Origin of the sequence: Stenotrophomonas sp. Br8, assembly GCF_014763005.1 — a bacterium.
GTDB lineage: Bacteria > Pseudomonadota > Gammaproteobacteria > Xanthomonadales > Xanthomonadaceae > Stenotrophomonas > Stenotrophomonas lactitubi.
In genome coordinates this window covers 1-114,842 of the sequence record NZ_JACGTN010000008.1, presented here as the reverse complement: position 1 = coordinate 114,842, position 114,842 = coordinate 1, and the positions used below count along the sequence as shown (strand labels likewise).

General features: G+C 66.7%; 95 protein-coding genes and 1 pseudogene (1 of these 96 running past the window's edge). 52 read left to right on the top strand and 44 right to left on the bottom strand.

The window, feature by feature from the left end:
* A protein-coding gene (gene moaA / locus H3005_RS08615; RefSeq protein WP_191077934.1) for a GTP 3',8-cyclase MoaA crosses the window boundary here: on the bottom strand, positions 1–675 show its 5' portion. It extends 306 nt beyond the left edge of the window; 675 of the gene's 981 nt are visible here — the first part of the coding sequence; its start codon is at positions 673–675; its stop codon lies off the left edge, out of view.
* Between the two features lie 194 nt (positions 676–869).
* Here moaA and H3005_RS08610 point away from each other — a divergent pair, with 194 nt between their 5' ends.
* On the top strand, positions 870–1,274 hold the full coding sequence (locus tag H3005_RS08610; protein WP_089235854.1) for a ribonucleotide reductase subunit alpha: 405 nt from the start codon (positions 870–872) through the stop codon (positions 1,272–1,274).
* On the opposite strand, the gene H3005_RS08605 is transcribed toward H3005_RS08610, so the two are convergent.
* Entirely contained in the window at positions 1,268–1,597 is a 330-nt protein-coding gene (locus H3005_RS08605) for a hypothetical protein (protein WP_165377336.1), read from the bottom strand. The two genes, H3005_RS08610 and H3005_RS08605, sit on opposite strands and share 7 nt — an antisense overlap.
* Positions 1,598–2,157: 560 nt before the next feature.
* On the opposite strand from H3005_RS08605, the pseudogene H3005_RS08600 reads away from it, so the two are divergent.
* Positions 2,158–2,531, top strand: a pseudogene (locus H3005_RS08600) (hypothetical protein).
* Positions 2,532–3,453: 922 nt separating this feature from the next.
* Here the strand turns inward: H3005_RS08600 and H3005_RS08595 are convergent.
* Together H3005_RS08595 and H3005_RS08590 are read right to left on the bottom strand one after the other, a co-directional pair.
* The gene (locus tag H3005_RS08595) at positions 3,454–3,945 is read right to left on the bottom strand and encodes a hypothetical protein (protein WP_133120075.1); all 492 of its coding nucleotides are present in this window, start codon (positions 3,943–3,945) and stop codon (positions 3,454–3,456) included.
* Positions 3,930–8,645, bottom strand: coding sequence for an RHS repeat-associated core domain-containing protein (locus tag H3005_RS08590; RefSeq protein ID WP_191077933.1), 4,716 nt, complete (start codon positions 8,643–8,645; stop codon positions 3,930–3,932). The genes H3005_RS08595 and H3005_RS08590 overlap by 16 nt, the downstream gene beginning before the upstream one ends.
* A gap of 294 nt (positions 8,646–8,939) precedes the next feature.
* Here H3005_RS08590 and H3005_RS08585 point away from each other — a divergent pair, with 294 nt between their 5' ends.
* From H3005_RS08585 to H3005_RS08575, 3 genes are read left to right on the top strand one after another with little or no spacing between them, the layout of a single operon-like run.
* Positions 8,940–9,560, top strand: coding sequence for a hypothetical protein (locus tag H3005_RS08585; RefSeq protein ID WP_223880147.1), 621 nt, complete (start codon positions 8,940–8,942; stop codon positions 9,558–9,560).
* A 54-nt stretch (positions 9,561–9,614) separates the two neighbouring features.
* Positions 9,615–10,046 (top strand): hypothetical protein, encoded by a 432-nt coding sequence (locus H3005_RS08580; protein ID WP_100552700.1) that lies wholly within the window; start codon positions 9,615–9,617, stop codon positions 10,044–10,046.
* Between the two features lie 38 nt (positions 10,047–10,084).
* Entirely contained in the window at positions 10,085–10,615 is a 531-nt protein-coding gene (locus tag H3005_RS08575; protein ID WP_191078059.1) for a nuclear transport factor 2 family protein, read from the top strand.
* A 23-nt stretch (positions 10,616–10,638) separates the two neighbouring features.
* Here the strand turns inward: H3005_RS08575 and H3005_RS08570 are convergent, their stop codons facing one another.
* On the bottom strand, positions 10,639–11,376 hold the full coding sequence (locus tag H3005_RS08570) for a helix-turn-helix transcriptional regulator (protein WP_279324077.1): 738 nt from the start codon (positions 11,374–11,376) through the stop codon (positions 10,639–10,641).
* A gap of 155 nt (positions 11,377–11,531) precedes the next feature.
* Here H3005_RS08570 and H3005_RS08565 point away from each other — a divergent pair, with 155 nt between their 5' ends.
* The 5 genes from H3005_RS08565 (at position 11,532) to H3005_RS08545 (ending at position 16,425) form a co-directional block, all read left to right on the top strand.
* Positions 11,532–13,472 (top strand): FUSC family protein, encoded by a 1,941-nt coding sequence (locus H3005_RS08565; RefSeq protein ID WP_191077932.1) that lies wholly within the window; start codon positions 11,532–11,534, stop codon positions 13,470–13,472.
* A gap of 4 nt (positions 13,473–13,476) precedes the next feature.
* A complete protein-coding gene (locus H3005_RS08560) occupies positions 13,477–13,692 on the top strand; it encodes a DUF1656 domain-containing protein (RefSeq protein ID WP_099818682.1) in 216 nt (71 codons plus the stop codon).
* A complete protein-coding gene (locus H3005_RS08555; RefSeq protein WP_191077931.1) occupies positions 13,689–14,573 on the top strand; it encodes a biotin/lipoyl-binding protein in 885 nt (294 codons plus the stop codon). Before H3005_RS08560 ends, H3005_RS08555 begins: the two co-directional genes overlap by 4 nt.
* Positions 14,570–16,018, top strand: a complete 1,449-nt coding sequence (locus H3005_RS08550) for an efflux transporter outer membrane subunit (protein WP_331273753.1) — start codon at positions 14,570–14,572, stop codon at positions 16,016–16,018. Before H3005_RS08555 ends, H3005_RS08550 begins: the two co-directional genes overlap by 4 nt.
* A 110-nt stretch (positions 16,019–16,128) precedes the next feature.
* Entirely contained in the window at positions 16,129–16,425 is a 297-nt protein-coding gene (locus H3005_RS08545; protein WP_100552706.1) for a hypothetical protein, read from the top strand.
* A gap of 43 nt (positions 16,426–16,468) precedes the next feature.
* On the opposite strand, the gene H3005_RS08540 is transcribed toward H3005_RS08545, so the two are convergent.
* Genes H3005_RS08540 through H3005_RS08525 form a run of 4 tightly spaced genes read right to left on the bottom strand, consistent with a single transcriptional unit; the run spans position 16,469 to position 18,678 of the window.
* Positions 16,469–17,008, bottom strand: a complete 540-nt coding sequence (locus H3005_RS08540) for a GNAT family N-acetyltransferase (RefSeq protein ID WP_191077930.1) — start codon at positions 17,006–17,008, stop codon at positions 16,469–16,471.
* A gap of 13 nt (positions 17,009–17,021) precedes the next feature.
* Positions 17,022–17,555 (bottom strand): tail fiber protein, encoded by a 534-nt coding sequence (locus H3005_RS08535; RefSeq protein ID WP_100552708.1) that lies wholly within the window; start codon positions 17,553–17,555, stop codon positions 17,022–17,024.
* A 37-nt stretch (positions 17,556–17,592) separates the two neighbouring features.
* On the bottom strand, positions 17,593–18,123 hold the full coding sequence (locus tag H3005_RS08530; RefSeq protein ID WP_100552709.1) for a tail fiber protein: 531 nt from the start codon (positions 18,121–18,123) through the stop codon (positions 17,593–17,595).
* Positions 18,124–18,153: 30 nt separating this feature from the next.
* Complete coding sequence (locus tag H3005_RS08525; RefSeq protein WP_100552710.1) at positions 18,154–18,678, bottom strand: tail fiber protein; 525 nt, start codon at positions 18,676–18,678, stop codon at positions 18,154–18,156.
* Positions 18,679–18,974: 296 nt separating this feature from the next.
* On the opposite strand from H3005_RS08525, the gene H3005_RS08520 reads away from it, so the two are divergent.
* The gene (locus H3005_RS08520; RefSeq protein ID WP_191077929.1) at positions 18,975–24,047 is read left to right on the top strand and encodes a putative Ig domain-containing protein; all 5,073 of its coding nucleotides are present in this window, start codon (positions 18,975–18,977) and stop codon (positions 24,045–24,047) included.
* 118 nt (positions 24,048–24,165) lie between these two features.
* On the opposite strand, the gene H3005_RS08515 is transcribed toward H3005_RS08520, so the two are convergent.
* A complete protein-coding gene (locus H3005_RS08515; RefSeq protein ID WP_100552712.1) occupies positions 24,166–25,083 on the bottom strand; it encodes a M14 family metallocarboxypeptidase in 918 nt (305 codons plus the stop codon).
* A gap of 144 nt (positions 25,084–25,227) precedes the next feature.
* Between H3005_RS08515 and H3005_RS08510 the strand changes: the two genes are divergently transcribed.
* From H3005_RS08510 to H3005_RS08485, 6 genes are all read left to right on the top strand, one after another.
* The gene (locus H3005_RS08510; protein ID WP_100552713.1) at positions 25,228–25,881 is read left to right on the top strand and encodes a DUF3348 family protein; all 654 of its coding nucleotides are present in this window, start codon (positions 25,228–25,230) and stop codon (positions 25,879–25,881) included.
* Between the two features lie 10 nt (positions 25,882–25,891).
* A complete protein-coding gene (locus H3005_RS08505) occupies positions 25,892–28,156 on the top strand; it encodes a DUF802 domain-containing protein (protein ID WP_191077928.1) in 2,265 nt (754 codons plus the stop codon).
* Positions 28,153–28,812 carry an OmpA family protein gene (locus H3005_RS08500; RefSeq protein ID WP_165377349.1) on the top strand — a complete coding sequence of 220 codons (660 nt, stop codon included), beginning with the start codon at positions 28,153–28,155 and terminating at the stop codon, positions 28,810–28,812. Before H3005_RS08505 ends, H3005_RS08500 begins: the two co-directional genes overlap by 4 nt.
* Positions 28,709–29,179, top strand: a complete 471-nt coding sequence (locus tag H3005_RS08495) for a DUF2894 domain-containing protein (RefSeq protein WP_191077927.1) — start codon at positions 28,709–28,711, stop codon at positions 29,177–29,179. The genes H3005_RS08500 and H3005_RS08495 overlap by 104 nt, the downstream gene beginning before the upstream one ends.
* A gap of 374 nt (positions 29,180–29,553) precedes the next feature.
* Positions 29,554–31,854 (top strand): TonB-dependent receptor, encoded by a 2,301-nt coding sequence (locus H3005_RS08490; protein WP_191077926.1) that lies wholly within the window; start codon positions 29,554–29,556, stop codon positions 31,852–31,854.
* Positions 31,855–31,876: 22 nt separating this feature from the next.
* On the top strand, positions 31,877–33,361 hold the full coding sequence (locus tag H3005_RS08485; protein WP_191077925.1) for an esterase-like activity of phytase family protein: 1,485 nt from the start codon (positions 31,877–31,879) through the stop codon (positions 33,359–33,361).
* 92 nt (positions 33,362–33,453) lie between these two features.
* On the opposite strand, the gene H3005_RS08480 is transcribed toward H3005_RS08485, so the two are convergent.
* The 9 genes from H3005_RS08480 to H3005_RS08440 all read right to left on the bottom strand — a co-directional run bounded on the left by H3005_RS08480 (position 33,454) and on the right by H3005_RS08440 (position 44,553).
* Positions 33,454–34,218, bottom strand: a complete 765-nt coding sequence (locus tag H3005_RS08480) for a 2,3-dihydro-2,3-dihydroxybenzoate dehydrogenase (RefSeq protein ID WP_191077924.1) — start codon at positions 34,216–34,218, stop codon at positions 33,454–33,456.
* Entirely contained in the window at positions 34,209–38,093 is a 3,885-nt protein-coding gene (locus H3005_RS08475; RefSeq protein ID WP_191077923.1) for a non-ribosomal peptide synthetase, read from the bottom strand. Before H3005_RS08475 ends, H3005_RS08480 begins: the two co-directional genes overlap by 10 nt.
* Positions 38,090–38,347: a phosphopantetheine-binding protein gene (locus H3005_RS08470; protein ID WP_089235878.1), complete on the bottom strand. Its 258-nt coding sequence runs from the start codon at positions 38,345–38,347 to the stop codon at positions 38,090–38,092. Before H3005_RS08470 ends, H3005_RS08475 begins: the two co-directional genes overlap by 4 nt.
* Positions 38,347–38,979, bottom strand: a complete 633-nt coding sequence (locus tag H3005_RS08465) for an isochorismatase family protein (RefSeq protein WP_191077922.1) — start codon at positions 38,977–38,979, stop codon at positions 38,347–38,349. Before H3005_RS08465 ends, H3005_RS08470 begins: the two co-directional genes overlap by 1 nt.
* Complete coding sequence (locus tag H3005_RS08460) at positions 38,979–40,631, bottom strand: AMP-binding protein (protein WP_191077921.1); 1,653 nt, start codon at positions 40,629–40,631, stop codon at positions 38,979–38,981. The genes H3005_RS08465 and H3005_RS08460 overlap by 1 nt, the downstream gene beginning before the upstream one ends.
* Entirely contained in the window at positions 40,628–41,821 is a 1,194-nt protein-coding gene (locus H3005_RS08455; protein ID WP_191077920.1) for an isochorismate synthase, read from the bottom strand. Before H3005_RS08455 ends, H3005_RS08460 begins: the two co-directional genes overlap by 4 nt.
* Entirely contained in the window at positions 41,818–43,014 is a 1,197-nt protein-coding gene (locus tag H3005_RS08450) for an MFS transporter (RefSeq protein WP_100552724.1), read from the bottom strand. The genes H3005_RS08455 and H3005_RS08450 overlap by 4 nt, the downstream gene beginning before the upstream one ends.
* A 152-nt stretch (positions 43,015–43,166) precedes the next feature.
* Positions 43,167–43,496 carry a DUF3817 domain-containing protein gene (locus tag H3005_RS08445; protein ID WP_331273752.1) on the bottom strand — a complete coding sequence of 110 codons (330 nt, stop codon included), beginning with the start codon at positions 43,494–43,496 and terminating at the stop codon, positions 43,167–43,169.
* A gap of 121 nt (positions 43,497–43,617) precedes the next feature.
* Positions 43,618–44,553 (bottom strand): TIGR03571 family LLM class oxidoreductase, encoded by a 936-nt coding sequence (locus H3005_RS08440; RefSeq protein ID WP_191077919.1) that lies wholly within the window; start codon positions 44,551–44,553, stop codon positions 43,618–43,620.
* A gap of 54 nt (positions 44,554–44,607) precedes the next feature.
* On the opposite strand from H3005_RS08440, the gene H3005_RS08435 reads away from it, so the two are divergent.
* The 5 genes from H3005_RS08435 to H3005_RS08415 all read left to right on the top strand — a co-directional run bounded on the left by H3005_RS08435 (position 44,608) and on the right by H3005_RS08415 (position 48,532).
* Positions 44,608–45,087, top strand: a complete 480-nt coding sequence (locus H3005_RS08435; RefSeq protein WP_191077918.1) for a GNAT family N-acetyltransferase — start codon at positions 44,608–44,610, stop codon at positions 45,085–45,087.
* Positions 45,088–45,186: 99 nt separating this feature from the next.
* Complete coding sequence (locus tag H3005_RS08430; protein WP_191077917.1) at positions 45,187–46,710, top strand: thioredoxin family protein; 1,524 nt, start codon at positions 45,187–45,189, stop codon at positions 46,708–46,710.
* A 282-nt stretch (positions 46,711–46,992) separates the two neighbouring features.
* Complete coding sequence (locus tag H3005_RS08425) at positions 46,993–47,622, top strand: superoxide dismutase (RefSeq protein WP_100552728.1); 630 nt, start codon at positions 46,993–46,995, stop codon at positions 47,620–47,622.
* Complete coding sequence (locus H3005_RS08420) at positions 47,619–48,194, top strand: flavin reductase family protein (protein ID WP_100552729.1); 576 nt, start codon at positions 47,619–47,621, stop codon at positions 48,192–48,194. Before H3005_RS08425 ends, H3005_RS08420 begins: the two co-directional genes overlap by 4 nt.
* Positions 48,194–48,532, top strand: coding sequence for a tetratricopeptide repeat protein (locus H3005_RS08415; RefSeq protein WP_100552730.1), 339 nt, complete (start codon positions 48,194–48,196; stop codon positions 48,530–48,532). Before H3005_RS08420 ends, H3005_RS08415 begins: the two co-directional genes overlap by 1 nt.
* A gap of 4 nt (positions 48,533–48,536) precedes the next feature.
* Here the strand turns inward: H3005_RS08415 and H3005_RS08410 are convergent, their stop codons facing one another.
* Both H3005_RS08410 and H3005_RS08405 read right to left on the bottom strand, forming a co-directional pair.
* On the bottom strand, positions 48,537–49,685 hold the full coding sequence (locus tag H3005_RS08410) for an acyl-CoA desaturase (RefSeq protein ID WP_100552731.1): 1,149 nt from the start codon (positions 49,683–49,685) through the stop codon (positions 48,537–48,539).
* 13 nt (positions 49,686–49,698) lie between these two features.
* On the bottom strand, positions 49,699–50,808 hold the full coding sequence (locus H3005_RS08405; RefSeq protein WP_100552732.1) for a ferredoxin reductase: 1,110 nt from the start codon (positions 50,806–50,808) through the stop codon (positions 49,699–49,701).
* A 53-nt stretch (positions 50,809–50,861) separates the two neighbouring features.
* Between H3005_RS08405 and fabR the strand changes: the two genes are divergently transcribed.
* The 3 genes from fabR to H3005_RS08390 all read left to right on the top strand — a co-directional run bounded on the left by fabR (position 50,862) and on the right by H3005_RS08390 (position 54,412).
* Complete coding sequence (gene fabR / locus H3005_RS08400) at positions 50,862–51,518, top strand: HTH-type transcriptional repressor FabR (RefSeq protein WP_033831321.1); 657 nt, start codon at positions 50,862–50,864, stop codon at positions 51,516–51,518.
* Positions 51,519–51,714: 196 nt separating this feature from the next.
* Entirely contained in the window at positions 51,715–53,874 is a 2,160-nt protein-coding gene (locus H3005_RS08395; protein WP_191077916.1) for a TonB-dependent receptor, read from the top strand.
* A complete protein-coding gene (locus H3005_RS08390; RefSeq protein WP_191077915.1) occupies positions 53,864–54,412 on the top strand; it encodes a thioredoxin-like domain-containing protein in 549 nt (182 codons plus the stop codon). Before H3005_RS08395 ends, H3005_RS08390 begins: the two co-directional genes overlap by 11 nt.
* Positions 54,413–54,431: 19 nt before the next feature.
* Here H3005_RS08390 and mntR read toward each other — a convergent pair whose 3' ends face one another.
* Positions 54,432–54,908: a manganese-binding transcriptional regulator MntR gene (gene mntR / locus H3005_RS08385; RefSeq protein ID WP_191077914.1), complete on the bottom strand. Its 477-nt coding sequence runs from the start codon at positions 54,906–54,908 to the stop codon at positions 54,432–54,434.
* 116 nt (positions 54,909–55,024) lie between these two features.
* Here mntR and H3005_RS08380 point away from each other — a divergent pair, with 116 nt between their 5' ends.
* Positions 55,025–56,356 carry an Nramp family divalent metal transporter gene (locus H3005_RS08380; RefSeq protein WP_191077913.1) on the top strand — a complete coding sequence of 444 codons (1,332 nt, stop codon included), beginning with the start codon at positions 55,025–55,027 and terminating at the stop codon, positions 56,354–56,356.
* Positions 56,357–56,479: 123 nt separating this feature from the next.
* On the opposite strand, the gene H3005_RS08375 is transcribed toward H3005_RS08380, so the two are convergent.
* From H3005_RS08375 to H3005_RS08360, 4 genes are all read right to left on the bottom strand, one after another.
* Positions 56,480–56,806 (bottom strand): thioredoxin family protein, encoded by a 327-nt coding sequence (locus H3005_RS08375; RefSeq protein ID WP_108266582.1) that lies wholly within the window; start codon positions 56,804–56,806, stop codon positions 56,480–56,482.
* Positions 56,778–57,257: a flavodoxin gene (locus H3005_RS08370; protein WP_223880162.1), complete on the bottom strand. Its 480-nt coding sequence runs from the start codon at positions 57,255–57,257 to the stop codon at positions 56,778–56,780. The genes H3005_RS08375 and H3005_RS08370 overlap by 29 nt, the downstream gene beginning before the upstream one ends.
* A 13-nt stretch (positions 57,258–57,270) precedes the next feature.
* Positions 57,271–58,311 carry a ribonucleotide-diphosphate reductase subunit beta gene (locus H3005_RS08365; protein ID WP_025878567.1) on the bottom strand — a complete coding sequence of 347 codons (1,041 nt, stop codon included), beginning with the start codon at positions 58,309–58,311 and terminating at the stop codon, positions 57,271–57,273.
* Between the two features lie 108 nt (positions 58,312–58,419).
* Positions 58,420–60,747, bottom strand: a complete 2,328-nt coding sequence (locus H3005_RS08360) for a ribonucleoside-diphosphate reductase subunit alpha (protein WP_223880161.1) — start codon at positions 60,745–60,747, stop codon at positions 58,420–58,422.
* A 481-nt stretch (positions 60,748–61,228) separates the two neighbouring features.
* On the opposite strand from H3005_RS08360, the gene H3005_RS08355 reads away from it, so the two are divergent.
* Positions 61,229–62,206, top strand: coding sequence for a zinc-binding dehydrogenase (locus H3005_RS08355; protein ID WP_100552738.1), 978 nt, complete (start codon positions 61,229–61,231; stop codon positions 62,204–62,206).
* Between the two features lie 223 nt (positions 62,207–62,429).
* Entirely contained in the window at positions 62,430–65,051 is a 2,622-nt protein-coding gene (locus H3005_RS08350; protein WP_100552739.1) for a TonB-dependent receptor, read from the top strand.
* Positions 65,052–65,178: 127 nt separating this feature from the next.
* On the opposite strand, the gene betT is transcribed toward H3005_RS08350, so the two are convergent.
* Positions 65,179–67,158: a choline BCCT transporter BetT gene (gene betT, locus H3005_RS08345; RefSeq protein WP_099818721.1), complete on the bottom strand. Its 1,980-nt coding sequence runs from the start codon at positions 67,156–67,158 to the stop codon at positions 65,179–65,181.
* Between the two features lie 152 nt (positions 67,159–67,310).
* Positions 67,311–67,691: a VOC family protein gene (locus H3005_RS08340; protein ID WP_100552740.1), complete on the bottom strand. Its 381-nt coding sequence runs from the start codon at positions 67,689–67,691 to the stop codon at positions 67,311–67,313.
* A 136-nt stretch (positions 67,692–67,827) separates the two neighbouring features.
* On the opposite strand from H3005_RS08340, the gene H3005_RS08335 reads away from it, so the two are divergent.
* From H3005_RS08335 to H3005_RS08325, 3 genes are all read left to right on the top strand, one after another.
* Positions 67,828–68,346 (top strand): sigma-70 family RNA polymerase sigma factor, encoded by a 519-nt coding sequence (locus tag H3005_RS08335; protein WP_100552741.1) that lies wholly within the window; start codon positions 67,828–67,830, stop codon positions 68,344–68,346.
* Positions 68,343–69,290: a FecR domain-containing protein gene (locus H3005_RS08330; protein WP_100552742.1), complete on the top strand. Its 948-nt coding sequence runs from the start codon at positions 68,343–68,345 to the stop codon at positions 69,288–69,290. Before H3005_RS08335 ends, H3005_RS08330 begins: the two co-directional genes overlap by 4 nt.
* Positions 69,291–69,356: 66 nt before the next feature.
* Positions 69,357–72,317 (top strand): TonB-dependent receptor, encoded by a 2,961-nt coding sequence (locus H3005_RS08325; RefSeq protein WP_191077910.1) that lies wholly within the window; start codon positions 69,357–69,359, stop codon positions 72,315–72,317.
* Positions 72,318–72,420: 103 nt separating this feature from the next.
* Here the strand turns inward: H3005_RS08325 and H3005_RS08320 are convergent, their stop codons facing one another.
* Together H3005_RS08320 and H3005_RS08315 are read right to left on the bottom strand one after the other, a co-directional pair.
* Complete coding sequence (locus H3005_RS08320; protein ID WP_100552744.1) at positions 72,421–72,744, bottom strand: multidrug efflux SMR transporter; 324 nt, start codon at positions 72,742–72,744, stop codon at positions 72,421–72,423.
* Entirely contained in the window at positions 72,744–73,097 is a 354-nt protein-coding gene (locus tag H3005_RS08315) for an SMR family transporter (RefSeq protein WP_089235904.1), read from the bottom strand. Before H3005_RS08315 ends, H3005_RS08320 begins: the two co-directional genes overlap by 1 nt.
* 161 nt (positions 73,098–73,258) lie before the next feature.
* On the opposite strand from H3005_RS08315, the gene H3005_RS08310 reads away from it, so the two are divergent.
* Positions 73,259–74,110, top strand: a complete 852-nt coding sequence (locus H3005_RS08310) for a LysR family transcriptional regulator (RefSeq protein ID WP_100552745.1) — start codon at positions 73,259–73,261, stop codon at positions 74,108–74,110.
* 130 nt (positions 74,111–74,240) lie between these two features.
* Here the strand turns inward: H3005_RS08310 and H3005_RS08305 are convergent, their stop codons facing one another.
* Entirely contained in the window at positions 74,241–75,161 is a 921-nt protein-coding gene (locus tag H3005_RS08305; protein WP_191077909.1) for a M14 family metallocarboxypeptidase, read from the bottom strand.
* A gap of 131 nt (positions 75,162–75,292) precedes the next feature.
* Here H3005_RS08305 and H3005_RS08300 point away from each other — a divergent pair, with 131 nt between their 5' ends.
* The 3 genes from H3005_RS08300 (at position 75,293) to H3005_RS08290 (ending at position 80,014) form a co-directional block, all read left to right on the top strand.
* On the top strand, positions 75,293–77,374 hold the full coding sequence (locus tag H3005_RS08300) for a TonB-dependent siderophore receptor (protein WP_191077908.1): 2,082 nt from the start codon (positions 75,293–75,295) through the stop codon (positions 77,372–77,374).
* A 63-nt stretch (positions 77,375–77,437) separates the two neighbouring features.
* A complete protein-coding gene (locus H3005_RS08295) occupies positions 77,438–79,204 on the top strand; it encodes a chloride channel protein (protein WP_223880146.1) in 1,767 nt (588 codons plus the stop codon).
* Positions 79,205–79,297: 93 nt separating this feature from the next.
* A complete protein-coding gene (locus tag H3005_RS08290; RefSeq protein WP_025878554.1) occupies positions 79,298–80,014 on the top strand; it encodes an MgtC/SapB family protein in 717 nt (238 codons plus the stop codon).
* Positions 80,015–80,057: 43 nt separating this feature from the next.
* On the opposite strand, the gene H3005_RS08285 is transcribed toward H3005_RS08290, so the two are convergent.
* Positions 80,058–80,462: a MerR family transcriptional regulator gene (locus H3005_RS08285; protein WP_191077907.1), complete on the bottom strand. Its 405-nt coding sequence runs from the start codon at positions 80,460–80,462 to the stop codon at positions 80,058–80,060.
* A gap of 64 nt (positions 80,463–80,526) precedes the next feature.
* Between H3005_RS08285 and H3005_RS08280 the strand changes: the two genes are divergently transcribed.
* Positions 80,527–81,354 (top strand): class I SAM-dependent methyltransferase, encoded by an 828-nt coding sequence (locus tag H3005_RS08280; RefSeq protein WP_191077906.1) that lies wholly within the window; start codon positions 80,527–80,529, stop codon positions 81,352–81,354.
* An 84-nt stretch (positions 81,355–81,438) separates the two neighbouring features.
* Here the strand turns inward: H3005_RS08280 and H3005_RS08275 are convergent, their stop codons facing one another.
* From H3005_RS08275 to H3005_RS08260, 4 genes are all read right to left on the bottom strand, one after another.
* A complete protein-coding gene (locus H3005_RS08275; RefSeq protein ID WP_170929478.1) occupies positions 81,439–81,729 on the bottom strand; it encodes a hypothetical protein in 291 nt (96 codons plus the stop codon).
* A 121-nt stretch (positions 81,730–81,850) separates the two neighbouring features.
* Positions 81,851–82,687, bottom strand: coding sequence for an OmpA family protein (locus H3005_RS08270; protein WP_191077905.1), 837 nt, complete (start codon positions 82,685–82,687; stop codon positions 81,851–81,853).
* 61 nt (positions 82,688–82,748) lie between these two features.
* Positions 82,749–87,320, bottom strand: coding sequence for a YadA-like family protein (locus tag H3005_RS08265; protein WP_191077904.1), 4,572 nt, complete (start codon positions 87,318–87,320; stop codon positions 82,749–82,751).
* A gap of 722 nt (positions 87,321–88,042) precedes the next feature.
* Positions 88,043–89,023 (bottom strand): helix-turn-helix domain-containing protein, encoded by a 981-nt coding sequence (locus H3005_RS08260; RefSeq protein ID WP_100552753.1) that lies wholly within the window; start codon positions 89,021–89,023, stop codon positions 88,043–88,045.
* Between the two features lie 691 nt (positions 89,024–89,714).
* Here H3005_RS08260 and H3005_RS08255 point away from each other — a divergent pair.
* From H3005_RS08255 to H3005_RS08195, 13 genes are all read left to right on the top strand, one after another.
* Positions 89,715–89,897, top strand: a complete 183-nt coding sequence (locus H3005_RS08255) for a Flp family type IVb pilin (RefSeq protein WP_025878547.1) — start codon at positions 89,715–89,717, stop codon at positions 89,895–89,897.
* Positions 89,898–89,997: 100 nt separating this feature from the next.
* Entirely contained in the window at positions 89,998–90,543 is a 546-nt protein-coding gene (locus H3005_RS08250; RefSeq protein WP_191077903.1) for a prepilin peptidase, read from the top strand.
* Positions 90,540–91,013 carry a TadE/TadG family type IV pilus assembly protein gene (locus H3005_RS08245; protein ID WP_089235916.1) on the top strand — a complete coding sequence of 158 codons (474 nt, stop codon included), beginning with the start codon at positions 90,540–90,542 and terminating at the stop codon, positions 91,011–91,013. The genes H3005_RS08250 and H3005_RS08245 overlap by 4 nt, the downstream gene beginning before the upstream one ends.
* Positions 91,014–91,037: 24 nt before the next feature.
* Positions 91,038–92,087: a Flp pilus assembly protein CpaB gene (cpaB, locus tag H3005_RS08240; RefSeq protein ID WP_191077902.1), complete on the top strand. Its 1,050-nt coding sequence runs from the start codon at positions 91,038–91,040 to the stop codon at positions 92,085–92,087.
* An 18-nt stretch (positions 92,088–92,105) separates the two neighbouring features.
* The gene (locus H3005_RS08235) at positions 92,106–93,464 is read left to right on the top strand and encodes a type II and III secretion system protein family protein (RefSeq protein WP_191077901.1); all 1,359 of its coding nucleotides are present in this window, start codon (positions 92,106–92,108) and stop codon (positions 93,462–93,464) included.
* A gap of 28 nt (positions 93,465–93,492) precedes the next feature.
* A complete protein-coding gene (locus H3005_RS08230; RefSeq protein WP_191077900.1) occupies positions 93,493–94,749 on the top strand; it encodes a fimbrial protein in 1,257 nt (418 codons plus the stop codon).
* Positions 94,734–96,083 (top strand): CpaF family protein, encoded by a 1,350-nt coding sequence (locus tag H3005_RS08225; protein WP_089235920.1) that lies wholly within the window; start codon positions 94,734–94,736, stop codon positions 96,081–96,083. Before H3005_RS08230 ends, H3005_RS08225 begins: the two co-directional genes overlap by 16 nt.
* A gap of 2 nt (positions 96,084–96,085) precedes the next feature.
* Positions 96,086–97,030: a type II secretion system F family protein gene (locus tag H3005_RS08220; protein ID WP_191077899.1), complete on the top strand. Its 945-nt coding sequence runs from the start codon at positions 96,086–96,088 to the stop codon at positions 97,028–97,030.
* Between the two features lie 28 nt (positions 97,031–97,058).
* Positions 97,059–97,988 carry a type II secretion system F family protein gene (locus H3005_RS08215; RefSeq protein WP_100552758.1) on the top strand — a complete coding sequence of 310 codons (930 nt, stop codon included), beginning with the start codon at positions 97,059–97,061 and terminating at the stop codon, positions 97,986–97,988.
* Between the two features lie 5 nt (positions 97,989–97,993).
* A complete protein-coding gene (locus H3005_RS08210) occupies positions 97,994–98,875 on the top strand; it encodes a tetratricopeptide repeat protein (protein ID WP_191077898.1) in 882 nt (293 codons plus the stop codon).
* The gene (locus H3005_RS08205; RefSeq protein WP_100552759.1) at positions 98,872–99,333 is read left to right on the top strand and encodes a DUF3613 domain-containing protein; all 462 of its coding nucleotides are present in this window, start codon (positions 98,872–98,874) and stop codon (positions 99,331–99,333) included. Before H3005_RS08210 ends, H3005_RS08205 begins: the two co-directional genes overlap by 4 nt.
* An 8-nt stretch (positions 99,334–99,341) precedes the next feature.
* Positions 99,342–101,492, top strand: a complete 2,151-nt coding sequence (locus H3005_RS08200; RefSeq protein WP_191077897.1) for a TadG family pilus assembly protein — start codon at positions 99,342–99,344, stop codon at positions 101,490–101,492.
* Between the two features lie 100 nt (positions 101,493–101,592).
* Positions 101,593–102,297, top strand: coding sequence for a DUF2968 domain-containing protein (locus tag H3005_RS08195; RefSeq protein ID WP_191077896.1), 705 nt, complete (start codon positions 101,593–101,595; stop codon positions 102,295–102,297).
* A 55-nt stretch (positions 102,298–102,352) separates the two neighbouring features.
* Here the strand turns inward: H3005_RS08195 and H3005_RS08190 are convergent, their stop codons facing one another.
* Entirely contained in the window at positions 102,353–102,742 is a 390-nt protein-coding gene (locus H3005_RS08190) for a hypothetical protein (RefSeq protein ID WP_191077895.1), read from the bottom strand.
* A gap of 192 nt (positions 102,743–102,934) precedes the next feature.
* On the opposite strand from H3005_RS08190, the gene H3005_RS08185 reads away from it, so the two are divergent.
* Entirely contained in the window at positions 102,935–103,759 is an 825-nt protein-coding gene (locus H3005_RS08185; RefSeq protein ID WP_191077894.1) for an alpha/beta hydrolase, read from the top strand.
* 123 nt (positions 103,760–103,882) lie between these two features.
* On the opposite strand, the gene H3005_RS08180 is transcribed toward H3005_RS08185, so the two are convergent.
* The 7 genes from H3005_RS08180 to H3005_RS08150 all read right to left on the bottom strand — a co-directional run bounded on the left by H3005_RS08180 (position 103,883) and on the right by H3005_RS08150 (position 110,667).
* Entirely contained in the window at positions 103,883–105,529 is a 1,647-nt protein-coding gene (locus tag H3005_RS08180) for an MFS transporter (RefSeq protein WP_191077893.1), read from the bottom strand.
* Positions 105,523–106,806, bottom strand: coding sequence for an alginate export family protein (locus H3005_RS08175; protein WP_191077892.1), 1,284 nt, complete (start codon positions 106,804–106,806; stop codon positions 105,523–105,525). The genes H3005_RS08180 and H3005_RS08175 overlap by 7 nt, the downstream gene beginning before the upstream one ends.
* Positions 106,785–108,632 (bottom strand): amidohydrolase, encoded by a 1,848-nt coding sequence (locus H3005_RS08170; RefSeq protein ID WP_191078056.1) that lies wholly within the window; start codon positions 108,630–108,632, stop codon positions 106,785–106,787. Before H3005_RS08170 ends, H3005_RS08175 begins: the two co-directional genes overlap by 22 nt.
* Before the next feature lie 119 nt (positions 108,633–108,751).
* On the bottom strand, positions 108,752–109,177 hold the full coding sequence (locus H3005_RS08165; protein WP_180167332.1) for a DoxX family membrane protein: 426 nt from the start codon (positions 109,175–109,177) through the stop codon (positions 108,752–108,754).
* A gap of 2 nt (positions 109,178–109,179) precedes the next feature.
* Positions 109,180–109,842 (bottom strand): hydrolase, encoded by a 663-nt coding sequence (locus tag H3005_RS08160; RefSeq protein WP_100552768.1) that lies wholly within the window; start codon positions 109,840–109,842, stop codon positions 109,180–109,182.
* Complete coding sequence (locus H3005_RS08155) at positions 109,839–110,219, bottom strand: AraC family transcriptional regulator (protein WP_223880144.1); 381 nt, start codon at positions 110,217–110,219, stop codon at positions 109,839–109,841. The genes H3005_RS08160 and H3005_RS08155 overlap by 4 nt, the downstream gene beginning before the upstream one ends.
* A gap of 115 nt (positions 110,220–110,334) precedes the next feature.
* On the bottom strand, positions 110,335–110,667 hold the full coding sequence (locus tag H3005_RS08150; protein ID WP_108266641.1) for a hypothetical protein: 333 nt from the start codon (positions 110,665–110,667) through the stop codon (positions 110,335–110,337).
* Between the two features lie 96 nt (positions 110,668–110,763).
* Between H3005_RS08150 and H3005_RS08145 the strand changes: the two genes are divergently transcribed.
* Together H3005_RS08145 and H3005_RS08140 are read left to right on the top strand one after the other, a co-directional pair.
* A complete protein-coding gene (locus H3005_RS08145; protein ID WP_191077891.1) occupies positions 110,764–113,796 on the top strand; it encodes a sensor histidine kinase in 3,033 nt (1,010 codons plus the stop codon).
* Positions 113,789–114,442, top strand: a complete 654-nt coding sequence (locus tag H3005_RS08140) for a response regulator transcription factor (RefSeq protein ID WP_191077890.1) — start codon at positions 113,789–113,791, stop codon at positions 114,440–114,442. The genes H3005_RS08145 and H3005_RS08140 overlap by 8 nt, the downstream gene beginning before the upstream one ends.
* The last annotated feature ends 400 nt before the right edge of the window (positions 114,443–114,842 follow it).

Sequence of the window (114,842 nt, the reverse complement as noted above, 5' to 3'; positions counted from 1 at the left end):
CGCGCGCGGGCGCTCATGCCAACCGGCGGCATGCAGCTGGTCGATCACGTGTTCGGCACGCAGGTGGTGCCGCTGGAAATAGGCCTCGTTGTCGCCGGTACGCATCAGTTCGATGAAGCGCACGCTGAAAGGACGGTCGCGCAGGAAGTCCATCCACTGCGGCAGCTCGTCGTCGTTCAGGCCGCGCAGCAGTACTGCATTGAGCTTGATGGCCGGCAGGCCCAGTGCCTGCGCCATCTCCAGCCCCTGCTGGATTTCTGGCAGGCGGTCGTGGCCGGTGATGTTGCTGAAGCGCTCGCGCTGCAGGCTGTCCATGCTCACGTTCAGCGCGGTCAGGCCGGCGCGGTGCCAGCCCGGCAGGCGGCGCGGCAGCAGCGTGCCGTTGGTAGTGATGGCCACCTTGCGGATGCCCGGCACGGCTGCCACCGTGGCGATGATTTCGTCCAGATCCTTGCGCAGGCTGGGCTCACCGCCGGTAAGGCGGATCTTGGTCATCCCCAGCATGGCAAACGCGCGCACCAGGCGCACGATCTCGTCCACCGCCAGGAAGCGCGGGCGGCCATCGGCCTGGTAGCCATCGGGCAGGCAGTAACTGCAACGGAAGTTGCAGGCCTCGGTCAACGACAGGCGCAGGTAGGGAAAGCTGCGCCCGAATCCGTCGGTGAGTTGGCTCATGGCTGGTCCACCTTGTTGTTCCACCGTCTTGCCTGTGCCCGGAACGGCCCGGATACCCTCGCCTGCTGAGACTGACGCCAGCCTACGCGGCAGGCATTGGCAACGGGATGACTTAAATCAATCGCCGCCGGCCACGCCGCGCGGGCGTTGTGGCAGCATGCGGCTTTCCGTGCCGTGTGCGTGTGACAGCCATCATGATGATGAACGATTTCCAGCAATTGCTGCAGGCCGCCGGCGAACAGGCCGAACCGCAACGCCTGCTGTTCGTATTCGCCCGCGCCGACCTGCCCGAATCGCCCACCGACGACCAGCGTGACCGGCATGACCGCCGCGAAGGCGGCACCCTGTCGCCGGTGCTGTGCGTGGACAAGCTGCCGGCCGAGGTGCCCAGCTTCCAGGCGTTGGCCAGCGAGTCCACCACCACCGGTGTGGAGTGGGACATGGTGTTCGTGGCGGCAATGGATGGACGTGCGGGCTTCGCACCCACCACCGACGAGGCCACGCGCCCGCTGCGACTGATGGTCAACGCCATCAACGACGGCCAGATCGGCCGCTTCGCCGCCTTCGACCGCAGCGGTGAGCCGATCCAGTTCTATTGAGCCACCAGCTGCAGGGTCAGGAAGAAGATCACCAGCACCGTGTTCAGGCCCCAGGCCACGGTCAGCCCGCGCGCAGCAACGCCCAGGTTCGGGGTGCGCGCGGTCGGTGCCGCCCGCCACACTGCCGGAATGATCCAGCCGGTATAGAGCAGCAGCACGGCGAACACCGCCAGCACCAGCGTGGTGCGCTGGTTGGCCAGGGCCCAGAGGGCAACGGCCCAGAGAATGTTGCTGGGGACGACCCCTTGCAGCCAGAAGACGTTCCAGAGGCGTGAACGGCCTTGGCTGTCGGGCGTGGGGTGCAGAGACGCGGTGGCTGTCATAAGTCTCCTTTGTGTTTAGGAAACGTGCCGGGCAAGCCTGCGCTTGGTGGGTGGGGAACGTCAAGGCACGACGGAATCGGTAGCGCCGGGTCGTGCCCGGCGGAATGCATCCGGGTTCACTGTGATGTCGCCTTCGCCCCGGCCGTCCTGCTCACTCCATGCACCCAACCACGACACCTGTCGCAGATTGCCTGGTCGCGCTGGACCAACGCGGCAGCCAGCGCTGCCGGAACTTAACAGCGTGGTTCAATGCCGAAAGCGTCTTCAATCGCGAGCTATTTACAACTCGTCTGATTGGCATTGCACAGCGACGCGGGCTCAGATGGCGTGCCACCGAAAGCGGGTGGCCGGGTTTCGAATCCCGTGTTGACCTTGAGTGATTGCGCTTGCCAGTCGGCGTCCACATTCCGTGGCGCCGGCTGGCAATCCGTCTGCCGGCTATGGCGGGCGGTGCGTGGGGGCGTTCGCGCCCGCCGGCTTGAGGTCAACCCGGATTCGAACCACGTACCGTCCGCCACCTCTGTGTGGCGGCTACCGATTGCCTTGCACGGAGCCTCGCCATGAACGGATCTGACCTTCCCCATCTGCACGCCTACCGTGACCCGGCCAATGCCGATGACCTGGCAGAGGCTGTGTCCTGCGCGGATGCGAATACCCTGATTGCCAACCTGAAGCGGATCGGCAAAGGCGCTGCCGCCGACGGGCAGCCCTGGCCGGAGCGGCATCAGTTGCCCGGGCGCTGCATGGCGCTGGCCGATGCGGATTGCGCGTTGGCCGGGTTGCGGGTGGTACAGGAGGTGCTGCTGGCGGCAGAGCGGACCCGGCAGAACGGCGAGCCCGAGGACTATGTGGGCGACCGGGTGATGGAAGGCTGATGCTGGCGTGCCTGGCGTTGAGTGCGCAGGCTGTGGGGCGGTTGCAGGTGGAGGGGTGAATGCCACACGCAACGCTTCAGCGAAGAGCGCTTTCAGCAGGCGTCAGTGCCCGCTGAAAGCGCTCCTCGGATCGAGGCAGATGATCGGTGAGAAGTCCACCGCCCACAATTCGAGCTCGAAGAGCTGATCGTGATCGTCCACATACAGGGTGGCCATCACCGGCATACCGCGACATCGACAAGCGTTGCGGTGGCAGCGTCACGGCCAAGGACCTGAGTCTTGCTGGAGAGAAACAGCACGCCCCGAGTCCGAGGACATCCGCCTGGGCGAGCGCCAGATCCTTCAACAGCTGCTCGGACAACTCGGTAGTCCCAGGCAGCATCCTCTGGATGAGGGAGACCTCGTCGGAGGTGAGCAATCTGGGCATCGGACGTCCTTCAGAGAACCGTATGCGCCATCGACAGGTTCTCGACCCGCCATGTCCTTGCATAGACGAGAATGACGCTTCCGGTCGAGCAGGCCTCGATACGGAAACACTTCAACCCGGACGACGGGTAGCCTACCGCCTTCCAACGATCAAGAAGATCGATGAGCCCCGGCTCGTCATCGTCAACCGGGGGGAAATCTATTCTCTATTCATCTACTGGAATTTCGGATCGCGATCCCCAGGCGCAGGGCTGAAATGCTCACATTTCTGGTCCAATTGGTAGTGGGAGTACTTCTGCCCTTTGGTACCCGGCGGCGTCGCCGGATCTATACGCAGTCGCTCTTGACACTTGCCACCCACCATCTCACCGAAGCTTCCAGGCCCATGGGGATTTTGAACGCAGCGGAACGCACCCGGCAGAACGGCGAACCCGAGCCGTACGTGGGCGGCCGGGTGATGAGGGGGTTGGTCATCTTCTGCCAATCGTTATGCGCGCAGGCGGCGGGGTGGTTGCAGCGGGAGGGGTAGCGTAGTGCATACCGCTCCCAGCGGCGTCAGCCAGCATCTCGCGGACGAGAGGCATTCCTGCCAATTCTTCGCCCACTCTCCTTCCCGCCACAGGATCTCTTGAGCTTCAACCATGCAGCGCAGAAAGAAAGTGCCCCAACAGCCCAGCTGCCAAGTAGCAGCGATACCGGGACGTCCCAAAGAGCAGCAATTGCCCCATATCTTTCGAAGCTGACAACGAGCCGCTGAAAGCCATCAACGATTACCAAATTGGACAGCGTAATGGCGAATGTCCCGCCTACAACGCCGGCAGCAGCCCCGATCCCAGCAACCGCGAGCACCGTCCATTCTTTGCGAATCAATGCAAAGCCATAGAATGCGAAAGACAGAATTAACGAAATCAGCACGACGTATGGAATCCGCATCCCCTCAATCTTCACAAATGCCGAAACCCATCTCCATGCCGCAATGTTGATAACAACACAAAGCATGAAACAAACTGAAGATGCCACCAACCTATCTTTCACTTGACCGGGCATTCGGCCTCCTTCGCCATATCATTCAGGACACCAGGACGGAACGTTTGAGTGATACCACACATTCCACTCAACGCACCCGACACAGAGGCTGCACACCCGAAACCACGAGGATCGCCCCATTCCTCTGCATTCTGGACCAGAGTAGCTTCCTGCTCCGGCGACAGGTGAATAACGGTGAACTCAACACGGCTTCCAGTCGCGCGCTGATACCTGCTGTATCCAGCCAAGCTAGCATCATCCCCCTCGAAAAGCCCACCAGTTCCCCGACGTCCACCGGGCGCGTACGAACCTGCTGGATCGTATAGGAAGTCGGGTTGTCCGGGCCTTGCGACATGGATCGCAGAGTGACTCCCAATTCCAAAATCGTAGGTGGTTATCAAGGTGGTCTTTAGCCCCCTCGGATCGGTGAAATTCATCGGCCTTGAAAATACATAAGCATATGTATTCACACCAGAATTCAACCCAATCGGATCACTCTGGGAATAGCGTCCCACTGCCGGGTCGTATTCCCGCTGGTAGTTGTAGAACAGCCCACTCGCATCCGTCGACTGTTGCCCGGGGAAGCGCAGCGCCAAGTCGAACGCCACGCCATCGCCATCCGGATCAGCACTAGGAATCTGATCACCGAACACTTCGCTCTTGTTGCTCCACTCCCAGATCGCAACATCGCGCACGGAGTCGATCACCACGCGCGGCGTGCCCAGGTGGTCCGGCTGGATGTAGGCCAGCTCCGGCACGCCGGTGCCCGGCACATTGATCAGTGCCACCGGATAGTTGTCCAGCCAGATCGCCTGTTGCTGCGCCTCCCCCGTGGCCGAATAGTTGCCCAGCCACTGCCCTGCCTCGCCATACAGCGTGAGCTGTGCTGCACCACCGGCTGGGGTGCGCAGCACGCGCTCGCCGCGATGGTTGTACGCATAGCTCTCCAGCACGGCGCTACCCTGCTTCACCGCGTTCATCCGGTTGGCATCGTTATAGGTGAACACCTTGCTGCCAATGCTGGTGGTGTTGCCCGATGCGTCGTGATTCCGCACCTCGCCATCCACCGCAGTCAGCCGGTGGCTGGTTGCCGGATAGGTATAGGCGGCCGTTCCAGCCGACGTAGTCAGCGAGGTCCGGTTGCCGGTGGCGTCGTAGCCGTAGGTTTCAATCGGCGTGCCGGTCGTACCGTCCTGGGTCTGGGTCAGGCGGCCGAGCGCGTCATAAGCGTACTTGGCCAGCACTTCGGACCCTGCGCCGTTCTTCAGCTCGGTGATCGAACCCACCGGATCATAGCCATAGCTCAGCGACAGGCCCCCTGCGGCCGGGTCATGCACGACCTGCGGGCGGTAGTCCAGGTCCAGCGGCCGCTGCAATTGACGGCCGTTGCCATAGGTCCAACCGGTCGCCGGGCCGAAGGCTGCATAGCTCACGTTGTTCACCACGATCTGGCGCGCTTGGCCAGGCCGGGTCAGTCCGATCTGGCTGATGCGCCCTTGGGTATCGCGCAAGTAGTCAGCCACGCTGCCGTCCGGGTAGGTCAACGACGTCAAGCGGCCCGACTTGCTGTAGGCGTAGCGCAGTGTACTGGCGACACCGTTGACAGCCTGCACCTTGCGGGTGATCTGGCCGAAGCGGTCGTAGCAGTACTGGGTGCTGCCACTGGCGTGCAGCACCTGCCCCAGGCGCCCCTTGGCGAATCGCTCATCAGCCACGCAGACGGCCGGCGCCACATCATAGCTGTAGCCCACGTCCAGATTGGGGTCCGGATAGGCAATACCAGTCAGGCGGTTAAGTGCATCGTAGTGATAGGTGGCAGTGATACCGCGCGCGTCGGTGGCGGTCTTGCGGTTGCCTGCCGCATCCACGGTGAAGCTGCTGGCGCCACTGTCCGGGCTGACCTGGCCGGTCAGATCGCCAAAGCCGTTGTAGGCGTAGGTGGTGTGCAGGCCCTTCGGGTCGGTCACCTGGGTGACCTGGTCCAGCGCGTTGTACTGGCTGCGGATTTCCGCAGCAACACCTCCCACGTCCTGCAGGGTCCGAGCCAGCCGGTTCAGGGGATCGTACTGCTGGCTGGAGACGCGCTGCAGGGCGTCGGTTATCGTCTGCGGGTTGCCGTTTGCATCGTAGGTGAAGCCAGTGGCGTGGTTGCCGGCGTCTTTCAGCGCCTTAAGCTGGCCAATCGTGTTGAAGGTGCGTGCCAGGGTGCGGCGCAGGGTACCGCCCGCATCCAGGGTGTCCTCCTTCAGGCGATTGCCGACATTGTCCAGCGTGTAATGAATGGTGTTGCCTGCGTTGTCCTCGATATCGGTCAGTCGCAGTGCTGCGTCATACACGTAGGTCACGCTGCCGCCATCCGGCTCGGTGATCTGCTGCACCTGGCCGGTGGGCCAGTAGCTGATCTGGGTGGATCGATCCTCGGCGGTGGTGGCGCCGCGTACGGTCACCGAGGTGGGCCAGCCGCGGGCATGGTAGGCGTAGTCGGTGACCACCCCATTGGCATCCTTCACCGACAACGGTCGCCCGTAGGCGTCGTAGGCCAACGTCTCCACCGTCTGACCGAGTGCATTGGTGACGCTGCGCAGGTCGCCCTTGCGATAGGTGCAGACCCCATTGGTCGCGCACCCTGCGTCGTCTGCGGCGTAGTAGGCATAGGTGCTGACGTCGGCCACGTCGGTACGTGCGCCGTCCACGCTCTTCAGCAGCCCCTCCACGGGGCAACTGCCGGCTGCGGCTACATCCGCGGCCTCGCAATAGGTATACGTGGCCGTACGCGTCTGCCCGGACGCCAGGTCCTTCAGGGTCACGCTCACCGGCTGTCTACGGGCGTTGTAGGCGGTACGCGTCTCACGCTGAGCGATGGTCGTAGCCAGCACCGCGTTGGTAACACTGTCGCGCGTGGTCTGCACCACGCGCTGCTCAGGCAGGCCGACCGCATCGGTGATGGTATGGGTGTTGACCGGTCGGCCCGTCACCGCGTCGACGCCTTCGCTGTAAGTGTGCTTGGTCTGGACGCCGCGCCGGTCCGTATAGGTATCCAGACGCCGGCGGAAATCGACCGCGCCGTCATAGTAGGTGCGGCTGATCGAACCCTGGGCATCGGTCGTGCCCGACACCTTGCGGGGAGGAGCGCTGTCGCCACCGGGCGTCAGCGTGTAATCGGTCTGATGGCCCAATGCATCGGTGACCACCGCACCGCCATTGGGGCTGTAGGCAAGGGTTACGCCATCAGCGCCACCCGCGTGCTGGCTCGAAATGACGCGACCGATGGTGTCATAGGTGAAGGTGCTGTAGCGGCGCCCATCCTCGGCGGTAATGCCGGTCAGGTGCTGGGGGAAATCCTGATTCTCGTAGTGATAGGTGCGCACCCCGCCGCCCGCGTAGGTGACGGTAGCGACCTGCCCATGCGCGGTATAGGTGTAGCTCGCCTGGGGTACGCCCGCGACCAGAACGGAGCTGATCAATGCTTCGTAGTCGTTGGACTGGTAGACGAATTCAAGCGTACGGCCACTGCTGTGCACAACGGCAGCGAGGCGCTGGCTGTCGTCATAGACGAAGGTGAGCGAGGTACCGTCCACAAAGCGCTTCGCGGCGAGCCGACCCGCATCGTCGAATGTCGAAATGGCGTCGGACGCGTACAGCGTCCAGTTCCCATTCTGGACCAGGCGAGCGCCACTGCTGTCAGCAGCCTCGTAGACCTGGCCGATCTTCTTGAAGGCGCGCTGGAAACCGGTGGCTTCAACGATGCCTGCGCCACCCGCCCCATCCAGTGCCAGTTGCGCTCCAAGCGAATGTGTCCAGCCGTAGCCGAACCCTCCGGACGAGGTGGATATTCCCGAATGGTAATAGCGCGTCAGTGCAATCCAGCCCAGATCGAAGTCCTGCGCGATCTCGTACTTCTCGCCGGTCTTTACGTCGCAGGGGTTGCCTACGGTGCCAGTGCACGGAGGCTCCTGCGATGCCGGAGTGCTGGAGGGGTTCGGGCTCATGCCACTCATGGCGCTGTTACCCGAGGTCGGGCAGTTGCCGTTCCCGCCATCCTTGTCGCACTGCGTCGTCTTGGAGGTGATGGTTGCTACGAACTCTTCGCTGACACACGCTTCATGCTTGTTGGACCACTGGGTGAGGGGGACCGGGCAGTTCAGACGCCGGGTCCGCGTCATATGGGCATCGCTTGGATAGGGCGTGCACGGCGACTCGGCTGTGTTGTCGCCGATCATGTACGTGGCTTGGAAATCCCGGGTCTCGATCGTCCCCTCCATGTCGGGGCTGAGTGCATACCATTCACTGGTCGGGGTGACCGCCGCTCCGGGACATACAGGATTTGCCTCCTGAACTTTGGCCAGGTAGGCGGCAACCATCGCCTCTTCGGTCGGGAATATAGCGGTACTCAGATACGACCAATCAGGGTCGGAGGGCTGGGACTTGCCCATCCAGTACGTGATTGAGGTATTTCCCTCCAGGTCCACGACCTTCGACTTGATCGAATTGACGGACTGCCAACCGAACTGGAGCTCAGGCGGGAACGGACTCGGCGCGGGCAGGCTCTTGATCGCCTGCACTGCCTCCTGCTGAGTCTTGTACTGGGTCGAATTCCCGCTTGGCTGGGAGATGCGCCAGGTTGTCTTGCTCTCCTGCGCCTGCGCGGCTAGGGGGGCCGCGCAGCCAAGCGCGGCCATCGTCAGCGCCAGACACGCCAGCTTCATTGTCCGTCCGAACATCCGTGTTCTCCTTCCTGGGCGAATACCGCGCCGGGAGGGACGAAGGCGCACAGGCGGATCACCGCCCTGTCGCGCCCTGCTTCGGATCGTCCCTGTTCCGGAATGCGGCAATGCCGCATGGCGCCTTTATCGCGCAAGACCATTACATAATCAAGTCAAGCCCTGAGATATAGGTCACGGTTATCGATAGCGAAAATGGCGGTCGACCCAGGTCGGGAGCAGCCCCCTTCCAAGCTACGTCCCACCCAACATCCGTGATAGCGTGCGCCATCAAACTTTCCAACAGGTGCAAGGATGCGCAGCAGGATTGGATATGGCCTGGTCATCACCTCCGCCTTCCTGGCGACGGACGCTCCGGCAGCACCGCCGGCCGCAACTCCCAGCGATCGGGCCCAGGACTTCGTGCAGACACAGGCGATCTCGGCGCGCTGCCAGAAGATCCTGCCTGGCCTGAAACTACAGTTGCAGGACGGCCGCGAACGTTGGCTGTCGACCTTCGATCCCGCGCAGCTTCAGGTGGCGCAGGCCTACGCTGCCAGCAAGGAGGGAAAGAGGCTCGGCAATGAGGTCGAACGTGATGCCTCCCGAGCCTTTGGCCGCAATACGCTTTCTGCCGCCGCGACCTGCATCAGCCTTCTGGGCGAGTACTCGCCGGCCCATCCCCTGCCGACTGGCTCGGCAATGCCGGCCGAGAGAGTGCAGCATTACATGTTCCATTTCACGCCGATGGCACTGGCAAGGCTGCAATGCGCGCGCCTGGACGGGATCGATGTGGCAACGCAAGCGGACGGCTCGGAGACTTGGCAGTACCGGGCCTGCGGCCGGGTGGAAACCGTGCGCATGGCGCCGGTCGGTCAATCGTGGTCGATGACCGATGCGGATCGAAACCGTCTTTTCGAGGCATTGACCCGGTAGATCGCGAGGCAACGCATGGCAGCAATGACGTTCCGACAACGTGCCAGAAGCAGCATGAGGCTGCCCATCCTCTTCGCACTCTGCTTGATACTCACCTCCTGCGATCTGGATCTGGTGATGGACAGTTCTTTCGCCACGAAGCAGGAAGCTGTTGATGCCGAGATGATTACCAAGGGCTGGATTCCCGCGTGGGTGCCCGAGGAGGCGACCGACCTGCGCGAGGTGCACGACCTCGATTCAAACGTGAGCGCGCTTGCCTTCAGCAAACCACGCAGCAAGCAGTTGTTGTTGCCGTCCGGTTGCCGGCCCGTCGACCACAGCGCTACCCAGCCGGCACTGTTCAATCGAAGCTGGTGGCCGAGTGAGGCGGCTCTGAAGCGCTCCTACTCCTTCTTTCGCTGCGAGCACGAAATAGACAGGTCGGTCTTCGTCGCAACAAGCAGAGCGGGCGATCATGTGCTCTTCTGGCGCACGTACGCTCGCTGATGCGTGTGCCCGCCCTCTCCTTCAACCCGACACTACAGATGCACATTCCAGGAACGGTCCTCACCACCCTCGCCCTTTGCCTGTTGCCCAGCCTTCCGGCTTGCGCAGAGCAAAGCACGCCTGCCGATGTGGAAGCGATCGAACAGGTGATCGAGTCCTTCCGCACCTCGCTGATCAACAAGGACAAACCGACCTACATGAGCTTGTTCTTCTCGGATAGACCGGAAGACATCGGCTGGCAGTTCGTGTCCGAAGACCGGCGATTGGCGGACATCCGCAGGGCCAAGCCCGATGCGATCAAGGCACGAAATATCCCATCGAACAACTTCATCTCGCTCATCGATGAGGCCGTGGCCACTGCAGAGCCACGAGAGGAGAAGTTCTTCAACACGAAGATCGACACAGACGGCGATGTGGCATCGGTGTCGTTCGACTACAGCTTCCACGCCAATGGCGCGAAAGAAAACTGGGGCAGGGAAATGTGGCAACTGGTCCGCACCGAGCAAGGCTGGAAGATCTTTTCAGTGATCTATTCGATACGCGACAAACGCAGTTCCGCGGAGAGCTGATACTTCCTTTCAGCCAGTCAACGTCAATCGCCACGAGCAGCAGAATCCTGATTCCGCAGCCGCGCGACAAAATACCGCGTAGGCGACTGCCCCAGCGCTTTCTTGAACATCGTGATGAACGCTGTCACCGACTCGTAGCCCAGGGTTTCAGAAACCCGTTGCACCGCTGCGCCGCCGGCAAGCTCGCGAATCGCAACCAGCAGATGCAGCTGCTGTCGCCAGCGCCCAAACGACAGACCGGTTTCCCGATCAATCAGGCGCGTCAACGTGCGCTCGCCCAGCGCCAGGCGTTTGGCCCATTCACTGATGGTGCTGCGGTCCGCCGGATTGGCCGACAGCGCCGCAGCCAGCGCACGGATCTTGGGGTGATCGCTCACCGGCAGGTACAACCGCTCGGCCGGCATCTGCACCAGTTCGTCCAGCAGCACCCGCGCCAGCCGCTCGACGTGCCCGCCGCGCGGGTAGTCCTGCGGCACATCGGCCAGGTGCAGGATCATCTCGCGCACCATCGGTGAGATCGACAGCGTCACGCAGTGCAGCGGCAGGTCGACGACGCCCGGCTCGACGAACAGATAGCAGAGGCGCGCGTTCGCCGTGGCGCGATTGCTGTGCGGCAGGCTGCCGGGAATCCACACGCCGCATTGCGGCGGCACGATCCACAGGGCATTGGCCACCTCGCAGGTCACCGCGCCATGAAGCGCCAGGATCAGTTGTCCCTTGCGGTGGTCGTGCACCGGAATCTCGGCATCGTGGTCGGCCACCTGCAGGCGGCTGGCCACTGCAGGTCGATCCGTCGCGTCCGGGTCCAGATCAAAGCCAGGCAGCGAGATGCGAGTCATTCTCAATGACCAGATTCAGCGATAGACTGGCATTCTAGCGAAATTCGGCTGCAGGTCTCGCTGAATACGATGGCGGCATGCAGATTCCCGCCCCTACCCTCCCCTGGCTTTCGCGCCCCAGTGCGCTGCTGACGTCGCCCGCATTGAAGGTCGACCGCGAAGCGGTGCTGTTCTCGCTCAAGTGCCTGCTCGCTGCGATCCTCGGGCTGTATGTGTCGCTGCGCATCGGCCTTACCCGCCCGTTCTGGGTGATCGGCACGGTCTACCTGGTGTCGCAGCCGATGTCCGGCGCGACACTCAGCCGGGGCCTGTTCCGCCTGCTGGGAACCGTCGGCGGTGCGGTCGCTACGGTGTTGCTGGTGCCGCGGTTCGCCAACGCGCCTTTGGTACTGAGCGTGGTGCTGGCGGCCTGGATGGGCCTGTGCCTGTACCTGGCCATGCTCGACCGCACACCGCGTGCGTATGCCTTCCTGCTGGCCGGGTATACCACCAGCCTGATCGGTTTCCCGGCGGTGATGGTGCCCGGTGAAGTCTTCACCATTGCCATCACCCGCGTGCAGGAGATCTCGATCGGCATTCTTGCGGCAACGCTGGTCCACGGGCTGGTGCTGCCACGCCGGGTCTCGCCGCGTGTGCACGCGCGTGTGGCGTCGATCCTCGGCGATGCGGAACGCTGGACGCAGGACATGCGCGCAGGCGCCAAGGAGACGGTACTGGCGGAGGATCGCTCCAAGGCAGCCGCGGACCTGCTCGAACTGCATACGTTGTCCATCCACCTGCCGTTCGACAGCGCGCACGGCGTTGCCCAGGTGCAGATCCTGCGCGCACTGCATGACCGGATGCTCGATGTGCTGATGCTGTCCAGCGCGGTGGATGAATCGATGGCCCAGCTGCGCGCGCAGCCTGTTGGCACGACAGACACAGCATGGCCTGACCTGCTGCGTGCAGCACTTTGCACACGTCAGGCCGAACTCGATGCTGCGCATCACGACTGCCGGCTGCTGGAAGAGCAGCTGCACGCCGCCCGCCCGGACTGGCGCCGGCGTGTGCCCGCGCACCTCGCCAGCAAGGCGAATGGCCACGTGCTGCACCGTGATCACCGAATCGCCCTGCGCAGCGCCTTGGGTGCATTCGTCGGCATCGTACTGAGCTGCGCGCTGTGGATCGCCACGGCGTGGTCCGATGGGGCAACCGCCGTCTCCATCATCGGCACGGCCTGCGTGTTGTTCGGGACCGCCGAGGCACCTGCCGGGCATGTCATGCGCTACCTGATCGGGTCGACCATCGGCGTGGTCGTCGGGCTGCTCTACGCGCTGGTGATCTTTCCGGGCCTGTCCGATTTCGTCGATCTGGCCATGGCGCTGGCGCCCGCGCTGCTGCTGTGTGGCTCGTTCCTCGCACGCCCACCGTTCATCATGGCGGCGTTGGGCGTAGTGCTCACCTTCCCGCTCATTGCAGGATTGGGCGCCACCAATGCCAGCAACATCGTGGGTGCACTCAACAGCGGCGTCGCGCTGTTCGTCGGCACGGCGGCGGCGCTGTGCAGCATGTCGCTGTTGCAGACCCTGGACAGCAATCGCAGCCGCGCGCGCTTGCAGGACGTGATCAGGCGGGACATCGCGCGTCGGGCGGCCGGGCAGGTGCGAAATGCCAGCGACTGGACCAGCCGCATGGTGGATCGGCTTGCGCTGCTTGCTCCTCGCCTGCGCGGCCATCCGGATGCGGCCCGCACATTGCGGACGATGTTTGCAGACATGCGCGCGGCCAGTGCCGTGGCCGAACTGCGCGTGATCGGCAGGACGCTCAAGGACCGGAGCAGCCGCGAGTGTCATGCGCTGCTGATGCACAGGGCCACCGCCCACTTCCACACTCCCACTCCGCGCCCGGTGAATGCGCCGCTGCTGGAATCGCTCGAACGCACACGTGACGCCGTCAGCACTGGCAGCCCACCCGAAACCGAGCGCGTTCTCGCGCTGCTTTCCGGCCTGCGCCGCGACCTGCTCGCTCATGAGGACTGATGCGATGTTCTCCGATATCTCCATCGATGGCGTCTTCGTTCCCGGCCTGCTGGCGGTGGCGCTCATCGCGCTGGCCCTGTCGATGATGGCCTCGCGGCTGCTGGCAAGCCTCGGGCTGTACCGGCTGTTCGCCTATCGCCCGCTGGTGGGCCTTTCGTTGTTCGTGATCCTGGCGGAGCTGCTGATCCAGCTCGCGCCCTTGTTCGAGAAACTGAAATGAAACACGTGCTGAGTGTTCTTGGCCGCTGGAGCGCAACGCTCTGCCTGTTCGCCGTCGCCGTCATCGCGGCCCTGTCCCTCTGGAACCGATACGAAACGCAGCCCTGGACGCGCGATGGCCGGGTACGCGCGGATGTGATCCGCGTGGCATCGGACATGGGCGGACTGGTGACCCAGGTGCTGGTGCAGGACAACCAGCGGGTGAAAGCCGGGCAGCTGCTGCTGGTGCTGGACCAGCCGCGCTACGCCGCTGCGCTGGAGAGGGCCGATGCCGCTGTGAGCAGCGCGCAGGCCACACTCACTCTCGCCCGCCGTGAATCGAAGCGGGATCTGGCGCTGGGCAACCTGGTCGCCTCGGAGACACGCGAGCGCAATGCGGCCAAGGTCGATACCGAAGTGGCCGGTCTGGCGCAAGCCCGTGCAGAGCGGCGGGTGGCACTGTTGAACGTGCAGCGCACCGAAGTGCGCGCCAGCGCCGATGGCACCGTCACCAATCTCGACCTGCACCCGGGTGACTTCCTGCAGCCCGGCGCGCAGGCCCTGGCCCTGATCGACAGCAGCAGCCTGAGGGTCGAAGGCTATTTCGAAGAAACCAAGCTCAACTGCATCAACGAGGGCGATGCCGCGGTCGCCCACCTGATGGGCGATGGTCGCGACGTGCGTGGGCATGTGGAGAGCATCGCCGCCGGTATCGCCGACGACCAGCGCTCGAGCACCCACAACCTGCTGCCGTCGGTCGCGTCGACCTATACCTGGGTGCGGCTGGCGCAGCGGATACCCGTCCGCATCCGCCTGGATGACGTTGCACCGGCTACCCGCCTGATTGTCGGCAGAACCGCCAGCGTGACCATCACTCCGCGCGCACAGGGGGCCTGCAAGTGATATTCACCGCATCACGTGTGGGCGTGCTCGCCTGTGCACTGTCGCTGGCGGGCTGCGTGTCCGGCCCCGACTACACACTTCCGGCCAACGCGGTCGCCGCGGCCCCGGCGGCCCGCCGCACATTCGTATCGGGGCACGAAGCTGCCTACATACAAGCCGAGCCGCCGGACCGCTGGTGGCAGCTGTACGACGATCTACGGCTCGATGCCTACGTCAGCGAAGCGCTGCGGGCCAACACCGATCTGCGCGCGGCCGACGCCAACCTGCGGCGCGCCACGGCGATGGCGCTGCAACTCCGGGCCGAGGGCTCAGTAGGCACCGACGCCGACGCATCGGCTACGCTGGCCCGCGCCGGGGGATACACCTCGCCTTCCTCGCCACCGCAGGTGTACGCGCTCGGCATCCACCTGTCCTACCCGCTGGATCTGGCCGGCGGCATCCGCCGCGGTATTGAAGCAGCCAGCGCGGATGCAGAGGCTGTCGCTGCAGCGCGCGACCAGGTTCGGGTGGTTGTCGCCGCTGCCGTCACCCGCGCGTATGTCGGCATCTGTTCGACCAACCTCACCCTGGCGGCGACGCAGCGGGTGCTCGATACGCAGCGCGCCACGTTGGACGCCACCACCCGCTTGGCCAACGGCGGACGCGGAACCGAATTCGACGTGAGCCGGGCGCGCGCGGCGGTCAACCGCAGCGCCGCGGCGGTGCCGCATCTGGTTGCCGAGCGGCAGGCGGCCCTGTTCGAACTGGCAGCGCTGATGGGCCGACTACCAGCGGACTACCCGCAGGAAGTCGCCAACTGCCAACAACCGCCGCGCCTGCAGCAGCTGATTCCTGTCGGCGATGGCAGCCAGCTGATCCAGCGTCGCCCGGATATCCGTTCGGCGGAGCGCAGCTTGGCGGCCGCCACTGCAATGATCGGCGTGGAAACGGCGGCGCTGTATCCACAGGTGAGCATCGGCGCGTCCGCTGGCATGGCAGGCTCACTCAAGAAGTTGCTGAGCAGCGACAGCATCGGCGCGTCCATCGGACCGCTGCTGTCGTGGCGCTGGCCGAGCCGCCGCGCAACCCACGCACGGATCGACGCTGCCGGGGCCAACACCGATGCCGCGCTGGCTTCGTTCGACGGCGCGGTGCTGGATGCGTTGCGGCAGACCGAAACCGCGCTGTCGGCGTATGTGCAGGAGATCGATCGCGAGCGCAGCCTTGCCCTGGCCCGCGACGACGCGGCGCGTGCGAGCGACCAGGCCGGGCAACTGTACCGGTTCGGCAGGATCGGCTTCCTCGATGTGCTGTCTGCCGAGGCCGCGCTGGCCGATGCAGAATCCGCGCTCGCAGCGTCGCGTGCGCAGCGGGTGGACCGTCAGGTGGATCTGTTCCTGGCGCTGGGTGGGGGTTGGGCCGAGGCAGGCAATCGGACACTCGCCCCCGGTGGTACACAGGACTGATGGACGAGCGGTTCACGTGCAGCCAAGCATGCCTGCCGGAAACTTCCGCAACACACTTGCATCGAGCGTACCGCGCGGCGACGATGCGGTTCGGTTTAGGGGAACCCTGCATGGAATTGCTGACGCTCGACCATTTCGCCCGCCACGTCGATCAGACCTTCTCGGCGGTCATCAACGACGGCGAGGTTCCGTTTGTGCTTGTGGAGGCGCGAGCGTTGAATCCATCGCAACTGCCACCGGGCGCGGCGCGTGTGCCGTTCTCACTGTTGTTCCGCAACGGCTCGGCCTTCCTGTTCCCGCAGCAGATCTATCAGATGCGCCATGACGACATCGGTGAGGTGGGCATATTCCTGGTGCCGGTAGCGCGTGAGCAGGCCGGATTCCTGTATCAGGCGATCTTCAACTGAGAATGTGAGCCCGCGGCCAGGCTTGCGGCGGCGTGTCGCCGGCTCAGCCCGGTGCCCAACGCAGCAGCAGATGCGAGCCTTGATCGTGGATCAGGGCAAAGCCCGCACGCCGGTACAGGCGCTGCGCAGCGACGTTGTCAGCCTGCACGTGCAGGGTCACGCCGCGACCCAGCGCGGCGGCCTCGCCCTGGCTGTGAGCAATCAGGGCCGCGGCCACACCGTGACCGCGCTCACCGGGAAACAAGCAGATATCGACGATCAGGTGATCCGGCGCACTGCGCTGCAGGTAGTAACGGCCCACCACCACGCCGTGGCGTTCGATGGCCAGGAAATCAGAGTCGCTGTAGTGCGCCTGGTAGTGCTGGTGCTGCAGTGCGAACTGGCTATCCAGAAACGCGCGCTTGCTCGCTTCGGGCCAAGGCACTGCCGCCAGTTCCTCCGCGCGGGTGCTGGCGTACAGTTCGCGCAGCCAGCTCAGGTCATCGTCGCACAGCGGCCGCAAAGCGTACCCGCGCTCGCCAAGGAGCGCGGGGACGGCCAGGTGGTCGTTGCGGCCCGCCGGAAACGAAATGAGCTGCGACATCGCTTGCATGTTGTCAGCCAAAGCTGGGGAACACCCCCTCCAACGCGATGCAGAAGTTCGTCGCGAGGTAGGGCTGGCGGTTTTCGTGGGGCTGGCCGCCGCCAGACGGACCGATCATTTTGGGACTGAACTGTGCGTTGGCGGTGGCGCTGGGCACGAACGGTGCACCTGAGGTCGGCAGACCCAGGTAGTTGCCCGCGACCGGGGTGCCGGTGCGCTTGGTCTGGTCAGGCTGGTTGTAGATCGTCAGGGAGTGGCTGTGCGACGGCATCTCCACAGTGTTCAACGTCACCGAATTGCTGCCATAGGCCTCGCCGATGGTGTGCGGGGTCAGGCCAGGGCCCTGGCCCTGTTCGGTAGCCGCGCGGTTGACGAAGTTGGGCAGCTGGAAATTCGTTCGTCCGTCGCCACCGTACTGGGTGCCCAGCAGCGAAAACAGCGCAGTGTTCTGCTGGATCGGCAGGGTGACGCCATTGCAGCTTGCCCAGCCACGTGGCGGGAAGTTGAAGCCGAAGATCTGGATTTCGCCGATGAAAGGTTCGGTCATGGTCGTGTCCTGGAAGCGGGTATGCGCGGGTGACGACTCAGCTCTGCGACGGGAAGATGCCCGCCCACGCGATGCAGAACTGCACCGTGAGCGTAGGCATCTGGTTGTCGTGCGGCTGGTTGCCACCCATGCTGACAACTGCATTGGGCGACATGACCGCAGCATTGGCGCCGGTGATATCGGTGACATACATGGTCTCGCCCGACAGCGCCGCCGGCAGCACGGTAGCGCCAACCGCACCGGTGGTTGCCAAGGCCGTGGTGGCCATCAGCGACGGGGTATGCTGGGGCAACTGCGTCTGCAGCAGGGTGACACTTTCGTTGCCCGCCTTCTGCCCCATCACGTAGGCGCTCAATCCCGGGCCGCGGCCTTGATGGATCGGCACGCAGCCGCGCAGGTCGGGCACACCAAAAGTGGTGACGCCGTTACCGCCGTACGTGGTGCCGATCAAGGTGTACAGCACTTCGTACTCGGCAATCGATTGAAGCGAACCGTCGCATGCGAACCAGCCGTTGGGCACGCGCGCAAAACCGAACATCCGGATTTCTCCGATGTAAGGGGTGCTCATGGGGAACTCCTGTAATGGGCTTCGGAAGAATCAGTTGCGCGACGGGAAGATGCCGTTCAGTGCGATCACGAAATTGATCACGGTGTAGGGCTGCAGGTTCGCGTGCGGCTGGTTGCCACCGCCCGGCCCCACGCCATTCAGCGGAACCAGGGTGCCGTTGGCAGGTCCGAAGATTGCACTGCCGCTGGTGCCATACAGGCCGCCGGTAGGATTGCGCGCCGTACCTGCAGTGGTGGTGCCATTGACCACCGGGCTGTGGGCCGGAACCTGAGTGGGCAGCAGGGTAACGCTCTCCACGCCGCCCACTTCCCCTTGGACGTAAGGCGCAGGATTCCAGCCCCCATCCGCCGAAGGGCCGGCGCCCACCGGGGTACGCGATTGCAGATTGGGCAAGGCGAACGTGGTTCTGCCGTCACCGCCGTACATGGTCCCCAGCAGAGAAAACAGCGCCTGATTCTGGGCAATGGAAAGCAACTGTCCGTTGCAAACGGCAAATCCCTTGGGCGCGAACGCGAACCCCGTGAGCATTATCTGCCCGAGGAATACCTGGGTCATACCTTTTCCCCCGAAAGGTTGGTGGCACGGACGTCATGTCCGCTGCCGCCGCTACTCTCGCTCACACTCCACACGCCGTACAAGCGAAATCTTTGTGCGAATGCAACATTAACCATTCATGAATATATAGGCACTTTCTTTTTCACGCTGAATCCTGCTTGAATGATTGGCAGCAGTTCGCAAGGGGTGCGGTGCCGGGTCCAGCCCGGTGTCCGCGGACAGGGGTAAGGTCTCGCCGTTCTGGCTCGATGTCCCTGGGGACGGTCGAGCCCGTGCGGTGCCAACAGGGGCAGAACATGCATCAGTCATCAGCGCAACGCGTGGAGACGCCGCGTGCGCGTTCGCACGCTTTCTTTTCATCGTTCTGCTCCTGGTTCATCGTCGCGCTGTTGTGCGCGGGCAGCCTGTGGCCGCAGTTGGCGACGGCAGCCTCATCGACGTTCTGCCCGACGCTGAGCATGTCGGTGGCCAACAGTGGCTCGCAGACGATCGACATCAACCACTGTCACGGCGGCTTTGGTATCGCCGCAGGCACGGCAGCAACTCCGCACGGCAGCCGCACGGTAGGTTTGCAGTCGGGTGCCAACCTGCCGCTGACCTACACCCACAACGGCGACAGTGCCTCCACCGATACCTTCGTCATCCAGGACGACTTCGGCGGTGACATCACTGTCACCGTAACGATCGCTCCGGCGTCGGCCATCACCCTCGTCGCCACCCCCGCGGTCAACCTGACGGTGGGCGTGCCTTTCAGCACCAGCCTCAGTGCCAGTGGTGGCACCGGCCCCTATACCTACAGCCTGGACAGCGGCTCCATTCCGCCGGGGCTGAGCCTGAGCGGAAACATCATCAGCGGTACGCCGACCCAGCGCGGCGCCTACGCCTTCACCATCCGCGCCACCGACAGCGCCTCTGCCAGCGGCGTGCGCAGCTTCAGCGGTTCGGCAGCCAACCCGACGCTTACCATCGCGCCGTCGTCGCCGTCTGCCGCGCTGAACCTTCCCTACTCTGTCACCTTCACTGCCAGCGGTGGCGTGCCCGGCTACACGTTCGCGTATGAAAACGGCACCCTGCCACCCGGCCTGAGCCTGAGCGGCGCGACCCTGAGTGGCACGCCCACCACCCAGGGCAGCTACACCTTCGGCATCCGCGTCGCCGACAGCAGCACCGGCACCGGCAGCTATGCGGAGGTCAAATCCGTGACCCTGCAGGTGGTTGCGCCGCCGACCATCGTGATCAACCCGGCCACCGTTCCGGGTGCAACCGTCGCTGTGGCCTACAGCCAGACCTTTAGCGCCAGCGGCGGCACTGCGCAGTATGGCTTCGCCATCACCGCAGGCGCCCTGCCCGCAGGGATGAGCCTCAACACCAGCACCGGCGCACTGACCGGTACGCCCACCGCGGCCGGCACCTTCAACTTCACCGTGACCGCAACAGACGCCAATAGTTTCACCGGTTCCAACGCCTACACCCTGGTGGTGGCGCCTCCGGTGATCGTTATAGCTCCGACTACGCTGGCAGGCGGCACAGTCGGCGCAGCCTACAGTCAGAGCTTCAGCGCCAGCGGCGGCATCGCCTCGTACAGCTATGCGATCACCGCCGGCGCCCTACCGGCGGGGGTGACACTCAATGGCAGCAGCGGCGTCATCAGCGGTACACCCAGCGCAGGCGGCACCTTCAACTTCACCGTTACCGCCACCAGCAGCAGCACCGGCGCCGGCGCGCCGCACACCGGCTCGCGTGCCTATTCGACGACGTTCCTTCCGGCAACGGTCCTGCTGCCGGCCACCACTCTGGCCAATGGCACCGAGGGCGTGGCGTACAGCGCTGCGCTCAATCCCGCCAGCGGCGGCACCTCGTCGTACACCTATGCGATCACTGCGGGCAGTTTGCCGGCGGGCATCGCGCTGAACGCCAGCACGGGAGCCCTGTCGGGCACCCCCACATCAGCGGGCATCTCCAATTTCGCGGTAACCGCCACCGACAGCAGCACCGGCAGCGGGCCCTACAGCTCGGCGCCACGTGGCTATTCGCTACAGATCATCAACAGTCCGCCGGTTGCCAACCCGGTGTCGGCGACCGTGGCCTACAACAGCAGCGCCAATCCGATCACGCTGAACATCACCGGCGGCGTGCCGACCTCGGTGGCCATCGGCACTGCGGCGGCTCACGGCAGTGCCGTCGCCAGCGGCACCACCGTCACCTACCAGCCCACCGCGGGTTACGCGGGCCCGGACAGCTTTACCTACACCGCAACAAACACTGCCGGCACCTCGGCGCCCGCAACGGTCAGCATCACGGTCGGCAATCCGACCATCACCGTGACTGCGGGCGGCCCGATGAGCGCCCAGGTCGGCGCAAGTTACAGCCAGACGTTCACCTGGAATGGTGGAACCGCACCCTATAGCGGATTCACTGTCACTGGCCTGCCAGCGGGTGTGGGCATCAGCGGCACCACCGCCAACAGCGTGACCGTAAGCGGCACGGTGAGCGCGGCGGGCAGCTTCAGCCTCGTCGCCAGTGCAACCGACAGCAGCTCCGGCAACGGTCCGTTCACCACCGGCCAGGGCTTCACGCTGACCGTTGGTGCGCCGACCCTGAGCATGACCCCGGCGCCGGGCAACCTGCCGATGAACTACGGCGTGGCCACCACCATCAATTTCGCCAGCAGCGGCGGCATCGCGCCGTACAGCTACGCACTGGTCGCCGGCTCGCTGCCGGTGGGGGTCACCCTGACGTCGGCCGGTGTGCTCAGCGGTACGCCGACCGTCCCTGGCAACTACAACATCGCCGTGCGCACCACCGACTCCAGCACCGGCGCGGGAGCGCCGTTCTCGCTGCAGCAGAACTACACCATCGTCGTTGCCACGCCGGCAATCGCCATCGATCCGCCCAGCCTGCCCAACGGCAGCGCAGGGGTGGCCTACAACGCGCAGTTGAGTTCCAGCGGCGGTATAGCCCCCTACAGCTACGCGCTGCTCAGTGGTGCGCTGCCGATCGGCATGTCCTTCACCTCCGCTGGCGCACTGGCCGGCATCCCCCGATCGGATGGCAACTTCAGCATCACATTGGGTTCCACCGATTCCAACGGCCAGACCGCCAGCCGCGTGTACACCTTCACGATCACTCCGGCGACCGTGGTACTGACACCCGCCACCCTGCCCAGCGGCACGGTGGGCACGGCCTATTCGCAGAGCCTGAGCAGCAGCGGTGGCATCGCGCCGTATACCTATGCGATCGCCTCCGGCACCCTGCCCCCGGGCATTGCCTTCAGTTCGGCGGGTGTGTTCAGCGGTACGCCGACCACGGCCGGCAGCTATACCGCAGTGGTGCGTTCCACCGACGACGCCGGCTACAACGCCACCCAGAGCTACAGCGTCGTCATCGCTGACGCGGTACCGGTGGCAGTGGATGACAGCGCCACCACGCCATCGCAGCAACCGGTGACGATTCCGGTAACGGCGAACGACGGCGGAGTGATCACCTCGATCGCCGTGGCAGGCGCGCCGGCACATGGCACCGCCACCGTCAGCGGCGTGACGGTTGTCTACACACCAACAGGCACCTACTTCGGCGCGGACAGCTTCACCTACACCGCCACCGGCCCAGGTGGCACCTCGGCCCCGGCCACGGTGTCGATCACCGTCAACGCGCTGCCGGTGCCTGCGGGGCAGCCGCGCGCGGCTGTCGCCACCGTGGCAGGGCAGCCGGTGACCATCGACACCACGGTGGGTGCCACCGGCGGTCCGTTCACCGGTGTGACCCTGGTGACGCAGCCGGCCACCGGCACCACGACGGTGACCGGTACCAACATCACCTACACGCCGCTGGTCACCGCCTCGGGCACCGCGAGCATCGTCTACACATTGAACAACGCCTATGGCGCTTCGGCTCCGATCACCACCACGATCACCATCAACCAGGTGCCTGTGGCGGTCTCGCGTCGGGTCAGTGCAAATGCGGGTGTTGCGGCGGTGGTCGAGCTGACGACCGACGCCACCGGAGGCCCGTTCACCGCAGCCACCCTGGTGTCGCTGTCACCGGCCACTGCCGGCACTGCCACCATCGCACCGTCCGGTAGCGGCGCCAGCGCGGGCTATCGCCTGACCTTCATCCCGGCGGCTACGTTCGCCGGTACCGCCACGGCCACCTTCACGTTGGCAAACGCATTCGCGACCTCGGCGCCGGCGACCATCGACTTTGATGTGATCGGCCGACCGGACCCGACCCTGGACGCGGAAGTGATGGGCCTGCTGGGCGCGCAGACCGCTTCCACCCGTCGCTTCGCCACTGCGCAGATCGGCAACTTCCAGCGCCGCATGGAAGGCCTGCATGGTGCCGGCAGAGGCACACGCTTCGAGAACGGGGTGAGCTTCGGCGTCGACCGCGACCGTCGCTGCCAGGATGAAGTGCGACGCATGCCCGGCGGCGATTGCCGCCAGGTCACCGCGCTGGACGAATCTGTTCTGAGGGACGACGTTGCTGTCGCGCCCGTCGGCGGGGATCGCGGCAAACGTAGCGGCAATGGCGATAACGGCGCCCTGACCCTGTGGACCGGCGGTTCGATCAACAGCGGTGATCGCGATGGTCGCTCGGGCAGCGCCGGCTTCGACTTCCAGACCAGCGGCATCAGTGCTGGTGCCGATACCCGCGTGAACCAGTCGTTCGCCTTCGGCGCCGGTATCGGCTACGGCCGCGACACTACCGACGTCGGTCACAACGACACCCGCAGCCACGGCGAGAGCTACACCCTGGCTGCGTACGCCAGCTATCACCCGGGCCAGTACTTCTTCGTTGATGGCCTGCTGGGTTATCAGTTGCTGTCGTTCGATTCGCGCCGCTACGTGACTGCCAATGGCGCGATGGTGCAAGGTGACCGCGACGGCAAGCAGTGGTTCGCCTCGCTGTCGGTCGGTGGCGACTACCAGCGCGACCGGTTGTCGGTGAGCCCGTACGCGCGCCTGGATCTGGCCCGCGCCACATTGAACGGCTATACCGAACGCGGCGACGCCATCTACGCCCTGCGCTACGAGGACCAGGATGTGGATACCACCACCGCCAGCCTGGGCGTGCACATGGACTATCGCTTCCCGGTCCGCTTCGGCACGCTGTCGCCACAGGTGCGGTTCGAGTACCAGCACGACTTCCAGGACGCCAGCTCGGTGACGATGGGCTACGCCGATCTGCCGGGCGGTCCGTTCTACCGCGGCGAAATCGACGGGCTCAAGCGCAACCGGTTCGTGTTCGGTCTGGGGGCGGTGCTGCAGACCGAGCGCGACCTCAGCCTGCGGATCGAGTACCGCGGCCTGTTCGGCAGCAGCGAAGACACCGACCACGGTGTGCAGCTGAACCTGGAAAAGAAGTACTGATCACGTGGGGCGCGGCGACGCGCCCCACCCTCCCGCCGGTCGTGCATGTCGAAGGCACCGGCTGATCCTGCCGCCGATCAAGCCGGCCGGGCATGGGCCCGGCGCTACGGCACAGCCCTCAATTGGCCAGGGCGAAATCCAACCCCGCACACACCGCCGCCACCTGGGCGTCGTTGCATTCCTGCGGATTGGTGCGCGGGCTGTCCGGGTACACCTCGGTGGTGGTGGCATACAGCGCATCGGTGAAGCCGGCACAAGCACCGATGGAACGCGACTCGCCCCACACCACGCCCGGCGACTGCAGCGGCATGCCCACCAGATTGCCTTCGGCGTCGGCCGGGGCAATGTGGGTGATCGGGGCCACCGCGGCGATCAGTGCCTTTTGGAATTCGTGCTGCGGGTCTTCGCTGTTGCCGATCACGTAGAAGCCATCGGGAATGGTGTCGCGCTCGAACGGCTTGCCGTCGCGGGCGCAACGGGCCGGGTCGAACTCGTGCAGGTCGCTGTCGGTGGTTTCGTGCAGGTCCAGGTGGACCCGGATGTTGGCCTTGCGTTCGGCCACCCAGCGCATCAACGAGGCGGCTTCTTCGATCAGGCCGCCGTCACGGAAACTACGGTTGGGGTCGATGGCATTGGGATTCCAGCGCTGGATGCGCTCGTAGCCCCACGGGCTCACGCACGGGGCCACGATCAGGTTGAAGCGGCCCAGGTAACGCTCGGCATGCTGTTCCAGGAACTGCAGGGCGCCATGCACGCCGCTGGTTTCATAGCCATGCACGCCGCCGGTGACCAGCGCGGTGGGCAGAGCCGGGTTCCAGTCGTGGTTCACCACCGCAAACAGCGGGTAGTGGTCCGGGGCGTAGTCCAGCTGGCCGTACTGGACCACGTCGAAGCGCTCGTCCAGCCGTTCCAGCGCGGCCACCACGTCTTCGTGGTAGCTGCGCTGCCGCTGCTGGCGGGCCCGCCACTGCGCTCGTTCGACGTCGCCCCAGGGCTGTCCGGGGGTGCCGATCGGGTAGAACTGCGCAACGGTCATCTCAAGCTCCAGAAGTCGGGGTACGGTGGTACAGCCGACCATTTTAAGCCCTGTGGCCCGATCGTTGCTGCCCCCGCGCCCCGCCTTCATACGGCCGCCCTCATCTGGTTGTAAAATCAACGGTTTTTGGCCCCCACCCCCTTGATGGCGAACGCAGCGCAGCCGGTCCTGGGTGGACCGGACTTCCTCCGTCTGCTCGCCCGTCTCAGCGACGGCGCGATGCCGGCCTCCAGTCCCGCCCTGACCGATCGCCTCGGCCAGTGGGTGGATTGGAGCCGTGCCGTGGCCCTTGCGGGGGCGCTGGATGACCGCCTGGCTGAACCGGCCGAGGCCGCCGAAGCGCTGGATGATCTGCTGGCCGACTGCGCCCAGGCCGAAGCGAGCCTGTTGGCCTCGCTGAGCGAGGATGCCGAGGCCGAGCGCCTGCTGGACCTGGCCGAGGCCGCTGCGGCACCCAACTTCGCTTCGCTGCGGCAGCGCTACCGCGTGCTGCAGCAGGCCATCCAGACCGCCACCGGCCGCCTGCGCGGCCGCCTGCGTGACCAGCTGGTGCTGGCATCACCGGAGCTGGCGCGGCTGGCCGAGGTCGATGCGGTGATGGAACAGACCTTAAGCCCGCGCGAGCACAGCCTGCTCGCCACCGCCCCAGCAGTGCTGGGTGCCCGATTCGAACGCGTGCACGGCCAGCCCGGCTGGCGCGCGTCCTTCCGCCACGACATGCGCACGCTGCTGCTCGCCGAGCTGCAACTGCGCTTCCACCCGATCCAGGGGCTGCTTGCCGCCCTGCGCTCACACTGACCGGAACACCATGTCCAGAACTGTTTTCCACGTCCTTGTCTTCCTTGCTGGCCTGCTGGCCGTGTGCTGGATCGGTGTCGGCTATGTCTCGGTTCACCCGCTGGGTGCGGCCGTGGCAGCGATCATTGCGGCCTGCTACATCGCCGGTGGCGTGGAGCTGTACCGCTACCGGCAGGCCAGCAATGGCCTGCGCGCCGCGCTGAATGACGTTTCGCTGGCCAAGGACAGCCTGGCGCCGTGGCTGGAGCGTGTGCCGCTGAGCCTGCGCAACGCCGTGCGACTGCGCGTGGAAGGCGAGCGCACCGCCCTGCCCTCGCCGGTGCTGACCCCCTATCTGGTGGGCCTGCTGGTGCTGCTGGGCATGCTCGGCACGCTGCTGGGCATGATGGACACCCTGCGCGGCACGGGCCTGGCCCTGCAGAGCGCTACCGACATGGCCGCCATCCGCGGCTCGCTGGCCTCGCCAGTGCAGGGCCTGGCGGTGGCGTTCGGCACGTCCATCGCCGGTGTCGCCAGTTCGGCCATGCTGGGCCTGTTGTCGGCGCTGCTGCGCCGCGACCGCCTGCAGGTGGTGCAGCAGCTGGACCGCGCCATCGCCACTGACCTGCATCCGTATTCGCAAGCCTGGCAGCGTGCCGAGTCGCTGCGCCTGCTGCAGTCGCAGTCCGCAGCGCTGCCTGCGCTGGTCGATCGCCTGCACGCGATGACCAGCACCTTCGAACAGCACAGCGCGGCCGCCAATGAGCGCCTGCTGGCCGGTCAGGCCGAATTCCTTACGCAGAGCCAGGCGTTGCAGGAGCGCCTGGCCACCTCGCTGCAGCAGTCGCTGCGCGAAGGTGCCGAAGCCAGTGCCGCCGCCATCGGGGGCGCGCTGCAACCGATGGCCGAAACCACGCTGGCTGGTCTGGCCAGTCACGGCCAGGCGCTGCATTCGCGCGTCGAACACGCGGTGCAGCAGCAGTTGAAGGGCCTGACAGAGGGCTTCGAGCGCAGCCGCCTGGCCACCGAGGCCAGCTGGGCCAACGTCGTGGCTGAGCAGACCGGCGCGCAGCAGACACTGGTGTCTGAACTGCGCCAGCATCTGCAGGCCTTCAGCGAAGGCCAAAGCGCACAGAGTGAAGCGCTGGTGGTGCGCATCGGCGAGCGCCTGCAGGCCGACGCCAGCGCCAACGCCGACGCCTGGCATGCCGCTGCCGAACAGCAGCATGCGTTGAACAGTGAACTGGTCGAGCGTCAGCAGCAGGTACTGCAGCGTGCCAGCAGCCATCTGGACGAACGTGCGCAGACGCTGCTGCAGGCGCTGGATGAGCGCCACGCCGCCGGCCAGTCGCTGCTGCAGGACCACGAACAACAGCGCCTGCAGGACTGGCAGGCTGCACAGGCCGCCACCGCCACGGCGCACGCCGAACTGCAGGCGGGCCTGGATGCACGCGAACAGCAGCGCCAGCTGCGTTGGGACGCGGTGAGTACCGAGCTGCAGCAGGCGCATGCCGCATTGCAGGCTCAGCTGGTGGCCGCTGACGAACAGCGCCTGCAGCGCTGGAGCGAGGCGTTGCAGAGCGTTTCGACCGAGCTGGCCGAGCGCCTGCAGGCCAATGGCGAACGCTTGTCCGCGCAGCAGCAGCAGGTGTGCGACACGCTGGCGCAGACCGCGCAGCAGATCGGCGAGAACGGCCGCGCACAGGCCAGCGCCACGCTGGCCGAAGTATCCACCCTGCTGCAGACCGCGGCCGAGGCGCCGAAGGCCGCGGCCGAGGTCATCAACGAACTGCGCAGCACCCTGTCCGAAAGCCTGGTGCGCGACAACGCGATGCTGGAGGAGCGTGGCCACCTGCTGGCCACCGTGCAGACCCTGCTGGAGGCGATCAACCACGCCTCGCACGAACAGCACACGGCGGTGGACGCGCTGGTCGGCGGTTCGGCTGAGCTGCTGGAACGCGTCGGCAACCGCTTCACCGACCACATCGCCGCCGAGACCGGCAAGCTCGATGGCATCGCCACCCTGCTCAACGGCAGTGCCGGTGAGGTAGGTCAGCTGGCCGCCACCTTCGGTTCTGCGGTCGAGCAGTTCGGCAGCGCTTCGGCGGAGCTGTCGGGACGCCTGGAGCAGATCGGCGGTGCGTTGGATGCCTCGCTGGCGCGCAGCGATGAGCAGCTGGCGTATTACGTGGCACAGGCGCGCGAGGTGGTCGACCTCAGCCTGCTGTCGCAGAAACAGGTGATGGAAGAACTGCAGCAGCTGGCCGCGCGCCGCGGCAAGGCCGGCAGCGCATGAGCGACGAGCTGGAGGTCGACGGCGGCTCGCACGCCCCGATCTGGGCGGCATTCGGCGATCTGATGTCGGTGCTGCTGGGGGCGTTCGTGCTGATCCTGGTCGGCGTGGTTGCGGTGCAGCTGGAGCTGTCACAGCGACTGGACCAGGAGGTCAAGCAGCGCCAGGCCGAGGCCAAGCGCCTGCAGACGCTGGAACAGGCGTTGGCCGGCCCGCTCGCCGCCGGAAGGGTGACGCTGGTGGATGGCCGCATCGGTATCAGCGGCAACGTGTTGTTCGCGCTGAACTCCGACCAGCTGCAGCCGGAAGGCCAGGAGCTGCTGCGCAGCCTTGCTGCGCCGCTGGCGGCGTACCTGGGTTCGCGCGAAGAAATCCTGATGGTCAGCGGCTTCACCGATGACGCGCCGGTGCGCGAAGGCAACCGCCGCTTCGCCGACAACTGGGAGCTGTCCGCACAGCGCTCGCTGACGGTGACCCGGACCCTGATCGCCGACGGCGTACCGGCCGATGCGGTGTTCGCAGCTGCGTTCGGCAGCGAGCAGCCGGTCAGCTCCAATGCCAACGAGGAGGGCCGCGCGCGCAACCGCCGCGTGGAGATCGCGCCGATTCCCAAGCCCAAGGCTGCTGCGCCGGGTGAAAAGAGCGGCGATGGCAGCTGAGTCCTCGCCATTGGATGGATTGCGTGCGCTGGTGCGCGATCTGGATGCCGGCTCGCGTGCACTTGCGCACTATCCGCAGGTGCCGATGCTGGACGACGTGCGCCGCGAGTGGTCCGAACTGCGCAGCGAACTGCAGGTGCGCCGCTCGCTGCGCACCGAGGCCCCGGCCGACGGCGGCCCACTGAACTCGGCAGTGCTGGTGCAGCGCATGCTGGACACGATGCAGGCGACCAGCCCCGGGTATCTGCGCCACTTCATCGACTACGTCGATACGCTGTCGTGGCTGCAGGCCTTGCAGGATGGTGCAGCCAGCAGCGGTGACGCAGCAAAGCCCAAGCGCACGCGCAAGCCACGCAAGGCGGATTGAGCGCGCGTTGACGCCGATCTCGAACCGCGCTTCTGGACACGACATTCCTGATCCGCGCTCCTGGTAGATGCCAACCTTGGTTGGCGCTCCACAAACCGGGTAGCGCAGCGTCCATTCGACGCTGCGCAGGCCAACCAAGGTTGGCTTCTACCACAGCAGTGCGCCGGTCGTTCCAACGTTCAAAGCAGTGCCGCCACCCGGCCCAGTCGCAAGCACAGATGACCGTGTCACCAGACAGTCATCTGTCTAGCGCACCATTTTCACGTTGATCGAACGGCGCCTCCGGCGTCTGTGATCGCATCGCGTGTTTCCCCTTTCATCTGCCTGAGCTCCGTTTCCATGCGGCGGCTCGCGCCTGCCTGAGTGCCTGCTCCATGACCAAGACCCTGTTGGCTGCTGCGTTGTCCCTTGCCCTTGCGCCGACCGCATGGGCGCAGCAGGCGCCATCGGCCACCGACCTCGATGCCGTTTCAGTCATCGGCAGTGGCGAGGCGCGCCAGGTGCAGCGCATCACCCGCGAGAACCTGGACATCCTGCCGCCCGGCACCAGCCTGCAGAAAACGCTGAACCTGCTGCCCGGCGTCAACGCGCAGTCGGCCGATGCGCTGGGTACCAACGAACAGTCGATGACCCTCAGCCTGCGCGGCTTCAACGCCACCCGCCTGGGCTACACACTGGACGGCGTGCCGCTGGGCGATGGCGCGTACAACAACTACAACGGCCTGACCATCAACCGTGCGCTGATCAGCGAGAACATGGCAGGCGCCGAACTCGCGGTGGGCATCGGCAGCCTCGGCACGCCGTCCACCAGCAACCTCGGCGGCACCATTTCCTATACCTCCGACCGACCGGCGCAGGAACTGGGCGGCCGCGTGGTGCAGACCTTCGGCAGCGATGCCAACCGCCGCACCTTCGTGCGCGTGGACAGCGGCGAATACAACGGATTCTCCGGCTACGTGTCGGGCATGAACGCGGTCTCGGACCTCTGGAACGACCAGACCGCCTACAACAAGTCCACCACCAAACAGTTCAACGCCAAGGGCGTGTGGAACTTCGGCAGCGGCCAGATCACCGGCTTCGTCGACACCTCGCGCACCAGCCAGGCCGACTACTTCTACCTTTCGAAGGACGAGATGTCCCGCGGCCTGGGCTGGGACTGGGGCGGCTACGCACCGGACTGGAACAAGGCCGTGGCCAAGGCCTACTGCAACACCGCCAGCCTCAACGCGAAGAAGTGCGACAACAGCGGTCCTGACAAGGACGCCGACGGCGCCTTCACCGCCGGGCAGATCCTGCGCGATGACAACCTGTACTACCTGACCGGCGACTTCTTCCTCGCCGACGGCTTCACCCTGCGGGCGCTGGCCTACCACCACGACGATCGCGGCGAAGGCCACAACTGGAACAGCGGCGCCTGGTCGAACAAGGGCACTGCGCAGGAAATCCCGATCATCTTCCGCAACACCATCTACACCATCGATCGCGATGGCGGCACGCTGTCGTTCGATTGGGAACTGGGTGCGCACCGCATCGAAGGTGGCGTCTGGTACGAACGCAACACCAGCAGCGCCGAACGCTACCAGACTGCGGTGGACGGACCACGTGACCTCAGCGGCATGAACACCCTGCCCTCGGATGTGGGTGTGTTCGCCCAGCGCACGCGTTGGAAAACCCACCAGTTCTTCCTGAAGGACACCTGGCGCCTGCTTGACGACCGTTTGACCCTGGAATTCGGCGCCAAGAGTCCGCATGCCACCTCCGACGCGCAGGCACTGCCCGGCGATGCGAAGACACCGATCTCGCCAAGCTCGAACAACCAGTTCGCCACCGGTTCGCTGAAGGCCAGCAAGAACTTCCTGCCCAGCGTTGGCGCCAACTTCCGCCTCAGCGAGCATCACGAAGTGTTCGCCAGCTACGCCGAGAACATCGCCATGTTCCAGGGCGGCTTCAAGCTGGGCCCGCAAGCGGTCAGCCAGGCCACCTGGAACGCGCAGGGCAACCTGAAACCGGAAGAATCGCGCTCTCTGGAAGCGGGCTACCGCTTCGTCACCGACACGCTGCAGGCATCGGTCGCTGCCTACAGCGTGCGCTTCGACAACCGCCTGCTGCAGTACAACCCCTGCGACTCGCGGCAGCCGGTCGGACCGACCTGCGGCAACCGCTTCTACAACGTCGGCGGCGTCGACAGCCGCGGTGCCGAACTGACCGTGCTGTGGACACCGAACGAGCACTTCAGCTGGTACACCTCGGCATCGCTGAACCGCTCGACGTATGCCTCCAACTACGTCCAGGCTGGCGTCGAGCAGCAGATCAAGGGCAAGATCCAGACCGACACGCCCAAGCAGCTGCTGGCCACCGAGATCACCTGGCGCGACAACGGCTGGTTCGCCAGCCTGCGCGGCAAGTACACCGGCGAACGCTTCTACACCTATACCAATGACCAGGGCTTCGGCGGCTTCACCGTGTTCGACCTGGCCGGTGGCTACGATTTCGGCCAGGTCGGCTTCGCCAAGGGCATGCGCCTGTCGCTGAATGTCACCAACCTGGGCGACAAGCGCTACGCCAGCAACCTGGATTCGAGCGTGTTCGCACCCAGCGACCCGTCGGGCAAACTGTATGTGTTCCATGCGTCGGCACCGCGCCAGGTGTTCGGTACCATCGACGTCCGCTTCTGATCGCCGGCCGAGGAGTCCATCGATGTCCGCTACTGCCCTGCTGCTGGCCGCGCTCTCGGTCAGCGGCTACAACGCACCGCATGAAGCCCGCGGCATGCCACCACGCGCGGTGGACGTAGGCAGCTTCACCTACGTGGATAAGGGATTGGTCGCCGCCGGGCGATTGCCGGCAGGCACCGTGGACTTCCTCGGCGATACGCTGGGCTCGTTCTCGTCGTTGGCGATACAGCCGGGCACGTGGCGGCGCACCGCGCGTGGCTACCAGGGGGTGCTGTGGACGCTGCCCGACCGCGGCCGCAACGATCCGGAGGCCGGCCTGTTCTACGACTACGCCGGCCGCCTGGAACGCATGAAGCTGCGCATCGACTGGCCGCAGGGAACGTCCAAGGGCTTCGGCGTGGTGGCGATGACGCCCGACAAGGGCCTGGTGCTGAAGGACTACAACGGCCAGCCCTTCACCGGTGCCGACCCCGGTGATAACACGATCAACCAGCGTGGCGTGGTGCTGCCCTCGCCCGCCGTGGGCGCGGGGGCCGGCAAGGTCGCGCTCGATGCGGAATCCCTGCAGTTCACTGCCGACGGCCACTTCTACATCGGCGACGAGTACACCGCCAACGTCTACTACTTCGATGCACAGGGCCAGCTGCAGGGCGTGATCGTGCCGCCGCTGGCGATCCAGCCACAACGTGATGGCAAGCCTGCCGTTGGATCGTTGACTCCGCCGCAGACCGGGCGCCGCAACAACCAGGGCGTGGAAGGCATGAGCCTGTCGCCCGACGGCACGCGGCTGTTTGTTGCCCTGCAGAGTGCGCTGATCCAGGACAGCGCGGTGGGCAATGCCGCCGGCCGCATCAATACCCGCGTGCTGGTCTACGACGTGTCGGACAACCCGACGCCGACGCAGCCGGTCGGCCATCACGTGATGGTCCTGCCCGCCTATGCCCATGACGGCAAGGGCAAGCTCGACCGTACCGCTGCACAGAGCGAGCTGCGTGCGCTGGACAACGCGCGATTCCTGATGCTGGCGCGCGATGGCAATGGCCTGGGCAAGGATGGCGATGACCCGATCGTCTATAAATCGGTGCTGCTGGTGAACGTGGCGCAGGCTTCCAATCTGGTGGATACGGAATATGAGACCGGCACGGCATCGGTGCTGGCCGATCCGGCTGATGCGATCTTGAAGACCGGCATCGTGCCCGCCAACGTCAAAGAGGTGCTGAACCTGCTCGACCGGCCACAACTGGCCCGGGCCGGGCTGGACCTGGATACAGGGCGCGGCCCGCACCAAGGACTGCTGTCGGAGAAATGGGAAGCGATGGACGTGTTGCCGGCGCTTGATCCAGAGCACCCGAACGACGTACTGCTGCTGATCGGCAACGACAACGACTTCATCGCCCGTACCTGCCGCATGCAGGGCGAGCACTGCGACAGTGCGTACGACAACGACAACCGGGTACTGGTGTATCGGCTCACCCTGCCGCAGCCACTACCCGTCACGCCACGATAGATTCTGTAGAGCCGAGCCCATGCTCGGCTGCGTTGCACGGAATGTTCCCGCATTGCGTAATAAGCCGAGCATGGGCTCGGCTCTACAGATGCTCACCCACGCAGGGTGGCCCCCCCATCCACGTACAGGTCGCTCATCGCCACGTGCCCAGCCTGCTCGGACAGCAGGAACATCACCGCCTGTGCGATGTCCTCCGGCGTGGCCAGCTTGCGCAACGGGATGCCAGCCTTGTAGGTCGCCGGATTGCCTGCAATCACCTGCGCCGCGCCCTGCTCGTCTTCCCACATGCCGGTCTGCATCGGGGTCAACGTGGAGCCCGGCGCCACGATGTTGCAGCGGATGCCCAGTGGCGCCAGCTCCAGGCCCAGGCAGCGGGTGAACATCGTCGCCGCCGCCTTCGAGGCCGCATAGGCGGCCATGCCATGCCGTGGCACGCCCGCCGCGTTGGAGCTGACGGTCACGATGGCGCCTTGCCGGCGCGGCGACATCACCCGCGCCAATGCGCGACCGACATGGAACACACCGTCGGCATTGACAGCGAATACCCTGCGCCAATCCGCGTCACTGGTGTCCACGACCTCGCCGACATGCAACACGCCGGCCACGCTGGCCGCCAGCATGATCGGCCCCACCGTGGCTTCCACCTGGTCGACCAGGGCGTCCACGGCCGCGCCGTCGGTGACATCCAGTGCGAAGGCCTGCACGCGCCCATCGTCGGTCGCCGGCGCAGGCCGCTCACGATCGGTCGCCACCACCCTGCATCCTGCGTCCAGCAGCTGCGCCACCAGCGCCGCGCCGATACCGCCGGCTGCGCCGGTGACCAGCGCCACGTTTCCTTCAAAACCAGTCAACTGCACGTTGCATTCTCCTGTTGCCTGTCCCACTGCTGCAGACGTGCCGACAACCACGGGGCCAGCAGTGCCACAGCATCGCGGCCGGTCAGTTCGGCGTGCAGGAACGGCAGCTCGATGGCATCCACCTGCAGCGCATGGGCCTTCCACAGTGCGGACTGCAACTGCGGCCGTGCCTGATGATCGCGTCCGGCGCGCACATGCGCCAGCGTTCCCACGAAGGGTCGGTGCTGGTGTTCGCGGATCAGTCGATTGGTTCCGGTCACCGCCCGCACCACACTGTCGAGCACCACCTCGGGCAGGCTGCCCAGCGCGCTGCCGCCGCGCCGCAGGAAGGCGAGGATGCGCGCGCGGTCGTCCAGCTCGGGATGCGCGTCAGGATCGTGCCCGGCGATGGCCAACAGCGCCCGCAGCGCCGCGATCGGGTCGGGCTCCGGTTCGGCACGCCAGCATTCGCTGGGATAGGCATCGAGCAGCACCAGTTCGCCGACCTCGCGGCCGATGTCGTGCAGACGCACCGCCATCGCCTGCGCAAGGATGCCGCCGACCGACCAGCCGAGCAGATGGATCGGCCCCTGCGGCTGCAGCGTGATCACCCGCTGCACATAGTCGTTGGCCATGGCCTCGATGCTGCCTGGCAGCGGTTGCGTGGGATCGAGTGCAGGTGATTGCAGCCCGTAAACCGCGCGCGTTGGCTGCAACGCCCGCGCAAGCGCGCGGTAGTTCCATGCAATGCCGCCGGCCGGGTGCAGCACGAACAAGGGCGCCACGGTTGGCTCGTCGGACGCAGACAGCGCAATCACCGGGCCCAACGCGTGATCGGCACGTGCGGGCGGCTCGGCGATGCGTGCTGCCAGCGCGGCGACGGTTGGCTGCGCGAACAGCGCGCCGAGGCCCAGCTCGCAACGCCAGCGCTGCTCGATGGCCAGCAGCAGGTGCACGGCCGAAAGCGAGTCGCCACCGAGACTGAAGAAATCCACATCGACGGCCACGGGCGATTCACGCCCCAGCGCCTGCGCGAACAACCCGGCCAGTTCCTGCTCCAGCGGCGTGCGCGGTGCCTGCCCTGCGACTTCCTGCTGCGGCGGCTTCGGCAGCGCAGCGCGATCCAACTTGCCATTGGCAGTCACCGGCCACTGATGCACGCCTACGAACGCAGACGGCACCATGTAGTCGGGCACCCGCGTCAGCAGATGACTGCGCAGCACCGCTGCATCCGCCTGAGTCGACGGCACATAGGCGACCAGCCGCGCCTCGCCGGGAAGATCATCGCGCAACAGCACTTCCACCCGGTCCATGCCAGGCAGCTCGCGCAACGCCGCTTCGATCTCGCCGAGTTCGATGCGCAGGCCGCGCAGTTTCACCTGGTGGTCGCTGCGCCCCAGGTATTCGACAGCACCGTCGGCCCGCCAGCGCGCCACGTCGCCAGTACGATAGATGCGTTCACCCGGCAGGAACGGATCGGCCAGGAAGCGCTCGGCCGTCAGGTTGTCGCGGCCGAGATAGCCGCGCGCCAACTGCACACCACCAAGGTAGAGGTCACCTGCCACGCCCACCGGCACGGGCTGCATCCGTGCGTCCAGCACATACAGGCGGGTGTTCCAGACCGGGAAACCGATCGGCACCGGGCGCGAGCAATCATCGGCCGACGCCGGCCACCAGCTCACATCCACAGCAGCTTCGGTCGGCCCGTACAGGTTATGTAGTTCGGATTGCATCCTCGCGTGGAAGCGATCACGCAGGGCGGCATCCAGCGCCTCGCCACTGGTGAACACGCGCCGTAGCTGCAGGTCCTGTGAGGCCGGTGCAGCCAGGAACGCATCCAGCATCGACGGTACGAAATGCGCGGTGGTGATGCCATGCACGCGGATCAATCGCGCCAGCTCGGTCGGGTCGCGGTGTGCGTCCGGCCCCGCCAGCACCAGCGTCGCGCCACACAGCAGTGGCAGGAAGAATTCCCAGACCGATACGTCGAAGGTTGCCGGGGTCTTCTGCAGAATCCGGTCGTCGGCACCGATGCCGTAGTGCTCGCGCATCCATAGCAGGCGATTGACGATGGCGCGGTGCTCGATCACCACGCCCTTGGGCTCGCCGGTCGAACCGGAGGTATAGATCACATAGGCCGGATCGTCGCCCATCGGGCCCGGCCACGGTGCGGCGAAGCTCACATCGGTCCACTGCTCCGGCGGCAGCACCGGTACGTCTGCCAACCGGGATTGTGCGCTGGCCTCTGCCAGGATGCAGACAGGTTGCGCCGACGCCAGGATGCGCGCCAGTCGCTCCGCCGGATGGGCGAGGTCCAGTGGCAGATATGCGCCGCCTGCACGCAGTACCGCCAGCAGCGCCACCACCAGTTCCAGCGAACGCGGCAGCGCTACCGCGACGATGGTGCCCGGCCCCACGCCCAGCGAACGCAGCTGCGCGGCCAGGGCGAAGCTGCGCGCCTCAAGCGTGGCATGGTCCAGCGTCGTCTCACCGAACACCAGCGCCGGTGCCGACGGATCACGGTCCATGCCCTGCTGCAGCAGTTCGACCAGGGTGGTGTCAGGCAGCGGATGGGCGGTGGCATTGAATCCATGCAGGACATGCCTGGATTCTTCCGGCGTGGCCAGCGGCACCGCCGCGATGTCTTCGGCCTGCAGCGCCGCCGACACGAAATGCAGCAGCCGCCGGGCATGCGCCTTCACCTCGTCCAGATCGTACAGGGCGGGGTTCGCTTCAATCTCCAGATCCAGCAGGGTCTGTCCATCGCCACGGAAGCCCAGTGTCAAATCGTCCACCGGCCCGGTGCTCAGCACCTCCAGCGAGGCCTGAACACCCGGCAGCGCCAGCGGCTTGTAGAAGGGCTGTACGTTGATCAACGGCCCATGCAGGCGGTGCTGTGCGCCGACCAGCCCAAGGTCACGACGCAACTGCTCGCCACGGTAGCGGCCATGCTTGCGGCCCTGGCTGAGCTGGCGCCCGATGCGCCGGCAGAATTCCTCGACGCTGTCCTCGCCGTCCGCCACCCGCAGCGGCAGTACGTTCATCACCATCGCCGGCACCCGCGCCGCAACGCTGCCCAGCCGCGCCATGTAGGGCACGCCGAGCACGACTTCCCCGGACGCGCTCATGCGGCGCACATACTCGGCGGCCAATGCAGCGAGCACATCCGGCCACGGCTGCAGCCACGATGCCGAAACCTGCAGCAGGCGCTCGCGGAAAGCAGGGTCCACCGGCTGCACCCAACGCACGGCATCGTCGCTGGCAGCGGCAGTTCCGGCCAGGCCGGTGGAGGCCGGCGCGCCCTGCAGTGCCTGCAGCCACCACTGCCTGTCGGCGTCGCGGCGCGCATCGCGGCGGTAGCTGGCATCGTCGGCCAGCACGCCCGCCAGCGCTGGCAACGCGCTACCGGTGCGGCCCGCATACAGTGCGCAGACACGGTCAGTAAACAGCGCCATGCCATAGCCATCGGTGGCCAGGTGATGCACGCGCAGGTACCAGGCCCAGCGCTGGCCGCCCAGGTTGAACAGCACCTGCTGGCTCAGTCGGTCGCGGGTCGGATCAACTACGCTGGAGCGATCGGCCTGCATCGCGGCGCATGCCGTCTGCTGCGGATCGGCCGCAGCAGCAACATCGCGCAGCTGCAGTGATGGCACCCGCGTGGATTCGTGCCATTGCACCGGCTGGCCGTCCTCGGCCTCGGCGAAACGCAAGGCCAGCGCCTCGGCCTCGGCGGCGGCCTGATTGGCGGCGGCAGTGAACGCCGCCACATCCAGCGAACCCTCGATCCACACCGCATGCGCGGTATTGAATGCAGGGTTTTCCGGTGCCAACCGCTGGGCGAACCACAGCCCGGCCTGCGCCTCGGTCAGCGGCAGCGGCAGCGGCAGTCCATTCATGCTGTCTGCGCGGCCTGCAGCTGCTGCACCACTGCCCACCACTGGCGAAGCGTGGTGTGTTCGGCCAGCTGAGAAAATTCCAGTGGCAGCCCGGTGTTGCCCCAGGCCAGCACCAGCCCCAGCATGCGCATCGAATCCAGATCCAGATCGATCAGGTTGTCATCGTCACCGATGTCGGCCGCCTGGCAGTCCAGTACGCGGGCGACGTCGGCGCGCATGCGCTCCAGGGTCAAGGTTTCGGTCGTCGCGTTCATCACAATGCTTCCAGCAGCTGGTCGGTGGTCATCGGTACGCCGCAGGTGCGGGCGATCCAGTGCAGCGCCTGATCATGGTCGGCACGCGAGAAATCAGCCACGGCATCGGCAGCGATGAAGGTCTCTATGTCGCGCTGGAACGCCTCCACCGCCGTGGCGGTGCATCCGATGTGCGCGTACACGCCGGTGATCAGCAGCTGGTCGCGGCCACGCACGCGCATCAGGGTCTCCAGATTGCTGCGCTGGAATGCGCTGTAGCGGTGCTTGACCAGCACATGCTCGCCCGTCGCAGGTGCCAACGCGTCGATGATCGGCTCGTGGTCGGCACGACGGCCCATGCCCGGGCCCCACAGATCTGCCTGCAGGCCGCGGTCACGGCGGTCCTGGTCGCCGTGCTGGGCGGTGTAGAACACCGGAATGCCGTGTGTACGGCAATGCCCCAGCAGCCGCGCGATGTTGTCCACTGCCGGCCGCAGCGGCGCATTGCCCGCATCGAAGGCGGCAAGGAAATAGCGCTGCATGTCGTGCACCAGCAAGGCAACACGATCACGCTGGGGGCGCCAGGTGCCACGCGCCTGCGGCAGTTCCGCGGCGGTCGGCAGGGAATACGGGGCAATACGGGGCAGCGCCATCAGCGCGTTCCTCCTGTCTGTTGCAGATGACGCGCACGCAGCTGCGCGCGCAGTTCGCGGCGGCTGATCTTGCCAACCGCCGTGGTATCGAAGCTGTCCACGAAGACAATCTGATCGGGCACCTTGAACGCGGCCAGGCCACGTCCGCGCATCCACGCCTTCAGCGCTGGCGCCTTGATCGCCTCGCCCTGCTGGATCACGAAGGCACAGCTGCGCTCGCCCAGATAGTCGTCGGGAATGGAGACCACGGCAGCATCGAACACGCTGCCATGGGCCAGCAGATGGTCTTCGATCTCCTCGGCGGAGATCTTCTCGCCCGCCCGGTTGATGTGGTCGCCGGCACGGCCCTGCACCACCAGGTAGCCCCCGGGCAGCTGCTGCACGCGGTCGCCGGTGCGATAGAAGCCATCGTCGGTGAACGAGCGCGCGTTCGCCGCCGCGTCATTGTGGTAACCGCGGATGGTATACGGGCCCCGCGTGAGCAGATGGCCAACCTCGCCTTCGGCAACAGGCTGGTCATGGTCATCGACCACACGCACTTCATCATCGGCGCTGATCGGCCGCCCCTGGCAGGCAACGATCAGTTCCTGCGGATCATCCAGCCGGGTGTAGTTGACCAGGCCTTCGGCCATGCCGAACACCTGCTGCAATGTGCATCCAAGGCCATCAATGACCCGCCGTGCGGCCTCCGGCACCAGCTTGGCTCCACCAACCTGCAGGACCTGCAGGCTGGACAGATCGTGCTTGCTGGTCGCCGCCGCCTGCGCCCACAGCAGCGCCAGCGGCGGTACCAGACCACAGCAGGTCACCTTCTCGCGCGCGATCAACGGGAATGCCGTGTCCGGGCCAGGGCCCGGGCTGAGCACCACGCGGGCGCCGGCGTACAGCGCACCGAAGAAGCCGGGCGAACTCATCGGGAAGTTGTGTGCCGCCGGCAGCGCGACCAGGTACACGCTGTCGCGGTCGATACCGCAGATTTCGTTGCTGGCACGGAACGAGTAGATGTAATCGTCGTGCGTGCGCGGAATGAGCTTTGAAAGCCCGGTGCTGCCACCAGAGATCTGCAGGAACGCCACCGACTGCGGGTCAGGATCGGCCGGCAGCTGGCTGCGGTCGCCCTGCAGCGAGTCCAGCGCGACGAACTCGGCCGCATCGCCATCGATCAGCACGTGGCGTACCGCCGGCACGTCCGCCTGCAGCGCGCGCGCCAGGCCCCGATGATCGAAGCCCTCATGTACATCGGTGGTGATGTAGGCACTGGCCTCGGCCTTGCGGGCGAAGTGGGCCAGCTCGGTGATGCGGTGTGCCGGCAGCGCGTACACCGGCACCAGCCCGGCGCGGAACAGCCCGCAGATGGTGCTGATGAAACTGGCGGTGTTGCCCAGCTGCACCAGCACGCGCTCACCGGGTTGCAGGCCCAGCGTCAGCAGGCCGGCGCCAATGCGCCCGGCCTCATGCCAGAGCTGCGCATAGCTCAAGCGCACATCGCCAGCCACCACCGCGATGTCATCGGCATGGCGCTCGGCGCGTTCGCGCAGGAAACCCGGGAAGGTTTCGCCACGCCAATGACCTGCAGCCCGATAGCGCGCGACCAGGGCTTCGGGCCATTGCTGCTGCAGCGGCAGGCGGGAGTCAACGGCGGACGGCGTCATGCGGATACCTCGATCAAGGGCAGCGGGTCCTGCACGCCCAGTGCGTTCAACAGCGCAGCGAACTTGGCGGCGGTCTCGGCGACCTCGGCGGCGGGCTGCGAGTCGGCGACGATGCCGGCGCCGGCATACAGGCGCAGCTGGGTGCCCTGCAGGCGCGCGCAGCGGATCGCCACATACCAGTCGCCGTCGCCTTGTGCATCCAGCCAGCCCACGGCACCGGCATAGAAGCCGCGCGGTACCGGTTCCAGCGCACGGATGCGCTGCAGTGCTTCCAGCCGCGGGGTGCCGCAGACGGCCGGGGTGGGATGCAGCTCGGCCAGCAGGGTCGCCGCCGAGGTGGCAGCGTCCTTCAGCGTGGCGTGGATGCGTGTTCCCAGATGCCACATGCTGGCGGTAGCGTGCAGCACCGGGCGCGGCTGCGCCTCGATGTGGCTGCACCAGGGCGACAGGCCATCGACGATGGCTTCCACCACATGGCGGTGTTCGTCGTGATCCTTTGCCGATGCCAGCAACGCCTGCGCGGCGCGCTCGTCGGCGACCGGATCGGCACTGCGCCGCGCCGAACCGGCAAGCGGATGCGACAGTACCTGCGCACCGCGCTTGCGCAGCAGCAGCTCCGGCGTCGCCCCCACCAGCCACGCCGGCGCCTGGCCGACGTCCACCGGCAGCGGCACGGCGTAGGTCGCCACCGAAGGATCGGTGCCCAGGCGGGCCAGCAGCGTTTCCGGCGACAGCGCCTGCTGCGTGTGCGCCAACAGGCTGCGCGCCAGTACCACCTTGTGCAGCGCCGGGTTGGGTGCGCGCATCACGCTGACCGCGTCCGCCACCGCCGCTGCATAGTCCTGCGCGGACGGCTCAGCGGTTAGCCTTCCGGCCAACGCCGGCGCTGCCTGCGACTGCACGGGCGGTGCCGGCAGCAGGCGCTCGGGCTGGTACAACGCATCATCGGCACGCGGCTCGAACGGCACCGCGCCGACCAGCAGGCCCGGGCCACCGCGCTGCTGCGCGAAGAACGTCGCCACGCGCTCGGCCAACGTCGCCAGCGCGCCCGCCGGCAAGGGTGCGCGGCAGCCCCGCGCGTGCATCTGCTGATCGGCCTGCCGCAGCAGGAACAGCGATGCTTCAGCGGTGGGCTCCGGCAGCATCGACGCAGCCTCCGGCCACGCGCCCTGCATCAGGGAATCGTTCATGTCGTCTCCTTCATCCGATACGCTGCGGCCAGCACGCACAGCACCAGCAGCAACACGCCGACCAGCAGATAAGGCAGGCTGGCCCCGCCGCGATACAACAGGGTGCCGAGCATCGGCCCGGCCACCATGCCCAGCCCCTGTGCCGCCGCGACCGTGCCGGCCGCCGCACCCTGTTCGTGCGCCTGCACCGCATCGGCGGCCAACGCCTGGAACGAGGGAAACACGAAGCCCATGCCGAACGCCGCAAGCGCGTACGCTGCTGGCAACTGCCAGGTCTGCTGCACCGCGGCCACCGAGGCGAAGCCGATGCCGGCGATCAGTGCGCCGAGGATGATCCAGCGCCGGGGATGCACGTCCAGCTTCATCACCAGCCCCTGCGCAAGAATCAGGCCCACGCCCACTGCAGTCAGGGCGATGCCGGCCATGCGTGCGCCTTCGGCTGCATCCAGGCCGAAGCGATCGATGGCGAAGAAGCCCACCGTGACCTGCGCGATGGTGACCGACACCATCGCCACGAAGGCGGCCATCTGCGGCAGACGCAGACGCGGGTCGAGGCGCGACAGTGGTATGCGCTTGCGGTTCTGTGCGGCAGCCACCGGGGGCGTGGCAGGCAAGCGCCACGCCAGCAGGCCCAGCGCGAGCAGCGGCAACAGCGCCGCCACATACAGCGCCAACGGCAGGTTCTTGTAGGCAAGCCATCCGGCAGCAGCCGGGCCCAGCACCATGCCCAGCGCATTGGCGCTGCCCAGCCGGGCCAGGAACTTTGTGCGTTGGCCCGGTGGGGCCTGGTCTGCGATCAGCGCAGCGGCGGTTGGCGGCACGGCCGCATAGAACAGGCCCACCAGCCCGCGCGCACCTACCAGTACCAGTACCGAGACCAGCACCGGCGGTATCGTCTGCAGCGCGACATCGATGAACACCGCCAACGCGATGTAGACCAGCGTGTAGGCGCTCATGGCCAGCACCAGCACGCGCTTGCGGCCGATGCGATCGCTGAGCTGGCCCCAGGGGCGAGCGGCCAGCATCCACAACACACCCGCGGCCGTGACCGATAGACCGGCATGCCATTCAGACAGGCCCAGCAGGCGGACCACCGGGCCGATGACGGCGACGAAGGACATCATCGCCATGGTGCCGATCAGGGCAGCCAACACCAGCGCCGGCAAGCCGGGAACCACGGGACGTGCATGCATGGAACACCAACCGTAACCAAGGAGGGAACGCCGGGCGCTTCCGCACCCTGCGCGACGTCGCCCTGTCAGGCGGCGACGCCATCCTTAAATGATAACGGCTCGCATTTGCATTTGATACCCATTCGCTTAACGGGCATGCACCCGCGGGTGCATCACTGCGCTGCGCGTACCGACAGCAGGCCGCGACGCTTGAACCACCACTCCAGCGGCAGGGTCACCAGCGGCGGAATCGCGGCCAGCAAGGCCAGCCCCGTTGCCCACCATGGCCAGCGCAGGCGCAGCGCCGCGAACAGGGTCACCGCCACGTACACCATGAACGCCACGCCATGCAGCGGCCCGAACAGCTTCACCAGCGCGACGTTGGCCTGCGGGCCGTACTTGAGCCACATGCCGGCCAGCAGACCGGCCCAGGTGATGGCCTCGATGAAGGCGACGATCGCGAACAGGCGTCCGGTCGGATGCAGCGGGTTGCGGTGGGTCACGCAAGGCTCCAACAGTGGATATCAAATGCGAATGATACGCAGATGCGAACGATCCGAAAACCGAGGGTAGTGCCGGGCCATGCCCGGCGAACGGTAGAGCTGTGTCCACCAAGGTGGACACCTACCGAAGCGTATCCGGCAGGATCTGCTCGCCGATCTCACGCAGCACGTCGTCCATCGGCCGGCCGTTGTCGACCAGGTTGAACATCACATGGGCCACACCCTGCGCGTGCACCCGCAACAGGTAGTCGCGCAGGCCATCGCGGCCCACCTTCAGGCCCAGCGGCAGCGGTTCTGCCGGCGCAGCCGGGTCGGCCTGCAGGTCCAGCAGCATCGACTGCACGAACGGTTTGGGCGTGCCGCCGCGTTGCGCCAGGGCCTGCTGCCAAAGACCGATACGCCCTTCCTGCGCGGTTTCTTCGCGGTGATAGGTCGCCCAGCCTTCGGCTTCGCGCGCGATCCACTGCAGGCTCTGCCGTGCAGTGCCGACCACCAGCATCGGAATGCGCCTGGCCGGCGCGGGAAGTACGTCGTATCCACCGGTTGCCTGCAACACCGGCGCACGCTCGGACGGTTCGGGCGACAGCGCTGCACGCAGCAGCGACCAGCGTTCACGGAAGGTCGCTGCCCTGCTTTCCAGATCCTCGCCGAATGCCGCGAACTCCTCAGGCCGATCACCCGAGCCCAGGCCCAGCACGAAGCGCCCACCACTGATCCGGTCCAGGCTCAACGCCGACTTCGCCACCTGTAACGGTTGCCGCAACGGCAGCACGATGGCCGCAGTGCCGATCACGATGCGTTCGGTCGCCGCGGCCAGCATGCCCAGCCACAGAAATGGATCATCCAGCGCGCTGGCAGTCGCATCCGGCCCCTGCGGCACCATCAACGGCACATCGCGGGTCCACAGCGCGGCGAAACCCAGATCATCGGCCAGCCGCGCGATGCGTCGTGCCTCATGCGGATCGGCCAGGCCGTGTGCGGCCACTGGCGTCATCAGGCCAAGGCTGAGGCCCTGCGTGGGAAACAAGCGGGCATGGGCAGGATTGAAATCAGTCATGCCGCCAGCTTAGCGTGGGGCATTGATGTCGTCCCGCCACAGGAAGTACAGCGCATGACCAGGATCCGCCCCGCCCACGTCGATGACCTGCCCGCGATCAGCGCGGTGTGCATGGCGGCGTTCACTGCAGCCATTGCGCCCATGCTCACCGCCGAGGGCATCGCCACGTTCGGCACGGTGGCCGCAGCCTCCGCGTTCGCCGAGCGGCTGCAGGGCGACAACCACATCCTCGTGGCCGAACAGGAAGGCCGGGTGGTCGGCGTGGTGGAACTGAAGGCCGGCCAGCATCTGGCAATGCTGTTCGTCGCGCCGGAGCTGCAGGGGCAAGGCATTGGTCGTGCCCTGCTGCAGGCGGTGCTGCCGCAGGTGCGAGGCCCGCAGATGACCGTGCGCGCCTCGCTCAACGCGGTGCCCGCCTACGAACACTATGGATTCGTGCTGGATGGTGACGTCGGCCAGTTCAACGGCCTGATCTACCAGCCGCTGGTGCTGACGGTGCCCGCTTCGGTGGGTGCGGACCTGGGTCCGCACTGATCTCCAGCCCACATGCCGTGCTGCTCGTGCGACATAAGCAAACTGCATCAGCCAGCACCCCGACCGTTCCTACAATGGCTCATCACCCTGTCCTTCGAGATGCTGCCGATGCGCGTCGCGCTTTCCATGTTGCTGCTGGCCTCGGCCCTGAGCGCCTGCTCACCCGCTTCCGCTCCGGTGCCGACGGCGCAGGCCGCCTCCACCGCCCCGGCCTCTGCCATCGCCTGGCGCCAGGGCGATGTGGATGATGCCTTCAACGAAGCCGCCGAGAGTGGCAAGCCGGTGCTGCTGTACTGGGGCGCGATGTGGTGCCCGCCGTGCAACCAGCTCAAGGCCGGGCTGTTCAAGGATCCGGCCTTCATCGCCCTGACCGGCAAATTCGTGCCGGTGTACCTGGACGGCGACGAGGAAGGCGCGCAGGCGTGGGGCGAGCGCTTCGGCGTGCGCGGCTATCCGACCCTGATCGTGCTCGACCCGCAGCGCAACGAAATTACCCGCGTGGCCGGCGGCAACGACGCGGCCGAACTGACCCGGGCACTGACCGTCGCCGCCAGCCGCCGCAGCGCCGTCGCCGAGACTCTGGCCACCGCACTGGCGACGCCGGCCAAGCTTGGTGCCGAAGACTGGCAGGTGCTGGGCGACTACGGCTGGGAGGTCGATGCCAACCGCCTGGCCGGCAAGCGCAGCACGCAGGACGTGCTGCAGCAACTTGCCAAGACCGCACCCGAACCGGCGCTGCAGCGTCGCTTCGCGCTGCTCGCCTTGGCTACAGCCGAGAAACCGACGACAGCGCCCACCCAGGTACGTGAGCTGTTGCAGGCCGTGCTGGCGCAGCCGGCGGAAGTACGTCGCAACCGCGAGCTGCTGGGCTATGCCGGCGCCGGGCTGGTCAAGCAGGCCAGCGCCGGTCCGGCCAGCAGCAATACCCTCGGCCAGCAGCTGCTGGTCGCGCTGGAACGTGCCGATGCCGCGCGCGGTGATCGTGCTGACGATGCCTTGTCACGCGCGCTGACCGAGCTGGCGCTGGCCCGCCAGCAGCAGCCCGAAGGCGCGCTGCCGGCAGCCCTGGTTGAGCGGGTGAAGCAGCGCGTGGCCGCCGCCGATGCCGCCGCCACGGACACGCATGCGCGCCAGGCCACCATCAGCAGTGCCGTCTACGCGCTGCGTCAGGTCGATGACGATGCGGGCGCCGAGGCCTTGCTGCTGGCAGAGCTGAAGCGCAGCGAGCAGCCTTACTACTACATGCCGGAGCTGGCCGAACTGGCCGAGCAGCGCGGTGATACCGCCGGCGCCCTGGAGTGGTTGAAGCGTGCCTACGAAGGCGCGCAGGGGCCTGCCACGCGCGTGCAGTGGGGCGTGCTGTACGTGGAAGGCCTGCTGCGGCTGGCGCCCGATGATGCACCGCGCATCGAGCAGGCCACCGAGGCGTTGATCGCCGAGCTGGACAAGCAGCCGTCCGGCTACCACCAGCGCACGCGTCAGCGCTTCGAACGGCTGGCCGGACAGCTGCAGGCGTGGAGTGCGAAGCACAAGGGTGCGGAGACGCTGGCACGGTTGCAGCAGCGGATGCAGACCGCCTGTGGCGATCAGGTTGATAGCGCGTGCAAGGATTGGTTGAGCTGACGCCAGACGCAGAACTCGACGGATACCGGTAGTGCCGGCCGCTGGCCGGCACCCCCGACCATCACCAGCTGCCGGCCAGCGGCCGGCACTACCCGCCGGTGAGGGTTCCAAAAGCGGGTTCAGTAGTGCCTGCCCATGGCTGGCAGCTCGGAGTGTATGAAGTTGCCAGCCATGGGCTGGCACTACTGAAGCTTCGTTGCCGCTTGACCTCAACCAATGTTGAGGTGCGATAACAGTCTCCCCACGGCCACACCCCTGGCCTTCCCCACGGAGACTGTCTCGATGTCGTATTCGCTTCCCGCCCTCCCCTATGCCTACGACGCCCTCGAACCGCACTTCGATGCGCGCACGATGGAAATCCACCACGGCAAGCACCACCAGGCTTACATCAACAACCTCAATGCCGCGCTGGAACAGGCGGGTCTGCCCGCGCAGCCGGTGGAAACCCTGATCGCCGATCTGGATGCCCTGCCCGAATCGATCCGCGGCGCAGTGCGCAACAACGGCGGCGGCCACGCCAACCACAGCCTGTTCTGGACCGTCCTCAGTGCCAACGGCGGCACGGCCGATGACGAACTTGCCACGGCCATCGATCGCGACCTCGGAGGCTACGACGCCTTCAAAGAGACATTCAGCAAGGCCGCGCAGACCCGCTTCGGCAGTGGCTGGGCGTGGTTGACCGTCGATCGCGATGGCCGCCTGCAGGTCGAAAGCAGCGCCAACCAGGACAGCCCCCTGATGGGCGCAGCGGCGGGTGCCTCCGGCAATACCCCGATCCTTGCCCTGGATGTGTGGGAGCACGCCTACTACCTGCATTACCAGAACCGTCGCCCGGACTACATCGGCGCGTTCTTCAACCTCATCAACTGGGCCGAAGTCGGCCGGCGCTACCGCCAGGCCAGGGCCGCATGAACGCGGACTCTGGCGCATACGCCGGGCCGTGGGCAGGGGTCTTCCCCGCTCCGGCACCGGTGCCGTCGGTCAGCCTGCCGCCGCGTGCGCTGCGGCGGTTGCTCGGCCATTTCCCTACCGGTGTGGCGATCGTGTGCGCGCGTGATGCACAGGGAAAGCCGCAGGGCCTGACCATCAATTCGTTCGTGCCGATCTCGCTGCAGCCGCCACTGGTGCTGTGGAACCTGGCCCTGCATGCGCAGAGCCTGTCCACGTTCCAGCGCGCCACCCAGTTCGCGATCAGCGTGCTCGGCGCCGGACAGGAAGCCCTGGCGCGCCGTTTCGCCGACCCGCAGGTGCGCCATCGATTCACCGACGTGCCCTTGCTGGACGACGGCGAAGACGCGCCACCGCGTATCGCTGGTGCCGTCGTCCACCTCACCTGCACCCGCCACGCGCAGTGGCCGGTCGGCGATCACCTGCTGCTGGCCGGGCGCATCGTCGACGTGCGGGAAGAAGGCGGCGCACCGCTGCTGTTCCATCGCGGGCGCTTCCAGGCGGGTCCGGTGGAAACCCTGGTGGAGGTGCGCTGATGGACATCAACACGCTGGAAAACATGCTCGCCGCCGGCAAGGACAGCGCGCTGCTGCGCTTCGGCCTGGGCAAAAGCTGGCTGGACGCCGGCGATCCGGTGCGCGCAGCCACCCATCTGGGGCGCTGCGTGGTGCTGGACCCGGACTATTCGGCGGCGTGGAAGCTGCTGGGCAAAGCATGGCTGGCCGGTGGCCAGCCGCAGGCGGCGCGCGAGGCATGGCAGCGCGGGCTCAGCGTGGCCGGCAGCAAGGGCGACCAGCAGGCCCGCAAGGAGATGCAGGTGTTCCTGCGCAGGCTGGACCGCCAGTCGCCTGCGCTGTTGGCGAAGGCCGGCTGAAGACTCAGCCGGCGTTGGCCGATGCCGGTGCCGGCATGATGTCCGGCATCGGCAGGCGGCGCGGCTTGCTCGGGAACGCGTGGCGCAGGATGCGCCAGACCACCTGGGTGAACTGCCGCGGCAGCGAGCCGTTGTTGTAATGCTGGCCGTAACGACGGCAGATATCCTTCACTTCCTTGGCGATCGCCGCATAGCGGTTGGCCGGCAGATCCGGATAGAAGTGGTGCTCGATCTGGTGGCTGAGGTTGCCCGACAGCACGTTGATCACGAAACCGCCGCTGATGTTGGACGAACCGCGCAGCTGGCGCAGGTACCAGTGGCCGCGCGATTCATTGCGCAGGCATTCCTTCGGGAACGTTTCCGATTCGGCAGTGAAGTGCCCACAGAAGATGATCACGTAGGTCCAGATGTTGCGCAGGCCGTTGGCCACCATGTTGCCCAGCAACACCGGCAGGAAGAACGGACCGGCCAGCAGCGGGAAGAACACATAGTCCTTCAGCACCTGGCGGATCATCTTGCGTGCCACCGGACGGGTCTGCAGCCACATCGCGCGGCTGCTGATGCGGCCCTTGAACCAGCGGCCCAGGCGCAGATCCTGCGCAGCCACGCCCCACTGGAACAGCAGTGCGAAGATCGGCGCGATGATCGGCTGCAACAGGTAGAACGGCTTCCAGCGCTGCTCCGGGAAGATGCGCAGCAGGCCATAGCCGATGTCATCGTCCATGCCACGCACGTTGGTGTAGGTGTGGTGGCGGAAATTGTGGGTCTTGCGCCAGTTGTCGGCGGTGGCAACGATGTCCCATTCGTAGGTGTTGCCGTTGAGCTTGGGGTCGCCGGTCCAGTCGTACTGGCCGTGCATGACGTTGTGGCCCAGCTCCATGTTTTCCAGGATCTTGGCCAGCGCCAGCAGCAGGGTGCCGGCGATGCAGGCCGGCCACAGCAGCGGCGCCCAGAACAACGGCGAGAACGCGCCCAGGAACAGCAGGCTGCGGCCAAGCACGCCGGACCAGCGCACAGCCGCTGCGACGCGGCGGATGTAGCGGGTGTCGGACGCGCCGAGGCTGCCGATCACACGGTCGCGGATCGCATCGAGTTCCTCACCAAACGTCTGCATCTCGGCAGGGCTCAGGGCACGGTCGGTAGCGCGGGTCATGGCAGCGGGGTCCTCAGAGATCCAGGGTCAGGTCGGTGGTCGGCGCGCTCACGCAGATCCGCACCGGCACGGCCGTTTCGGACTGGGTGTCGCCGGTGCGCAGATGGCGGGTAGTGCCACTGACGCGTTCACAGGTGCAGCTGTTGCAGATGCCCATGCGGCAGCCGTGCTTGGGCGCGATGCCCTGCGCCTCCAGGCTTTCCAGCAGCGAGCGGCCGCGCGGCACGATCAGCCGCCGGCCGCTGCGGGCCAGGGTCAATGCGACCTCGCCCAGGCTGTCGGCATCACTGAGTGCTGCCGGTGGGGTAAAGGCTTCCGCCTGGAAGCCGGCCACGTGCTGGGCCAGCCGCGTGCGCGCGGCGGCAACGAAACCGTCCGGGCCGCAGGCCAGTACATGGCGCTGCGCCAGCGGGGTGTCGTCACCGGCAACGGCCAGCGTGTGGCTGTCGATACGCGCAGCCGGCACGTCGCCTTCGCGGGTGGTCAGCAGGTGCACGCGCAGGTTCGGATGCGCCGCAGCCAAGGCCAGCAGTTCATCGCGGAACTGGAACGCCGCTGCGCTGCGCTCCCAGTAGAACAGGTCGACCGGCGCAGCCAGCGGGCGCTGGCAGGCGTCGCGCAGCAGGCTGCGCATGGGCGTGATGCCGCTACCGGCCGCCAGCAGCAATACCGGCGCGGCGGCAGGCATGTGGAAATCACCGAAGGCCGCGTCCAGCCGGAACAGGTCGCCCGGCGTGGCATGTGCGACCAGATGCTGGCTGACCTTGCCGCCTTCCACCGCCTTGACGGTAATGGCCAGCTCGCGGCGGCCCAGGCGGGTCGGGCTGTAGCTGCGGCGCAATACACGCCCCTCAAGCTCAACGCCGAGGGTGACGTGCTGGCCGGCGCGCATCCCGGCCCAGTGCCGGTTGCAGCGCAGGACCAGGGTCGCGGCGCCCTCGCCGGCCGGCTCGCGCCGTACCAGGCGGGCCATCGGCTCACGCAGGGTCCACAACGGATTCAGCTGGCCCGCCCAGAAGTCGAACAGCGACGGCGACAGCCAGCGGTACGGGGAAAGCAGGGAAGGTCGGACGACAGCGCTCATGGGCGCACTATACGGCCGCACACACAGCTGTGTATACATGTGTATATTGCACCGGATTGGGTATGATTCAGCCTTGCCCCACCGGAAGTGCCATGGCCGCCGCCACCGTTCTGTCTCCGCCTGAAGATGCCAACAGCCCGGCCCGCCGTACGGTGAGCCGCGAGGATCTGTTGGCCGCCGCGTTGAAACTGATCGGCCCGCATCGCAGCCTGTCCACCCTCAGCCTGCGCGAAGTCGCGCGCGAGGCCGGTATCGCACCCAACAGTTTCTATCGACAGTTCCGCGACATGGACGAACTGGCCGTCGCCCTGATCGACGTCGCCGGGCGCTCACTGCGCACCATCATCGGCGAAGCCCGCCAGCGCGCTACGTCCAGCGCCACCAGCGTGGTGCGCGTGTCGGTGGAAACCTTCATGGAACAGCTGCGCGCCGACGACAAGCTGCTGCACGTGCTGTTGCGCGAAGGCGCGGTCGGCTCGGACGATTTCAAACACGCGGTCGAACGCGAACTGCACTACTTCGAAGAAGAGCTGCAGCACGACCTGGTGCGCCTGGCCGCACTGGATGGCGCGGTGCTGTACAAGCCGGAACTGGTGTCGATGGCGATCACCCGGCTGGTGTTTGCAATGGGCGCTTCGGCCATGGACCAGCCCCCGGAGAACGACCCGGAACTGGTCGAACAGATCTCCACGATGATCCGCATGATCATCGTCGGCGCGCGCACTCCCGCCGCCTTCCGTCGCGGCTGACCCCTTCCGGGGCATGACCACCGGCACGCTTCCGTGCGCATTGTGTAATGTTATAACACTCGAATTCGAGTAAAGACCACGGTTCCGCCGCGAGCTGAAACGGTAATATAGCAATTGCTATATTGATGACCTTCTGCTTTCATGTGCGCCAGCCAGGTCGCCCTCGCCGCCCTCCCTCCCCAAGGACGACGCCCTCATGCGCATTGCTGCCTCTCTTCTTCGCCGGCTGCCGCTGGCTGCCGGTATCGCCGCCGCCCTGCCACTGGCCGCAGTCGCTGCACCGCCCTCTCCTACCGAGCTGGACCGGGTGCAGGTGAAAGTCAGCACCGCCACCCGCAGCGAACGCCTGCTGTCGGACGTACCGATCCGCACCGAAGTACTGCGCAAGGAAGACATCGCACTGCGCGCAGCCACCGATTTCTCCCGCGCGGTGGAGCTGATCAACGGCCTGCGGGTGGAAAGCAACTGCCAGAACTGCAACACCAGCGAGGTGCAGCTGCTGGGCCTTCCCGGTGCCTACAACCAGTTGCTGTTCGATGGCATTCCACTGCTGTCCACGCTGGGCAGCGTGTACGGGCTGGAACAGATTCCCGCCGGCTTCGTCGACCGCATCGAAGTGGTCAAGGGCGGTGGTTCGTCGCTGTACGGGCCGGGCGCGGTGGCCGGTGTCATCAATCTGATTCCGCCGCTGCCTGCACGCAGCGGTGGCCATGTGCAGGCCGGCGTGGATGTGCTGAAGGGCACGCCGCAGAAAAACGCCGACGTCCGTCTGGATCTGGTCGCCAGCGAAGCCGACGCGGGACTGTCGGTGATCGCCCAGCGCAACTGGAACAGCGGCATCGACTACAACGGCGACGGCTATACCGAGATCACCCGCAAGAACCTCAAGGTCGGTGGCCTGCAGGCCTGGTATGCGCCGAATCCGGGCACGCGCCTGCGGCTGGACCTGCAGGTGACCGATGAGAGCCGTCGCGGTGGCAATCGCCTCGACCAGCCCGAACACCTGGCCAACATCGCCGAATCGCTGGATACCAACTACCGTCGCGGCAGCCTGTCATGGGACCAGGAAGTGAACAGCGACGTCGACTTCCGTCTGGCCTACGCCTTCGCTGACATCGACCGCGACAGCTTCTATGGCGGTCTTGGCGATGTGGTCACCGATCCATCGGCGCCCGGCTACGATCCTTCGCAGCTGGACCCGAACGTGCCCGGCAGTGCCGCATCACGCTCGTGGCGCCAGTACGGGCGCACCCACAACCCGCTGCAGTACATCGACAGCCAGTTGAACTGGCGGTTGGGTGCACACACGCTCGCGTTCGGCGTGCAGTACAAGCATGAGGGCCTGCGTGACGACAACCGCGATGGCGCCGGCCAGCGCCTGGCCGTGCTCGAGGATGCGACGTTCCACAACCTCGGCGCGTTCGTGCAGGACGAATGGAGCGTACGCGATGACGTCGACCTGGTGCTGGGTGCGCGCGTGGACAAGAGTTCGGAACTGGACAGCGCCGTGTTCTCACCGCGTATCGCCCTCGCCTGGCAGGCGACTCCCCGGCTGAAATGGCGTGCGGGCATCGCCACCGGCTTCCGTGCGCCGGAAATCTTCGTCGAGGATGTCCACGTCGATACCCTCGGTGGCGAACAGGTGCGCGTGCGCAACACCCGTGGCCTGAAGGAGGAGCGCGCGCTGACCACCCTGTTCGGATTCGACTGGCGCTCCGACCCGGCCGACCCGGTATGGAGCTGGGATGCCACCGCGTCCTACGCACGCATCCGTGACACCTTCGCGCTGGGCGAGATCCAGCGCGGCGATGATGGCCAGCTGACACAGCTGCGCTACAACGCGTCCGGCTCGAACGTACTGGGCATGGAAACCAACGTCGGCTGGCAGCCCTCTCCGCAATGGCGGCTGACTGCCGGCGCGTCGTGGTACCGCTCGCAGTTCCGCGAGCCGCAACGCATCTTCGATGACACCGCCGACGGCGGCGATACGGTGATCGACAGCCGCGACTACCTGAAGACGCCGCGCTGGACCGGCGTGGCCCAGCTCAGCTGGATGCCCGCCGAACCCTGGGAGACGTTCCTGGCGCTGCGCCACACCGGATCGATGCCGGTGCTCAACAACCGGCTGGGCGAGCTGCACCGCACCCGCGCCTTCCTGGTCACCGATCTCGGCGCGCGCTGGCATCGCCACCTGGGCGCGCAGGCACAGCAGGAAGTGTCGGTGGCGGCCGGGGTCAAGAACGTGTTCGACCAGCGGCAGAAGGATCTGGAAAGCGGCGCGCTGCGCGACAGCGACTACGTGTACGGTCCGCGTTTCGCCCGCTCGTGGTACGTGAACCTGCGTTATGCGTTCTAGGTGGCTGCCCGCGCTGCTGCTGGCACTGGCATCGCCGGCCGCGGCGGCCGACCTGCACGCGCAGGTCTCCGCGTCGCTGATGCGGCCAGAGCCACGTGCCCTGCGGCCGGTGCAGTGGTCGCCACCGCCGAAGCTGATCGCGCTGTACTTCGGTGCCGACTGGTGCGCGCCCTGCCACGCCTTCGTGCCGACCCTGCGCGGCGTGCGCGACGCGCTGCGCGAGGCCGGCGCCGATACCGAAGTGGTGTATGTCAGCCTGGATGAAAGCGAGGCGGCGTTGCGGCGCTACATGCAGCTGCAGGACATGCCGTGGCCGGTGCTGGACCCGCGTCGCGCGAAGCGCATGCCGGCGCTGCAGGCATTGGCGGGCCCGGCCCCGCCCAACCTGGTGCTGATCGATGCGCAGGGCACGGTGCTGGCCAATGGCTGGCAGGGGCGGCGCTACAGCGGGCTGCAACCGGTATTGCAGCAATGGAGGAAGCGGGCGTGTGCGCAACAGCAGGCGCGCTGCCCCACTGGCGGCATTCAACCCCGGTAGCGCCGGGCATGGCCCGGCGCTACCGTTCGGTGGAACCGCCCTCGGCCTTGCGTACGAATTCGTCGAACAGAGCCAGTGTCTGTTCACTGACGTGGTGCTCGATGCCTTCGGCATCACGCCGCGCGGTATCCGCGTCCACGCCCAGCGCCAGCAGGAAGCGCTCCACGGTCTGGTGGCGCTGGCGGCTGGCATGGGCCAACGCCTCGCCCTCCGGGGTCAGGAACACGCCGCGGTATGGGCGCTGCACCACCCAACCGTCACGGGCCAGCCGGCGCAGCATCTTCGCCACGGTCGGCTGGGCCACGCCGAGACGGGTAGCGATGTCGACCTGGCGGGCCTCGCCGCCGTCGGCCAACAGATCGGAGATCAGCTCGACATAGTCCTCCACCAGTTCCATCCGGTGTGCCTCGCGCACTTGCCGGAAGCTCTCGACCTGGCGCTCGGCCTCGATCAAGGGGGTGCTCTTCAGCGATGTCGAATCGTCCGTCTTGCCCACGCGTGTGCCTGTCCTGCAGTTGTCATCGGGTGCGAACCTGAATTCTGGACCAGTGACGCAGTAAAGACGATTGTTTCACATTGCTATGCGATATAGCAGTGGCTATATTGGCAGTCATGAACACCGTCGCACCCACCGATTCTGCCGCCTCCACTCCGGCCAGCCTGGGTGCGCTCAACGCTTCGATTGCCGTACCCGACAAAGGCCATTGGTGGTTCCGGCTGCTGGCCTTCCTTGGCCCGGGCTACATGGTGTCGGTCGGTTACATGGACCCGGGCAACTGGGCCACCGATCTGGCAGGCGGCTCGCGCTTCGGCTACCTGCTGCTGTCGGTCATCCTGATCTCCAACCTGATGGCAGTGATCCTGCAGGCGTTGTCGGCACGGCTGGGCATCGCCACCGGCATGGACCTGGCGCAGGCCTGCCGTGCGCGCTACCCCAAGCCGGTGAACCTGGCGCTGTGGGCGCTGTGCGAAGCGGCGATCATCGCCTGCGACCTGGCCGAAGTGATCGGCACGGCCATTGCCTTGAAACTGTTGTTCGACCTGCCGTTGCTGTGGGGCGCGGTGATCACCGCGCTGGACACGCTGCTGGTGCTGCTGCTGATGAACCGTGGTTTCCGCGCGCTGGAAGCCTTCGTGATCGCGCTGCTGCTGGTGATCTTCGGCTGCTTCATGGTGCAGATCGCGCTGGCCGCGCCGCCGGTGATGCAGGTGCTGGGCGGTTTCATTCCGCGCGCGCAGGTGGTCACGGATCCGCATGCGCTGTACATCGCCATCGGCATCATCGGTGCCACGGTGATGCCGCACAACCTGTACCTGCACTCTTCCATCGTGCAGACCCGTGCCTATCCACGCACCGATGAAGGCCGTCGCAGCGCGCTGCGCTGGGCAGTCACCGACAGCACCGTTGCCCTGACCCTGGCGCTGTTCATCAACGCCAGCATCCTGATCCTGGCGGCGTCGGTGTTCCATGCCAATGGCCGCTTCGATGTGGAAGACATCGAGCAGGCGCACCAGTTGCTGGCGCCGATGCTGGGCGTGGGCCTTGCCTCGACATTGTTCGCCGTGGCGCTGCTTGCTTCCGGCTTGAACTCCACCGTGACGGCGACACTGGCCGGGCAGATCGTGATGGAAGGGTTCCTGCGCCTGCGCCTGCCGCCGTGGCTGCGGCGCTTGATCACCCGCGCGCTGGCCATCATCCCGGTGGTGGTGGTGATCATGCTGTTCGGCGACCAGGGCGCGGTGAAGCTGCTGGTGCTGAGCCAGGTGGTGCTGTCGATGCAGCTGCCGTTCGCGATCATTCCGCTGGTACGGATCGTCACCGACAAGATGACGATGGGTGCGCTGGTGGCGCCGCGCTGGCTGGGCAGCATCGCCTGGGTGATCGCGCTGGTGATCGTGGTGCTGAACGTGAAGCTGCTGGTGGATACCTTCGCCGGCGGTTGATCCGCGCGCCCGGGCTCGGATCCCTTGCCACAGGCAAGGGCTCTGACCCCGATGATCGAAGCCATGCGTCGAAGTGGGGTCAGAGCCCTAGCCTGCGGCGAGGGATCCGACCCTGATCCTGGGCTACAGGAACTCCGCGATTGCCGCTTCGATCTGCTGCGGCGACTGGAAGCCCGGCATGCGCATGCGTTCGTCACCGTCCAGGAACAGCGACAGCGTGGGGGTCTGCCGCAGCCCCAGATCGCGGAAGAACGCCTCGCCCACCACTTCCAGCTGTACCCGCAGCAGGGTCGTGCCCTGCCCTGCAGTGCCGCTGGCCACCCGCTGCAGCGACATGTCCAGCATCCGGCAACCCGGGCACTGGTCCTTGTGGAAGTCCACCAGCACGCGCGGATGGTCGGCCAGCAACTGCTGGAACTGCTCAGGCGTGGTGGCGTCGATGATCTGCATCGGTGGTGCTCCAGTAATGATCCAGGACCGCGTCGGTCCAGCTGTTGATGGCCGCGGCATGCCGCCGGCCATGTGGCATCTGTTCGATCTCCAGCGGCGGGTAGCCGCTGTGGAAATAGCGGATCAGCCGGTGCACCGCACCGCAGTAGTACTCCTGCCCCCACTGCGTTTCGCCGGTGCCGAACACCGCCACCTGGCGCGGCCGCTGGCCGCGCTCGGCGATACCTGCCACCCAGGCCTTCATCTCCGACGGCGTGCGCCCGGCGTTGTCGGTCCAACAACCGAGCAGCAACAGGTCGGCCTCGTCCACCGGCAGCGGCGGGCACTGGCGCAGGTCGTCGGCGTCCTGCCAGTGCACGGCGTGGCCTGCGGCCCGGCAACGCTCGGCGATGTGGCGGCCGAGCTCGCGGGTGTTGCCACTGAGCGACGCCACCACGATCAGGATGCGCAGCCCCGGGCCGCGTTCAGAGGTCGTCGAAGCCGTTGTCGACGTTGGTCTTCTTGTAACTTGCATTGCGCATCTCGAAGAAGTCGGTCTTGGTCTCGGTGAAGTTGTCGGCGTAGGCCTTGATCCACGGCATCACGTTGTCGGTGGTGTCGCTGTACAGGCGCTCGATGCCGAGCATGCCGGCCATCTTGTTGGCGCGGTACTTCACGTAGCGCACCATCTCGTCCACGTCGATGCCGTCGATGCCATCCAGCACCTCCGCCGACCATTGGGTTTCCAGTTCGATGGCATGTTCGAACGACTGGTGCACGTAAGCGGTCAGCTCGTTGGTCTGCAGCTCTGGATTCTCGCCGATGATGGCGCGGATCAGCTCGCTGATGAACTTGGTGTGGGCCAGTTCGTCACGGTTGATGAAGCTGATGATCTTGCCGGTGCCGTTCATGCGGTTCTGCCGCACCATGTTGTAGAAGTACGCGAAACCGGAATAGAAGTTGATGCCTTCCAGGATCGAGGACTGGATCAACGACTTCAGCAGGGTTTCGGCGGTCTTCTCGCGCATGAAGTCGTCGTAGGCCCCCATGATCGGCGCGTTGCGCTTGATGATGGTCGGGTGGGTGCGGGCGATCTCGAAGATGCGGTTCTGGTTGGGAAGATCGGTGATCGAGGCCAGCACGTAGCTGTAGCTCTCGTTGTGGATCACTTCCTGCTGACCGATGATCGCCGCGTTGGCGTGCGCGGCCGGGTCGGTGATGTATTCGGCGACGTTGTAGATGAAGCGCGTCTGCGGCGAATCCAGCGTGGCCAGCAGGCCGATGATGGAATCGTAGGCATTCTTCTCGCGCGCATTGAGCTCGCCGTACTGGCGTGCATCCACCTTCATGTCCACCTCGTCGGGGATCCAGAAGTTGGTCGACAGCTCCTTGTAGGCGCGATAGAACGACGGGTAGGGAATGTCGTTCCAGTTCAGGATGCCGCTGGTGCGGCCGTTGATGATGCCGGTGCTGCGGTTGGGGTGGCGCGGTTCGAGGATCTTGATGCGGTCGAGGGGTGTTGCCATGGTCGTTCCTGCAGAGGTAGCGCCGGGCCATGCCCGGCGGAATTTACGGTGGCCGCGCGGTGCGCTCGCCGGGCATGGCCCGGCGCTACCGCGGCTGGGGCGCAGCGGTCAGCTCGAGCACCACTCGCATTCGCTGATGTCGATGTCGTTGGAGCGCACGTAGTAGGTGGTCTTCAGCCCTTCCCGCCAGGCACTCAGGTGCAGCTCCAGCAAGGTGGTGGCGCGGATCGTGCTCGGCACGTAGAGGTTGAAGCTGATCGACTGGTCCACATGGCGCTGGCGGCGCGCGTTCTGCCGCACGCTGGCGAACTGGTCAACCTTGTAGGCGCCCTTCTCGTAGTACGGCCAGGTTTCCAGCGACAGCCCGGGCGCAGCCACCGGCCGCCGGAAGTCCTTCTTTTCCTCGTAGTAGAACGCGCTGTAGATCGGATCGATCGACGCGGTGGAACCGGCGATCTGTGCGGTGCTCATGTTCGGTGCCACTGCCAGCAGCCAGCCGTTGCGCAGGCCGCTGCTCGCCACCTCGCGCGCAAGACTTTCCCAGGCAGCGCCGCTGTAATCGCGGTCACGGAAATAGTTGCCGTTGTGCCAGTCGCTGCCGGCGAACATCGGGTAGCTGCCCTTCTCCTTGGCCAGCTGCGCGCTGGCCTGGATGGTCAGGAAGTTGATGCGTTCGAACAGGCGATCGGACAGTTCCTCGGCCTCGGGCGATTCCCAGTGGATCGCCTGCTGTGCCAGCAGGTGGTGCCAGCCGAACGTGCCCAGGCCGATGGCGCGGTACTTGCGGTTGGTGATGGTGGCCTGCGGCACCGGCAGCGCATTGAGATCGATCACGTTGTCGAGCATGCGCACCTGGATCGGAATCAACCGCTCCAGCACATCCGTGGCCAGCAGATCCTCGGGGGCGGTGATGGCACGGCCGAGGTTGATCGATGACAGGTTGCAGACCACGAAGTCACCGGCACGGCGGGTGGTGACGATCTGGTCGCCGCTGACGATCTCCTGGATCATCCGCGTCGGGCTCATGTTCTGCAGGATCTCGGTGCACAGGTTGCTGGAATAGACCATGCCCGCGTGCTTGTTCGGGTTCTTCCGGTTCACTTCGTCGCGGTAGAACAGGAACGGATTGCCGGTTTCCAGCTGGCTTAGCATGATCCGCTTGAACAGGTCGATCGCCTTCACCGTGCGGCGGCTGATGCGTTCGTCGGCCACCAGTTCGGCGTAGCGGTCGCGGAAGCTGCCCTGCCCGCGCTTCTCGTCGTAGAAGTCCTGCAGGTACCAGCCCTTGGCCTGCTTCACCTCGTGCGGATCGAACAGGTACCAGTCGGCACGGCGCTCGACCGCCTCCATGAACAGATCGGGCACGCAGATGGCGGTGAACACATCGTGCGCACGCAGGCGCTGGTCGCCGTTGTTCAGGCGCAGGTCCATGAAGGCTTCGATGTCGCGATGCCAGATGTCCAGGTACACGGCCACCGCGCCCTTGCGCTGACCGAGCTGGTCGACCGACACCGCGGTGTTGTTGAGCTGCTTGATCCACGGCACGACGCCGCCGGACGAGTTGGGTACGCCGCGGATCGGCGCGCCACTGCTGCGCACGTACCCCAGGTACGCACCCACACCGCCGCCGTGCTTGGACACGCGGGCAATATCGGTGTTGGAGTCATAGATGCCCTGCAGGCTGTCATCGACGGTATCGATGAAGCAGCTCGACAGCTGACCACCGACCTTGCCGGCGTTGGCCAGGGTCGGCGTGGCCACCGTCATGTACAGGTTGGACAGTGCCCAGTAGGCCTCGCCCACCAGCTGCATGCGCCGCACGCGGCCGCTCTCACCCGGCCCGCCCTCGTTCTGCATCAGGTACAGGGCGATGGTCAGCCAGCGTTCCTGCGGCAACTCATACACCTCGCGGCTGCGGTCGGTGGCCAGATAGCGCGTGGCCAGCAGGTACAGGCCGTTGTAGGCGAACAGACGATCGCGCTCGGGGTCGATCATCTCGCCGGCCTGCTGCAGCTCTTCCTTCGAATAGCAGCGCAGGATGTCGTTGCTGTAGATGCCGCGGTCGGCCAGGCTTTCCTGCAGGCCCACGAAGGAGCCGTACTTCAGGCTGACGTCGTAGAAGCGGTTGCGGCTGGCGCGCTTGTACAGCCGGCGCAGGTACAGGCGTGCGGCGAACTGTTCCCATTCGGGTGCGACAAGATCGACGCGCGATTCCGCTTCGCGGATCAGCAGATCCACCAGATCATCGGCACTGATGCTGGGCTTGCGCTCGACCATCGCCAGCACCACGCGGCGGTAGTCGGCCACATCCAGCTGCGGCAGCTCGGCGTGGATGGTGTCGATGCTGCGCAGCAGGCGTGCCGCATCGTACGGCAGGCGACGATTGCCGGCTTCCTTGGTGATCCAGGTCGGCACGCGCTCGCCGCTGGCGCGCATGGCGTCGCCGGCGCCGGCCAGGTCGGCCACGCGGAAGGTACTGTCGGTCATGGTGGTGGAACTCCAGGCTCGTACGCGCGTCGGCGCCCGATGCCATGGCGGCCCTGCACGCGATACCGGCGCGCGGGGCGAACGGGTGAAGTGCCAAGGTGCAGGAACGTAGGTCGTCGGCATCTGCCTGCGCCTGCGGCCGGTATCCGGGCCGTGGGGGCGACCTGCGTCCGCACGGTGGCGGCCGCGTCGACACGGCAAGCCTTCAGGGGCGGGCCGCGGGACGTTTGCTGCATGTCCGGCGGCGGCGGCTGACCGGGAGTGACAGCCACAACATAGTGGGGATGTTCGGAGTCGTCAACACAAGATGCAGTAATCACGTCATGTCGCGACCATCGGTCGCAGGATGCCGTGTTGCACCTCCATCACCTTGTTGACGCCGCACACGTCCCCAGTTCGGTATCACATCAACTTTTCCGGAACACCGCTCATGCGCGCTGCCCAGTACTCCTCCTTCGGCGACCCGGCCGACGTCCTTGCCGTTGCCGACGCCGCACTGCCCGAACCCGGCCCCGGCGAGGTGCGCATCCGCACCGTGCTCGCCTCGATCCACAACCACGACCTGCTGACCGTGCGTGGCCTGTACGGCTACAAGCCGACGTTGCCGGCCATCGGTGGCAGCGAAGCACTGGGCGTGGTCGATGCGCTCGGCGAGGGCGTCGATGGCCTGCAGATCGGCCAGCGTGTTGCCGCTGCCTCGGTGCACGGCACCTGGGCCGAAGCGTTCATCGCGCCGGCGCGGATGGTGATCCCGATGCCGGAGTCGATCCCCGACGAAATGGCCGCACAGCTGATCGCGATGCCGCTGAGCGCGCTGATGCTGCTGGAGTTCCTGCGCGTCGAGCCGGGCCAGTGGGTCGTGCAGAACACCGCCAACGGTGCCGTCGGCAAGTCGCTGGCGATGCTGGCAAAGGCGCGCGGCGTGCACGTGGCCAACCTGGTGCGCAACGCGGAAGCGGTGGCGCAGCTGCAGGCGCTCGGCATCGATCACGTGTTCGATACCTCGGTGGACGGCTGGAAGGACCGCGTGCGCGAAGCCACCGGCGAAGCACAGGCCGCGGCTGCGGTCGATTCCATCGGTGGCGATGCCAGCGGCGACCTGGTCGACCTGCTCGGTCACCACGGCACCCTGGTCTCGTTCGGCGTGATGAGCGGCGAGCCGATGCGCATTCCCGCCGGTGGCCTGATCTACAAGGAAGCCACGGTGAAGGGCTTCTGGGGCAGCAAGGTCAGCCAGGCGATGGCGGTGGAAGACAAGCGCAGGCTGGTTGGCGAGCTGCTGAAGCGCGCGGCCGGCGGTGAACTGACCTTGCCGGTGGAGCGGATCTTCGCCCTGGACGACATCGCCCAGGCCGCAAAGGCCGGTGCTGGCTCGGGTCGCAATGGCAAGGTGCTGCTGCGCCCTTGATGGCTTGGCACACCTTTCTGTAGAGCCGAGCCATGCTCGGCTGCTTTCCCTCCGGCGTGCGGACCAACGGTCCGCACCCACCGGAGCACAGGCCACTCCGCCAAGGGCGGTGACTTTCGTTAAGAACCTGTGATGTATAACTGAATGCGCTTTCGTCATTGGAAGGCGCACTGACCCGCGTGCGGTACTGACGGCTCCTCCCCCGTTTGGCGTAGTCGCTTCCATGTATCGCACCACCCTGCTTTCCAGCGCGGTCGCGCTGGCCCTCGTCGCCGGCACTGCCGGCGCCGCTGAAACCGCCGATACCGGCAAGGACAGCACCACCCTCGGCACCGTGCTGGTGACCGGCTCGAACATCAAGCGCAGCGACACCGCCGGCCCCAATCCGGTGCAGATCGTCACCCGCGAGCAGATCCTGCAGACCGGCCGCTCCACCCTTACCGACGTGCTGCGCAACCTGTCGGCCAACGCCGGCAACAGCTTCGACGAACAGTACACCGGCAGCTTCGCTGCGGGCTCGGCGTCGATCGGCCTGCGCGGCCTGTCACCGAAGAACACGCTGGTGCTGGTCAACGGCTACCGCGTGGCCAACTTCGGCTTCGCGCTCAACACCCAGGACACCTTCGTCGACCTCAACGCGCTGCCGATCAGCGCGGTCGAGCGCATCGAAGTGCTGAAGGATGGCGCCTCGGCGGTGTACGGCTCGGACGCCATCGCCGGCGTCATCAACATCATCCTGCGCCGTGATTTCCAGGGCGTGGAAGTCGGCGGTGGCTTCGGCACCGCCACCCACGGCGGTTTGAACGAGCGCAAGGCCAACCTGCTGGCCGGCTTCGGTGACCTCGAGCAGCAGGGCTGGAACGTGCTGTTCGGGCTGGACCTGCTCAAGCGCGACCGCCTCGATGCTGACCAGCGCGCGTACACCCGCGACGGCGATTTCCGCGACAAGCCCGGTGGCCGCCTCGCCGGCTGGTCCACGGCCGGTGGCAACTGGCTGTCCAATCCACGTGCGCCGCAGCCGTTCTCGCCCTGCCCCGATGGCAGCGAGCTGCGTCCCTACAGTGACTTCGGCAGCACCCTGCCCGGCCAGGCCTGCGCCTTCAACGCGCAGCCATTCAAGACCCTGCAGCCCGGCGCCGAGCGCCTGCAGGCGTCGTTGAGCGCGACCTACCGCTTCAACGACAGCATCGAAGCCTTCGCTGATGTGCTGTACAGCCACAACAAGGCCGACCAGATCTTCAGCGCGCCGCTGACGGTCGGCCCTGGCCTGCGTGCCTACAATCCCGCCACCGGCACGTTGACCGATATCGCCGCCGTGCTGCCGGTCGGCCATCCGAACAATCCGGGCAGCGCGCCGCTGCCGTTCGAATACACCTTCTTCGATCTCGGCCCGCGCCTGAAGGACAACACCCAGGTGTTCTACCGCGCCCTGGCCGGCGTGCGTGGCACCGGTGAACGCTGGGACTGGGAAGTGGCCGCACTGACCTCGCAGAGCGCGCAGCGCGAGTACGTGGACAACTTCGTGGACCGCTACGCCTTCCAGCAGATCCTGCGCGATGGCAGCTACAACTTCCTCGATCCGTCCAGCACGCCGGGCGCACTGGACGACCTGCGCCTGCAGACCAAGCGTCCGGGCTGGTACAAGCTGCATTCGCTCAACATCAAGGCATCGACCTCGTTGTGGGAACTGCCGGCCGGTGCGATCGGCTTCGCCTGGGGCGCGGAATTCCGCAAGGAATCGCTGGACGCGCGCACCAGTGCGCAGGTGCTGTCCGGTACCGAGCTGCGCCCGGCGATCAACATCGTCGACGGCGAACGCCAGGTCAGTGCCGCCTATGCCGAGTTCAGCGTGCCGCTGCACCGCACGCTGGAGCTGCAGGTGGCCGGTCGCGGTGACCACTACGATGACTTCGGCAAGGCGTTCTCGCCGAAGTTCGCGCTGCGCTGGCAGCCGCTGGACAGCCTGCTGCTGCGCGGCTCGTTCTCGCGTGGCTTCCGAGCACCTTCACTGCCGGAGATCGCACCGGGGCAGACCATCAGCTACGGCTCGGTGGTCGATCCGTTCGATCCGCTGCAGCCCGGTGGCAGCCGTGGCGTGACCAACCTGCGCACCGGCAATCCGGACCTGAAAGCCGAACGCTCGCGCAACCTCAATGTCGGCGCGGTGTGGTCACCGGATGCCGATTCCAGCATCGGCCTGGACTGGTACCGCATCGAGCAGGACAACCTGGTCAAGCCGGACAGCGCGCAGTTCATCGTCAACAACCCGGACCTGTTCCCCGGCCGCGTGCAGCGCGATGCACAGGGCCGCATCCAGATCATCACCAACCAGTACGCGAACCAGGGCGAGCTGACCACCTCGGGCATCGACCTGGAAGCGAACCGTACTTTCCGCACCGATGGCTGGGGCAACTTCACCGTGGCTGGCAGCTGGACCCACCTGCTCAGCTTCAAGCAGCCGCTGGTGGCTGGACAGGCGCCCTATGACGGCGCCGGCAACAACCGCCATGGCGCGCTGCCACGCACGCGCGGCACCACGTCGTTGAACTGGGCGGTGGGTGACTGGAGCAGCACGCTGAGCCTGCAGTACGTGAGCGGCTATGACCAGCGCGTGGCCACCGCCACCAGCAATCCGGGCCTGCGCGACAAGGTCAAGCCATACCATCAGCTGGACCTGTACGTGGCCTACGAGGGCATTCCGAAGACCACGCTGTCACTGTCGGTGCTGAACCTGACCGACAAGGATCCGCCGTTCGATCCGGCCGGCGGCTCCAGCGGCTTCGACATCAGCCAGTACAACCTGCGCGGTCAGTTCGTTTCGCTGGGCGCGCGCTACCGGTTCTGATTGAACAGCAGGGGCGGCGGTGATGCGCCGCCCCGTTCGCGTTGCCGGCCAGCGGCCGGCTCTACAGGAGTGTGCGGACCAACGGTCCGCACCCACCGAAGGCCGGGCCATGCCCGGCGTGGCGGCATCAACGGCTCAGGTGCAGGAACTGCAGGTGCCGTTCGTACTGGCTGATGATGTCGTTGATGATCTGCTTGCGGTTGTAACCGACCAGGTCGTAATCCTGGCTGCCCTCGTACAGATGTACTTCGGCACGGTAGTAGCGCTGGTTGCGCAGCTGCTGCGCGGCGAAGGACGGGGTCAGGTAGCCACTGAGGATCACCCGGTACAGGAAGTCCTGCTGCTCGCCGTGGTTGACCGACAGTTCCATGTCGCCCGCTTCGAAGCGAGTCTGCACGTCCCAGCCCTGCTCACCCAGCTGCTCGGCCACCGCCTCCATCGCCGGCTTCACCGTGTCGTCCATGAAGCGGTACACCTGGTCGCGTACCGGGAAGTTCATGGCCTGGGTCAGGCGCTGGCGCCAGCCCTGGTGGTGGCGATCATCGCCGATCAGCGGCGATGGCCTGAACTGCTGCGCGCGCTTGCGGTGCGACTCGTCACTGAAGGCACGGGTCAGGCCCCACATCATCAACAGCAGCACCGCCGAGAACGGCAACGATGCCAGCACCACCGCTGATTTCAAGGCATCGATGCTGCCGGCCAGCAGCAGGCCAGCGGTCAGCACCGCGATCACCGTGCCCCAGAACACACGCAGCCAGCGCGGGCCATCGTCCTCTGGCGCGCCGCCATGCGAGGACAGCGTGGACAGCACCACCGCGCCGGAATCGGCGGACGTCACGAAGAAGATGAAGCTGACCAGCACGGTCACCCCGATCACCGCCTTGCTCCACGGGTAGCCATCCAGCAGCGCATACAGCACCGTCGGTGGATCATCCACCGCCAGCTGCGCCAACTGCTGCTGGCCATGGTGCAGCACCTGGTCCAGCGCGCTGTTGCCGAAGATCGACAGCCACGCCAGGGTGAAACCCAGCGGAATCAGCAGCACGCCGAACACGAATTCGCGGATGGTGCGGCCGCGCGAGATGCGCGCGATGAACAGGCCGACGAACGGCGCCCAGCCGATCCACCAGGCCCAGTAGAACACCGTCCAGCCGCCCAGCCATTCCGGACGGCCACCATAGGCGTACACGTCGAAACTCTTGCCTACCACGCTGCCCAGGTAATCGCCCAGGTTCTGCATCAGCGTACTGAGCAGGTACTGGGTGGGGCCGGCGCACAGCATGAACAGCACCAGCGCGATCGCCAGCAGCATGTTGATGTTGGCCATCCAGCGCACGCCCTTCTCCACCCCGGACACCGCCACTGCGACGGCCGCGCCCATCATCGCCACCACCAGCAGGATCTGCACCAGGTTGGAGTGCGGCACATTGAACAGGTGCGACAGGCCGGCGTTGAGATGCAGCACGCCGAAGCCCATGTCCGCACCGATGCCGAACACCGTGGCGACGATACCCAAGGCGTCGACGGTGTAACCGATCGGGCCGTTGATGCGCTTGCCGATCAGGGGATACAGCGCCGAGCGCAAGGCCAATGGCAGGTTGTGCCGGTAGGCGAAATAGGCCATCGCCATCGCCGCCAGCGCGAACACGCCCCAGCCATGCAGGCCCCAGTGCAGGAACAGCAGCTGCATGGCCTGGCGTGCACCGGCTTCGCCCGCTGCGCCATCACCCTGTGGCGGCTGCAGGTAGTGGGTCAGCGGTTCGGAAACGCAGAAGAAGAACAGGGTGATGCTGATGCCTGCAGCGAACAGCATGCCGGCCCAGGAGAGGTAGCTGAACTCCGGTTCGTCATGGTCGGCACCGAGCTTGATACCGCCGTACTTGGACAACGCCACGCCGACCACGAACACCAGGTACAGGGTCATCGCCAGCAGGTAGTACCAGCCGACGTTGAGGGCGGCCCAGTCCTGCGCCTTGACCAGCAGGCGACCGGCGCCGAGTGGAAACAGGCTGACGAACAGTGCGAAGGCAACGACAACGATCGCCGCGAAGGCGAAGACGGGCCGCAGGGTTCGCACCGGCTGATGTTGAGGCTCCAGTGCTTCCATGGGCAGCCATCTCCGGATCGATCAGAAAGTAAGCCGGCGGATTCTGGATGAACAGCAGTGGACACAGGATGAAGTCGTGGCACCGCGCAGGCATGATCCTGCCCCCATCCGTGTTACTCGCGCGCCTGCACGGCGCGCGCGCCGCTCCGGCCTTACTGCATCACATGCACGGCGCACAGCTTGTTGCCGTCCGGATCACGCAGGTAGGCCAGGTACAACTGGCGCCCTGCCTTCTGCCGCACGCCAGCCGGGTCTTCCACCGCAGTACCGCCATGGGCCACGCCCGCTTCCTGCCAGGCATGCACCGCCTGTGGGTCTGCCAGCGCAAAGCCGATGGTGCCACCGTTGGCGTGGCATGCCGCCTGTCCATCGATGGGCGGAATGACCATGAACATGCGCCCATCCTTGATGTAGACCAGCTTGCCCTCGTCATCGAACACGCCTGTGCGGGCGCCGACGGCGGTGAACAACGCATCGTAGAAGCGACGGGAGATCTCCATGTCGTTGGTTCCGACGGTGACGTGACTGAACATGCGGGCACTCCGTTGCGGGAAAGCCCAAGTGTCGGCCACCGCATCGACGACGGCAACGGCGCCGGCCGCCGTGGGTTTGTCGCGGGCGCCTTCACGCGACTATAATGGGAATCATTCTCATTGACGATTGAATCCGATGGCCGTGCCCGCCACCTCCAGCTCCGTGCTGGCGGGGTTCTACCGCGAACACCACGGCTGGCTGCTGGGCTGGCTGCGGCGGCGCACCCACAATGCCGAGTGCGCGGCCGACCTGACCCAGGACACCTTCGTACGCCTGCTCAGCCGCCGAGTGGACCCTGCCGAGCTGCGCCTGCCACGCGCCTACCTGACCACCATCGCCCACGCGCTGCTGGTCAACCACTGGCAGCGCGCCGATCTGGAGCGGGCCTATCTGGCGGCACTGGCAGCACAACCGGAGCCGGTGCATCCCTCCGCCGAAGAACGCACCCAGGCGCTGCAACTGCTGCATGCCATCGCCGACATGCTGCAGGGCCTGCCCGAGCGGCCGCGGCGCGCCTTCCTCATGGCGCGACTCTCCGGCATGGGCTATGCGCAGATCGGCCAGCAGCTGGGCGTCTCCGAACGGATGGTCAAGAAGTACATGGCGCAGGCCATGCTGCATTGCCTGCAGCTCAGCGGCGACCTCCCGGCATGAGCCAAGGTATCGCCTATCCGGCGCTTGAACAGGCCGCCGAGTGGTTCGCGTTGCGCCAGCAGGGCGCCTGGAGTGGCGACGATCAATGCCGCTGGGAAGCGTGGCTGCGCGAGCATGCCGAACACGCCCGTGCATGGCAGCGGGTCGAATCCATCTGGACCTCGTTTGCTCCGCTGGCGCCGCATGCAGCCGCGCAGGCCCTGGATGCAGCGGGCCGTCGTCGTCGTCGCGCCCTGCGCGGCATCGGCAGCGCGTTGGGGCTGGGAGCGCTCTCGCTGCTCGGCCTGCAGGGCCTGCAATCGCAGCGGCAACGACTACCGCTGCGCACCGCGGCAGGACATACCGGCGCGTGGACCCTGCGCGACGGCAGCCAGCTGTGGCTCAACGCCGACAGCGAAGTCGTCGTCGATGTCGCCGAAGGCCGTCGTGCCCTGTACCTGCTGCAGGGCGAACTGCTGCTGCAGACCGGGCATGCGCCGGCCTACGCCCATCTGCCATTGACCGTACACACCGCCGGCGCCCGCCTGCAGCCGATGGGGACGCGCTTTGCGGTCGGCCGCTGCGGACCGGACAGTCGGCTGGATGTGTTCGAAGGTGCGGTCCGTTGTCTGCCCCTGCTGGGCACGGCGCTGGACGTGGTTGCCGGTAGCGGGGCGCGCATTGGTGCATTGGGTGCACTGCAGCCCGTGGCTGCCGATCCGTTGCGCGGTGACTGGACCGACGGCCGCCTGCAGGTTACCGACACGCCATTGCTGCGGGTGGTCGATGAACTGGCACGCCATCACCGCGGTTACCTGGGCTGCGACCCGCGCGTGGCGGCGCTGAAGGTGACCGCGGTGCTGCCGCGGCTGGACAGCCTGCAGGCACTGCCGTTGCTGGCGCGCGCCCTGCCGATCCGCATCGAGCAACGCTGGCCCTGGTGGACCGTGCTGCGCCCAGCCTGATCGCGTGGTTCCCTTTTCTGCCGCTCACCGGGCAGTACAGGAGAACCCATTGCGGAACACCGCCCCATGACGTCCCCCCGCCCCCTTCCCTCCCCTCGCCCACTGACACTGGCACTGTGCCTGGCCATCACCGTGCCTGCCGTCCTGCCAGCCAGTGCGCATGCACAGAACGCCGCCGCAACAGTCAGCCAGTGGCGCATCGCTGCCGGTCCGCTCGACCAGGCCCTCACCGCCTTCGGGCAGCAATCTGGCCTCAACGTTGCCGTCGATGCGCGCCTGACCCGTGGCCTGCGCAGCCCCGGCGTGCAGCGCGCGGAGTCGGTGGATGCGGCACTGTCGCAGCTGCTGGCCGGCACCGGGCTCACCTTCCAGCGCGATGCCGATGGTGTCGTGCTGCGCCACGCGCCGGCGCGCGACAATGATGGTGCTCGCCAGATAGGCACCCTGCGTGTTGGCGGTGAGGCCAGCGAAGGCGCTTCACCGTGGGGCCTGGCCGATGCCGATGCGGTCTACCGTGACAGCGGCTCGCGCGTGCATCTGGATCGCCAGCAGCTGGAGCGTTTCCGCGGCCAGTCGATCGGCGATGTACTGGCTGGTGCGGTCGGCGTGCATACCGGCGATGTGCGCAACGGCGGCGCACTGGACGTCAACATCCGCGGTCTGCAGGGCCAGAACCGGGTGCCGGTGATCATCGATGGTGGCCAGCAGGCCATCGATGTCTACCGTGGCTATGCCGGCGTGCAGCAGCGCAGCTACCTGGACCCGGATCTGGTGAGTGCGGTCAGCATCGAGAAGGGCCCGAGCCTGGCGGCGAACGCGGCCAGTGCCATCGGAGGCGTGGTGTACATGGAAACCCTCACGGCCGACGACATCCTGGACGAGGACCAGCCCTGGGGCCTGCGCGTGCGCGCCGGCGTGGCCGACAACAGCATCGACCGCACCCACGTGTTCAAGCAGGTGGCACGCGGCAACGACAACCGCAACAGCCTGCGCGATCCACGCGACTGGAACGGCAGCGTGGCCTTCGCCCAACGTGGCGAGGACTGGCAGTTCGTGGCTGCCTATGCGCGGCGGCGCCAGGGCAATTACTTCGCCGGCCGCAACAGTGCAGACCGCTACGACGACCAGCACCTGTCCAGCGGCGGCACCGGCATGACCAGCCAGCCGGTGTCATCGATCTACCACCCCGGCGATGAAGTACTGAACACCCACACCGACAACGAGTCGCTACTGCTCAAGTTCGTCTGGACACCCAACCCCGACCAGCGGCTGGAACTGAGCCATCGCTTCTTCGATTCCCGCTTCGGTGAAATCATGCCCTCGGCCATCGGCCGCGTCGGCGAGTCCAACGAATGGGTGACCTACGTGGACAAGGCCAACACCATGTTCCAGTTCGAACCCGGGCGCATGCGCGTCAACGCCACTTCGCTGCGCCACCGCTACCGGCCCGAGGCGCACCCGTGGCTGGACCTGAGCAGCACGCTGTGGTTCACCACCGCCACCAGCCGCATGTTCAACAGCAACGTGGCCAACACGCCGCTGTTCAAGGATTATCCCGGCGACAGCATGCCCGACACGCTGGGCGAGACCTATGGCCCTGGCCTGCAGTCGGACGTGAAGAGCCAGCGCTGGGGCGTGGACAGCAGCAACACCACACGCTTCAGCAACAGCCTGGGCGAATGGACGCTGCGCTACGGTGCCGCCTTCCAGCATGAGGACACCGCACCGAATTCGCCGGTGCTGCCGGTGGACTTCAACAACAACCGCTACCTGCGCTCGGGCACGCGGCGCGAGGCCAGCGCCGTCGCCTCGCTGCAGTGGCAGCCGTGGGACTGGCTATCGTTGACCGCCGGCGGGCGCTTCACCGATTACCGCACGCAGGACCGCAACCGCGTGGCCTACGTCAGCCAGTCAAGCGACCTGCGCTACACGTTCGCGCGGCTGAGCAAGGACGGGCAGCTGCTGCCGGGCTGGTACAAGGAGTGGTATCCGGATGCACAGGGCGCCTATACCCTCGAGTCGCTGCGTGCCACGCCGTACGGCGACAGCACGCTGGGGCAGACCTATGACTTCGACGGCTTCCAGCGCGATCCGCGCGGTGCCAACGGCTTCTACACCAAGAAGATTCCCACCGCCTGGGGTTACCAGCCGGCGATCCGTCGTTCCGGCCATGGCTTTGCGCCCTACGCCGAAGCCCGCTTCAACCTGGATGCGGATGCCTTCTTCTACGTGAAATACGCACAGGGCTGGAAGATGCCCAGCCTGTTCGAATCGACGCTGGGCAACAGCACCTCGGCGCCGATCAACGGCCTGAAGCCGGAGAAGAACCGTTCCTGGGACATTGGTTTCAGCCTGCTCAAGCATGACCTGTGGCGTGACGGTGACCGCCTGGCATTCAAGGTCGCCTGGTTCAAGAACGATATCGACAACGCGATCACCCGCCGCTTCGATTCCAGCAACTGGGCGTTCTATGTCGACAACGTCGACAACTACACGATCTCCGGCTACGAGCTGCAGTCCGGCTATGACGCCGGCATTGCCTACCTTGACCTCTCGGCCAGCTACTACCAGCGCGCACGCACCTGTGATGCGGCCACGGCCAAGCGCCTGCGCGAAGATCCCTATGCGAAGTGGAGCAAGCTGGACACCACGCCGGACTGTGTGGACGGCGGCTTCGGTACGTCCTTCGTCAATGCGCAGAACCCGCCGAAGTACTCGATCCACAGCACGCTGGGCTTCCGATTGTTCGACCGGCGACTGGATACCGGCATCCGCCGCACCTACAACAGCGGCCCCACCCACGAGCTGGACAAGCCGTGGAACACCACCGGCTCCACCGGCCTGCAGAACATCTACCTGCCAACCGCGATCTACGACTTCTATGCGCGCTGGCAGTTCACCCCACGCACGGAAGTGGAACTGGCGGTCAACAACCTGCGCAATACCTACTACATGGACACGCTGGCGATGAGCCTGATGCCCGGCCCCGGCCGGACCACGCGGCTGAGTTTCACTGCACGCTTCTGAGTACAGCAGAAACAGCAACGCCCCGGGGAATCCATCCCCGGGGCGCCTGCATGCGGCGGCTCACGCTCTGGTAGGTGCCAACCTTGGTTGGCACAGCGACGCGCTACTTCGCGGTACTGAGCAGCAGCACCGCCACAGTGACCAGGCCAATGCCGATCCAACCAATCGGGCGCAGGCGGTTGCCAAACAACAGGCGGCCGCAGGTAGCGGTACCGATCACGCCGATCGCGCCCCACATCGCATAGGCGGTGGCCAGGTCCATGTAGCGCACGGCCTGGCCCAGCAGGGCGAAGGCGATCCAGACCAGCACGATGGCGCCGACACCCCAGCGCCAGCGACGGAAGCCATCGGACTTGGCCACCATCATGTTGGCGGCCACATCGATCAGCGCAGAGCAGATCACGAAAAACAGGGCCATCATGTTCATCAGTGCGCCTCCCCGAGAGTGACACAGACGATGCCGACCACCGCCAGCACCAGACCGGCCAGCTGCTGCAGCGACAGGCTCTCACCGAACACGCTGATGCCGACCACGGTCAGCAGGGTCAGGCCGAGACCTTCCCACACCGCATAGGCCACGCCGACGGCGATGCGGCGTACCGACAACGCCAGGAAGTAATAGGACAGCGCAAGTGCGCCAGCCATGATCAGGTAGCCGGTCCAGCCGCCATCGCGGGCGGCATGGGCCATGAAGGACGTGCCGACCACTTCGGCGACGATCGCCACGGTCAGGCAGGCCCAGGCGACGAAGGCGCCACGGGCGGGAACAGTACGGGACATGTGAAGCTCCTTGCGGGACGGGGACCGCGCCCCCGTCTTCAATAGATCCACGCCGTGCGTGGATGATCCGGAACGCCCCGCAGACAGGGGCGACGGCGGCCAGTATCATCGCCTTTTACGGTGGTATCAAAATGGATTCCATCGACAGGAGCGATGGATCAATGCCCTATTCCCCTGAATCCCTGCAGGCCTTCGTCGAGGCCGCCGCGCTGGGCTCGTTCTCGGCGGCCGCGCGCCGGCTGCGCAAGACCCAGTCCACGGTCAGTACCGCCATCGCCCACCTGGAAGCCGACCTGGGCATGGTCCTGTTCGATCGCAGCGGCCGCTATCCACAGCTGACCGACGCCGGCCGGCAGGTGCTGGGCCACGCGCAGGAAATCCTTGCCGCCGACGCGCGGCTGCAGCAGCTGAGCGTACGTCTGGCCGCACCCGTGGAGCCACGCCTGACCGTGGTGTTCTCCGATGTCTACCAGCTCGATCCGGCGCAACGTGTGCTGCAGCGGTTTGCCGAAGCGTTTCCCGAGATCGAACTGGAATGGCTGGATGCCGAAGGGCGGGACGTACTGGAACTGGTGGATGCTGGCCGCGCCGGGCTGGGACTGCTGCCGCGGCAGGCGCAGTACCCCGATGCGCTGGTGGCCCAGCCCCTGGCCCACCACAGCGAACTGGCGGTGTATGTGGCCAGCGATCATCCGCTGGCGCAGGCCGGCGTGCGCGCGGCCGCGCAACTGGCCCGGCACCGGCAGGTGCGGCTGAGCGCGCTGGTCGACCACGCGCCGCCGATCAGCGGGCCGGCATGGACTGCGTCGGACTATCTGATGGTGATGGAGATGGCCGAGGACGGCATCGGCTGGGCCGAGCTGCCGCGTGCGCTGGTGCAGCGCTACGACCGTGGCCGCCTGCTGGAGCTGCGCGTGCCTGGCTGGCCGCGCCGCATCCACAGTGACCTGGTGTGGCGGCGCGATACGCCGCCGGGGCCGGCGGCATTGTGGTGGGCCGAGGCGTTGGGGTGATGCATCAACGGGACCCCATCCACGCATGGCGTGGATCTACTGCACGCTGAATTGCCGCATCCACGCATGGCGTGGATCTACACGCTGAAGTAGATCCACGCCATGCGTGGATGCACAGGATGTCAGCAGATCACGGGTTGGCGAGCGCGTAATCCAGCGCCGAGCACACCGCCGCCACCTGCGCGTCGTTGCACTGCTGCGGCGTCGCCCGCGGGCTGTCCGGGTAGACCTCGGTGGTGGTGGTGTACTTTGCACCGGTGATGCCGGCGCACAGGCCCAGCGGCACCAGCGCGTACTCGATCACGCCATGCGCGACCACCGGCGAACCGATGATCTCGCCCTTGTCGTCGGCCGGTGCGATATGGGTGACCTTCTCCACTTCGGCGACCACCGCCTGCTGGAACGCCGGCTGCGGATTCTCGCTGTCGTCCACAAGGTAGAAGCCATCGGGAATCAGGCCCGGTTCGAACGGCTTGCCGTCGCGCGCGGCAAGTGCGGGACGGAACTCGCTCTCGTCGCTGTCGGTGGTCTCGTGCAGGTCGATGTGCAGCACGAACTGGCCCTTCAACGGTGCGATCAGTTCGATCAGCGCCGTCGATTCGCGGGCCGGGCCGTCAGCGCGGAAGTTGCGGTTCGGGTCGATCGCATCGAAGTTCCAACGGTTGATGCGCTCGAAGCCCCACGGATTCACGCACGGCGCGACCAGCAGGTTGGCCTTGCCGGCATAGCTGGCGGCATGCTCTTCGAGGAATTCCAGCGCGCCCAGCACGCCACTGGTCTCATAGCCGTGCACACCGCCGGTCACCAGCGCGGCCGGCAATGCCGGGTTCCAGTCGCGGCTGCGCAGGGCGAACAGGGTGTAGGTCTCGCCTGCATAGTCGAGCTGGCCGTAAGCCACCTTGTCGAAGCGCTCGGCCAGTGCATCGATGCGCGGCAGCACTTCCTCGTCGTAACGGCGCAGGCGCTGCTGGCGCGCACGCCACTGCTCCCGTTCCGCCACGCCCCACGGCTGGCCAGGGGTACCGACGGGGTAGAAAGCAGCAGTGGACATGGCAGATCTCAGCGGGTCAGGAGGCAATTGAACACTTTACCACCGGGCCAAAGTGCTGAACCGCGCGCCGATTCCAATGGCGAATGGAATCAGCAATAATTCTCATTTACGCCCTTCCACTGCCCGCAACGATGCCCATCCCTGCCCTGCAACCGGCCCGCCTGCCCCTGGCCGCCGCCCTCGCCCTGTGCCTGATCCCGGCTGCCAGCGCCTTCGCGCAGGACAGCGCCACCACGCTCGACAGCATCCAGGTATCGGGCAGCTGGCTGGGCACCGGCCTGCACGACAGCGTCAAAAGCTTCGCCGGCGCACGCACCGTGGTTGACCGCCAGCGCATCGAGGCCAGCGGCGCCGCCAGCCTGGGCGATGCCATGCGCCGCATTCCCGGCGTGCAGGTCACCGACAACTCCGGCACCGCCGGCAGCTCGGTGTCACTCAACATCGGCGTGCGTGGCCTGACCGGTCGCTACTCGCCGCGCTCGACCGTCCTGCTGGACGGCGTGCCGCTGGCGGTTGCGCCGTACGGCCAGCCGCAGCTGTCGTTCGCCCCGGCCAGCCTGGCCAACATCGAGTCGATCGACGTGGTGCGTGGCGGCGGTGCGGTGCGCTACGGGCCGCAGAATGTCGGCGGCATCATCAACTTCAGCACCCGTGCGATTCCGACCGTGGCCGGCCTGCACGGCGAGGCCGGCGTGCGCTACAGCGCCTACGACCACGGCGGCGGCGACAGCACCCAGTACAACGCGTTCCTCGGCGGCACCGCCGACAACGGCCTGGGCATGGCCCTGCTGTATTCCGGGCAGGACGGCCGCGGCTGGCGCCAGGGCAGCGATGACCGTTTCGACGACCTGGCACTGAAGTTCGCCTATGCCATCGATGCGCAACAGGAACTGCGCGCCAAACTCTCGTACTACGACGTGCGCTCGCTGACTCCCGGTGGCCTGACCCGCGCACAGTACGAGACCGATCCGTTCCAGAACACCCGGCCGACCGACTTCTGGAAGGGCCATCGCACCGGCATCGACCTGGGCTACACCAACACGCTGTCGGAGAACAGCGAGTTCGAGGTGCTGGCGTATTACAACGAAAGCAACCGCGCCAGCTCGCTGATCAATGCCGCCAACACGCAGATCACCGTGCAGCCGCGCGACTACCGCGTGCTCGGCATCGAACCGCGCTACACCCAGCGCCTGCACTGGGGCAGCAGCGTGCACGACATCACCGCCGGCTACCGCTTCCTGCGCGAGCGCGGCAATGACCGCAGCTACACCGTGACCCGCCGTACCGGTGCGGCCGGCGCGACCACCCGCTTCGACAACGCCACCGATGCGCACTCGTTCTACGTCGATGACCGCATCGCCATCGGCCAGTGGCGGATCACGCCCGGCGTGCGCATGGAGTGGATCGACATGGACCGCCAGCAGGCCGGTGGCGGCGCGACCTTCAGCAGCCGCAACGACAAGGCACTGCCCTCGCTCAACGTGGCCTACCTGCTGACCCCGCAGCTGACCGTGTTCGGCAACTACACCACCTCGTTCGGGCCGGTGCAGAACATCCAGCTCAACTCGCAGAGCGCGACCAATCCGCTGAACCCGGAAATCGCCAGGACCACCGAGCTGGGTGCGCGCTGGCAGGATGGCGCGCTGCGTGCGGAAGTGACCGTATTCAAGATGCGCTTCGACAACCAGATCCTGCAGATTCCGGGCATCACCCCGCCCACGTTCCAGAACATCGGCGCCACCGACCACAAGGGTGTGGAAAGCGCGATCGAATACCGCTTCGCCGAGAGCAGCGCGCTGGCCGGGCTGGAGCTGTACGCGAACTACACCTGGACCAAGGCCATCCAGCAGTCCGGCGACAATCGTGGCCTGGATGTGCCGTTCTATTCGCGCGATACCGACAGCATCGGCGCCCGTTATGCGCTGGCCGGCTGGACCTTCAACGTGTCCAGCACCCACCAGAGCGGCCAGTTCTCCGATGCCGCCAACACCTGGAACGAAACCGCCGATGCCCGCGTGGGCCGTGTGCCGGGCGTACGCCTGTGGAACGCGCAGGCGGCCTGGCAGCTGCCTTGGCTGGCCGACAGCGAGATTGCGGTGGGCGTGAACAACCTGGCCGACAAGCGCTGGTACACCCGCAACGTGGATGGCAACGCCGGCCGTATGGTGGCCGCACCGCGCACGCTCTACGTGCAGGGCCGCTACCGCTTCTGAGTGCGGTAACCGCCTGATGCGGTGACGGTGGCGCTCACGGTGGCGGCGTATCATGCCGCCACCATGTCGTCCGCCGCTTCGCCATCGCGCCTGCATCTGGCCTTCCAGGGCCTGCGTCTGCGCCTGCGCGGCAGCGACCTGTGGTTCATCGCCCTGGCCCTGCTGGTCGGTCTGATCGCCGGTGGCCTGACCCTGTTGCAGGCGGGGCTGGCACGCAGCCTGCAGACGGCGCTGTATGGCCTGGATGAGGGCATGCGCCTGAGCTCGCTGCCGGCATTGACCTGGACCGCGTTGCTGGTGCTGCCACTGGGTGGCCTGGTGGTGGGCCTGGTCAGCCTTGCTGCAACGCGCCTCAAGCGCCCCCTGCTGGATGCCGTGGAAGCCAACGCGCTGCACGGTGGCCGCATGTCGATGCGCGACAACCTGATCGTGTTGACCCAGACCCTGGTGTCGAACGGCTGCGGTGCTTCGGTCGGACTGGAAGCGTCGTACACGCAGATGGGTGCCGGCAGTGGCTCGCAGCTGGGGCGGGTGATGCGCCTGCGCCGCAACGACGTGCGCATCCTGGTGGGTGCCGGCGCGGCCGGTGCGATCGCCGCGGCCTTCGGTGCACCGTTGGCCGGGGCGTTCTACGCCTTCGAGATCGTCATCGGCGCGTATACGCCGGCGGCACTGGCGCCGGTAGCGGTGGCGGCGCTGGCCGGCGCCTTCGTTGCCGACCAGGCCGGCGTGGAGGCCTATCTGCTGCCGGCGGCATCCACCATCGACGTGCGCGCTGCCGATTATGCGATCTACGGCCTGCTCGGGTGCTGCTGTGCGATGGTCGGCATCGCGGTGATGCGCCTGATCGCCTCTATCGAGGGCACGGTCAAGCGCAGCCCGTTGCCGCTGTGGGGGCGGCCGGTGGTGGGCGGCCTGCTGTTGATTCCGCTGGCGCTGGCCAGCCCGCAGGTGCTGTCGTCCGGCCACGGCGCGCTGCACCTGGACCTGACCACCCATCTGCCGCTGATCTGGATCGGCGGACTGCTGACCCTCAAATGCCTGGCGTCGGGCATCTCGCTGGGTTTTGGCTTCCGCGGCGGCCTGTTCTTCGCCTCGCTGTTCATGGGCACCCTGGTCGGCACGCTGTTTGCCGGGCTGCTGGCGATTGCCACCGGCGTGCCGGTGGTCGACGCCACGTCGGCGGCGCTGGCGGGCATGGCCGCACTGGCCGCGGCGGTGGTTGGCGCGCCGATGACCATGGCCATGCTGGTGCTGGAAGGCACCCACGATTTCCTGCTGACCAGCGTGGTGATGAGCGCCGTGCTGGTGTCCAGCACCCTGGTGCGCCAGTGGTTCGGCTATTCCTTCTCGACCTGGCGCATGCATCTGCGCGGGGAAACCATCAAGAGCGCGCGTGACATCGGCTGGGTGCACAACCTCAACGCCGGGCGGATGATGCGCAAAGGCGTAGCCACTGCCCCGGCCGACCTCGATGCCGCCGCCTTCCGCCAGCGCTTCCCGCTGGGCTCGGGCAGCCGGGTGATCCTGATCGACAGTGAAGGCCACTACGCCGGCATCGTGCAGATCCCGCGCCTGTTCGGCGACGGCGTAAAACCCGAGGACGTGGTGGGTACGTTCGCCGAGAACCGCGACGTAGCGCTTGCCGCCAGCGCGGACGTGGTCAGCGTGATGCAGCGGTTCGACCAGACCCAGGCCGACGAGCTGGCGGTGGTGGCCGACGATGGCCAGGTACTGGGCGTGGTGTCTGAAGCATTCGTGCGCAAGCGCTATGCGGAGGAGCTGGACAAGCGCCAGCGCGAAATGATGGGCGAGCGCGTCGACGAGTAGATCCACGCCATGCGTGGATGATGTCCCCGGCACCCCCCACCTATCCACGCATGGCGTGGATCTACTGTCACCTGTGGGAGGTAGACTGCGGCCATGCGCTTCATTGAAACCTTCCAGCCCGGCCCCTTCGCCGACACCGTGGTCAGCCTGCTGGCGGCGTTCGTGCTCGGCACCCTGATCGGGGCCGAACGCCAATACCGGCAGCGCACCGCCGGCCTGCGTACCAACGTGCTGGTAGCCGTCGGCGCCGCCGCCTTCGTTGATCTGGGCATGCGTATCGCCGGCAGCGCCGAGGCCGTGCGGGTGATCTCGTACGTGGTCTCGGGCGTCGGCTTCCTCGGCGCCGGCGTGATCATGAAAGAAGGCATGAACGTGCGCGGCCTGAACACCGCCGCGACGCTGTGGTGCTCGGCGGCCGTGGGCAGCTGTACCGGTGCGGACATGCTGGCCGAAGGCGTGCTGCTGACCGTACTGATCATCGCTGGCAACACCCTGCTGCGGCCACTGGTCAACGCGATCAACCGCATCCCGATCAACGAAGCCGCCAGCGAAGCGACCTACGAAGTGCGGCTGAGCGTGGATGCCGACGCCGTGCCGCGCGTGCGCGAGCGTCTGGTGGATGCACTGGAAGCGGCACAGTACCCCGTTGGCGACGTACAGCTGGTCGAGCACGCCGATGCACCTACCGATGTGATCGCAGTCCTGGTCAGCACGGCGGTCAGCGCCGACGAGCTGGACGTGGTGCTGGCGCGGATGGAGCAGGTGCCGGGCGTGCTGCACGCCACGTGGGAAGTCAGCACCCGCGATTGAACGCGTGTCGGCAGTTCATCCACGCATGGGGTTGCTCTACTGCTCATGCACGCGCCAGGCGCTGCTGCGCACGCAGCAGTCTGCGGAACGAGGCGCAGCGCCGCGCATCCTCGGCGTGTGGACAGTCCGCAGCTCGCCGCAGCCGATCCTGCACCCGCTGCAGCTCGCGGATCTGCCGTTGCAGCGCATCGGCCTGGGCCAGCAATGCCGTGCGGTCCAATGCGAGCCCTGCCCCCTGCGGCATCGCCGCGCCGATCTGCTGCAGCGACAGACCTGCTGATTGCCCCAGGCCGATCAGCGCCAGCCGTTCCAGCACCTGTTCGTGGTACTGCCGGCGCAGGCCGCGCCGCCCCAGCACCTGCACCAGGCCCAGCTGCTCGTAGTAGCGCAGGGTCGAGGCCGGTACACCGCTGCGGCGCACCACCTCACCGATATCCAGTTCCCGCATCGTGCTTGACCTCAAGTGGGCTTCAAGCGCCACCATGGTCGCACTCTCCGCGCAAGGCAAGCCCATGGCCGATTCACTCCCGCTCGATCAGAACACGCTCTGGAACGGCCCCGCTGGCGAGAACTGGGTCGCGCAGCAGACCCTGCTGGACGGCCTGTTCCAACCGATGGCCGATGCGCTGCGCGACGAGCTGCCGGCTGCCGTCACGGAACTGCTGGACATCGGCTGTGGCACCGGCGCCAGCACGCTGACCGCCGCCACGATGCGTCCCGATGCGCATTGCACCGGCGTCGACATCTCCGCACCGATGCTCGCCCTCGCCCGCCAGCGTGCCGCCGCGATCGGGCGCGACATCGACTTCATCGTTGCCGACGCGCAGCGCCATGACTTCGCAGCAGCGCGCTACGACTGGATCCAGTCGCGGTTCGGGGTGATGTTCTTCGAGGACACGCAGGCCGCCTTCGCCAACCTGCACCGTGCCGCCCGAGCCGGCGCAGGCCTGCGTTTCATCGCCTGGCGCAGCGCGCAGGACAATCCGTTCATGACCGCCGCCGAACGCGCCCTTGCAGACCAGTTGGTGCTGCCAGCGCGAGCACCGGGTGCACCAGGACAGTTCGCCTTCGCCGATGGCGAGCGGGTGCGTCGGCTGCTGCAGAGTGCCGGATGGCAGGACGTGGACGTGTCGCCGCTGGACCTGACCTGTTTCCTCACCCGTGACGCGCTGGCCAGCTACGTCGGCCAGCTTGGGCCCGTGGGCCTGGCCCTGCGTGCGCTGCCGGCCGAACCCGCCGATGCGCTGCTGCAGCAGGCGCTGGCCGCGTTCGCACCGTTCATCGAAGGGGATCGCGTGCGGGTGGAGACCGCCTGCTGGATGATCCGCGCCCGCGCCTAGCAACAGAAAGGGGGACGGAGGGGATCAATTCGTTCATGCCCCGGCTGTGCGGGAAACGACTTGATCCCCTCCGTCCCCTCTTCTCTACAGCGCCTCGCCTGCATCGGCCAGCCGCGATTCGATGAGCGCGTACCACTGCTCGAGCATGTCGACCAGCATGTCCAGCTCGGCGTCGGCGCGCTGCGCGCGGCCGCTGCGCAGGCAGGCCTGCGCCTCCTGCAGCTGGGTGAGGAAGCCGGCAACGGTGTCGGCCTGCAGGATCAGGCCCGGCAGCCGGCGCCCGGGAATGCGCACGACCGCATGGTTGCCGAGCTGGCCGTACACGCTGAGAGTGGCTTCCGTCTTCATGGACAAGGGCAGGAATTGGGCATTCATCAGGTGCACCAGGGAAGAAACCTGCCCACCGGCAGGCGTGGAAAACGGGGGAGACGTTTCCACGTCCTGCCGGCAGAACAGGGGGGACTCGGGATGCCGGGGCGGACCCCGGCACGGGGATTCAATGCGCTCGGGCCACGCCGGCGATCTGCACCCGGCGGTTGGGCGCCAGGCAGGCGATCAGTTCGCGCCGGTTGCGTTGGTCGCACTGCACCAGCGGTTCCGCCGCGCCCCGACCTTCGGCACTGATGCTCGCCGCTGATACGCCGCCCTGTACCAGCGCCATGCGCACCGCCTCGGCACGCCGCTGCGACAGCGTCTGGTTGTAGGCAGCGCTGCCGATGCGGTCGGTGTAGCCGACCACCTGGATCGACTGCACCTGGCTGGCCTCACGCACCTGCGCCAGCACGCCCTGCACTGCCTGCTGGCCGGTGGCACTGAGCACCGCACTGTCGAAACCGAACAGCGCATCGGCAGCCAGTCGCAGCGGCTGCTCCGGCAAGGGCGCCGGCGGTGGCGGTGCAGGCGGACGCGGCGGGTCGAGTACGGCAGCGCACGATTCAGGCTTCCAGTAGCCGCCTTGGGCGATGCCCTTGTTGTCAAAGCGCACCTGGAACTGGCAGGTGAAGTATTCGGCGCCCTGTGCGGTGCGGAAGTTGAACAGGTAGTTCCACTCGCGCACGCCCCACATGCCTTCATTGAAATGCGGCGTACCCAGCAGCGAATAGAGCTGGCGCTTGCTCATGCCCGGCGCGAAGCGGCGAAGATCGGCGATATCGGGATAGATGCCTTCCTTCAGCGAGGCCTTGCTGGCCTCCGGGAAGGTGACGGCAGTGCTGCCGGCGGGACCGTCGGCGGCCGGTGCGTGGCTGCGGCAGGCAACCAGCAGCCCTGCAGCCAGGATCAGGCCCAGCGTGGCGGCGACGCGACCACTGCGAGCGATGCGATGCGGTTTCATGTCATTCCCCTGTAGACGTTGCGCTCTGCGCCGGGCCGCGAATGCGACCCGGCGCGGGCGATCACCACTGGATGCCGGCACCGACGGCCACACCGGCCTCGCCACGGCTGTTGGTGGAACCACTGAACTTGTAGATCCAGCGGCCGCCCTCGGAAACACCGGAGATGCCCAGGGCCACGCCGGATTCGCCGTTGTAGCTGCCGGCAGCGATCGAGGCCATGTTGCGGCCGGCTTCGCTGGGCTGCGGCAGCGACGCGGTTGCCATCGCCGAGGCGATACCGGCCGAGGCGCGGTTGTCGGTCTTGCGCAGGTCGCGTTCGAAGCCGCCCATGCGCTCATCGGTGTAGGCCTTGGACCAGTCCAGCGTCTGCGCCATGCCCGACTTCAGCTGGTCGACATTGACTGCGTCGGTACCGGCGGTGCCGGCGGCGACGTTGCGCACCGTGGTCGGGCCACTGCTGGTGCTGCCCAGGGTCACGCTGTTGTAGTTGGTGGCGCCGTTGGTGGTGGTGTCGTAGCGGATCGTGCCCTGCTGCGAAGCCTGCAGCTGACGCACGTTGACCGCATCCGTTGCCTGCGAGCCATCGGCCACGTTGACCACCTGGCGTTCGGCACCGGCTGCCCCCACCGACACCGTGTTGGCGCGGTTGGCGACCGAGCCTGCACCCAGCGCCACCGAGTTGTCGGCCTGTGCCTGCGAACCGTTGCCCAGTGCGGTCGAGTTCGCCCCGGCAGCGGTGGAGCCGGCACCGCCTGCGGCGGAGTTGGCACCGCTGGCGGACGGATCGGCCAGGTTGTTGCTGTTGTTGGCACGGAAGCTGCCGGCAACGTTGGTGATGTTCTGGATCTTCTGGTCGGTGTAGGACTTGGACTGATCGATGGCGTAGTTCACGCCGTTCTTCAGCTGGCCGACGTTGGTCGCGTCGTGGTCGTCTGAGCCATCGGCCACGTGGGTGACCTTGCGCTCGCTGCCGCTGCTGCCCACCGCCACTTCACCGGACGAGTTGCTGGCACCGGTCTGGCCATAGGCACCGGTATAGCCGGTCTGCGCGCCGACGCTGGCCACCGAGCCTGCACCCAGCGCAACACTGTTGCCTGCGCTGGCATTGGCGCCGTTGCCGACCGCCACGCTGCCCGCGCCCGCTGCACTGGCCTGCGGGCCGACCGCCAGTGCTTCGGCACCGGTGGCCGTCGCCGCTGCGGCAGTGGAGTTGACCGCCAGGTATGGGCTGCCGCCACCGTTGCTGATGCGCTGGTTGAGCACCCGCAGCGAGCCATCCACGGCGGAGAACGCCGCGGTGACGTTGCTGTAGTCGTTGCCGGTGATGGTGCCATCGGTGGCGATGGTGGAGATGTTGAAGGTCGGCGCGGTCCACAGGCCGGTGCTGCCGTTGTACACGGTGCTGCCACCGAAGTAGCTGGCCACGGTCTGGTGGGTGCTGAACAGCTGGTCGCCGGTGATGGCATCGCTGCTGCCCGCCAGGATGCTGCCGGCAGCCACGTTGGTGACTTTCACCGGTGCACCGCCGGTACCACTGAGGGTCACGGTATCGACCACGTTGCCACTCCCATCCACGTCGTACTTCACGGCGCGCTTGTCCAGGTCATCGGTCTGGTCTGCAACGTTGGCCAGCGAATTGCTGACCGCATCGAAGGCCGTGCCGACGTCGTTGTAACTGCCCTGGCTGACGGTGCCATTGGCGGCGACGTTGTTGAGCGTGTAGGTCGGTGCGGTCACCACGCCATTGGCATCCACCGCAGCGCCGCCGCCGAGGTGGGTGGCCACGGTCTGGTTGGCCGCGAACAGCTGCGCACCGTTGATCGCTTCGCTGCTGGCCGCGCTGATCTGGCCCGGGCCGAGGTTGCGCAGCGTGGTGGCCGTGCCGGACTGGCCGAGCGTGGCGCTGCCGTAGTTGACGCTGCCGTCGCCGTTGACGTCGTAGCGCAGCGCGCCCTCTTCCGAGGCCTGCAACTGGCCCAGGTTGACCGCGTCGGTGGTGGCGGTACCGGCGGCGACGTTGGTGACCTGGCGTTCGGCGCCTGCGGCACCGATCGACACGCTGTTGGCACGATCGGCCAGGCTACCGGCGCCGACGGCGATGGCGTTGGCTGCAGTTGCGCTGGCGCCGGCACCGACGGCGATCGATTCGGCGCCGCTGGCCACAGCTTCAGCACCGGTCGAATTCACCCGCAGGTACTTGGTGCCGGTGTTGCGGATGTCGTTGATCTGCGTGTTGAGGTTGACCAGCGAGCCGTCCACCGCATCGAAGGCGTCGGTGACGTTGTCATACAGCCCCGAGGCCACGGCGCCACCGGTGGAGATGGTGCTGATCTCGAACAGCGGTGCGGTGAACGTGCTGGTGAGCGGATCGAATGCTGCGCGTCCGCCAAAGAACTTCGCCATGGTGTCGTTGCTGGCGAACAGCTGCGCACCGTTGACCGCCTCGCTGCTGGTGGCGTTGACCGCGCCGGCGGCCAGGTTGCCGATGGTGGTGGTGCCGGTGCCATTGCCGAGGGTGACACGGCGGTAGTTGGGGTCGCCTGCACCATCCAGGTCATAGGTGACCGCCGCTGCGCCAACCGCATCGATCTGGCTGATGGCGCCCTTCAGCTGGGCCACGTTGACCGCATCTGTGTTGGCGCTGCCGGCCGCGAGGTTGGTGATCTGCCGCTCGCCACCACCGGCGGTGCCTACCGACACTTCACCGGCCGACACCTGTGCTGCGGTCAGGCCGTAGGCGCTGTAGCTGGCCTGGGCGCCACGAAGTGCGGCCGAGCGGTAACCCAGTGCCACCGAATTGGCCTGGTTGGAGGTGCTCTCCGCGCCGAGCAGGGTTTGCCCGTTGGCGGTGCCGCTGGCGCTGTCACCGACCACCACCGAGTGCCCCATGCGCGCCGCGTAGTCGGCGGTGGGAACGCCGGTCGGATCGGTCGGATCATTGGCGCCCGCACCGGGGAAGGCCACGCTGGCATCGACCTTCGGCAGCTCATGGCGGGCATTGGCGCCGATCACCACTTCTTTCGAACCGTTGGCATAAGCGCCATCGCCCATCAGCACCTGGTAGTCCTGCGCGGCGTTGACCGCCCAGCAGGAGATGTCGGCCAGGCCGATGTCCAGGCACTTGGCCGCCCAGGCCGGCGAATCCTTGGGCAGCAGCAGGCCCAGCAGGCCGCCGGGATTGCCGTTGTTGATGTTGTAGATGTAGCTGTCGGAGGTGACGCCACCGATCAGGGTCAGGTGCGAGCTGCCACCGGTGACCGCGCCGCCCAGTCCATTGAGCGTAGTGCCGACCGGCGTGGCATTGACCACCGGCAGGCCGAGCACGCTGACCGTGGAATAGGTCTGCATGACGTTGGCGGTGCTGAGCTTGAGGTTGCCGTTGGACAGGTAGCCGGTGCCGCCGAACAGGCTGGCGGTGGTCGGGCCGAGCAGTTCGGTGACACCACCCACCAGGCCACCAGTGCCGATCACCAGGCCCGCATTCGGGTCGGCGGCTGCGGGCGCCTTCGGGCTGGTCGGCGGGATGGCCGACGGCGAGGTCAGGCCGAGGCTGCCCAGGGTGTTGCCGACCAGACCGCCGACGGCGCCGGTCAGGTTGCCGACAGTGCCGTTGAGATCGCCGTTGAGCAGGCTGCCGACAGCGCTGCCAACGCCGTTCAGCGCAGTGCCGACACCGTTGAGCAGGCCGCCCAGGCCCAGCGCGCTGTTCTGTGCGGCGACGGTTGCGGTGCCGGCCAGCTTGAGGTTGCGATCAGCGACGAGTTCTTCGCCGTCCTTGCCCTGCACGCGCACCTTGCCCGCTACGCCGGCATCGAACGCGGCGGTGATCGCGCGGTCATCGGTGTCGCCCGGCAACTCTTCCTTGGCCGGCAGTGTGACCGCGGCGGTGGCACCGGCCTGGCCTTGTCCTTCGATATGGTTGCCGGCCACGCCCAGCTGCGAATCGACCTTGCCGTCGACGGCCGCCTTCAGCCCGGACGGCGTTGCAGTCACGGCGGTGGCAACCTGGGTGCCGGCATCGACGCTGGCAATCGGCGTACCGGCGATACCGACGTTGGCCTTTGCTGCCGCATTGGCAGACAGGCCCAACGGTGCCTGCGCGGCCGGTGCGACGTTCGCGGCAAGCGCTGCATCGACACGGGCGGAGGCTGCGTTGCCGACGCCGATGTTGGCGCGCACGTCGGCGCCGAGCGCCGGTGCGGTCACCTGGCGCGGCGTGGCGCCGGCGGCCAGCTTGACCTGCACGGTGGCCGGCAGGACGTCGCGCACCACCGGCAGCGAGGTCGTGCTCAGCTGCAGGCCGACGCGTGCGTTCGCACTGATCGCCGGGTTTGCCTGGGCCTGTCGTGCGGCCGCTGCCAGCGCCACCTCGGCATCGACCTTCACCGGCATCGGCTGGGTGTACTTGGCTGCCAATGCCTGCAGATCGCGCAGCGATTGGCTGGACTCTGTTGCCGCCGCAGGCCCGCTGGCCAGCACGCACAGCAGTGCCAGGGCTAGGGTGCTGGGCACCAGAAGGCTGGCACGGCGGTCGCGCGGTGCGGTACCACCGCTATCGCCGGTGGCCAGTTCCGAGGCCACAACCAGAGCATTGAGCTGGCGGTTCCATACACGCCGGTAGATGCGGTTCATGAGCATTTCCCCCGTAGGCGGACAACTTGAATGTCAGTGGACTTGCCGTTAGGCAGGTGACTGACATTTCGCGCCTTTCAGCGAGGGCTGAGCACTTCATTCCGGCAGGGCAATCGCGCATTCCGGCAAATCCACGGCCGGATTCGGCAGCCGCATATGCAAAACCGGCAGGGAGGGCTGGCCGGGCTGCGCCCGGCACCCGCAGAGGCCACGTCAAAGGCAACAGCAACGGCAAAAGCTGGGTTCCTGGGGGATGGCGGGGTGGGTCCGGCTGCGGGGGACGCTGCAAGTACGTCCATGTAAGCTCGGTCGCGCCATCCATGGCGCTCACGCCCCCGCAACCGGACCCACCCCGCCTTCGACAGTTTCCTGCACGCGTTGTAGTAGAGCCGGGCCATGCCCGGCTGAGGGGAAAGTCGGATCACCATTTTTCATTTAGATCGAAATAATCAATCAGAATCGAAGATTCACTCACGCTTTCGAATGCGCGATGGCCAATCCCACCGCCCTCGGGAAACTGTCAGGGGTGGGGCGGTGTGGGCTTGCAGGACCGTTGGCGCCATGGATGGCGCCATCGAGCCCCCATGGATGGGTTTACGGCGTGTCCTGCAAGCCCACACCGCCCCGCCAGCCCACAGAAGACCCAGAGCCGGCTGTTGCTTTGGCTTTAGGCGTTGGCTTTAGGATTTGGCGGGTGCCGGGCGGCAGCCCGGCCGATGCCTTCAGGCGGGTTGGCCTAGCTGTGCGGGCGCGCGCATCAGGGTGTCGCGTGGCAGTTCGCCAAATACCTTGCGGTAGTTGTCGGCAAAGCGCGACAGGTCCCACAGCCCGCAACTGAGCGCGATGGCCTTGACCGAGCGCCGGTTGGAATCGGCCATCGACAGGCTGCGGCAGGCCGCGCACAGCCGCAGCATCGACAGGTAGCGATTCGGCGAGGTGCCGAACAGATCCTCGAACGCATAGCGCAGGCCGCGTTCGCTGACGCCGGCGGCGTCGCAGATTTCATTCATGTAGATATTGCGCCGCAGGTTGAGGCGCATGAAGTTCTCCGCCCGCTGCGCGATCAGGTAATGCGTGCGGCGGGCGCGACTGCAGCTGGGCCGGTCGGCTGGGCCTGCACCGAGCAGCGCCTGGATATGCTCATGCAGCAGGCGCTCGGTTTCTTCCGGCTGCAGCGCACCGCCCTGCCCCAGCTGTGCATGCAGCTGCTGGTAATGGCGTACCAGAGGCATTGCATCATCGCCGAGGTTGAACAACGAAAGTGCCTGCCCCGCCGGTGGCGTGCTGCGCAGGCTCAATTCGGTCAGCTTGCGCTGCACGCGCGCGACCGGCACCAGCATCAGCGTCATCTGCGTGCCGGGGCTGAGCGTGAACTCACTGATGCCTTCGGGCATCACGGCCAAAGCCATTCCCGGCGTCAGCGGCACGCCATGGCACCAGCTCAGTGCATCGTCGGTGGTGTGCAGGTAACCGAGCATCGCCCAGTCGGGGGGCAGCATGAATCGGCCGCGACAATGGAAGCCGCAGGTGATGCTGCAGAACAGGGCTTCCTCGTGAACGCGCGAAGCGAATGCCGCGCGCGGACCATTGCCATCAAGCAGCAACAGCTCCACATCGCACACGCGGAGCACGCCGCTCAGCGTGGCCAGGTCGATCGACCTGAGATCGCCGTCGTCGTTGTCTTCCACCCCACCATCGACCATGACAGTGTCGTCCCCCGTTTGGTCTGCTGCACGACCCCGCCCCCACTGCCTGACAGGGCGCACGCCGTTTCCAAGAGCATCGTCCGTTGCCGTGATGGTCGCTGCGTAGAACGCGCGTCCATCCATGAAAATGCAAAACCTTGAATGCGAGTATGCCCGATAATCCGCGGCCGTAAACAGGATGTTTCAAGGCTGACGGATTATCGGCTGCGTGAAGAAATTGTGTTTGCGATTGGCATGGTTTTCGCATGCGCGCAGATCGACCTCACATTATCTGCACGAGCATGAATCGTTTTGCGCAGGAACGGATTTACGTCACAGATCGTGATCGGAATATTCAGGAATTCAACGAATCTGCCGAATTTGCATATAGGTTCCGGTTGCAGGGAACCGCCATTCAGGCAAAGTCGAATACACGGTGATCGGGCACGCAGATAGCGGCCACACCCAGGGGGACAGCATGACCATGCACGTACGACATACCGTTTCGACCACCGGCCTGGTGCCGTGCGGTCGCGGTTGCGCGGCCGCTGCCCTGCCTGGGAATGATCACCCTGCTTGAGCACAGCGGGATTGCCCGCCGTGCCTCCTCCGCCAGGATGGCAGAGGCCTACGGACGGTCCCGGCGGAGCCGGGCCACCGCCCATGCAGGTTTCCTGCAGCAACTGACAGGTAGAGGGAGACAACCGTCATGAACGCATCGATCCGCAAGTTCCTGAAAGAAGAAGATGGCGTGACCGCGCTCGAATACGGGCTGCTGGCCGCCGTGATCGCCGGCATCCTGATCGTGGTGGGCAGAACCCAGATCACCGCATTCTTCACCACGTTGTTCACCCGCCTGCAGGCCATCGCCACCGACGCCACCACCACCTAGCCGTCGCGCGGGGTGCAGCACCTGCGGTCGCTTCGATGGCGACCGCGGTGGCCGATGAAGGGGTCTGCAACTGTCCAATGACGGACGAAGAGGGTGTGCGATGACACTGCTGGGATTGCTGGCCATGGGAGTGTGCCTGCGGATCGCGATCAGCGATCTGTACGCCCGCCGCGTGCCCAACACCTGGCTGCTGGCCGCGTGCGCGATCGCCGTGCCACTGATCATCGCCGAACAGTTCAATGCAACGCGCACGACCTGGGCGCCACACCTGCTGGGCGCGGCACTTGGCCTGCTGGCTCTGCTGCCGTTCTACGCGGTGCGCTGGATGGGCGCCGGCGATGTGAAGTTCTTCGCCGTGCTCGGCCTGCTGCTGGGCTGGAAGGCATTGCTGCCGGTATGGGTGCTTGCCAGCCTGGCCGCAGGCGCCCACGCCATGCTGGTGATCGTCGGACGGCAGTTGGCCGGTCACCTGCCGCTGCGCCTGCAGATGCAGGTAAATCGCGCCAGCACGCACTGGAATGGGCACCCTGCACTGCGCGAACTGCACGCTGCGCGCGCGGGGCGCCAGGGCATTCCTTACGCGGCCTATCTGGCCTTCGCTGCGATTGGCTGGGTATTGGCAACCACTTATGGAGGCGTGGCATGAAAGCGTTCGCACGTCGCCGCCAACGCGGCGTGGCCAGCATCGAATTCGCACTGATGCTGCTTCTCGGCCTGGTGCCGCTGTTGCTGTTCACCTTTTCCGGCGTGCTGATCATGGCCGCGCAGCAGACCCTGGCCACGGCCTCGGCCGAGGGCGCGCGCGCTTCGCTGCGCTATGGCAGCGCCGGCGAGCGGCGCACCGCAGCCTGCCTGGCGGCCCGCCGCTCCATGCAATGGCTGTTGCAGTTTTCCAGGCAGAACCCCGACTGCAGCGCTGGCGGCGCCGGTGCCATCGTGGTCTCGCCGCAGGCGCCCTGCGCCGGCCTGGCGACGGTGCAATGCATGACCGTGACCGTGAGCTACGACTATAACGCCCACCCCTTCCTGCCCGGCACCGCCACGCTCTATGGCTGGGTGATGGGCGCCCCCATTCGCAGCGTCGCGGTCGCCCAGCTGGACCTTGGCAGCAACTGACGATCGGTACAGGAGACGTTCTTCATGCTCAAGTTGACCCGCATCGCCGCCATCGCCCTGATTGCACTCGCGGTGCTGCTCGCCGTGGTCGCCTTCGTGATCGGCCGCAAGCCGGCGGCCTCGGCGGACAATCCGAGCACGATCGTAAAGGCCGATGCGCAGACCTTCAGTGTCGTTGAAGCCACCGCGCGGCTACCCGCCGGCGAGCCGATCAGCGCCAATGGCGTGCGGCTGACACAACGCACCGCAGAAGTGCCGGGGGCGGTGGCCGACCTGGCAGCGGTGGTCGGCAAGGTGCCGGTACAGGACATCAGCGAGGGCAGCGCGATTGGCGCCAGCCTGCTCGCGCAGGGCTTCTCGCTGCAGCTGCGGCCGGGTGAACGGGCACTGGCGGTGCCGGTCGATGAGCTGGTCGCGGCAGGCAACCGCATCCTGCCCGGCGATTTCGTCGACGTGTTCCTCAACCTGCGCAGCGCCGCTACCAGCTACAACGGCCAGCAGGACATCGCACAGACGCGGTTGCTGCTGTCACGCCTGCGCGTGCTCAGCTACGGCCAGCAGGACATCGCGGCAGCGCACACGAGCAGCCAGGGCGAGGCACCGGCCACGGCGCACAACGACTCACGCGCGGCCGATATCACCAATGGTTCCAGCAGCACTCACAGCAACGGAAGCGGCAGCGATGCCACGCAGCCGGCACGCACCGCGGTGCTGGCGGTACCGGTGGCCGACGCCAACCGCCTGCTGCTCGGCGCGCAGCAGGGCAAGCTGTTCCTCGCCCTGCGCAATCCCGCCGATACCGGTCTGCCGGACCTGGCGCTGTTCCCGCAGGCGCGCGGCGTGCTGGACCCGGTGCTTGGCCTGGACAACGAACAGCAGCAGGCTTTGCAGCGACCGGAGAACAACGCCTATGCCGGCCTGGATGGCGACGCACTGGCTGGCCGCAGCAGCAGCGTGCAGCGCAACGCCCACGAAACGCCGACGCGCGCACCGGTGCAGCGTCGCTCGACACCGCGACCGGCGGGCATCGAAATCATCCGCGGCGACACCGCCGCCCCCCGTGGCTCCCTTTGACCCATGCCGAGAGCACACATGACTGAACGTCGCTACTGCCTACGCCCCACTGTCCGCCAGCGCTGGCTGGCCCTGCTGCTGGTGCTGCTGGCACCGGGTGCGAGCGTGGCTGCCGACGATCTGCTGCTGCAGACCCGCGAACAACGGCCATGGACGCTGCCGGCCGACCTGGAACGGGTTGCCATCGCCGACCCCGGCGTGGCTGACATCGTGATGCTGCGCGGCGCGCGCCAGGCACTGCTGGTCGGCAAAGCACCGGGCACCACCACCCTGCTGCTGTGGCACCGCAAGCAGAGCGAACCGCAGCGTGTGCAGGTGCGCGTGCAGAGTGCCGTGCAAGGCGCTGCCGATACCGGTTCCAGCGGGCTGGTGTTCACCCAACAGGACCATCAAGGGCTCCTGCAGGGAAGCAGCGACAGCGTGCTGGCGCACATGCAGGAGCAGAAGACCGCAGTGATGGCGCTGGGCAAGGACGGCACCCTGGCCGACGCCTCCACCATCAGCAGCGGCGGCGTGGTGCAGGTCGAGGTCAAGGTGGTCGAATTCAACAAGACGGCGCTGAAGCAGATCGGCATCAACTTCCAGAACCGCAACGGCGGCTTCGCCTATGGATTCGCCCGACCGGGTGGGCAGCTGCCAGGCAACACCGGCATCCTCCCGGGCATGAAGGAAGGCGAGTCCAGCAACGAAAGCGAATCGCCGATCTCCTCGGCGTTCCGGCTGGTGTTTGGTTCGACCAAGGGCCTGTGGAACGCGGACGTCGACCTGCTGCAGGCCAACGGCATGGCGCGCGTGCTGGCCGAGCCGACCCTCGTTGCGTTGTCCGGGCAGAGCGCCAGCTTCCTGGCCGGTGGCGAACTGCCGATCCTGGAGCCGCAGGGGCTCGGCACGACCACGGTCACCTACAAGCCGTTCGGCATCGGCCTGACCGTCACCCCCACCGTGCTCTCACCGAACCGCATTGCGTTGAAGGTCGCGCCGGAAGCCAGCGACCTGGACTACACCAATTCGATCGCGCTGAACGGCGTGCAGATCCCTTCGATCACCACCCGCCGCGCAGATACCACTGTCGAGCTTGGCGATGGCGAGAGCTTCGTCATCGGCGGCCTGGTCAGTTCCACCGTGGCGTCGACGGTCAACAAGATTCCCCTGCTCGGTGACCTGCCGATCATCGGTACGTTCTTCCGCAACTTCGACTACAAGCGCCAGGACAAGGAACTGGTGATCATCGTCACGCCGCGGTTGGTACAGCCGATTGCCCGCAATACCGAACTGCCGCTGCCCGGCGATCGCGAGGCCAAGCCGAACATGCCCGAATGGGGCGCGTGGCTGCTTGGCCCGATCAGCCGCGACCCGGTGCCCGGTTTCTCGCGCTGACCCACATGACGTCCCCGGTACCACGCCCATGCCCTACGCCACTGCCCTGCCGCTGCACCCGCAAGGACCACCGATGAATCTGGTCCTGTACGGGATCGACCGTGAACTGCTGCCGCGCCTGGCTGCCAAGCTGCCGCCGGCCACGGCATTGCATTGGCAGGACAGCGGCGAGCCGACCTCGGCACAGGACCTGCAGCGTGGCCCGCAGAACCTGGTTCTGCTCGACTTCCGCCCGGAGCATGCGTCGGCATCGACGGTGCTTGCCCAGCAGCTGCAGCAGACCCAGCCCGACTTGACCCTGGTGGCGGTGGGCGCCACCAGCGCCGGTCAGGTTGAAGGTGTGGTGATGGCACTGCGCGCCGGCCTGCGCGATGTGCTGGACCTGGACAGTGACAACACCGGCATCGAGGCCGCCCTGCGTCGCGCCCTGTCACCGCGGCCCGCCGCAAGCGCACAGCAGGCGCACAAGGCGCGGCTGATCGTGCTGCTGGGCGTGCGCGCCGGCGTCGGCACCAGCACCCTGGCTGCACATCTGTCGGTGCTCGCACAACAGACCCATACCCTGGCCCAGGGCGATGCAGCGGTGCAGGACGGGCTGCTGATGGAGCTGGCGCAGCCGGCCGGCGACCTCGCCCTGTACCTCAACCTGGACAGCCGCTTCCACTACGAAGATGCGCTGCGCAATGCCAGCCGCATCGATGCCACCCTGGCGCGCACCGCGATGGCCCGGCATCCCAGCGGCCTGGTCCTGCTTGATCGCGCCAGTGGCAGCGACGCGCTGCCGCCGTCCGACCCTGGCGCGCTGCTGCAGCGCCTGCGCAGCGTGTTCGCCAGCGTGCTGTGCGATGCCGGCGGCTGTCCGCTACGGCAGTTGCCACCGCTGCTGCTGGACCAGGCTGATGAAATCTGGCTGGTGGCCGATGCATCGATCGCCACGCTGGTGTCGCTGGACCACGCCCTGAAGCACCTTTCCGGCCAGCGCGATCGCGAGAAGCGGCTGCAGCTGCTGATCAACCGCCACGACGACAACAGTGGCATGAGCCCCGAACAGATCGCGCGCCGCTTCGAGCTGCCGCTGCTGGCCACCCTGCCCGAGCGGCCACGGGTACGCACGGCTGCCAGCCATGGTCATCTGCTGCTGCAGGATGCGCCGCGCGACCCGTACCTGCGTGCCCTCGCCCCGCTGGTGCAACGCCTGGATCCGGCTGCCTGCCCGGTCCAGGCGCATGGCCTGCGGGAAAGACTTGCCCTTGCCCTGGGTGGATCGCAATGGAAGACAAAGTGACCCCGTTCCCGCACGTTGTCGCCCGCAACTCGGTGCCGGAACATGCACCGGGCAGCCTGCCGTTCGCACAGACCGAGCAGTACCAGAAGGTGCTGTCGGCCGCGCACGAGCACCTGCTCAACAGCATCGAAGACGAGCGCATCGACATCGATTCCTGGGCCCCTGACACCATCGCCCGCTGGGTGGAGGTGCAGACGGTCAGTTTCATCCAGGAATGGCGCATCCCCATCAACGAAGAAGAAATGCAGGTGGTGGCCGAAGGCCTGGTCAAGGAGCTGACCGGGTTCGGCCCGCTCGATGACCTGCTGCATGACCCCACCATCGAAGACATCCTGATCAATGGCTTCAAGGATGTGCATGTGTCCCAGGGCGGGCAGCTCAAACGCGCGCCACAGCGCTTCACCGACGACACGCACCTGCTGCGCATCCTGCGCCGCATCATCGCCCCGCTCGGCCGCCGCCTGGATGATTCCAATCCGATGGTCGATGCGCGCCTGCCCAATGGCGGTCGCCTCAACGCGATCATCTCGCCGTTGGCGGTGGACGGGCCGATGGTGTCCATCCGCAAGTTCCGCAAGGACCCCTTCACCCCCGACGAGCTGCTGGCCAAGGGCACCTTCGATGCACCGATGCAGGCGCTGCTGAAGGCGATGGTGCTGGGCCGCTGCAACATCCTGGTCTCCGGCGGCACCAGCTCGGGCAAGACCTCGCTGCTCAATGCGCTGGCCAGCTATGTGCCGGCCAACGAACGCGTCATCACCGTGGAAGACACCGCAGAGCTCTCGCTCAACCACCCGCATGTGGTGCGCCTGGAAAGCCGCATCGGTGGCGCCGAGGGCCAGGGCGCGGTCAGCATCCGCGACCTGGTGCGCAACAGCCTGCGCATGCGCCCCGACCGCATCGTGGTAGGCGAGGTGCGTGGCGCCGAGGTGCTGGAGATGCTGCAGGCAATGAACACCGGCCATGACGGATCGATGGCCACCATCCACGCCAACTCGCCGCGCGACTGCCTGTACCGCATCGAGATGCTGGCCGGTTTCGCCGGCTTCCAGGGCAGCGAGGACAGCCTGCGGCGTCAGATCGCCAGTGCCATCGACTTCATCGTGCAGATCTCGCGCCTGGGCAGCGGCCGCCGCGTGCTGGTGTCGATCACCGAAATCACCGGTGTCAGCGACAACCTGATCACCACCCAGGAGATGTTCCGCCACGAAGTGCAGATCGATGGCAGCGGCAAGGAAACCGACCGTTGGATCGGCCTCGGCTTCCAACCGCATTCGCACAAGCTGGAGCCGTTCCGGCAGTTGCTGCGCGAATCCCTCTACGGAGACTTCTGAGCATGAGTACCGGCCTGCTGCTGGGTGTGCTGAGCATCGTGTCGGTGCTGCTGGCGCTGGCCGTGTGGTTGTGGGGCACCGCCAGCACCCGCGAACAGCGCCAGGCGTCCCTGCAGCATGCCGAGCAGCAGCTGGCGCGCGGCACCGGCCCTGGCGCCAGCACCGCCAACGACGCGGCACGGCAGGCACCGCTGCCTGCGCCGGGTCGCCGTACCCTGCCCTGGGACGGACAGCTGCAACGTGCCGGCCTGACGCCGGGCTGGAAGCTGCCACTGCTGATGCTGCTGCCGGGCATCGCCCTGTCCGCATTCGCGGTGCTGCGCCTGGGTACTGCCTGGATGTTCCCGCTCACCCTGCTGCTGTACCTGCTGGGCTGCTGGCTGTGGCTGATTCGCCGCACCGGCAAGCTGCAGGCGCAGCTGCTGCACCAGCTTCCGGACTTCCTCGACAACCTGGTACGCCTGACCGCACTCGGCAACAGCCTGCAGGCCGCCTTCCAGGTCGCCTCGATGCAGACCAACGCACCACTGCGTGGCCTGCTCGACACCACCGTGCGCTATGCCCGTGGCGGCATGGACCTGGACCGCGCGCTCAACCTCGCTGCACAGCCCTACCGCATGGACGTGCTGAAGGTACTGGCGGTGGTGATGGGCGTGAGCGTGCGCATCGGTGGCCGTGCCGACCAGATCCTGCAGCGCATGGGCGACTTCATGCGTGACCTGGAACAGGCCCAGCAGGAGCTGGCCGCGACCACGTCTGAAACCCGCATGTCGGCCTGGGTACTGGGCCTGCTGCCACCGGCCAGCGCGGTGTTGATGGCGATCTCCAGCCCCGAGTTCTTCCAGCCGGTGCTGCACGATCCGCTGGGCCACAAGATCCTGTTGATCGCCCTGTGCATGGAACTGACCGGCGCCTTCCTGCTGTACCGCCTGGCCAAATCGCTATGAACATCCCCGTCCACACAGGAGGCATCCAATGAGCGCCAGCATCTGGTTCGTGGCCGCCCTGCTGGTGCTGGCTGCCGGTGTGGCCCTGCTGGGGCTTGGCAGCTGGGTACGCGGCCATCGCGAGGACCGCAGCGCGGCAACATTGAAAACGGCGCTGCGTCCACGCGAAAGCGATGAGGCCGGTACCGATGCGCGCAAGGATTCACTCGGCTGGCTGGAGCAGTTCGGTCGCGGACTGAGCGGCGGCCGCCTGGAAACGGCCCTGCTGGCCGGTGAAGATCGCCTGCTGCTGGACCTGGCTGGCTGGAACACCCGCCGCGGCACCGCCATCTACCTGGGCCTGCGCCTGCTGCTGGCGGTGCTGGTGCTGGGTATTGCGTTGGCGATCAGCGATGCCACGGGACTGTCCAGGATAATGGTGGTGATCGGCGCGCTGGCCGCCGGCCTGCTGCTGCCGAAGTTCGCGCTCAGTGCGTGGGTCAAGCGGCGGCGGCGTGCCGTGAACAATGAACTACCGCTGTTGATCGACCTGCTGCGGCTGCTGCAGGGCGTGGGCTTCAGCATGGATCAGAGCCTGCAGACACTGGGTGACAAGCTGCGCGACGCACTGCCGGTACTGGGCGGGGAAATCCAGGAAGCAAATGTCTCCTACACCCACGGACGCACGCGCGCGCAGTCCCTGCGGCGGCTGAGCGATGTATACGGCGACGACGACCTGTCCAGCCTCGTGCAGTTGATCCTGCAGGTGCACGCGCATGGCGGTGCCGTGCAGGAACCGCTGCGCCAGTTCAGCATCCGCCTGCGCGAGCAGCGCCGCAACGCGTTGAAGGAAAAGGTCGGCAAGCTCTCGGTGAAGATGACCGTGGTGATGATGCTGACGCTGCTGCCGGCACTGATGCTGGTGCTGGCCGGACCGGCGCTGGTCGCGCTGGCCACTACCTTGTCGAAAATGGGATGACCTTCATGCCTGTCCTGCGCCCCGCCTGCCTGTTGCTTGCCCTGGTTGCCGCCGCTGCCGGCTGCAGCTCCAGCACGCCGAAATACCTGCGCGCGCCGAGCCTGGCCGAGCCGACGCCGGCCCCGCAGGACAGTCGCAACGCCTATCTGGAACTGATCCAGCGCATGCAGCTGCAGGGCGCCTGGTACGCCTCGCTGGCGCACGTGGATGCCTTCCGTCAGCGCTACGGCGATACCCCGGCACTGCGCCTGCTGCAGGCTGATGCGCTGCGCCAGACCGGCCAGATCGATGCGGCGCTGGCGTTGTACCGCGAACTCGGCAACGGCCCACAGGCCGCGGCCGCCGCGCATGGCATCGGCCTGATCGCCGCCCTCCGTGATGATGACGACGGCGGCGAGCAGGCACTCGCACGTGCCACCCAGCTGAATCCCCTGAACACCGATTACCTGGGCGACCTCGGCTATGCACGGCTGCGCGCCGGTCGCTTCGAACAGGCGCGCGAGCCGCTGGCCAAGGCGCTGGAACTGTCGCCGGGCAACGCCAAAGCCACCGCCAACCTGGCCTTGTGGGCGCTGCTGCGTGGCGACACGGCCACCGTCGAACGACTGGCCCAGCAGGCCAGCTTCAGCGAGGAAACGCGCCGCAGCGTCGAGCAGCAGGCATTGCAGATCCGTACGCGGCTGCAGCAACGGCAGGCAGCCGCCACTGCTGCGGCGGCAGCGACGCGACCGGTCGCTTCGGTAACCGCCAGCGCACCCGCCGCAGGCCCGCGCCTGGCCGCCGAACCCCGCCGCGATGGCCGGGACCAACGCGACCCGTCACGACTGCCACCCTCGATGCTGGAACGCTTCGGCACCACCGACCATCCCAACGGGAACACGCCATGACCTCGACGCCGCTGATCCGCTGCCTGTTGCCGATGCTTGCCGGCTTGTCTTTCGCTGCGGTTGTGCAGGCGCAGACGCCGCAGCAACCGTTGACCGGGCAGATGCTGGGCGGCGCTGCGCCCGCGCCGACCGCCGCGCCTCTGCACAGCGAGCCGTTGGCCACCGTGGACGTATCGCAGGAACAGGCTCCACCGCCTCCGCCAGCCCCTGCAGCTGCAGCTGCACCCGATTTCGGCGGCACGCAGTTGCGGCCCAACACCTCGCAGATCGGCGACACCACCCGCAGCCTGTTCCGCCTGCAGGCCTCCGGCGAGGTAGCCGGCGCCCGCCTGCCGATCCTCGGCGACCAGGCCACATCCAGCTACGCGCGTTACCTGAAGAGCTTCCAGTACGACATCCCGCAATTCTTCGAAACCGACGTCGCCAAGTCCGCAGGATCCTCCCGATCCGGACGCTGAGGTCTGCCATGAACCGAGCACGCCACATCAGCTTCAGTCGCCCGCGCGGCGGTATGTCGGTCACCATGATGCTGGTGATGATCGCGCTGCTGGCAATGCTCGGCCTGATCGAGATCGGCTTCCTGTTCTGGGCCAAGCGCGATGCACAGAAGGTGGTCGATCTGGCCGCGTTGGCAGGCGCACAACGGCTCGACCTGTGCAACGCCAGCAATGCCGACAACAGTGCGGCCCGGCAGAGCGCACTCTCGCAGAACCGCTTCCGCGGCCAGGTGCAGATCCAGTGCGGCAACTGGAATGCCAGCCGCGCAACGGCAGACCACTTCAGCCCGAGCGTGGACGCCAGCAATCCGCGCAACGCGGTGCGCGTCGTTGCCGAACGCGGCGTGCTGCCGTTCTTCGGCCAGAACCGCACGTTGCCCACCCTGCGCGTGCAGGCCGTGGCCAAGCGCTCGGAACCCACCGCGGTGTTCGCGGTGGGTTCGCAGCTGCTGCGCACCAATGGCAACTCCCCCTTGATGGCGACCCTTCGCCTGGTCGGCCTGGACGTCACCAACGCGACGGTCTTGTCCTACGACGGCTTGGCGCAGGCCACCATTACCCCGTCGGGGCTGCTGGCTGCACTGGGCATCCCGGTCACCGCTGACCTCAGCGTGGCCGACTTCAACCGGCTGCTGTCGATCAATCGCATCTCGCTGGCGCAGCTGGTCAATGCCACCGCCACGGTAGTCGGCCGCGAGACCGCCGTCGGCGTACAGCTGCAGGCGCTGTCCAACCTGGTCGGCACCCGCCTGGACATCAACCAGCTCAATATTCTGCTGGGCAGCCAGAACGGCGGCGGCGGCCTGTTCGCGCAGGTGATCTCACCGGACGGCACCATCGGCAGCGCGCTGGAATCACGGGTCAATGTGCTGGATCTTGTCACCGCCGCGATCTCCATCGCCAACGATGGCAATGGCGTGCAGGTGCAGGGCTTGAACCTGCTGGGCATCGACATCAAGGCCGGCGTGGTGGAGCCGCCGTCGATCGCCATCGGAGGTGTCGGCGCACGTGCGTACAACGCGCAGGTGCGGCTGATGGTGGACGTCGACAGCGACCGCCTGTTCGCGATCGGTCCGCTGTTGAACCTGCTCGGCACCCGCCTGCATCTGCCACTGCACGTGGATGTGGCCAATGCGATGGGAACATTGACCAGCATCCAGTGCGGGGCGACGCCACCGACGGCCACCGTCCAGGTCGATTCCTCGGTGCTGCGCGCCTGCGTCGGCAAGGTCAACGCAGCCGATCGTTTCTCCAAAAGCAACGTCTGTGACGCGACCCTGCAGAACGAGCAGCTGTTGAAGCTGCTGGGGCAGCCCTTGATCAACGACAAGATCACCCTGCCGGCGCTGACCAGCACGCAGAGCCTGACCCTGGCGGCCGGCCAGACCGGCTCGACCCGGATCAACCCGTTGGCCGTCGGCACCGCCGTGTCCGATCTGGTCAACGAACTGCTGCGCGTGCTGTCAGGCATGCTCAGTTCGCCCAAGCAGGGCATGAACGCCAATGACACCGCCAAGGCATTGGCCGACCGTTATCTGCAGGCCGCCTTCCCCAGCGGCGGGCGCTACAACGTGGACCAGGTGATTCCGTTGCTGCGCGATGGCGATCCGTCACGCAACCTCGCACCGTTGGGCAACTGGACAGTCCCCAAAGGTGTACCCAAGCCGTGCCTGCTTGGCCTGACCACCTGCTGGGAAGATGGCTCGGTGTGGACGGGCTACCGCACCACCGTGACCGGCCAGGGCCTTGGGTTGCTCGACGGCCTGCTTGGCTCGCTGGTTGGCGGCCTGCTGATCAACCGCTGCGACAGCCTGCTGGGCAACCTGATCGACTACAACGGTTGCGTTCGCACCAACCTGGCGTCCTATATCCAGACCGCCCCGGCAGGATTCCTCGACGGCCAGAACGGCGGCGGCGTGACCACCCCGGGCAACAACGTGACCTGCAGCGGCCTGCTGTGCGCGCTGCTGAATCCGGTGCTGGCGGCACTCAAGCCGGTGCTCAACAGCGTCGGCACCCTGCTGACCAATACCCTGGCCAGCCTGCTCGGGCTGGAACTGGGCCGCACCGATGTCAGCATGCAGTCGATCCAGTGCAGCTCGGCGCAGCTGGTCTTCTGACCCGCGCGGGCGCGGGTTGGCGGCGCCCGTGCCCATGCTAGACTCGCGGCGGGGAACCACTTTCAACTCAACCCACACTACATCCGTGGATGGTCTAGACATGCGAGAAACTTCAGGGGGCACCGTCTTCGCCCGGTATCCGCGCGGCGCAGCACTGCTGGCCGTGGCCATGATCGTGGTGGCGCCGTCGGCGCTGGCCGCACGTGGCGATCGCACTGCCACCGTCGAGCCGGCCAAGGCCGCACCGGTGGTACGCAACACCGTCGACGAACTCAAGCAGTTGATGGATGCGCAGCAGCTCACCGAGCTGCGTACCACCTACAACGGCAACTACGGCGCCAGCCTGCTGTTCAACGCCAATACCCTGACCTACTACGTGGCCCTGTTCCAGGAGAAGAACTTCTGGCGGGTGATCAAGACCGATGCCGTCGACAACGCCGAGCGTGTCTACCGCACCTTCGCGCAGCAGTCCGAACAGCTGGCGCAGGTCTACATCGACACCACCCGGCTGGAAGCCGGCAAGCGCTACACCGAGCGCCTGGTGGCCTACAACGAAGAACGCCTGCGCACCCTGCAGCAGGAAATGGAACAGCAGCAGGCGCAGTCGGCGCAGGTCAGCGCAGCGCTGCAGCAGGCCCAGCAGCAAGCGGTCAGCCTGAGCACCGACGTGCAGAGCACCAACAGCCAGCTCGATGCGCTGCAGCGCCGGATCCAGATCCTGCAGGCCGAACAGGGCAACCCGGAGCTGAGCCTGCCCAAGCCGGATGCAGCAGCGTCGCCGGCCGCCGCCAGCGACGGCCGCTGAGGCTTACCCGGCTGCAGACCAGAACGGCACCTTCGGGTGCCGTTTTTCGTTGTGCTCAACGACAGGCCTCGCGTACCGCGTCATCCAGCTGCCTGCGCTGCAGGTAGTCGAGCCTGCGTGGCTTGGCCAGCGTCTTCACCTGCTGCTGGCGCGCTTGCTCGCAGCCGCGTGGGTCGGCCGTGATCGATATCAGCGCGCCCTGCGCGCGCCCGCGCCGTGGCGTCCGCGTGGTTGCGCTGCGGGCAGGCGGTACGGCCGAAGGTAACGGCCCGCGCGCCTTCGACTCGGCACTGGGCACCTCCCAGCGCCACTCCGCCCGCCCCTGGCAAGGCGTCTGCTGGTAGACCGGATGCTCGCCATCGGTGCATTTGTAGACGTTGGTCTGCGCCGCCGCGACAGCCGCCAACAGCAGTCCAGGCAACACACCCCATCTCGGCATCTTCATGACTGGCCCTCGCGCGTCCGATGGCCATGGTTGCCAGCAGTACGGGCCTGCCGCCAGAGCGAGTCGCGTCAGCGCAACGAACCCGTCAATCCGCCACAGCCGTGCAATGCACACGGCACATCGTGCGCTGTACTGCCGCAGGCGCCGGCGAACCCGCAGGCGTCTTCCCTCCCTTCCGCCAAGGAACCAGCAATGAGCAATTTCGTGACCGTCAATGATGGCGCCCGCATCTTCTACAAGGACTGGGGCACCGGCCAGCCTGTCGTATTCGCCCATGGCTGGCCGCTGTCGTCCGACGCCTGGGACCCGCAGATGCTGTTCATGGGCCAGAACGGCTACAGGGTGATCGCCCACGATCGTCGCAGCCATGGCCGCTCCAGCCAGACCTGGGACGGCAACAACATGGACACCTACGCCGACGACCTCGCTGCCGTTCTGGATGCGCTGGACGTTAAGGACGCGATCCTGGTCGGCCATTCCACCGGCGGTGGCGAAGTGGCCCACTACATCGGCCGCCACGGCAGCACGCGCGTGGCCAAGGTGGTGCTGGTCGGCGCGGTGCCGCCGTTGATGCTGAAGACCGCCAGCAATCCGGCCGGCACCCCACTGGAGGTCTTCGACGGCATCCGCAAGGGCACCGGTGGCGACCGTTCGCAGTTCTTCAAGGACCTGGCCACGCCGTTCTTCGGCGCCAACCGTGATGGCAACAGCGTCACCGAAGGCATGCGTGATTCGTTCTGGCTGCAGGGCATGCTGGGCGGCGTGAAGGGCCAGTACGACTGCATCCACGAGTTCTCGGAAGTGGACTACACCGAAGATCTGAAGAAGATCGACGTGCCGGCGCTGGTGGTGCACGGCGATGACGACCAGATCGTGCCGTTCGACGCCTCGGCCAAGCTGTCTTCGCAGATCATCAAGGACGCCGAACTGAAGGTGTATGCGGGTGCGCCGCACGGCCTCACCCTTACCCATGCAGATCAGTTCAACGCCGACCTGCTGGCGTTCGCACGCAGATGAGGTATCGCGGCGGCGCTCCGGCGCCGCCGCTCCTGCGGTAGTGCCGGCCGCTGGCGGGCAACCGCATCAACGCCGCTCGAAACCGCGTTCAGCCGGCCAGCGGCCGGCTCTACCACGGGGCCGTCAGATGTCGCTGTGGTGATGTGGCGCCGCCGCCGGCAGCGGATCATGGCCGCCGACGAAATGACGCACTACCGGGGCACGCTCACCGCGGTGCAGCGCGCGCAGCGCCTCCTGGATCGCCTTGTCGTCGGCGGTGATGCGCTCGTGCTGGCGCAGGTGCTCCAACCACGACGCCGCCACGAAGTATTCCAGATGGATGCCTGGGGTCGCCACATCCTCGACCACGCCCCAGACCACGGCGCCATCACGTCGACGGATCGTCCCCAGCGTGCGCATCTGCGCCTGGAACGCGGCACGATCGGCGGCATCGATGCGATATTCGATGGTCACCAGCACCGGCCCACGATCATTCGACACCGGTACCGACAGCTCCGGCGCTGGCCAGTGGCCGGCCGGGCTCAGGTTCAGATCTTCGGCACCGGCTATGCGCACGCGCCATACCAGCAGGCCGCCGATGACCGCGCCTGCTGCGGCCACCAGCAATGCCAGCTCCGGCGATGTGCGCTGCGCCAGCGCGCCCCAGCTCAGGCCACCGGCCGCCATGCCGGCCGAGAACACCATGATGTACAGCGCAAGCGCCCGTGCTCTCACCCAGGCCGGCACCGCCGTCTGTGCTGCGATCTGCAACGAAGACAGCACGGTGATCCAGGCAAAGCCATTGACCAGCATCACCAGCGGCAACACGTACCAACTGCGGGTCAGCGCCAGGCCGGCCAGGCTTGCAGCCAGCGACAAGGTGGCCAGCAGCACCAGCAGGTCACGGTCGAGCTTCGCCCGCAGCTTCGGCAGCAGCAGTGCGCCGCCCACCGCACCGATGCCGATGCAGCCCAGCAGCACGCCATACTGTCCTGCCCCACCGTGCATCTGTCCGCGCACCACCACCGGCAGCATCGCGTTCATCGCTGCGGCAAAGAAGAAGAAACCAGCCGATTTGATCAGTACTGCCTGCAGCCGCCCGGCACGGCTGGCATAGCGCAGACCTGCCTTCAGGCCAGCACCGAACCCTTCGGGAGGCAGGCTGGACGCCTTCGGATCGCGCTTCCAGCCCCACACCACGAACAGCATTGCCGCAAAGGTGATGGCATTGAACCCGAAGGCCCATACCGCACCCAGCTGGGCCACGATCACGCCGCCGATGGCTGGACCGATCGAACGGGCGATGTTGATGCCGATGGAATTGAGTGCCACTGCCGAGGCCAGCATCGGCTGCGGCACCAGCTCGGAGACGATCGCGGCCTGTGCCGGCATCGCCATCGCCGCGCCGCAGCCCATGCAGAAGGTCAGCAGCACCAGCAGTTGTGGCGTCAGCAGGTCCATCGCCGTAAGCATCGCCGTCACCGCCGCCACCAGCAGCATCCAGCCCTGGGTGAACAGCAGGTACTTGCGGCGATCGACAATGTCGGCCAGGGTGCCGGCCGCCAGCGCCAGCAGCACGATCGGCACGGTGGTGGCCGACTGCACCAGTGCCACCATCAACGCCGAACCGGTGCGTTCGGCCATCACCCAGGCGGCGGCGACGTCGTTGACCCAGGTACCGATGTTGCTGGCCAGGATCGCCAGCCAGATCGAACGGAACATGTGGATCTTCAGCGGCGACCAGGCGCCATCGGCCTGTGGGGAGTGTTGTGACGCGGATGCGTTCACCATTGCCATGCTCCAACGATTGAGGCGAACAGCGTGTCCTGGCCACCGGCCTGCTTCAGTGCAGGGCCCGCATCGACCCAGGCCAGCTGCAGCTGCCATTGCCAGCGGTCATTGACCTGCCAGCGGGTTTCGGATTTGTACTGGGTGCCGATGCGGCGTGCGCCACCGGTACTGCCGGGCAGCGCAGCCAACGGTGCCGGCGTGGTGTAGACCGCATCGGCGCGCCGCTGCTTCCAGGCCAGCTGTACACCCAGTTCGGTGGTCACCGCGTCATGCAGGCGCAGCGCCAGTGTCGGTTGAAGATCCATCAGGTTGGCCGGTGCCAACAGGCTGGCTTCGCTGAAATAGGCGGATTTGGGAAACAGTGCATTGAACGTGCCGAGCCGGCCATCTCGCGGATCTGCATCGCCGCTGGCGATATCGGCCTTCAGGCCCAGGCGCGGTTGCAGCGGCAGCCGGGCCCAGCGCCAGCCGGTATCGGTGGCCAGGGTCCACGCGCGGACGTCGAGATCGCCGGTCACGGCCCGCAGCTCACCGCCCTGCACCACCAGCTCGGTGTTCCAGTCCAGCGCACCGGACTGGCCGAACCAGCGCGCGCCCAGGGTCTGCCGCCGCTCGGTACCGCTGCCTGCGGCGAAGCGCGCGCCCTCGCGGCGATAGTCCAGCAGATAGAGATCCCACTGACTACTGCCTGCGCCCTTCGCCGTCGTCGCATACACGCCGATCAGGTGTGCACCGCGCTCACCGCGGTCATCGAACGCGCCCGCGCGGTTCTCCACTGGGCGCAGCGCCATCAGGTCCAGCGCGCCCCGCCGGCCCTGCCAACCTACCCGTGCACCATCAAACGCCAAGCGGATGTTCGGGCCATCGCGCACCGACAGCAGGCGCGAGCTGCCATAGCCCGCTTCCTGCCGGCCCAGCTGCACGTGCATGCCAGCGCCAGCCCAGCGCCAGTACACCTGCTGTACGTCCAACGCACCGCGATCGGTTCGACCTGGGCCACCGGCCTTGCCGCGCTCGGCATGTGCACCCAGCTGCAGCTTCGCCTGCCAGTCATCGCGGGCGAATGTGGCTGATGCCAGCGCACGCAGCAGGCCATAGCCATCCTCGCCGCCACCAACGCCGAACCGGGTCGGGTCGTAGTACATGCCACGCAGGCGCAGCGATGCATCCCACCGCAACTGGCCATCGCCAACCGCGGTACAGGCGCCACCGTCGCAGGCCAGTGCCAACGATGGCAATGCCAGTGATGCCAGGGTCAGAACGCGAAGCACGAACATCCCATCGCGCCCCAGAACGCGGTCAGGTCATCGGTTGGCGCGGCATGGCGGGCCGCATGGCCGTGCGCACCATGTGTGCTGCAGGCGGCGCCGTGATGGTGATGATGGGCCGACGCCAGGCCAGTGGCGGCGCCGCCGACGTGGTAGCCACCGAACCGGTTCACCGGCGACCAGTCCGGCATTGCTGGAGGCAGCTGCGGCGCCAACCCGGCGTAGTCGCCGTCGCCATGCACGATGCGGCCCCCCACCACAGTCAGCAGGCTGGTGATGTCGGCAATCTGCTGCTCATCGACACGGAAGAAGTCCGCCGACAATAGAATGAAGTCGGCCAGCTGGCCCGTCTTCAGCGTGCCCTTCACTGCTTCGTCGCCGGAGAACCAGGCACTGCCCTGCGTCCACAAGCGCAAAGCCTGCTCACGTTCCAGCAGGTTTTCATCACCGTACAGGGCCAGACCACCGACGGTGCGCCCGGTCACCAGCCACGACAGTGCCACCCAGGGGTTGTAGCTGGCCACGCGGGTGGCGTCGGTACCGGCGCCGACCGGCACGCCCTCGGCCAGCATCCGCTTCACCGGTGGCGTGTGCCGCGCCGCCTGCACGCCATAGCGCTGCACGAACGCCTCGCCCTGGTAGGCCATGCGGTGCTGCACGGCGATGCCGCCGTTCAGGGCGCGGATACGCTCGATGTTGCGCGGGGTGATGGTCTCGGCGTGGTCGATGAACCAGTGCAGGCCATCGAACGGCACCTCGCGGTTGACCTGTTCGTAGACATCGAGGATGCGGCTGATGCTCTCGTCGTAGGTCGCGTGGATGCGGAACGGCCAACGCTTCTCCACCAGCAGCTTCACCACGTCGTGCAGTTCCGGCTCCAGCTCCGGCGGCAGTTCCGGGCGCGGCTCGTTGAACAGTTCGAAATCGGCTGCCGAGAACACCAGCATCTCGCCGGCACCGTTGTGGCGCAGCAGGTCGTCGCCCTGGCGCGGCTGCAGCATCTCGCTCCAGCCGCGGAAATCGCTGACCTCGCTGCCCTTGTTCTGGGTGAACAGGTTGTAGGCGATGCGCACGGTCAGCTGCTGGTCGCGGTGCAGCTGCTCGATGACCTGGTAGTCCTCGGGGTAGTTCTGGAAGCCACCGCCGGCGTCGATCACCGAGGTGATGCCCAGGCGGTTCAACTCGCGCATGAAATGGCGGGTGGAATTGGCCTGGTATTCGATCGGCAGTTTCGGCCCCTTGGCCAGGGTCGCATACAGGATCAGCGCGTTCGGCTTGGCCAGCAGCAGGCCGGTCGGGTTGCCCAGCGAATCGCGCACGATCTGCCCGCCGGGCGGATCGGGTGTTTCCCTGGTATAGCCGCAGGCACGCAGCGCGGCGCGGTTGAGCAACGCGCGGTCATACAGGTGCAGCAGGAACACCGGCGTATCCGGGGCGATGTCGTTCAGTTCCTGCAGGGTCGGCAGGCGCTTCTCGGTGAACTGGGTGGCGGTGAATCCCCCTACCACGCGCACCCACTGCGGTGCGGGCGTGCGGTCAACCTGCGCCTTCAGCATGGCCATCGCATCGGCCAGCGAGCGCAGGCCGTCCCAGCGCAGCTCCAGGTTGTAGTTCAAGCCGCCGCGAATCAGGTGCGTATGGCTGTCATTGAGACCCGGCACCAGGCGCCGTCCCTGTGCATCGATGAGGGTAGCTTCGCTGCCCCAGTCGCGCATGATCTGTTCATCGCTGCCGACGGCGACGATGCGCCCCTCCTGCACGGCCAATGCCTGCGCATGCGGTTGCTGCGGGTCGAGGGTGGTGATGCGTGCGTTGCGGATGACCAGCGTGCTCATGCGACGTTCCTTGGAAGGGGATTCGATGGCTGCGGCGGTGCCACCAGCCAAGCCCAGCGCCAGCGCGGCACCGGTGGCCAATACCACGTTGCGGCGGCCAGGATCGAGAGGGTCGTTGCTCATGCGATGTCTCCAGAAAGAACCAGCCCATCCACCGCCCACGCGCCGGGCCCGGCCAGGGCGATGGCCAGCAATGCCAGCGTCCACAACAACGGATACTCGGCACCGCCGCGCATCCAAAACCACCCTTTGGGCAGCGCCAGCAGTGCGGTGAAGGCGATGAACGCGGCAGCCACGAGCGCGGCGATCCGGGCCTGCCAGCCCAGCATCACTGCGGTGCCGGCCACCACCTGCAGCAGCGCAAGAAGCAGTGGCAGAGGAGCCGCCGCAGGCAGACCGAAGCCACGCAGTTCGCCGGCAAAGCCCGCCAGGCCAGGCCCGTTGAACCAGCCGAACAGTTTCCCCAGCGCGTGCGGCAGCAGGAATCCTCCCGCCGCCACCCGCAGGATCAGCAAGGCCAGGTCGAGGCCATGGCCGTCGCGCACGCTCAGCGCCCGCCTTCCTGCGCGCCGAACATGGTCTTGGCGTACTGGATGCCGACGCCATAGCCGCCCGCATGGTCGCGAGCGATGCCGGTGGTCAGGTCGTAGGTCTCACCGCGCGCCCAGTCGCGCTGCAGTTCCAGCAGGTACTGCACGCTGGTGATCGGCACTGCACCGGCCTGCACCATGCGGGTGATCGCGCGTTCATGCGCCTCTTCGCTCACATCGCCGCAGGCATCGGTGATCACATAGACCTCGAACCCCTGCTCCAGCGCCGACAGCGTCGGGCCGACGATGCAGACGCTGGTCCACAGTCCGGCCAGCACCAGCCGACGCTTGCCGATGCGGTTCACCTCATCGATCACCGGCTGGTCTTCCCAGGTATTCATCGACGTGCGATCGAACACCGCCTGCCCCGGGAAGATCACCGGCAGCTCCGGGAACATCGGGCCGGAGAATGACTTCTCGGCCACCGTGGTCAGCAGCACCGGCACGTTGAAGCCCTTCGCGCCCTTGCTGATCAACGACACGTTGTTGCGCAGCGCGGAGATGTCGATGGTGTGGGTGGCGAATGCCATCTGCGACTGGTAGTCGATCAGGATCAGGGCGTGGTCGGTGGGTGACAGCAGTGCTTTGGCGGGGGTGGCGGTGGCGGTGGCGAGGTTCATGGGTGGACTCCAGTGGAGGAAACAACAAGGGGAAGTGCGAGCGCCGCATCGCCGGCCAGATACTGGCCGGGGCTGCAGCCGGTCTCGGCGCGGAAGCTGCGGACGAAATGGCTCTGGTCGAAAAAACCGAGATGCTGGGCCAGGCAGGTCATCGACTGCCGGTGGGTCGCCAGCAGCTGCCGCGCACGTTCAATGCGCCGTCGACGTACATAGCGAAGCGGGCTGGCACCGGTGCCACTGCGGAACAGGCGCACCAGATGGAAACGGCTGACGCAGGCGACCTCGGCCAGCTCGGTGACCCGCAGCGGCTGCGACAGGTGCTCATCGATGTAGCGCAGCGCACGCTGCAGGGCGGCCGACTGCTGGGGCGCCAGCATGGGCATGGGCTGGGCGGGCGAAAGGACGGTAACCATGCTCGGGCGCCGCAGCGGGGGTGGCCCATGGTGCGGCGCCAGCCATCGGCGCCCTACCCCCAACGGTCGAGGTCAACACTCACCCGATCGGGGGAGGCGGCCGTCGCAACCGTCGCCGGCCGAACAGGCGCGCGTCGAGCGAATAGGCGCCCGGCCCCAGAAGCAACAGTGCCAACGGCAACAGCGACCATGGCAACGCCGCGCCCTGCCAATAGAGTCCCGGCACCGCCAGCGCAACCGCCAGCGGCGTCAGCAGGCCGGGCAACAGCAAGCCCGTTGCCGCCAGGCACAGCCACCACGACCCACCTGCAGCAGTGCCTGGCAGCAACAGCGCGCTGGCCACGCACACTCTCAGCCACAACAATCCCAGGCCCGGACCGCGATCGGGAAACATCACATACAAGCGCTGCATCGCCGGGCTCCATCTTCCATGTCGGCGTGATAGCCGACCCGGCTGCATCACGCCTACCCCATTCGGGTCACCTGCGCCTGCCCCGCACCTGCCAGAATGAGCGCCATGCGTGGCCACATCATCCCTCTCCCGCGTCGCCTGCCGGCGCTGCTGTCGTGCCTGCTGTTGTGGATCGCCCTGCCCGTGCTCGCCGCGCAGCATCCGGTGATCAGCGACGGCATGCCCGGCTACCAGCACACCGCGTGGCGGGTGGGCCAAGGGGCGCCCGGCGATATCTGGGACATCGCCCAGGATCGTGAGGGCATGCTGTGGCTGGCGACCGGCTCGGGCCTGTACCGCTTCGACGGTCGCCGTTTCGAGCGCCAGGCGGCACCTGCGGGCGCCCGCTTCCCCTCCACCAACATGGTCACGCTCGGCCTGGACGGCGAGGGCGACGACCTGTGGATCGGCTATTTCCAGGCCGGCATCAGCCAGTTCTCGCCGCAGCGGCTGCGCAGTTTCGGGCGCGCACAGGGCGTGCCGGTGGGCGTGGTGCCGCGCTTCGCGCATGACCGCAATGGACGCCTGTGGGCGGCAGTCAACGGTGGCCTGCGCTGGTTCGACGGGCAACGCTGGCAGGCTCCAGCCGCCGATGAAGGCGTGCCACGACGTCGTGTGCAATGGCTGCTGCAGGACAGCCACGGCACCTTCTGGGTGCTGGCCGACCTGCACATCTGGAAGCGCGCGGCGGGAAAGACCGCATTTGAAAACACCGGCATCGCCGTCTCGCAGATGGCAACCCTGGTGGAAAGCCCGCAGGGCGAGATCTGGCTGGCCGACCGCATCCGCGGCACTTCACCACTGGCCAACGCGCAGGGGCTGCTGCCCCCCAGCGAGCGCGAAGCGCGGCGCATGCCGGACCTGGTAGCCGCGCGGCTGCAGTTCACCGCCGATGGCGCACTCTGGGCCACGATGAGCCCGCACGGTGGCGTCGCCCGCGTCACCTTCGATGGCCAGCAGGCCGTGCGCATCGAGCGCTTCGACACACCGCAGGGCCTCACCGCGACCTCGGCGGTGCCGGTCATCGCTGACCGCGAAGGCAACCTCTGGGTCGGCACCAACCTCGGCCTCAACCGCTTCCGCGCCCGCAGCGTGCAGACGCTGGCCGTCGGCCCCAGCGATCCTTACCGCTCGCTGGTACGCGGCAGCGATGGCCGCGTGTACGGCTATGGCGAAGACCTCAAGCTGTTCGACCTGCAGCGCCCGCTGCTGGCCGGTAGCGCGGTGCAGTTGCAGGCCGCCGCGCAGCGGGCGCCCACGCCGGTCTGGCAGTTCGACTGGATCAACCTCGCGCGCACGGTGGGCGGCCACACCACGCGCATTCCACTGCCCGCACCGTTCACCGGCCAGCCCCTGCATGCCCTGCTGTTTGCCGATGATGACCAGGCCTGGGTCTGCGCCGGCGAGCAGGCGGTGCTGCAGTACGCGGATGACCGCTGGCGACGCGAGACGCGGCTGCCCGAGCAGGCCTGCTCGTCGCTGGCGCTTGCCAGCAACGGCGCGCTGCTGCTTGGTTATTCCGACGGCACGCTGCGCCGCCTGGATGCCGCATCGATCACCACGTTCGGCGCGGCACAGGGGCTGTCGGTCGGCCCGATAACCGCGCTGCTGCAGCATGACGACCTACTGCTGGTTGCCGGTGAGGCGGGCCTCGCCGCGCGCCTCGGCAACGGCCACTTCCTGCCCGTGCGCACCAACACCACCGGCATCCTCGAGGGCATTACCGGCATGGTCGCCGATGCGCAGGAGCGGCTCTGGCTCAACGGCAGCCGCGGCCTGGTGCGGCTTGAAGTCGCTACCCTGCGCAGCGCACTGCGCGACGGCCAGCCGGTTGCTCCGCGCCTGTTCGATGCCGTCGATGGCATGCCCGGCATTGCTCTGCAAAGCGGCCCCATCCCGACCGCCGTACTGGCCGCCGACGGCCTGCTGTGGCTGGCCACCAACCAGGGCCTGGCGTGGCTGGATACCCTGCAGCCGCACATCAACAGCATGGCGCCCGGGGTGCGCATCGGCGACGTGATGTATGGCACCACCCAGACGCCGTTGCAGGAGGGCTTGCGCCTGCCGGCCGGAACCTCCCAGTTGCAGATCGACTATGTCGCACTGTCGCTTGCGCGGCCCGAGCGCAACCGCTACCGCTACCGCCTGTCCGGCGTGGACGACGGCTGGCAGGACGCCGGTGGCAGCACGCGCGCGTACTACACCAATCTGGCACCGGGTCATTACCGCTTCGAGGTGGAAGCCGCCAACGAGGACGGCATCTGGAGCCGCGCGCCAGCGATCCGCAACTTCCGGATCGCACCCACGTTCCTGCAGAGCGTCTGGTTCAAGCTGTTGTGCGTGGTGCTGGTGCTGGCCGTGCTGATGTTGGCCATCCGCATCCGCAGCGGTCAGCTCGCGATGCTGTTCCGCGCCCGCCTGCAGGAGCGCAATGGCGAACGCGAACGCATCGCACGCGACCTGCACGACACCCTGCTGCAGGGCAGCCAAGGGCTCATCCTGCGGCTGCACGCCATCAGCCAGTCCGCGCAGACGCCTGAACCGGTGCGCACCCAGCTGGAGGCGGCGATGCAGTTGGCCGAGCAGAATCTTGCCGAAGGCCGGGAACGGGTCAACGCACTGCGTGACGGACCGTTCGCCGGTCGCGACCTCGCCTCGGCGCTGGCCGATGTGCACGCCGAATACGCCGGCCAAGGCACCAACCCGCTGCGCCTGACCGTGGAAGGCAGCCCCCCGCCCCTGCAGACCGATGCCGCCGAAGAAGTGTTCCTGATCGGACGCGAGGCCATCCGCAACGCGTTGCGGCATGCGCAGGCCAGTGCCATCGAAGTGGAGCTGTCCTACGGCACGCGCTGCTTCCTGCTGCACGTACGCGATGATGGTGTCGGCATTGCCGACGAGGATGCCGGCCGCGGTCACTGGGGCATGCAGGGCATGCGCGAGCGCGCACAGCGGCTTGGCGCGGAACTGCAGCTGTGGACCCGTCCGGGACTGGGCACCGAAGTGGCGCTGTCCGTGCCGGCCCGTCGCCTGTATCACCGCCGTCCATCGCGCTGGCGCTGGCCCTGGAGCAGACCCACCCATGACTGAATCCCTTCCTCCCATCGGCGTACTGGTGGTTGATGACCATCCCCTGCTGCGCGATGGCCTGGCGGCATTGCTGAGCACGCACACGGACCTGCGCCTGCTCGGCGAAGCGGCCGATGGCGAAGAGGCGCTGGCCCGCTACCAGCAACTGCAACCGGATGTGGTGCTGATGGACCTGCAGATGCCACGCATGGACGGCGTGGAAGCGATCGTGCGGATCCGCGCGCTTGATCCCCGCGCCCGCATCATCGTGCTGACGACCTACCGCGGTGATGTGCGTGCGGTGCGTGCATTGCAGGCTGGGGCCAGCGCCTATCTGCTGAAGGACACGCTGCGCCACGAACTGGTGGACACCATCCGCACGGTGGCCAGCGGCCGCCGCGCACCGATACCGGCAGAGGTGGCGGCCAGCATCGCCGCGCATGTCGTGGAAGACCGGCTGTCGCCGCGCGAAACCGAAGTACTGCGCCACGTGGCGGGCGGCCTGTCGAACAAGCGCATCGGCGAACGCATGCAGATTTCCGAGCAGACGGTGAAGGCGCACATGAAGAGCCTGATGGACAAGCTGGGCGTCGGCGACCGCACCCACGCGGTCACCCAGGCGCTGCGCCGCGGAATCATCAGCCTGGATGACACCGGTCAGGAGTGAAGGGGGTTCGGCCGGGCTGCGCCCGGCACCCGCCGAATCAACGTCAAGGTCAACGTCAACGTCAAAAGCGGGCTACCTGGGGGATGGCGGGGTGGGTCCGGTTGCGGGGGACGCCGTAAACCCGTCCTTGGGGGCTTGGCCGCGGCATCCATGCCGCGGACACCCCCGCAACCGGACCCACCCCGCCTTCGACAGATCTCCGCGATCTGCCTGGATGACATGACCTGCTCTTGGTAGGTGTCGACCTTGGTCGACACGTAGATCCACGCCATGCGTGGATGCTCTTCGTTCAATTGTCGAAATATTAGATTTCGATGGAGATTCATCCAGCACGGGATGGGTCCATCAGACACCAGAAAACTGTCGAAGGTGGGGCGGTGTCGGATTGCGGGGTGTCCGC

What these genes read in the sequence shown, in the direction of transcription:
- H3005_RS08610 (WP_089235854.1), top strand. Translation starts at nt 870, where the DNA reads ATGATGATGAACGATTTCCAGCAATTGCTGCAGGCCGCCGGCGAACAG.
- H3005_RS08605 (WP_165377336.1), bottom strand. Translation starts at nt 1,597, where the DNA reads ATGACAGCCACCGCGTCTCTGCACCCCACGCCCGACAGCCAAGGCCGT.
- H3005_RS08595 (WP_133120075.1), bottom strand. Translation starts at nt 3,945, where the DNA reads ATGCCCGGTCAAGTGAAAGATAGGTTGGTGGCATCTTCAGTTTGTTTC.
- H3005_RS08590 (WP_191077933.1), bottom strand. Translation starts at nt 8,645, where the DNA reads ATGTTCGGACGGACAATGAAGCTGGCGTGTCTGGCGCTGACGATGGCC.
- H3005_RS08585 (WP_223880147.1), top strand. Translation starts at nt 8,940, where the DNA reads ATGCGCAGCAGGATTGGATATGGCCTGGTCATCACCTCCGCCTTCCTG.
- H3005_RS08580 (WP_100552700.1), top strand. Translation starts at nt 9,615, where the DNA reads ATGAGGCTGCCCATCCTCTTCGCACTCTGCTTGATACTCACCTCCTGC.
- H3005_RS08575 (WP_191078059.1), top strand. Translation starts at nt 10,085, where the DNA reads ATGCACATTCCAGGAACGGTCCTCACCACCCTCGCCCTTTGCCTGTTG.
- H3005_RS08565 (WP_191077932.1), top strand. Translation starts at nt 11,532, where the DNA reads ATGCAGATTCCCGCCCCTACCCTCCCCTGGCTTTCGCGCCCCAGTGCG.
- H3005_RS08560 (WP_099818682.1), top strand. Translation starts at nt 13,477, where the DNA reads ATGTTCTCCGATATCTCCATCGATGGCGTCTTCGTTCCCGGCCTGCTG.
- H3005_RS08555 (WP_191077931.1), top strand. Translation starts at nt 13,689, where the DNA reads ATGAAACACGTGCTGAGTGTTCTTGGCCGCTGGAGCGCAACGCTCTGC.
- H3005_RS08545 (WP_100552706.1), top strand. Translation starts at nt 16,129, where the DNA reads ATGGAATTGCTGACGCTCGACCATTTCGCCCGCCACGTCGATCAGACC.
- H3005_RS08540 (WP_191077930.1), bottom strand. Translation starts at nt 17,008, where the DNA reads ATGTCGCAGCTCATTTCGTTTCCGGCGGGCCGCAACGACCACCTGGCC.
- H3005_RS08535 (WP_100552708.1), bottom strand. Translation starts at nt 17,555, where the DNA reads ATGACCGAACCTTTCATCGGCGAAATCCAGATCTTCGGCTTCAACTTC.
- H3005_RS08530 (WP_100552709.1), bottom strand. Translation starts at nt 18,123, where the DNA reads ATGAGCACCCCTTACATCGGAGAAATCCGGATGTTCGGTTTTGCGCGC.
- H3005_RS08525 (WP_100552710.1), bottom strand. Translation starts at nt 18,678, where the DNA reads ATGACCCAGGTATTCCTCGGGCAGATAATGCTCACGGGGTTCGCGTTC.
- H3005_RS08520 (WP_191077929.1), top strand. Translation starts at nt 18,975, where the DNA reads ATGCATCAGTCATCAGCGCAACGCGTGGAGACGCCGCGTGCGCGTTCG.
- H3005_RS08515 (WP_100552712.1), bottom strand. Translation starts at nt 25,083, where the DNA reads ATGACCGTTGCGCAGTTCTACCCGATCGGCACCCCCGGACAGCCCTGG.
- H3005_RS08510 (WP_100552713.1), top strand. Translation starts at nt 25,228, where the DNA reads ATGGCGAACGCAGCGCAGCCGGTCCTGGGTGGACCGGACTTCCTCCGT.
- H3005_RS08505 (WP_191077928.1), top strand. Translation starts at nt 25,892, where the DNA reads ATGTCCAGAACTGTTTTCCACGTCCTTGTCTTCCTTGCTGGCCTGCTG.
- H3005_RS08500 (WP_165377349.1), top strand. Translation starts at nt 28,153, where the DNA reads ATGAGCGACGAGCTGGAGGTCGACGGCGGCTCGCACGCCCCGATCTGG.
- H3005_RS08495 (WP_191077927.1), top strand. Translation starts at nt 28,709, where the DNA reads ATGCCAACGAGGAGGGCCGCGCGCGCAACCGCCGCGTGGAGATCGCGC.
- H3005_RS08490 (WP_191077926.1), top strand. Translation starts at nt 29,554, where the DNA reads ATGACCAAGACCCTGTTGGCTGCTGCGTTGTCCCTTGCCCTTGCGCCG.
- H3005_RS08485 (WP_191077925.1), top strand. Translation starts at nt 31,877, where the DNA reads ATGTCCGCTACTGCCCTGCTGCTGGCCGCGCTCTCGGTCAGCGGCTAC.
- H3005_RS08475 (WP_191077923.1), bottom strand. Translation starts at nt 38,093, where the DNA reads ATGAATGGACTGCCGCTGCCGCTGCCGCTGACCGAGGCGCAGGCCGGG.
- H3005_RS08470 (WP_089235878.1), bottom strand. Translation starts at nt 38,347, where the DNA reads ATGAACGCGACGACCGAAACCTTGACCCTGGAGCGCATGCGCGCCGAC.
- H3005_RS08465 (WP_191077922.1), bottom strand. Translation starts at nt 38,979, where the DNA reads ATGGCGCTGCCCCGTATTGCCCCGTATTCCCTGCCGACCGCCGCGGAA.
- H3005_RS08460 (WP_191077921.1), bottom strand. Translation starts at nt 40,631, where the DNA reads ATGACGCCGTCCGCCGTTGACTCCCGCCTGCCGCTGCAGCAGCAATGG.
- H3005_RS08455 (WP_191077920.1), bottom strand. Translation starts at nt 41,821, where the DNA reads ATGAACGATTCCCTGATGCAGGGCGCGTGGCCGGAGGCTGCGTCGATG.
- H3005_RS08450 (WP_100552724.1), bottom strand. Translation starts at nt 43,014, where the DNA reads ATGCATGCACGTCCCGTGGTTCCCGGCTTGCCGGCGCTGGTGTTGGCT.
- H3005_RS08440 (WP_191077919.1), bottom strand. Translation starts at nt 44,553, where the DNA reads ATGACTGATTTCAATCCTGCCCATGCCCGCTTGTTTCCCACGCAGGGC.
- H3005_RS08435 (WP_191077918.1), top strand. Translation starts at nt 44,608, where the DNA reads ATGACCAGGATCCGCCCCGCCCACGTCGATGACCTGCCCGCGATCAGC.
- H3005_RS08430 (WP_191077917.1), top strand. Translation starts at nt 45,187, where the DNA reads ATGCTGCCGATGCGCGTCGCGCTTTCCATGTTGCTGCTGGCCTCGGCC.
- H3005_RS08425 (WP_100552728.1), top strand. Translation starts at nt 46,993, where the DNA reads ATGTCGTATTCGCTTCCCGCCCTCCCCTATGCCTACGACGCCCTCGAA.
- H3005_RS08420 (WP_100552729.1), top strand. Translation starts at nt 47,619, where the DNA reads ATGAACGCGGACTCTGGCGCATACGCCGGGCCGTGGGCAGGGGTCTTC.
- H3005_RS08415 (WP_100552730.1), top strand. Translation starts at nt 48,194, where the DNA reads ATGGACATCAACACGCTGGAAAACATGCTCGCCGCCGGCAAGGACAGC.
- H3005_RS08410 (WP_100552731.1), bottom strand. Translation starts at nt 49,685, where the DNA reads ATGACCCGCGCTACCGACCGTGCCCTGAGCCCTGCCGAGATGCAGACG.
- H3005_RS08405 (WP_100552732.1), bottom strand. Translation starts at nt 50,808, where the DNA reads ATGTATACACAGCTGTGTGTGCGGCCGTATAGTGCGCCCATGAGCGCT.
- fabR (WP_033831321.1), top strand. Translation starts at nt 50,862, where the DNA reads ATGGCCGCCGCCACCGTTCTGTCTCCGCCTGAAGATGCCAACAGCCCG.
- H3005_RS08395 (WP_191077916.1), top strand. Translation starts at nt 51,715, where the DNA reads ATGCGCATTGCTGCCTCTCTTCTTCGCCGGCTGCCGCTGGCTGCCGGT.
- H3005_RS08390 (WP_191077915.1), top strand. Translation starts at nt 53,864, where the DNA reads ATGCGTTCTAGGTGGCTGCCCGCGCTGCTGCTGGCACTGGCATCGCCG.
- H3005_RS08380 (WP_191077913.1), top strand. Translation starts at nt 55,025, where the DNA reads ATGAACACCGTCGCACCCACCGATTCTGCCGCCTCCACTCCGGCCAGC.
- H3005_RS08375 (WP_108266582.1), bottom strand. Translation starts at nt 56,806, where the DNA reads ATGCAGATCATCGACGCCACCACGCCTGAGCAGTTCCAGCAGTTGCTG.
- H3005_RS08365 (WP_025878567.1), bottom strand. Translation starts at nt 58,311, where the DNA reads ATGGCAACACCCCTCGACCGCATCAAGATCCTCGAACCGCGCCACCCC.
- H3005_RS08360 (WP_223880161.1), bottom strand. Translation starts at nt 60,747, where the DNA reads ATGCGCGCCAGCGGCGAGCGCGTGCCGACCTGGATCACCAAGGAAGCC.
- H3005_RS08355 (WP_100552738.1), top strand. Translation starts at nt 61,229, where the DNA reads ATGCGCGCTGCCCAGTACTCCTCCTTCGGCGACCCGGCCGACGTCCTT.
- H3005_RS08350 (WP_100552739.1), top strand. Translation starts at nt 62,430, where the DNA reads ATGTATCGCACCACCCTGCTTTCCAGCGCGGTCGCGCTGGCCCTCGTC.
- betT (WP_099818721.1), bottom strand. Translation starts at nt 67,158, where the DNA reads ATGGAAGCACTGGAGCCTCAACATCAGCCGGTGCGAACCCTGCGGCCC.
- H3005_RS08340 (WP_100552740.1), bottom strand. Translation starts at nt 67,691, where the DNA reads ATGTTCAGTCACGTCACCGTCGGAACCAACGACATGGAGATCTCCCGT.
- H3005_RS08335 (WP_100552741.1), top strand. Translation starts at nt 67,828, where the DNA reads ATGGCCGTGCCCGCCACCTCCAGCTCCGTGCTGGCGGGGTTCTACCGC.
- H3005_RS08330 (WP_100552742.1), top strand. Translation starts at nt 68,343, where the DNA reads ATGAGCCAAGGTATCGCCTATCCGGCGCTTGAACAGGCCGCCGAGTGG.
- H3005_RS08325 (WP_191077910.1), top strand. Translation starts at nt 69,357, where the DNA reads ATGACGTCCCCCCGCCCCCTTCCCTCCCCTCGCCCACTGACACTGGCA.
- H3005_RS08320 (WP_100552744.1), bottom strand. Translation starts at nt 72,744, where the DNA reads ATGAACATGATGGCCCTGTTTTTCGTGATCTGCTCTGCGCTGATCGAT.
- H3005_RS08315 (WP_089235904.1), bottom strand. Translation starts at nt 73,097, where the DNA reads ATGTCCCGTACTGTTCCCGCCCGTGGCGCCTTCGTCGCCTGGGCCTGC.
- H3005_RS08310 (WP_100552745.1), top strand. Translation starts at nt 73,259, where the DNA reads ATGCCCTATTCCCCTGAATCCCTGCAGGCCTTCGTCGAGGCCGCCGCG.
- H3005_RS08305 (WP_191077909.1), bottom strand. Translation starts at nt 75,161, where the DNA reads ATGTCCACTGCTGCTTTCTACCCCGTCGGTACCCCTGGCCAGCCGTGG.
- H3005_RS08300 (WP_191077908.1), top strand. Translation starts at nt 75,293, where the DNA reads ATGCCCATCCCTGCCCTGCAACCGGCCCGCCTGCCCCTGGCCGCCGCC.
- H3005_RS08295 (WP_223880146.1), top strand. Translation starts at nt 77,438, where the DNA reads ATGTCGTCCGCCGCTTCGCCATCGCGCCTGCATCTGGCCTTCCAGGGC.
- H3005_RS08290 (WP_025878554.1), top strand. Translation starts at nt 79,298, where the DNA reads ATGCGCTTCATTGAAACCTTCCAGCCCGGCCCCTTCGCCGACACCGTG.
- H3005_RS08285 (WP_191077907.1), bottom strand. Translation starts at nt 80,462, where the DNA reads ATGCGGGAACTGGATATCGGTGAGGTGGTGCGCCGCAGCGGTGTACCG.
- H3005_RS08280 (WP_191077906.1), top strand. Translation starts at nt 80,527, where the DNA reads ATGGCCGATTCACTCCCGCTCGATCAGAACACGCTCTGGAACGGCCCC.
- H3005_RS08275 (WP_170929478.1), bottom strand. Translation starts at nt 81,729, where the DNA reads ATGAATGCCCAATTCCTGCCCTTGTCCATGAAGACGGAAGCCACTCTC.
- H3005_RS08270 (WP_191077905.1), bottom strand. Translation starts at nt 82,687, where the DNA reads ATGAAACCGCATCGCATCGCTCGCAGTGGTCGCGTCGCCGCCACGCTG.
- H3005_RS08265 (WP_191077904.1), bottom strand. Translation starts at nt 87,320, where the DNA reads ATGAACCGCATCTACCGGCGTGTATGGAACCGCCAGCTCAATGCTCTG.
- H3005_RS08260 (WP_100552753.1), bottom strand. Translation starts at nt 89,023, where the DNA reads ATGGTCGATGGTGGGGTGGAAGACAACGACGACGGCGATCTCAGGTCG.
- H3005_RS08255 (WP_025878547.1), top strand. Translation starts at nt 89,715, where the DNA reads ATGAACGCATCGATCCGCAAGTTCCTGAAAGAAGAAGATGGCGTGACC.
- H3005_RS08250 (WP_191077903.1), top strand. Translation starts at nt 89,998, where the DNA reads ATGACACTGCTGGGATTGCTGGCCATGGGAGTGTGCCTGCGGATCGCG.
- H3005_RS08245 (WP_089235916.1), top strand. Translation starts at nt 90,540, where the DNA reads ATGAAAGCGTTCGCACGTCGCCGCCAACGCGGCGTGGCCAGCATCGAA.
- cpaB (WP_191077902.1), top strand. Translation starts at nt 91,038, where the DNA reads ATGCTCAAGTTGACCCGCATCGCCGCCATCGCCCTGATTGCACTCGCG.
- H3005_RS08235 (WP_191077901.1), top strand. Translation starts at nt 92,106, where the DNA reads ATGACTGAACGTCGCTACTGCCTACGCCCCACTGTCCGCCAGCGCTGG.
- H3005_RS08230 (WP_191077900.1), top strand. Translation starts at nt 93,493, where the DNA reads ATGCCCTACGCCACTGCCCTGCCGCTGCACCCGCAAGGACCACCGATG.
- H3005_RS08225 (WP_089235920.1), top strand. Translation starts at nt 94,734, where the DNA reads ATGGAAGACAAAGTGACCCCGTTCCCGCACGTTGTCGCCCGCAACTCG.
- H3005_RS08220 (WP_191077899.1), top strand. Translation starts at nt 96,086, where the DNA reads ATGAGTACCGGCCTGCTGCTGGGTGTGCTGAGCATCGTGTCGGTGCTG.
- H3005_RS08215 (WP_100552758.1), top strand. Translation starts at nt 97,059, where the DNA reads ATGAGCGCCAGCATCTGGTTCGTGGCCGCCCTGCTGGTGCTGGCTGCC.
- H3005_RS08210 (WP_191077898.1), top strand. Translation starts at nt 97,994, where the DNA reads ATGCCTGTCCTGCGCCCCGCCTGCCTGTTGCTTGCCCTGGTTGCCGCC.
- H3005_RS08205 (WP_100552759.1), top strand. Translation starts at nt 98,872, where the DNA reads ATGACCTCGACGCCGCTGATCCGCTGCCTGTTGCCGATGCTTGCCGGC.
- H3005_RS08200 (WP_191077897.1), top strand. Translation starts at nt 99,342, where the DNA reads ATGAACCGAGCACGCCACATCAGCTTCAGTCGCCCGCGCGGCGGTATG.
- H3005_RS08195 (WP_191077896.1), top strand. Translation starts at nt 101,593, where the DNA reads ATGCGAGAAACTTCAGGGGGCACCGTCTTCGCCCGGTATCCGCGCGGC.
- H3005_RS08190 (WP_191077895.1), bottom strand. Translation starts at nt 102,742, where the DNA reads ATGAAGATGCCGAGATGGGGTGTGTTGCCTGGACTGCTGTTGGCGGCT.
- H3005_RS08185 (WP_191077894.1), top strand. Translation starts at nt 102,935, where the DNA reads ATGAGCAATTTCGTGACCGTCAATGATGGCGCCCGCATCTTCTACAAG.
- H3005_RS08180 (WP_191077893.1), bottom strand. Translation starts at nt 105,529, where the DNA reads ATGGTGAACGCATCCGCGTCACAACACTCCCCACAGGCCGATGGCGCC.
- H3005_RS08175 (WP_191077892.1), bottom strand. Translation starts at nt 106,806, where the DNA reads ATGTTCGTGCTTCGCGTTCTGACCCTGGCATCACTGGCATTGCCATCG.
- H3005_RS08170 (WP_191078056.1), bottom strand. Translation starts at nt 108,632, where the DNA reads ATGAGCACGCTGGTCATCCGCAACGCACGCATCACCACCCTCGACCCG.
- H3005_RS08160 (WP_100552768.1), bottom strand. Translation starts at nt 109,842, where the DNA reads ATGAACCTCGCCACCGCCACCGCCACCCCCGCCAAAGCACTGCTGTCA.
- H3005_RS08155 (WP_223880144.1), bottom strand. Translation starts at nt 110,219, where the DNA reads ATGCTGGCGCCCCAGCAGTCGGCCGCCCTGCAGCGTGCGCTGCGCTAC.
- H3005_RS08150 (WP_108266641.1), bottom strand. Translation starts at nt 110,667, where the DNA reads ATGCAGCGCTTGTATGTGATGTTTCCCGATCGCGGTCCGGGCCTGGGA.
- H3005_RS08145 (WP_191077891.1), top strand. Translation starts at nt 110,764, where the DNA reads ATGAGCGCCATGCGTGGCCACATCATCCCTCTCCCGCGTCGCCTGCCG.
- H3005_RS08140 (WP_191077890.1), top strand. Translation starts at nt 113,789, where the DNA reads ATGACTGAATCCCTTCCTCCCATCGGCGTACTGGTGGTTGATGACCAT.